General features: G+C 71.1%; 110 protein-coding genes and 1 tRNA gene (1 of these 111 only partly in view). 58 read left to right on the forward strand and 53 right to left on the reverse strand.

Annotated features, from left to right (window positions below; genetic code table 11):
- Positions 1–229: 229 nt before the first annotated feature.
- Genes FS532_RS01645 through FS532_RS01655 form a run of 3 tightly spaced genes read right to left on the reverse strand, consistent with a single transcriptional unit; the run spans position 230 to position 1,928 of the window.
- On the reverse strand, positions 230–1,204 hold the full coding sequence (locus tag FS532_RS01645) for an SURF1 family cytochrome oxidase biogenesis protein (protein ID WP_144749739.1): 975 nt from the start codon (positions 1,202–1,204) through the stop codon (positions 230–232).
- Entirely contained in the window at positions 1,201–1,509 is a 309-nt protein-coding gene (locus FS532_RS01650) for a hypothetical protein (protein WP_440130693.1), read from the reverse strand. The genes FS532_RS01645 and FS532_RS01650 overlap by 4 nt, the downstream gene beginning before the upstream one ends.
- On the reverse strand, positions 1,509–1,928 hold the full coding sequence (locus FS532_RS01655) for a DUF3099 domain-containing protein (RefSeq protein ID WP_144749741.1): 420 nt from the start codon (positions 1,926–1,928) through the stop codon (positions 1,509–1,511). The genes FS532_RS01650 and FS532_RS01655 overlap by 1 nt, the downstream gene beginning before the upstream one ends.
- 167 nt (positions 1,929–2,095) lie before the next feature.
- On the opposite strand from FS532_RS01655, the gene fabG reads away from it, so the two are divergent.
- On the forward strand, positions 2,096–2,809 hold the full coding sequence (gene fabG / locus FS532_RS01660; protein ID WP_144749743.1) for a 3-oxoacyl-ACP reductase FabG: 714 nt from the start codon (positions 2,096–2,098) through the stop codon (positions 2,807–2,809).
- A gap of 107 nt (positions 2,810–2,916) precedes the next feature.
- On the opposite strand, the gene serB is transcribed toward fabG, so the two are convergent.
- Both serB and FS532_RS01670 read right to left on the reverse strand, forming a co-directional pair.
- Complete coding sequence (gene serB / locus FS532_RS01665; protein WP_144749745.1) at positions 2,917–3,555, reverse strand: phosphoserine phosphatase SerB; 639 nt, start codon at positions 3,553–3,555, stop codon at positions 2,917–2,919.
- A 131-nt stretch (positions 3,556–3,686) separates the two neighbouring features.
- Positions 3,687–4,928 (reverse strand): glucose-1-phosphate adenylyltransferase, encoded by a 1,242-nt coding sequence (locus FS532_RS01670; RefSeq protein WP_144749747.1) that lies wholly within the window; start codon positions 4,926–4,928, stop codon positions 3,687–3,689.
- A gap of 47 nt (positions 4,929–4,975) precedes the next feature.
- Here FS532_RS01670 and glgA point away from each other — a divergent pair, with 47 nt between their 5' ends.
- The 3 genes from glgA (at position 4,976) to FS532_RS01685 (ending at position 7,341) form a co-directional block, all read left to right on the forward strand.
- On the forward strand, positions 4,976–6,175 hold the full coding sequence (gene glgA, locus FS532_RS01675; protein ID WP_144749749.1) for a glycogen synthase: 1,200 nt from the start codon (positions 4,976–4,978) through the stop codon (positions 6,173–6,175).
- Between the two features lie 9 nt (positions 6,176–6,184).
- Positions 6,185–6,967 (forward strand): ABC transporter ATP-binding protein, encoded by a 783-nt coding sequence (locus tag FS532_RS01680; RefSeq protein WP_144749751.1) that lies wholly within the window; start codon positions 6,185–6,187, stop codon positions 6,965–6,967.
- Positions 6,968–7,092: 125 nt separating this feature from the next.
- Positions 7,093–7,341: a type B 50S ribosomal protein L31 gene (locus FS532_RS01685; RefSeq protein WP_070419036.1), complete on the forward strand. Its 249-nt coding sequence runs from the start codon at positions 7,093–7,095 to the stop codon at positions 7,339–7,341.
- Positions 7,342–7,619: 278 nt separating this feature from the next.
- Here FS532_RS01685 and FS532_RS01690 read toward each other — a convergent pair whose 3' ends face one another.
- Positions 7,620–8,360, reverse strand: a complete 741-nt coding sequence (locus FS532_RS01690) for a 3'-5' exonuclease (RefSeq protein WP_440130697.1) — start codon at positions 8,358–8,360, stop codon at positions 7,620–7,622.
- A 125-nt stretch (positions 8,361–8,485) separates the two neighbouring features.
- Entirely contained in the window at positions 8,486–10,195 is a 1,710-nt protein-coding gene (gene treS, locus FS532_RS01695) for a maltose alpha-D-glucosyltransferase (RefSeq protein WP_079238905.1), read from the reverse strand.
- Positions 10,196–10,409: 214 nt separating this feature from the next.
- Here treS and FS532_RS01700 point away from each other — a divergent pair, with 214 nt between their 5' ends.
- Both FS532_RS01700 and FS532_RS01705 read left to right on the forward strand, forming a co-directional pair.
- The gene (locus tag FS532_RS01700; protein ID WP_144749755.1) at positions 10,410–11,354 is read left to right on the forward strand and encodes an alpha/beta fold hydrolase; all 945 of its coding nucleotides are present in this window, start codon (positions 10,410–10,412) and stop codon (positions 11,352–11,354) included.
- Positions 11,355–11,359: 5 nt separating this feature from the next.
- On the forward strand, positions 11,360–12,433 hold the full coding sequence (locus tag FS532_RS01705) for a glycosyltransferase family 4 protein (protein WP_144750781.1): 1,074 nt from the start codon (positions 11,360–11,362) through the stop codon (positions 12,431–12,433).
- Positions 12,434–12,760: 327 nt separating this feature from the next.
- On the opposite strand, the gene FS532_RS01710 is transcribed toward FS532_RS01705, so the two are convergent.
- The 3 genes from FS532_RS01710 to FS532_RS01720 all read right to left on the reverse strand — a co-directional run bounded on the left by FS532_RS01710 (position 12,761) and on the right by FS532_RS01720 (position 15,107).
- Positions 12,761–13,507, reverse strand: a complete 747-nt coding sequence (locus FS532_RS01710) for a hypothetical protein (protein ID WP_144749756.1) — start codon at positions 13,505–13,507, stop codon at positions 12,761–12,763.
- 95 nt (positions 13,508–13,602) lie between these two features.
- Positions 13,603–14,241: a histidine phosphatase family protein gene (locus FS532_RS01715; RefSeq protein ID WP_144749758.1), complete on the reverse strand. Its 639-nt coding sequence runs from the start codon at positions 14,239–14,241 to the stop codon at positions 13,603–13,605.
- Complete coding sequence (locus FS532_RS01720; RefSeq protein ID WP_144749760.1) at positions 14,238–15,107, reverse strand: Sir2 family NAD-dependent protein deacetylase; 870 nt, start codon at positions 15,105–15,107, stop codon at positions 14,238–14,240. The genes FS532_RS01715 and FS532_RS01720 overlap by 4 nt, the downstream gene beginning before the upstream one ends.
- A gap of 72 nt (positions 15,108–15,179) precedes the next feature.
- Between FS532_RS01720 and FS532_RS01725 the strand changes: the two genes are divergently transcribed.
- Positions 15,180–16,004, forward strand: coding sequence for a TrmH family RNA methyltransferase (locus FS532_RS01725; RefSeq protein WP_144749762.1), 825 nt, complete (start codon positions 15,180–15,182; stop codon positions 16,002–16,004).
- Here the strand turns inward: FS532_RS01725 and FS532_RS01730 are convergent.
- The 3 genes from FS532_RS01730 to FS532_RS01740 are packed head-to-tail and all read right to left on the reverse strand — an operon-like array spanning position 15,993 to position 19,347.
- Positions 15,993–17,552 carry an AtzH-like domain-containing protein gene (locus FS532_RS01730; RefSeq protein ID WP_144749764.1) on the reverse strand — a complete coding sequence of 520 codons (1,560 nt, stop codon included), beginning with the start codon at positions 17,550–17,552 and terminating at the stop codon, positions 15,993–15,995. The genes FS532_RS01725 and FS532_RS01730 overlap by 12 nt on opposite strands.
- A complete protein-coding gene (locus FS532_RS01735) occupies positions 17,549–18,631 on the reverse strand; it encodes an acetamidase/formamidase family protein (protein ID WP_144749766.1) in 1,083 nt (360 codons plus the stop codon). Before FS532_RS01735 ends, FS532_RS01730 begins: the two co-directional genes overlap by 4 nt.
- A complete protein-coding gene (locus FS532_RS01740; protein WP_144749768.1) occupies positions 18,628–19,347 on the reverse strand; it encodes a FadR/GntR family transcriptional regulator in 720 nt (239 codons plus the stop codon). The genes FS532_RS01735 and FS532_RS01740 overlap by 4 nt, the downstream gene beginning before the upstream one ends.
- Positions 19,348–19,493: 146 nt before the next feature.
- On the opposite strand from FS532_RS01740, the gene FS532_RS01745 reads away from it, so the two are divergent.
- From FS532_RS01745 to FS532_RS01765, 5 genes are read left to right on the forward strand one after another with little or no spacing between them, the layout of a single operon-like run.
- Entirely contained in the window at positions 19,494–20,789 is a 1,296-nt protein-coding gene (locus tag FS532_RS01745; protein ID WP_144749770.1) for an amidohydrolase family protein, read from the forward strand.
- On the forward strand, positions 20,782–21,402 hold the full coding sequence (locus FS532_RS01750) for a DUF1097 domain-containing protein (protein ID WP_144749772.1): 621 nt from the start codon (positions 20,782–20,784) through the stop codon (positions 21,400–21,402). The genes FS532_RS01745 and FS532_RS01750 overlap by 8 nt, the downstream gene beginning before the upstream one ends.
- 48 nt (positions 21,403–21,450) lie before the next feature.
- Positions 21,451–22,683 carry a D-alanyl-D-alanine carboxypeptidase family protein gene (locus FS532_RS01755; protein WP_144749774.1) on the forward strand — a complete coding sequence of 411 codons (1,233 nt, stop codon included), beginning with the start codon at positions 21,451–21,453 and terminating at the stop codon, positions 22,681–22,683.
- Positions 22,680–23,243, forward strand: a complete 564-nt coding sequence (locus FS532_RS01760) for a GNAT family N-acetyltransferase (RefSeq protein ID WP_313957226.1) — start codon at positions 22,680–22,682, stop codon at positions 23,241–23,243. Before FS532_RS01755 ends, FS532_RS01760 begins: the two co-directional genes overlap by 4 nt.
- Entirely contained in the window at positions 23,240–24,610 is a 1,371-nt protein-coding gene (locus FS532_RS01765) for a serine hydrolase domain-containing protein (RefSeq protein ID WP_144749776.1), read from the forward strand. Before FS532_RS01760 ends, FS532_RS01765 begins: the two co-directional genes overlap by 4 nt.
- A 111-nt stretch (positions 24,611–24,721) precedes the next feature.
- On the opposite strand, the gene FS532_RS01770 is transcribed toward FS532_RS01765, so the two are convergent.
- Positions 24,722–25,516 carry an SGNH/GDSL hydrolase family protein gene (locus tag FS532_RS01770; RefSeq protein ID WP_079238902.1) on the reverse strand — a complete coding sequence of 265 codons (795 nt, stop codon included), beginning with the start codon at positions 25,514–25,516 and terminating at the stop codon, positions 24,722–24,724.
- A gap of 23 nt (positions 25,517–25,539) precedes the next feature.
- Here FS532_RS01770 and FS532_RS01775 point away from each other — a divergent pair, with 23 nt between their 5' ends.
- The 6 genes from FS532_RS01775 (at position 25,540) to FS532_RS01800 (ending at position 33,996) form a co-directional block, all read left to right on the forward strand.
- Positions 25,540–26,694: an acyl-CoA dehydrogenase family protein gene (locus FS532_RS01775; RefSeq protein WP_144749778.1), complete on the forward strand. Its 1,155-nt coding sequence runs from the start codon at positions 25,540–25,542 to the stop codon at positions 26,692–26,694.
- 241 nt (positions 26,695–26,935) lie between these two features.
- The gene (locus tag FS532_RS01780) at positions 26,936–29,254 is read left to right on the forward strand and encodes an FUSC family protein (RefSeq protein WP_144749780.1); all 2,319 of its coding nucleotides are present in this window, start codon (positions 26,936–26,938) and stop codon (positions 29,252–29,254) included.
- Positions 29,251–30,501, forward strand: coding sequence for a DNA polymerase IV (gene dinB / locus FS532_RS01785; RefSeq protein WP_144749782.1), 1,251 nt, complete (start codon positions 29,251–29,253; stop codon positions 30,499–30,501). The genes FS532_RS01780 and dinB overlap by 4 nt, the downstream gene beginning before the upstream one ends.
- 161 nt (positions 30,502–30,662) lie before the next feature.
- Positions 30,663–32,429, forward strand: a complete 1,767-nt coding sequence (locus tag FS532_RS01790) for a DEAD/DEAH box helicase (protein WP_144750785.1) — start codon at positions 30,663–30,665, stop codon at positions 32,427–32,429.
- Positions 32,426–32,635 carry a hypothetical protein gene (locus FS532_RS01795; protein WP_144749784.1) on the forward strand — a complete coding sequence of 70 codons (210 nt, stop codon included), beginning with the start codon at positions 32,426–32,428 and terminating at the stop codon, positions 32,633–32,635. The genes FS532_RS01790 and FS532_RS01795 overlap by 4 nt, the downstream gene beginning before the upstream one ends.
- A 32-nt stretch (positions 32,636–32,667) precedes the next feature.
- The gene (locus FS532_RS01800; protein WP_144749786.1) at positions 32,668–33,996 is read left to right on the forward strand and encodes an NAD(P)/FAD-dependent oxidoreductase; all 1,329 of its coding nucleotides are present in this window, start codon (positions 32,668–32,670) and stop codon (positions 33,994–33,996) included.
- A gap of 652 nt (positions 33,997–34,648) precedes the next feature.
- Here the strand turns inward: FS532_RS01800 and FS532_RS01805 are convergent.
- A tRNA-Leu gene (locus FS532_RS01805) sits at positions 34,649–34,734 on the reverse strand.
- A 161-nt stretch (positions 34,735–34,895) separates the two neighbouring features.
- Between FS532_RS01805 and FS532_RS01810 the strand changes: the two genes are divergently transcribed.
- From FS532_RS01810 to mshC, 3 genes are all read left to right on the forward strand, one after another.
- Positions 34,896–36,212: a M20/M25/M40 family metallo-hydrolase gene (locus FS532_RS01810; RefSeq protein ID WP_144749788.1), complete on the forward strand. Its 1,317-nt coding sequence runs from the start codon at positions 34,896–34,898 to the stop codon at positions 36,210–36,212.
- Positions 36,213–36,273: 61 nt separating this feature from the next.
- The gene (locus tag FS532_RS01815) at positions 36,274–37,104 is read left to right on the forward strand and encodes an undecaprenyl-diphosphate phosphatase (protein WP_144749790.1); all 831 of its coding nucleotides are present in this window, start codon (positions 36,274–36,276) and stop codon (positions 37,102–37,104) included.
- Positions 37,101–38,345: a cysteine--1-D-myo-inosityl 2-amino-2-deoxy-alpha-D-glucopyranoside ligase gene (gene mshC, locus FS532_RS01820; RefSeq protein ID WP_144749792.1), complete on the forward strand. Its 1,245-nt coding sequence runs from the start codon at positions 37,101–37,103 to the stop codon at positions 38,343–38,345. Before FS532_RS01815 ends, mshC begins: the two co-directional genes overlap by 4 nt.
- 190 nt (positions 38,346–38,535) lie before the next feature.
- Here the strand turns inward: mshC and FS532_RS01825 are convergent, their stop codons facing one another.
- Entirely contained in the window at positions 38,536–39,465 is a 930-nt protein-coding gene (locus FS532_RS01825) for a proteasome assembly chaperone family protein (protein ID WP_079236073.1), read from the reverse strand.
- Between the two features lie 160 nt (positions 39,466–39,625).
- Between FS532_RS01825 and FS532_RS01830 the strand changes: the two genes are divergently transcribed.
- The 9 genes from FS532_RS01830 (at position 39,626) to FS532_RS01870 (ending at position 50,070) form a co-directional block, all read left to right on the forward strand.
- Positions 39,626–40,336 carry an HAD family hydrolase gene (locus FS532_RS01830; RefSeq protein WP_260852508.1) on the forward strand — a complete coding sequence of 237 codons (711 nt, stop codon included), beginning with the start codon at positions 39,626–39,628 and terminating at the stop codon, positions 40,334–40,336.
- The gene (locus tag FS532_RS01835) at positions 40,333–41,412 is read left to right on the forward strand and encodes a tRNA (adenine-N1)-methyltransferase (RefSeq protein ID WP_260852509.1); all 1,080 of its coding nucleotides are present in this window, start codon (positions 40,333–40,335) and stop codon (positions 41,410–41,412) included. The genes FS532_RS01830 and FS532_RS01835 overlap by 4 nt, the downstream gene beginning before the upstream one ends.
- Positions 41,413–41,455: 43 nt before the next feature.
- Complete coding sequence (locus tag FS532_RS01840; RefSeq protein WP_144749794.1) at positions 41,456–42,385, forward strand: FKBP-type peptidyl-prolyl cis-trans isomerase; 930 nt, start codon at positions 41,456–41,458, stop codon at positions 42,383–42,385.
- 71 nt (positions 42,386–42,456) lie between these two features.
- Positions 42,457–43,479 (forward strand): helix-turn-helix transcriptional regulator, encoded by a 1,023-nt coding sequence (locus FS532_RS01845; protein ID WP_144749796.1) that lies wholly within the window; start codon positions 42,457–42,459, stop codon positions 43,477–43,479.
- Positions 43,472–44,443: a helix-turn-helix transcriptional regulator gene (locus FS532_RS01850; protein ID WP_144749798.1), complete on the forward strand. Its 972-nt coding sequence runs from the start codon at positions 43,472–43,474 to the stop codon at positions 44,441–44,443. Before FS532_RS01845 ends, FS532_RS01850 begins: the two co-directional genes overlap by 8 nt.
- Before the next feature lie 344 nt (positions 44,444–44,787).
- Complete coding sequence (tatC, locus tag FS532_RS01855) at positions 44,788–45,540, forward strand: twin-arginine translocase subunit TatC (protein WP_144750791.1); 753 nt, start codon at positions 44,788–44,790, stop codon at positions 45,538–45,540.
- The gene (locus FS532_RS01860) at positions 45,537–47,999 is read left to right on the forward strand and encodes a DEAD/DEAH box helicase (protein WP_144749800.1); all 2,463 of its coding nucleotides are present in this window, start codon (positions 45,537–45,539) and stop codon (positions 47,997–47,999) included. Before tatC ends, FS532_RS01860 begins: the two co-directional genes overlap by 4 nt.
- 11 nt (positions 48,000–48,010) lie before the next feature.
- On the forward strand, positions 48,011–49,615 hold the full coding sequence (gene lnt / locus FS532_RS01865; RefSeq protein WP_260852511.1) for an apolipoprotein N-acyltransferase: 1,605 nt from the start codon (positions 48,011–48,013) through the stop codon (positions 49,613–49,615).
- 104 nt (positions 49,616–49,719) lie between these two features.
- Positions 49,720–50,070: an RNA polymerase-binding protein RbpA gene (locus FS532_RS01870; protein ID WP_079236067.1), complete on the forward strand. Its 351-nt coding sequence runs from the start codon at positions 49,720–49,722 to the stop codon at positions 50,068–50,070.
- Positions 50,071–50,155: 85 nt separating this feature from the next.
- Here FS532_RS01870 and FS532_RS01875 read toward each other — a convergent pair whose 3' ends face one another.
- Together FS532_RS01875 and FS532_RS01880 are read right to left on the reverse strand one after the other, a co-directional pair.
- The gene (locus tag FS532_RS01875) at positions 50,156–51,394 is read right to left on the reverse strand and encodes an SPFH domain-containing protein (protein ID WP_144749802.1); all 1,239 of its coding nucleotides are present in this window, start codon (positions 51,392–51,394) and stop codon (positions 50,156–50,158) included.
- A complete protein-coding gene (locus FS532_RS01880) occupies positions 51,391–51,864 on the reverse strand; it encodes an NfeD family protein (RefSeq protein ID WP_260852513.1) in 474 nt (157 codons plus the stop codon). Before FS532_RS01880 ends, FS532_RS01875 begins: the two co-directional genes overlap by 4 nt.
- Positions 51,865–52,019: 155 nt before the next feature.
- Between FS532_RS01880 and FS532_RS01885 the strand changes: the two genes are divergently transcribed.
- The 6 genes from FS532_RS01885 to FS532_RS18565 all read left to right on the forward strand — a co-directional run bounded on the left by FS532_RS01885 (position 52,020) and on the right by FS532_RS18565 (position 57,083).
- Positions 52,020–52,784, forward strand: a complete 765-nt coding sequence (locus FS532_RS01885) for an SDR family oxidoreductase (protein ID WP_144749804.1) — start codon at positions 52,020–52,022, stop codon at positions 52,782–52,784.
- A 23-nt stretch (positions 52,785–52,807) separates the two neighbouring features.
- On the forward strand, positions 52,808–53,263 hold the full coding sequence (locus FS532_RS01890) for an NUDIX hydrolase (RefSeq protein ID WP_144749806.1): 456 nt from the start codon (positions 52,808–52,810) through the stop codon (positions 53,261–53,263).
- A 52-nt stretch (positions 53,264–53,315) separates the two neighbouring features.
- A complete protein-coding gene (locus FS532_RS01895) occupies positions 53,316–53,975 on the forward strand; it encodes a thermonuclease family protein (RefSeq protein ID WP_144749808.1) in 660 nt (219 codons plus the stop codon).
- 43 nt (positions 53,976–54,018) lie between these two features.
- Positions 54,019–56,385 (forward strand): ATP-binding cassette domain-containing protein, encoded by a 2,367-nt coding sequence (locus FS532_RS01900; RefSeq protein WP_144749810.1) that lies wholly within the window; start codon positions 54,019–54,021, stop codon positions 56,383–56,385.
- 129 nt (positions 56,386–56,514) lie between these two features.
- Positions 56,515–56,784 carry a hypothetical protein gene (locus FS532_RS01905; RefSeq protein WP_144749812.1) on the forward strand — a complete coding sequence of 90 codons (270 nt, stop codon included), beginning with the start codon at positions 56,515–56,517 and terminating at the stop codon, positions 56,782–56,784.
- A gap of 122 nt (positions 56,785–56,906) precedes the next feature.
- Positions 56,907–57,083 carry a hypothetical protein gene (locus tag FS532_RS18565; protein ID WP_186321866.1) on the forward strand — a complete coding sequence of 59 codons (177 nt, stop codon included), beginning with the start codon at positions 56,907–56,909 and terminating at the stop codon, positions 57,081–57,083.
- 28 nt (positions 57,084–57,111) lie between these two features.
- Here FS532_RS18565 and FS532_RS01910 read toward each other — a convergent pair whose 3' ends face one another.
- Both FS532_RS01910 and alr read right to left on the reverse strand, forming a co-directional pair.
- Positions 57,112–58,095, reverse strand: a complete 984-nt coding sequence (locus tag FS532_RS01910) for a D-alanine--D-alanine ligase family protein (RefSeq protein ID WP_222121919.1) — start codon at positions 58,093–58,095, stop codon at positions 57,112–57,114.
- Positions 58,088–59,218 carry an alanine racemase gene (gene alr, locus FS532_RS01915; RefSeq protein WP_144749814.1) on the reverse strand — a complete coding sequence of 377 codons (1,131 nt, stop codon included), beginning with the start codon at positions 59,216–59,218 and terminating at the stop codon, positions 58,088–58,090. The genes FS532_RS01910 and alr overlap by 8 nt, the downstream gene beginning before the upstream one ends.
- A 387-nt stretch (positions 59,219–59,605) precedes the next feature.
- Between alr and FS532_RS01920 the strand changes: the two genes are divergently transcribed.
- Entirely contained in the window at positions 59,606–60,376 is a 771-nt protein-coding gene (locus FS532_RS01920) for a hypothetical protein (RefSeq protein WP_144749817.1), read from the forward strand.
- Between the two features lie 106 nt (positions 60,377–60,482).
- On the opposite strand, the gene FS532_RS01925 is transcribed toward FS532_RS01920, so the two are convergent.
- Positions 60,483–61,472: a GNAT family N-acetyltransferase gene (locus tag FS532_RS01925; RefSeq protein ID WP_144749819.1), complete on the reverse strand. Its 990-nt coding sequence runs from the start codon at positions 61,470–61,472 to the stop codon at positions 60,483–60,485.
- 276 nt (positions 61,473–61,748) lie between these two features.
- Between FS532_RS01925 and FS532_RS01930 the strand changes: the two genes are divergently transcribed.
- Together FS532_RS01930 and FS532_RS01935 are read left to right on the forward strand one after the other, a co-directional pair.
- Entirely contained in the window at positions 61,749–62,342 is a 594-nt protein-coding gene (locus FS532_RS01930) for a dihydrofolate reductase family protein (protein WP_144749821.1), read from the forward strand.
- A 10-nt stretch (positions 62,343–62,352) separates the two neighbouring features.
- Complete coding sequence (locus tag FS532_RS01935; protein WP_144749823.1) at positions 62,353–63,069, forward strand: hypothetical protein; 717 nt, start codon at positions 62,353–62,355, stop codon at positions 63,067–63,069.
- Between the two features lie 13 nt (positions 63,070–63,082).
- Here the strand turns inward: FS532_RS01935 and FS532_RS01940 are convergent, their stop codons facing one another.
- Complete coding sequence (locus FS532_RS01940) at positions 63,083–64,114, reverse strand: alcohol dehydrogenase catalytic domain-containing protein (RefSeq protein WP_144749824.1); 1,032 nt, start codon at positions 64,112–64,114, stop codon at positions 63,083–63,085.
- A 79-nt stretch (positions 64,115–64,193) separates the two neighbouring features.
- Here FS532_RS01940 and FS532_RS01945 point away from each other — a divergent pair, with 79 nt between their 5' ends.
- Positions 64,194–64,634, forward strand: a complete 441-nt coding sequence (locus tag FS532_RS01945) for a GNAT family N-acetyltransferase (protein WP_144749826.1) — start codon at positions 64,194–64,196, stop codon at positions 64,632–64,634.
- A gap of 197 nt (positions 64,635–64,831) precedes the next feature.
- Here the strand turns inward: FS532_RS01945 and FS532_RS01950 are convergent, their stop codons facing one another.
- Positions 64,832–65,512 (reverse strand): SDR family NAD(P)-dependent oxidoreductase, encoded by a 681-nt coding sequence (locus tag FS532_RS01950; RefSeq protein ID WP_144749828.1) that lies wholly within the window; start codon positions 65,510–65,512, stop codon positions 64,832–64,834.
- 102 nt (positions 65,513–65,614) lie between these two features.
- On the opposite strand from FS532_RS01950, the gene FS532_RS01955 reads away from it, so the two are divergent.
- The 3 genes from FS532_RS01955 (at position 65,615) to FS532_RS01965 (ending at position 68,343) form a co-directional block, all read left to right on the forward strand.
- Positions 65,615–66,448, forward strand: coding sequence for a helix-turn-helix transcriptional regulator (locus FS532_RS01955; RefSeq protein ID WP_144749830.1), 834 nt, complete (start codon positions 65,615–65,617; stop codon positions 66,446–66,448).
- Positions 66,449–66,541: 93 nt separating this feature from the next.
- A complete protein-coding gene (locus FS532_RS01960) occupies positions 66,542–67,111 on the forward strand; it encodes a helix-turn-helix domain-containing protein (RefSeq protein WP_186321867.1) in 570 nt (189 codons plus the stop codon).
- 44 nt (positions 67,112–67,155) lie between these two features.
- Positions 67,156–68,343, forward strand: coding sequence for an MFS transporter (locus tag FS532_RS01965; RefSeq protein ID WP_186321868.1), 1,188 nt, complete (start codon positions 67,156–67,158; stop codon positions 68,341–68,343).
- On the opposite strand, the gene helR is transcribed toward FS532_RS01965, so the two are convergent.
- The 3 genes from helR to FS532_RS01980 form a co-directional block, all read right to left on the reverse strand.
- Positions 68,303–70,459: an RNA polymerase recycling motor ATPase HelR gene (gene helR / locus FS532_RS01970; RefSeq protein WP_144749836.1), complete on the reverse strand. Its 2,157-nt coding sequence runs from the start codon at positions 70,457–70,459 to the stop codon at positions 68,303–68,305. The two genes, FS532_RS01965 and helR, sit on opposite strands and share 41 nt — an antisense overlap.
- A 168-nt stretch (positions 70,460–70,627) precedes the next feature.
- The gene (locus FS532_RS01975; protein WP_144749838.1) at positions 70,628–71,239 is read right to left on the reverse strand and encodes a hypothetical protein; all 612 of its coding nucleotides are present in this window, start codon (positions 71,237–71,239) and stop codon (positions 70,628–70,630) included.
- 235 nt (positions 71,240–71,474) lie between these two features.
- Complete coding sequence (locus FS532_RS01980; RefSeq protein ID WP_144749840.1) at positions 71,475–72,695, reverse strand: beta-ketoacyl-[acyl-carrier-protein] synthase family protein; 1,221 nt, start codon at positions 72,693–72,695, stop codon at positions 71,475–71,477.
- A 56-nt stretch (positions 72,696–72,751) separates the two neighbouring features.
- On the opposite strand from FS532_RS01980, the gene FS532_RS01985 reads away from it, so the two are divergent.
- Entirely contained in the window at positions 72,752–73,360 is a 609-nt protein-coding gene (locus tag FS532_RS01985; protein ID WP_144749842.1) for a TetR/AcrR family transcriptional regulator C-terminal domain-containing protein, read from the forward strand.
- Between the two features lie 116 nt (positions 73,361–73,476).
- Here the strand turns inward: FS532_RS01985 and dhaM are convergent, their stop codons facing one another.
- Genes dhaM through dhaK form a run of 3 tightly spaced genes read right to left on the reverse strand, consistent with a single transcriptional unit; the run spans position 73,477 to position 75,856 of the window.
- Complete coding sequence (gene dhaM / locus FS532_RS01990; protein WP_144749844.1) at positions 73,477–74,199, reverse strand: dihydroxyacetone kinase phosphoryl donor subunit DhaM; 723 nt, start codon at positions 74,197–74,199, stop codon at positions 73,477–73,479.
- On the reverse strand, positions 74,196–74,822 hold the full coding sequence (gene dhaL / locus FS532_RS01995; RefSeq protein WP_079236049.1) for a dihydroxyacetone kinase subunit DhaL: 627 nt from the start codon (positions 74,820–74,822) through the stop codon (positions 74,196–74,198). The genes dhaM and dhaL overlap by 4 nt, the downstream gene beginning before the upstream one ends.
- Positions 74,823–74,854: 32 nt before the next feature.
- Entirely contained in the window at positions 74,855–75,856 is a 1,002-nt protein-coding gene (gene dhaK, locus FS532_RS02000) for a dihydroxyacetone kinase subunit DhaK (protein WP_144749846.1), read from the reverse strand.
- Positions 75,857–76,139: 283 nt separating this feature from the next.
- Between dhaK and FS532_RS02005 the strand changes: the two genes are divergently transcribed.
- A complete protein-coding gene (locus FS532_RS02005) occupies positions 76,140–76,862 on the forward strand; it encodes an MIP/aquaporin family protein (protein ID WP_144749848.1) in 723 nt (240 codons plus the stop codon).
- Between the two features lie 44 nt (positions 76,863–76,906).
- Positions 76,907–78,418: a glycerol kinase GlpK gene (glpK, locus tag FS532_RS02010; RefSeq protein ID WP_144749850.1), complete on the forward strand. Its 1,512-nt coding sequence runs from the start codon at positions 76,907–76,909 to the stop codon at positions 78,416–78,418.
- Between the two features lie 126 nt (positions 78,419–78,544).
- Here glpK and trpD read toward each other — a convergent pair whose 3' ends face one another.
- A complete protein-coding gene (gene trpD / locus FS532_RS02015; RefSeq protein WP_144749852.1) occupies positions 78,545–79,600 on the reverse strand; it encodes an anthranilate phosphoribosyltransferase in 1,056 nt (351 codons plus the stop codon).
- A 70-nt stretch (positions 79,601–79,670) separates the two neighbouring features.
- Between trpD and ctaE the strand changes: the two genes are divergently transcribed.
- The 5 genes from ctaE (at position 79,671) to FS532_RS02040 (ending at position 85,051) form a co-directional block, all read left to right on the forward strand.
- The gene (gene ctaE / locus FS532_RS02020) at positions 79,671–80,309 is read left to right on the forward strand and encodes an aa3-type cytochrome oxidase subunit III (RefSeq protein ID WP_144749854.1); all 639 of its coding nucleotides are present in this window, start codon (positions 79,671–79,673) and stop codon (positions 80,307–80,309) included.
- Between the two features lie 21 nt (positions 80,310–80,330).
- Positions 80,331–81,140 carry a cytochrome bc1 complex diheme cytochrome c subunit gene (gene qcrC / locus FS532_RS02025; RefSeq protein ID WP_079236043.1) on the forward strand — a complete coding sequence of 270 codons (810 nt, stop codon included), beginning with the start codon at positions 80,331–80,333 and terminating at the stop codon, positions 81,138–81,140.
- 33 nt (positions 81,141–81,173) lie between these two features.
- The gene (gene qcrA / locus FS532_RS02030; RefSeq protein ID WP_144749856.1) at positions 81,174–82,241 is read left to right on the forward strand and encodes a cytochrome bc1 complex Rieske iron-sulfur subunit; all 1,068 of its coding nucleotides are present in this window, start codon (positions 81,174–81,176) and stop codon (positions 82,239–82,241) included.
- Positions 82,241–83,926, forward strand: coding sequence for a cytochrome bc1 complex cytochrome b subunit (gene qcrB, locus FS532_RS02035; RefSeq protein WP_144749858.1), 1,686 nt, complete (start codon positions 82,241–82,243; stop codon positions 83,924–83,926). Before qcrA ends, qcrB begins: the two co-directional genes overlap by 1 nt.
- 165 nt (positions 83,927–84,091) lie before the next feature.
- Positions 84,092–85,051, forward strand: a complete 960-nt coding sequence (locus FS532_RS02040; RefSeq protein ID WP_144749860.1) for a phosphodiesterase — start codon at positions 84,092–84,094, stop codon at positions 85,049–85,051.
- A 443-nt stretch (positions 85,052–85,494) separates the two neighbouring features.
- Here the strand turns inward: FS532_RS02040 and FS532_RS02045 are convergent, their stop codons facing one another.
- From FS532_RS02045 to FS532_RS02060, 4 genes are all read right to left on the reverse strand, one after another.
- Complete coding sequence (locus FS532_RS02045) at positions 85,495–87,060, reverse strand: stealth conserved region 3 domain-containing protein (protein WP_144749862.1); 1,566 nt, start codon at positions 87,058–87,060, stop codon at positions 85,495–85,497.
- Positions 87,061–87,153: 93 nt separating this feature from the next.
- Entirely contained in the window at positions 87,154–87,594 is a 441-nt protein-coding gene (locus tag FS532_RS02050) for a DUF6804 family protein (protein ID WP_186321869.1), read from the reverse strand.
- Entirely contained in the window at positions 87,594–88,178 is a 585-nt protein-coding gene (locus tag FS532_RS02055; protein WP_144749864.1) for a GDSL-type esterase/lipase family protein, read from the reverse strand. The genes FS532_RS02050 and FS532_RS02055 overlap by 1 nt, the downstream gene beginning before the upstream one ends.
- The gene (locus FS532_RS02060; RefSeq protein WP_144749866.1) at positions 88,175–89,707 is read right to left on the reverse strand and encodes an SDR family oxidoreductase; all 1,533 of its coding nucleotides are present in this window, start codon (positions 89,705–89,707) and stop codon (positions 88,175–88,177) included. Before FS532_RS02060 ends, FS532_RS02055 begins: the two co-directional genes overlap by 4 nt.
- 42 nt (positions 89,708–89,749) lie before the next feature.
- Here FS532_RS02060 and deoC point away from each other — a divergent pair, with 42 nt between their 5' ends.
- The 3 genes from deoC (at position 89,750) to FS532_RS02075 (ending at position 92,235) form a co-directional block, all read left to right on the forward strand.
- The gene (gene deoC, locus FS532_RS02065; RefSeq protein WP_186321870.1) at positions 89,750–90,496 is read left to right on the forward strand and encodes a deoxyribose-phosphate aldolase; all 747 of its coding nucleotides are present in this window, start codon (positions 89,750–89,752) and stop codon (positions 90,494–90,496) included.
- Positions 90,497–90,618: 122 nt separating this feature from the next.
- Complete coding sequence (locus FS532_RS02070) at positions 90,619–91,572, forward strand: ROK family protein (RefSeq protein WP_144749868.1); 954 nt, start codon at positions 90,619–90,621, stop codon at positions 91,570–91,572.
- Between the two features lie 84 nt (positions 91,573–91,656).
- A complete protein-coding gene (locus tag FS532_RS02075) occupies positions 91,657–92,235 on the forward strand; it encodes a type IV toxin-antitoxin system AbiEi family antitoxin (RefSeq protein ID WP_144749870.1) in 579 nt (192 codons plus the stop codon).
- Positions 92,236–92,238: 3 nt separating this feature from the next.
- On the opposite strand, the gene FS532_RS02080 is transcribed toward FS532_RS02075, so the two are convergent.
- From FS532_RS02080 to ybaK, 17 genes are all read right to left on the reverse strand, one after another.
- Entirely contained in the window at positions 92,239–94,590 is a 2,352-nt protein-coding gene (locus tag FS532_RS02080) for a RelA/SpoT family protein (protein WP_260852518.1), read from the reverse strand.
- 57 nt (positions 94,591–94,647) lie between these two features.
- Positions 94,648–95,037 (reverse strand): rhodanese-like domain-containing protein, encoded by a 390-nt coding sequence (locus FS532_RS02085; protein WP_144749872.1) that lies wholly within the window; start codon positions 95,035–95,037, stop codon positions 94,648–94,650.
- Positions 95,037–96,038, reverse strand: coding sequence for a protein translocase subunit SecF (gene secF / locus FS532_RS02090; RefSeq protein ID WP_144749874.1), 1,002 nt, complete (start codon positions 96,036–96,038; stop codon positions 95,037–95,039). Before secF ends, FS532_RS02085 begins: the two co-directional genes overlap by 1 nt.
- A complete protein-coding gene (gene secD, locus FS532_RS02095; protein WP_144749876.1) occupies positions 96,038–97,789 on the reverse strand; it encodes a protein translocase subunit SecD in 1,752 nt (583 codons plus the stop codon). Before secD ends, secF begins: the two co-directional genes overlap by 1 nt.
- Before the next feature lie 86 nt (positions 97,790–97,875).
- Positions 97,876–98,274 carry a preprotein translocase subunit YajC gene (locus FS532_RS02100; protein ID WP_144749878.1) on the reverse strand — a complete coding sequence of 133 codons (399 nt, stop codon included), beginning with the start codon at positions 98,272–98,274 and terminating at the stop codon, positions 97,876–97,878.
- A gap of 101 nt (positions 98,275–98,375) precedes the next feature.
- Complete coding sequence (gene ruvB, locus FS532_RS02105) at positions 98,376–99,413, reverse strand: Holliday junction branch migration DNA helicase RuvB (RefSeq protein ID WP_144749880.1); 1,038 nt, start codon at positions 99,411–99,413, stop codon at positions 98,376–98,378.
- Complete coding sequence (gene ruvA, locus FS532_RS02110) at positions 99,410–100,030, reverse strand: Holliday junction branch migration protein RuvA (protein WP_144749882.1); 621 nt, start codon at positions 100,028–100,030, stop codon at positions 99,410–99,412. Before ruvA ends, ruvB begins: the two co-directional genes overlap by 4 nt.
- Entirely contained in the window at positions 100,027–100,671 is a 645-nt protein-coding gene (gene ruvC / locus FS532_RS02115) for a crossover junction endodeoxyribonuclease RuvC (RefSeq protein WP_260852555.1), read from the reverse strand. The genes ruvA and ruvC overlap by 4 nt, the downstream gene beginning before the upstream one ends.
- A gap of 7 nt (positions 100,672–100,678) precedes the next feature.
- Positions 100,679–101,443, reverse strand: coding sequence for a YebC/PmpR family DNA-binding transcriptional regulator (locus FS532_RS02120; protein ID WP_097179122.1), 765 nt, complete (start codon positions 101,441–101,443; stop codon positions 100,679–100,681).
- Positions 101,444–101,559: 116 nt separating this feature from the next.
- Positions 101,560–102,156 carry a pyridoxal 5'-phosphate synthase glutaminase subunit PdxT gene (gene pdxT / locus FS532_RS02125; RefSeq protein WP_440130698.1) on the reverse strand — a complete coding sequence of 199 codons (597 nt, stop codon included), beginning with the start codon at positions 102,154–102,156 and terminating at the stop codon, positions 101,560–101,562.
- On the reverse strand, positions 102,150–103,070 hold the full coding sequence (gene pdxS / locus FS532_RS02130) for a pyridoxal 5'-phosphate synthase lyase subunit PdxS (RefSeq protein WP_144749888.1): 921 nt from the start codon (positions 103,068–103,070) through the stop codon (positions 102,150–102,152). The genes pdxT and pdxS overlap by 7 nt, the downstream gene beginning before the upstream one ends.
- Before the next feature lie 12 nt (positions 103,071–103,082).
- Positions 103,083–103,652: an HIT family protein gene (locus FS532_RS02135; RefSeq protein WP_144749891.1), complete on the reverse strand. Its 570-nt coding sequence runs from the start codon at positions 103,650–103,652 to the stop codon at positions 103,083–103,085.
- On the reverse strand, positions 103,652–105,640 hold the full coding sequence (thrS, locus tag FS532_RS02140; protein WP_144750802.1) for a threonine--tRNA ligase: 1,989 nt from the start codon (positions 105,638–105,640) through the stop codon (positions 103,652–103,654). The genes FS532_RS02135 and thrS overlap by 1 nt, the downstream gene beginning before the upstream one ends.
- A 118-nt stretch (positions 105,641–105,758) precedes the next feature.
- Positions 105,759–106,301 carry an adenine phosphoribosyltransferase gene (locus tag FS532_RS02145; RefSeq protein WP_079236022.1) on the reverse strand — a complete coding sequence of 181 codons (543 nt, stop codon included), beginning with the start codon at positions 106,299–106,301 and terminating at the stop codon, positions 105,759–105,761.
- A 97-nt stretch (positions 106,302–106,398) separates the two neighbouring features.
- Positions 106,399–106,635, reverse strand: coding sequence for a hypothetical protein (locus FS532_RS02150; protein ID WP_144749893.1), 237 nt, complete (start codon positions 106,633–106,635; stop codon positions 106,399–106,401).
- Positions 106,636–107,208: 573 nt separating this feature from the next.
- Positions 107,209–109,821 carry an ATP-dependent Clp protease ATP-binding subunit gene (locus tag FS532_RS02155; protein ID WP_144749895.1) on the reverse strand — a complete coding sequence of 871 codons (2,613 nt, stop codon included), beginning with the start codon at positions 109,819–109,821 and terminating at the stop codon, positions 107,209–107,211.
- A 95-nt stretch (positions 109,822–109,916) separates the two neighbouring features.
- Positions 109,917–110,402, reverse strand: a complete 486-nt coding sequence (gene ybaK / locus FS532_RS02160) for a Cys-tRNA(Pro) deacylase (protein WP_144749897.1) — start codon at positions 110,400–110,402, stop codon at positions 109,917–109,919.
- Between the two features lie 67 nt (positions 110,403–110,469).
- Here ybaK and FS532_RS02165 point away from each other — a divergent pair, with 67 nt between their 5' ends.
- Positions 110,470–110,754 carry a DUF6412 domain-containing protein gene (locus tag FS532_RS02165; RefSeq protein ID WP_260852520.1) on the forward strand — a complete coding sequence of 95 codons (285 nt, stop codon included), beginning with the start codon at positions 110,470–110,472 and terminating at the stop codon, positions 110,752–110,754.
- 59 nt (positions 110,755–110,813) lie between these two features.
- Positions 110,814–111,551 (forward strand): YidC/Oxa1 family membrane protein insertase, encoded by a 738-nt coding sequence (locus FS532_RS02170; RefSeq protein WP_144749899.1) that lies wholly within the window; start codon positions 110,814–110,816, stop codon positions 111,549–111,551.
- Here the strand turns inward: FS532_RS02170 and FS532_RS02175 are convergent.
- The gene (locus FS532_RS02175; protein ID WP_144749901.1) at positions 111,548–111,751 is read right to left on the reverse strand and encodes a hypothetical protein; all 204 of its coding nucleotides are present in this window, start codon (positions 111,749–111,751) and stop codon (positions 111,548–111,550) included. The genes FS532_RS02170 and FS532_RS02175 overlap by 4 nt on opposite strands.
- Positions 111,752–111,813: 62 nt before the next feature.
- Here FS532_RS02175 and FS532_RS02180 point away from each other — a divergent pair, with 62 nt between their 5' ends.
- Positions 111,814–112,677, forward strand: a complete 864-nt coding sequence (locus tag FS532_RS02180) for a hypothetical protein (RefSeq protein ID WP_144749903.1) — start codon at positions 111,814–111,816, stop codon at positions 112,675–112,677.
- Between the two features lie 233 nt (positions 112,678–112,910).
- On the forward strand, positions 112,911–114,287 hold the full coding sequence (locus tag FS532_RS02185; protein WP_186321871.1) for an MFS transporter: 1,377 nt from the start codon (positions 112,911–112,913) through the stop codon (positions 114,285–114,287).
- A 392-nt stretch (positions 114,288–114,679) separates the two neighbouring features.
- Here FS532_RS02185 and FS532_RS02190 read toward each other — a convergent pair whose 3' ends face one another.
- On the reverse strand, positions 114,680–114,959 hold the 3' end of the coding sequence (locus FS532_RS02190) for a carboxypeptidase-like regulatory domain-containing protein (protein ID WP_144749907.1). 1,751 nt of this gene lie beyond the right edge of the window; 280 of the gene's 2,031 nt are visible here — the last part of the coding sequence; its start codon lies off the right edge, out of view; its stop codon occupies positions 114,680–114,682.

The following is a 114,959-nucleotide window of genomic DNA, read 5'->3' on the forward strand; positions in this document are numbered from 1 at the left end:
GGGGGGGGGGGCCGGCGCGGCGCCCCGGCGGCCCCCCCCCCGCCCCCCCCCCCCCCCCTCCTGGGTGCGTTTCGTCCCATCGGGGCCGACATGGAAAGCGAAATCGCGCGTAGGGGGCAGGAATTTCCGGCCTCCTACGCGCGGAACGACCTCCTACGAGCGGAACTGCCTCCTACGCGCGGAACGACTTCCTACGCGCGGAACGACTTCCTACGCGCGGGACGGCTCGTCAGCTCCGGCGGGCGGCGAGCAGCTCGTCCTCGATCTCCGCGTCCGTCTTGGGTCGGGCGTCCTTGCGGCGCTGCCGCTCCTGGGCGCGCTCGCGCTCCTCGGGGTCGTCCTGGTTGAGGTTCCGGTACTCCTGCACCATCAGGTACGCCAGGAACCCGAACCCGCCGGCCGCGAACATGAACCACTGGATGAAGTAGCTCAGGTGCAGCCCGGTGTCGGCGGTCGGGCGCTCCCAGCCGAGGGGTCGTGCCTCGGTCGGGGCCGGCGACTCGGACGCGAGCTGGCCGTAGGCGCCGGTGTAGATCGGCGTGTCGACCTTCTTCGCGACGTCGGAGAGCGTCACGGACTGCACCTGGTCGGTGTGCGCCGGGTCGGTCCGGCCGGGGATGCGCGGTTCGCTCTCCTGCAGGCGGACGATCGCGGTGACGTCGCCGGACGGGGGAGCGGGGACGTGGTCGGGGGCGTCCTGTGCGTTGCCGGTGGGGACCCAGCCACGGTCGACGACGAACGCCCGGCCGTCGGCGGTGACGAGCGGGGTGAGGACCTCGAACCCGGGCTGCCCGTTGTGGACGCGGTTCCGGACGAGCAGCTGGTCGTCGGTGTCGTACCGCCCGGTGACGCTGACCCGGAGCCAGGTCTGCGAGTCGTCCCAGCTGGCGGCCTTCGGGAGTGCCTGGTCGAGCGGCACCGGGGTGTGCTCGTAGTTCTGTGCGACCTGCTCGTTCTGGCGGACGGCCTCGTTCCGGCGGTCCCACTGCCACATGCCGAACAGGGCGCAGACGATAGCGAAGGCGACCGCGATCGCGAAGTAGCCGAGCCACCGGCGGCTCTGCACGAAGCGCCAGCCGACGAACGGCTTGTCGGGGTCGCGTTCAGCGGTCGCGGTGTCCGTGTCGGTCGCAGCCACGGCGCGCGCGATCTTCTGCGCGTGGCGTCGGCCGTAGCGCGAGCTCGGGTCGAACCGGTCGCTCACCGACGCTCCCCGGCTGCGCGCGCACCGACGTCGTTCTTCGGGGCGTCGGCCGGGTCGCGCTCGTCGTCGAGGCGGTCCACGTCCTCGTGCATGCCGGTCACGCGGACCGGGAAGGACCGGGAGCGCAGGTAGTCGGCGAGGAAGTCACGGTGCTCGTCGCACGCGGCCCAGATCTTCACCCGGTCGGTCGCGTGGATGCGGGGGTTGCGCCAGTTCACGCGCCACGCGGCGGTGTCGCTGCAACCGGCACGCGAGCACACCGGTGTCGAGCCGGGCTCGGTGAAGAGGTCGAACGTGGCACCCATCAGCGACGGCCCCACACCTTCGAGCGGTCGCCGTGGCGCTGCCATTCCTCTTGCGCGTGGTGGGCCTGTTCGCGCAGCCGGTCCTGCTCGGCGCGGTAGGCCGCGGCCCGGTCGTCCTCCTGCTGCTCGCGGAGCCGCGGGTCGACGGCGTCGTAGAGCTCGATGGCACCGGCCGGGCGCACGATGTCGCTCTCGGCACGACTGCCCGCGTTCGCGATGATCACGGCCACCCAGGGGATGACACCGGCGAGGACGATCGGGATGACCGCGAGCCAGGTGTGCCAGACCGACCAGACGAGCACGGCACCGATGAAGAACACGACGCGGAGGGCCATCTGCCAGACGTAGCGGGACAGGCGGTGCGCACGATCCTGCTCCGGAGAGTCCGGGAGCGTGGTGATGCTGTGCGTCGTCTTCATACGGTGTTCTTTCCTCTGCCCAGGGTCAAGCCTAAGCCCGCATGGCCGGACATGGGTGCAGCGCGCGGGTGCCGGATGTCGGGTTTCTGCTCGGGTACGCTCGTCCGGGCGTGTCCGAGCCGTGACCGGACCGGCGCGCCGTGCACCCCACACCGAACGGAGCGACCATGAGCACCCCCCGTACCGTCCTCATCACCGGCGGCAACCGCGGCATCGGCCGAGCACTGGCGGAGCGCTTCGTCGCCGCCGGCCACCGCGTCGCGGTCACCTCCCGCAGCGGTCAGGGCGGCCCCGAGGGTGCGCTCACCGTGCAGGCCGACATCACGGACACCGCCTCCGTCGACGCCGCCTACACGCAGGTCGAGGCCGAGCTCGGCCCGGTCGAGGTCCTCGTCGCGAACGCCGGGATCACCAACGACCAGCTGCTGCTCCGGATGTCCGAGGAGGACTTCACGAGCGTCATCGACACGAACCTCACGGGGACGTTCCGGGTCGTCAAGCGCGCCACGAAGGGCATGATGAAGGCGAAGTTCGGCCGCATCGTGCTCATGTCGAGCGTCGTCGGCGCCTACGGCCAGGTCGGCCAGGTCAACTACGCGTCGTCGAAGGCCGCACTCGTCGGCATGGCGCGGTCGATCACGCGCGAGTTGGGCTCCCGTGGCATCACGGCGAACGTCGTCGCGCCCGGCTTCATCCAGACCGACATGACGGCAGCGCTGCCCGAGGAACTGCAGGCCGAGTTCAAGAAGCAGATCCCGGCGGCGCGCTACGGCACGGTCGACGACGTCGCGGACGCCACGCTGTTCCTCGCGAGCGACGGTGCCGGGTACGTCTCCGGCGCGGTCATCCCGGTCGACGGCGGCCTCGGGATGGGCCACTAGGGCGCGCCCCCGGCTCGTCGTTTCGCGCTCAGCGACAGTTCACGGGCGCTGACGCCCGCGAACTGTCGCTGAGCGCGAAACGTCGGACGGTCGACCCACCGGCAGGGTCAGCCGCGCAGGCCGAGCGTCGCGAGCACCGCGGACAGGTCGCGGTCGACGACCGCGACGTCGGCCTGCTCACGCACGCGCGGCTTCGCGTCGAACGCCACGGACAGGGCAGCGACGCGCATCATCTCGAGGTCGTTCGCGCCGTCGCCGACCGCGACGGTGCGGACGAGCTTCACGCCGTCCGCGTCGGCCCACTCCCGGAGCGCGACGGCCTTGGCGTGCGCGTCCACGACGTCACCGAGCACCCGTCCGGTGAGGACGCCGTCGGTCACCTCGAGTCGGTTGGCCCGGCAGTGGTCGAGGCCGAGGCGCTCGGCGAAGGGGTCGAGGACCTCGTGGAAGCCTCCGGAGACGACACCGACGGTGCCGCCGGCGGCGTGCACGCCGCGGACCAGCTGGTCGGCGCCCCGCGTCACGCGGACCGCGTCCTGTGCGCGTCGGAAGACGTCGGCCTGGAGGCCCGTCAGGGTTGCGACACGCTCCCGGAGGCTCTCGGCGAAGTCGATCTCGCCGCGCATGGCGCGCTCCGTGATCGCCGCGACCTGTGGTCGGGTCCCGGCGGTGTCCGCCAGGAGTTCGATGACCTCGTCCTCGAGGAGCGTGGAATCGGCATCGAGGACGACGAGGAAGCGTGGCACGCACCAACGGTACCGACTGTCGGAGGCGCGGCCGACGTGCGTTACGTCAGCCGCGCCTCCAGGCCGGTTCTGTCGGGACGCGCCTACGCGTCTCCGCGCCTACGCGTCTCCGCGTCTCCGCGTCTCCGCGTCTACGCGTCGACGCGGACGCCCTTGCCGACCACCGTGATGCCGGATTCGGTGACCGTGAAGCCGCGTGCCTCGTCGGCCTCACGGTCGACGCCCACCTGAGCGCCCGGAGCGATGACGACGTCCTTGTCGAGGATTGCGCGGTTCACGACGGAGCCCGCGCCGATGGACGCTCGCTCGAAGACGATCGAGTCGAGGACCTTCGCGCCGGAGTCGATCCCGCACCACGGGCCGATCATGCTGCGTTCGACCTGCGCCCCCGAGACCAGGCACCCGAGCGACACGAGGGAGTCCACCGTGGACCCGGTGTTGCCGTTGGCGTCGCGCACGAACTTCGCCGGGGGCAGGTTCGTCTGCTGGTTGAAGATCGGCCAGTCCTGGTTGTACAGATTGAACACCGGGACGGGTGCGATGAGGTCCATGTGGGCATCGAAGAACGAATCGATCGTCCCCACGTCGCGCCAGTAGTACCGGTCGCGCTCGTTCGAGCCGGGGACTTCGTTGCGCTTGAGGTCGTAGACGCCGGCGTCGCCGCGGTTCACGAAGTCCGGGACGATGTCGCCGCCCATGTCGTGGTTCGACGTCTCGATCTGGCCATCTCGCAGGACCGCGTCGACGAGTGCGTCGGCGTCGAAGACGTAGTTGCCCATCGACGCGAGGATCTCGCCAGGGGAGTCGGCCAGGCCCACGGCGTCCTTCGGCTTCTCGAGGAACGCGTCGATCTTCGTCGGGTCGTCGTCAGCCACCTGGATGACGCCGAACTGGTCGGCGAGCCCGATCGGCTGCCGGATCGCGGCGACGGTCGCGCTGCGGCCGGAGGCGATGTGCGCCTCGACCATCTGGTGGAAGTCCATCCGGTACACGTGGTCGGCGCCGACCACGACGACGATGTCGGGGCGTTCGTCACGCAGCAGGTTGAGCGACTGCAGGATCGCGTCGGCCGAACCGGCGAACCAGCGCTTGCCGAGTCGCTGCTGTGCGGGGACCGACGCGACGTAGGAGCCGAGCAGCCCCTCCATGCGCCAGGTCTCCGCGACGTGACGGTCGAGACTGTGCGACTTGTACTGGGTCAGGACGACGATCTTCTGCAGCCCGGAGTTCACCAGGTTCGAGAGTGCGAAGTCGATGAGACGGAAGTTCCCGCCGAACGGGACAGCGGGCTTCGCCCGGTCGGCCGTGAGCGGCATGAGCCGCTTGCCCTCGCCGCCGGCGAGCACGATGCCGAAGACCTTCTTTGGTGCCATGCCGCTCACAGTAGGCGTCAGCACTGGGAACCGGTTACGTTGAACGCGTGCGAGTCGATCTGCTGACCAGGGAGTATCCGCCGGAGGTCTACGGCGGTGCGGGTGTCCACGTGGCCGAACTGACCGCGGCGCTCCGCTCCGGGACCGACACCGAGGTGCGCGTCCGCGCCTTCGGGGCGTTCCGTGACGAGCCCGACGTGTGGGCCTACCGCACGCCCGACTCGCTCGGGCAGGCGAACGGCGCACTGCAGGCGCTCGCCACCGACGTGGCCATCGCGGCGGACGTCGAGGGCGCCGACGTCGTGCACTCGCACACCTGGTACGCGAACGCGGCAGGCCGGATCGCGCAGTTGACCTACGGCATCCCGCACGTCGTCACGGCGCACAGCCTCGAGCCGCTGCGGCCGTGGAAGGCCGAGCAGCTCGGCGGTGGCTACCGGCTGTCGAGCTGGATGGAGCGGGAGGCGTTCGAGAACGCGGACGGTGTCATCGCGGTGTCGAAGGCGATGCGTGCGGACATCCTGCGCTCGTACCCGTCGATCGACCCGGCGAAGGTGCACGTCGTCTACAACGGCATCGACATCGACGAGTGGAAGCCGCAGGTGGACGAGGACGCGGTGCGCGCGCTCGGGATCGACCCGTCCCGCCCCAGCGTCGTGTTCGTCGGACGCATCACCCGGCAGAAGGGCCTGCCGTACCTGCTCCGCGCGGTGGCCTCGCTGCCGTCGGACGTCCAGATCGTGCTCTGCGCCGGGGCGCCGGACACCCCGGAGATCATGGCCGAGGTCACCTCCCTCGTGGAAGGCCTGCGTGCGGAGCGGGAGGGCGTGGTCTGGATCGACCGGATGCTTGCCCACCAGGAGATCGTCAACGTGCTGTCGTCGGGCACCGTGTTCGTGTGCCCGTCGATCTACGAGCCGCTCGGGATCGTCAACCTCGAGGCCATGGCGTGCGGGATCCCCGTCGTCGGCACCGGCACCGGGGGCATCCCCGAGGTCGTCGCGGACGGGCTGACCGGGCGCATCGTGCCGATCGACCAGGCGCAGGACGGCACCGGCACCCCGACCGACCCCGATCGCTACGTGGCGGACCTCGCCGCGACGCTGAACGAGGTGCTCGCGGACGAGGGGCTGGCGAAGCTCATGGGCCGCGCCGGACGTCTCCGCGTCGAGACCGAGTTCACCTGGGACGCGATCGCGGAGCGGACACGGCAGGTCTACGACGAGGTGCTCGGCCGAAACCTCTAGGCTGGACGCATGCCCTCGGTCGTGCGCTTGTCAGACGTCTCCGTGGTCCGCAACGGGGCCACCATCCTCGACGGGATCTCGTGGGAGGTGCAGGACGACGAACGCTGGGTCGTGCTCGGTGCCAACGGTGCCGGCAAGACCACGTTGCTGCAGGTCGCGGGCGCGCAGAGCTTCCCGACCTCGGGCGACGTCGAGGTGCTCGGCACGGAGCTCGGCGGCGCCGACCTCTTCGAGCTGCGTCCCCGCATCGGCTTCGCGTCGACCGCCCTCGCCCGCCGCATCCCGGTGACCGAGAAGGTCATCGACGTGGTGCTCACCGCGGCGTACTCGGTCACGGGTCGCTGGAACGAGGAGTACGAGGAGCTCGACGTCCGTCGTGCGCAGCGCGTGCTCGAGGAGTGGGGCCTCGGGGCCTTCACCGACCGGACGTTCGGCGAGCTGAGCGACGGCGAGCAGAAGCGCGTCCAGATCGCCCGTGCCGTGATGACGGACCCGGAGATCCTGTTCCTGGACGAGCCCGCGGCGTCGCTCGACCTCGGCGCCCGCGAGAGCCTGGTCCGCACCCTCGGCGGCTACGCCCAGAGCGAGGACTCGCCCGCGATCGTCATCGTCACCCACCACGTCGAGGAGATCCCGGCCGGGTTCACCCACGCGCTGGTGCTCTCCGACGGCCACGTGCAGGCCGCCGGTCCCATCGACGAGGTGCTCACCGCGGCGACCCTGACCGAGGCGTTCGGCATCGAGCTCACGGTGTCGAAGGACGCCGGTCGGTACACGGCACGCGCGGCCTGATCCTGCTCCACATCCGGCTCGCCGTCTGGTAACGTAGACGGCTGGCGCAAGCCGACGACTTCCGGCGTGGTGCTTGTTCGAGCATTCGCGCAGTCCCACCCATCACCGCTATCCGAGGAATCTCCATGAAGACCGACATCCACCCCGAGTACCGCGCCATCGTCTTCCGTGACCTGGCCTCCGGTGAGACGTTCCTGACGCGTTCGACCGCGAACAGCGACAAGACCATCGAGCTCGACGGTGCGACCTACCCGGTCATCGACGTCGAGATCTCCTCCGCTTCGCACCCGTTCTACACGGGCAAGCAGCGCATCCTCGACTCGGCCGGTCGCGTCGAGAAGTTCAACCAGCGCTTCAAGAGCTTCGGCAAGTAAGCACGCTCTGCACGCTGACGGGCGGCTCTCCTTCGGGAGGGCCGCCCGTTTGCGTGCGCCTGGGCGGGTCCGAGCCGTGGGGTGCGCCTGCTGCGGGTCAGCGTTGATTGCGCCCCGGTGCGGACATCGCGCCCGGGTGTGCGGGGGCGCGATGTCCGGAAACGGGCGCAACCGGGGCACGACGCAGCCGGGGTCCGGTGCGACCGGGACCCGGTGCGACCGGTAACGTGCGCGACCGGTGTCCGGTGCGACGGGCGGAGCGGCCGGCGCCGGGCAGGCTACGAACCGTTGCGGTGGGGCCAGCGACCGTCGGCGGTGAAGGACGGGTCGCGCTTCTTCCGCATGTAGTCCTGGAACGAGGTCGCCTGCTCGGCGCACCAGCCGACCTGCTTGCGGTGGAGCTCCTCGGCGGAGACACCGAGCTCCTCCGGGTACTTCGCGGCGATGGCCTGCGCGACACGCCCGGCAGCGATGGCGTCTGCTCCGGCGTCGTGCGCGTCGTCGAGGGTGACGCCGTAGAGCTCCGACGCGGCCTCGAGCGTGCGCTTGCCCTTCCGGTAGGTGTCCAACGCCTTGTCGATCACGAGCGGGTCCACCACGTTGCCCACGACGGGGGAGGCGATGCCGTGGCGCTTGGCCTCTCTGTCGAGGACGGTGAGGTCGTACGGGGCGTTGTAGATCACGAGCGGGATGCCGCGGGCGAAGACGGCCTCGACCGCGGCGATGATCTCGGCGACGACCTCGCCCGCGGGGCGCCCCTCGGCCCGGGCCCGCTCCGTGGTGATGCCGTGCACGGCTGCGGCACCCTCGGGGATCTCGACGCCGGGGTCGGCGATCCAGGCGCCCTCGACGATCGAGCGGCCGGTCATGTCGATCAGGCCGACGTGCGCGGTGACGATGCGGGCGGTCTCGACGTCCACACCGGTGGTCTCGAGGTCGAAGACGCCGAGCGCGTGCCACCACGGTCGGCCGGCGAGGTCCTGCGCCGGGGCGGGCGTGTCGAGCTGTGCTGTGGAGATCGTCACGGCCACAGGCTAACCGGACGCACCGACACGACCACCGCGACCCGCCTGGCGGGGCCGAGCCGTGCCTCCAGGCCGGTGCCCGCTGACACGCGCGGACGCGAGCCGACCGCGCGGACCGCCTACGCGACCGGTGCGCCGACGTGCAGCCAGTAGAACGACTGCGTGCCCATCGTCAACGTCACCGAACCGGACTCGTCGAACGAGGGGAACGTCCCGCCGCCGAACAGGTCGTACAGCGGCCGCCCGGCGAACTCCGGCGCCGAGACCGTCACCGACGTCGGGTTCGTCGCGAACGAGAACACGCAGAGGACGTCCTCCGCCGAGGGGCCGAACTGTGCGCCGGAGCCCTCCCAGGAGCGGACGAACGCGAGGACCGAGTCGTTCGAGGTCTCCTGCACGTCGAGCGTCCCGAGGCCGAACACCGGGTGCGCCTTCCGCACGTGGATGACGTTGCGGACCCAGTGCAGCAGGGAGCGGGACTGGGCGAGCTGGGCCTCGACGTTGACCTGCGCGTAGTTGTACACGAGCGACTGCACGACGGGCAGGTACAGCTTCCCCGGGTCGGCGGTGGAGAAGCCCGCGTTCCGGTCGGGCGTCCACTGCATCGGCGTGCGCGAGGAGTCCCGGTCGGGCAGCCAGATGTTGTCGCCCATGCCGATCTCGTCCCCGTAGTAGAGGAACGGCGACCCGGGCAGCGAGAAGAGCAGCGCGTGGATGAGTTCGAGCTCTGCGCGCGAGTTGTCGAGCAGGGGAGCGAGCCGTCGGCGGATGCCGATGTTCGAGCGCATCCGGGGGTCGTAGCCGTACCAGCCGTACATCGCCTGCCGGTACTCCTCGCTCACCATCTCGAGCGTGAGCTCGTCGTGGTTGCGGAGGAACACGCCCCAGGCCGCACTGGAGGGCACGTCGAGGGTCTCTGACAGGATCGCTTTGAGCTCGGCGGCGTGCTGTGCGCGGAGCGAGTAGAAGATGCGCGGCATCACCGGGAAGTCGAACGCCATGTGGCACTCGGGCTCCTCGTCGGTGCCGAAGAACGCCGCCGTCTCACGGGGCCACTGGTTCGCCTCGGCGAGCAGGACACGCCCGGGGTACTCGTCGTCGACCATCGCCCGGAGCTTCTTGATGAACTCGTGGGTCTCCGGTTCGCCCTCGCCGTTGCCCTCCTCGGACTCGAACAGGTACGGGATCGCGTCGAGCCGGAGCCCGTCCACGCCGAGGTCGAGCCAGTGCCGCACGACGTCGTACACGGCCTCCACCACGGCCGGGTTCTCGAAGTTCAGGTCGGGCTGGTGCGAGAAGAACCGGTGGAAGAAGAACTGTCGGCGGACCGGGTCGAAGGTCCAGTTCGACTCCTCGGTGTCGACGAAGATGATGCGGATGTTCTCGTAGTCGGTGTCCGTGTCGCGCCACACGTAGAAGTCGCCGTAGGGGCCGTCCGGGTCCTCGCGCGACTGCTGGAACCACTCGTGCTGGTCGCTGGTGTGGTTGATCACCATGTCGATGACGATGCGCATGTTCCGCTCGTGTGACTTCGTCACGAGTTCCCGGAAGTCGTCGAGGGTGCCGAACTCCGGCAGGATCGCCTTGTAGTCGGCGATGTCGTAGCCGCCGTCGCGCATCGGCGACTTGAAGAACGGCGGGAGCCACAGGGCGTCGACACCGAGCCACTGCAGGTAGTCGAGCTTGCCGATGACCCCCTGGATGTCACCGATCCCGTCGCCGTTCGAGTCGACGAACGAGCGGATCATGCACTCGTAGAAGACCGAGCGCTTGTACCACTGCGGGTCCAGGGTCAGGCCGGGGAGCTGGATCGGGGCGGTGAACGTCACCATGGACACGCTAGGCCGCCGCCGGTCCGGTTGTCCGCAGAAAGCGCGGACAGCGTCGGCCCGGCGGGCGGCGAGAGGCGTCGGCCCGGCGGGCGGAGTCGGCCCGGCCTGGAGGCGCGGCTCGCCTCCCACAGGCACGTCCCGCCTGCGAGTTGTCCAGGTTTCGTCGTGGGGTGACGCGGGCGCACCGGCGTGCGTTCGTAGACTGGCCGGGATGCAACCACCCGTGCTCTCCCCGTACCAGTCGCTGATGGCCGCCACCCCGGTCGTGCACCGCTCCGTGCAGGTCGACGGCCGCACCACGCACTACTGGGAGTACGGCCCTGCCGACGCGGAGCAGACCGTGCTCGCCGTGCACGGTTTCCGGGGGGACCACCACGGGCTCGAGACCATCGCCGCGCACCTGGTCGGCGTCCGGGTGATCGTGCCGGACCTGCCCGGGTTCGGGATCTCCGACCCGCTCCCGGAGTCCGACATCGACGCGTACGTCGCCTGGCTGACCGGGTTCCACCGGGCCCTCGGGCTGCGCTGCGATGTGGTCGTGCTGGGACACTCGTTCGGCTCGATCGTCGTGTCGGCCACGGTGGCCGCTGGTCTCGAGACCCGCCTGCTCGTCCTGGTGAACCCGATCGCGGCGCCCGCGCTGCAAGGACCGCGGGCGGTCGGCACGGGTATCGCGATCGGCTACTACCGCGCGGGTGCGGTGCTTCCCAAGGCCCTCGGCCTCGGGCTGCTCCGGAACCCGGCGATCGTCCGGGTGATGAGCATCGCGATGCTGAAGTCGCACGATCGCGACCTCCGCCGGTGGGTGCACGACCAGCACGACCGCTACTTCTCGGCGTTCGCGAACCGCACGAGCGTGCTCGAGGCGTTCCGGACCTCGGTCACGCACGACGTGTCGGAGTACGCGGACCGCATCGACGTCCCCGTGCTCATGATCGCGGCGGAGCGCGACGACATCACGGCGGTGCCGGAGCAGCAGGCGCTGGCCGGACGCCTCCGCGATGCCGAACTGGTCGTGATCCCGCAGGTGGGGCACCTCGTGCACTACGAGACGCCGGACGTCGCCGCCGCCGCGGTCCTGCGCCGGATGGCGGACACACCGGCCGGGCGAGCGAAGAAGGCGAAGCCCGGCAAGGCCTCCGGAGCTGCCTCGTGACGCGCCTGCGCATCGGCCTCGACTGCCGGTACGTCCGCATCGGACGGCACGACGGCATCAGCCGCTTCACCGCCGGCGTGGTCGCCAACCTGCCGGACCGGCACGACTACACGCTGCTGGTGAACGACGAACGGCAGCTCGAGTCCCTGCCCGGGGGACTCCCGTGGGAACTCCTCCCCGCACCGACCGACGCCGGGGAGCCCCTCGTCGCGCGGAAGGTCAACCGGCTCGGCCTCGACGCGGTGTTCTCGCCGATGCAGACCATGGGCTCCCGCGGCCGTGACTACGCCCTCGTGCTCACGCTGCACGACCTGATCTACTACCGGAACCGCACACCCCCGCGGGAGTTCTCGTGGCCGATCCGCCTCGGCTGGCGAGCGTTCCACCTGAGCTGGGCGCCGCAGCGGTTCCTGCTGAACGGTGCGGACGGAGTCGTCACCGTGTCGGAGACGACCGCCGGGCTGATCGAGGCCCACCGCCTGACGAAGCGTCCCGTCACCGTGGCGTACAACGCCGCCGACCCCGCTGCACCACGGCCGGCGGGCGGCGCTCGCGAGAAGACCCTCGTCTACATGGGGTCCTTCATGCCGTACAAGAACGTCGAGACCCTGGCCGCCGCGCTCCCGCTGCTCGGCGCCGACTGGGTCCTGCACTGCATGTCCCGGGTCTCCGACGCCGACCGTGCGCGGTTGGGCGGACTCGCGCCCGCCGGTGCGATCGTGTTCCACGACGGCGCCTCCGACGACGAGTACCTGTCCGTGCTGCGATCGGCGACCGCGCTGGCGACGGCCTCGTACGACGAAGGCTTCGGCATCCCGCTGGTCGAGGCGATGGGCGTCGGCACGCCGGTCGTCGTCAGCGACGTCCCGATCTTCCGCGAGATCGGCGGGGACGCCGCGGAGTACTTCGACCCGTCGTCACCGTCAGCAGTCGCCGCTGCCGTGCGACGGCTCGAGGACCGGTGGGACACCGCTTCGCAGGCCTCCATCGCACGGGCCGCTCGGTTCCGGTGGGACGAGTCCGCCGAGCAGGTCGTGCGGGCGGTCGAGCGGGCGGTCGCGGACCGTGCGGGGCGCTGACATCCCCTGACGTCGTCTGGGGGCTGACGACGCCGGTGCGCTGACGACGCTGGCAGCAACGTCTCTCTCGCGAAAGCGACTCCCTGTCCGCCGCGCGCTCGGGTCGGGCACGCCAGAGCGACAGACTGCCGCGGGAGTACGGCGCCAGACTGTCGCTTCGAGTTCAGCATCGTGATGAGTGCTTCGTGCCGCGAAAGCGACTCCGTACCGTCACGGGCTCGAGACTGGTCCGTCAGAGCGACAGACTGCCGCGGGAGTACGGCGCCAGACTGTCGCTTTCGCGGAAGGGTCGGGCCGAAGACCGCGGCCGACACGGCCCGGCCACCGTCAGGGCAGCGCTGACTCCACCGTCGCACCGGGGAACACCGCGCGCGTCTCCTGCGTGGCCTTCGCCACGATGGCGCCGAGCGCGTTCCCGGTGCCCGTCGTCACCACCGTGATCGTCTGCTCCGCGGGCTCGTCCGACGGTCCGGCGTCCCCCCAGGCGCAGCGGACGGTCTGGACCCCGCCGATCGCCGCCAGCTGCCGTGCCAACTCCAGGCGCTTGTCGGTGACCGCAGCGTCCGCGGAGACCCCGACCTGCACCTCGCCGAGGTCGGCGATCGCGAACACGCGCACTCCGTTGCCGCTGACGTCGTCGGCCGCGGCGGCGAGGGCATCGACGGCCGCGGTCTGCTCGGCCTCGGGCAGGGTGGGCGACACCGTGACGGTGCTCTCGACGTCGTAGCTCGCGAACGAGGTCTTCTTCGGCTCCTCGTCGGTGACGCGCTGGACCCCACTGACGTCGCGCGCTGCACTGTCGAAGCGGTCGAGAGCGGCGTCCGGCCGGGGGAAGACCCCGCCGACGCCGTTCTGGACGCTGCCGATGATCGTGATCAGCACCACGGCGAGCACCCCGGCAGCGATGACCACACCGACGCCGACGAGGGCACTGCGGCGCACACGCTGCCGAGGGGTCCGGACCGCCATCGACGCGGTGCCGTGGCCGAACGCGCGGTCGAGGTCGTCGTCATCGTCGGTGGCGTCGGACTGCGGCCATCCCGGACGCACACCGCCTGGTCCGTCGGACGTCATGTCGGCCCCCTCACGCGCTCGGGTCTGCGAGTGCATCGGAGCCTAGTACGCCGGGTCCGACAGCGGTGTCGACCCTGCGGACCGGGCCGAGACGGCTACCCCCGGCGCTCGAGCGGGTTCTGGTACTCGAACGTGTACCGGCCGGGCCCGTCGGACACCCCGTCGATGGGATCGTCGAACCGGACGAGCTCGGCGTGGAACCGCTCGGGGTCCCACCGGAACGAGTGCACGGAGCCGTTGCGGATCGGCGTGCCGTGCCGGTCGACGGTGCCCGGGGCGGCGGCGTTCACGACGCTGCGGATGACGGCGCCGTGGGTCGCGACGACCACGCTGCCGGCGTCGTACCGCACGGCGATCTCGCCGAGGGTCTCGGTGACCCGGGCGAGCAGGGCGCTCCGCGACTCGCGGCCGGGGACGTCGTCGTGCGGGTAGCGGGCCAGGACCTCGTCGTTGGTCAGGCCCTCGGCCTCGCCGTACGAGCGCTCCGCCAGGCCCGGGTGGGCGACGGGTGCCGCGAGGCCGAGGTGCTCGGCGATGATCGACCCGGTCTCGAACGCACGTGACAGCGGTGACGCGACGACGGCGTCGAACGAGCGTCGGTCGAGCAGCGCCGCGGTCGAGGCCGCCTGCCGCCGTCCGGTGTCGTTGAGCGGGATGTCCGTGGAGCCCTGGATGCGCCGTTCGGCGTTCCAGTCGGTCTCGCCGTGCCGGACCAGGTAGAGGAGCGTCGTCACCGCTCGATCATCGCAGACGGGTCGAGACGCGCCGCCAGGGCCTCGAGCGTCTCGGTCGTGCCGGCGTCGAGCTTCACGGCGGCACGGCGGTCGCTGCGGGTCTCGCCGCGGTTGATGATGACCACTGGGTGCTTGCGGCGCGCGGCGTGGTCGACGAGCCGGACGCCGGAGTTCACGGTGAGCGAGGAGCCGACGACGACGAGCGCCTCGGCCTCGGCGACGATGGACACCGCCTCGCGGAACTTCTCGGCCGGCACGAACTCGCCGAAGAACACCACGTCCGGCTTGAGGACGCCGCCGCACACCGAGCAGTCGGGCACCCGGAAGCGTTCGACGTCGGTGATCTCGACGTCGCCGTCCGGTTGCAGCTGGACCGAGCCTGGCTCGTCGATCCACGGGTTGAGCGAGTCGAGCACGGCGGCGAGGTCGGCTCGGGAGAACACCTGCCCGCACGTCAGGCAGACGGCGCGGTCCATCGACCCGTGGATCTCGACGACCCGGCGCGACCCGGAGCGCAGGTGCAGCCCGTCGACGTTCTGCGTGATGACCCCGGTGACGATGCCGTCGCGTTCGAGGGCGGCGAGCGCGCGGTGACCGGCGTTCGGGCGGGCGGCGGCGAACGTCCGCCAGCCGAGGTGCGAACCGGCCCAGTAGCGCTGGCGCTTCGCGGGGTCGGCGCGGAACTCCTGGAAGGTCATCGGCTTCCGGACCACCCGCCCCTCGCCGCGGTAGTCGGGGATGCCGGAGTCGGTGCTGAGCCCCGCGCCGGACAGCACGGCGATGCGCTTGCCGGCGAGCAGCTCGACGGCGCGGTCGAGCTCGACCGCGCCGGAGGAAGCGGGGCTGGTCGGTTCGCTCGTGGCCATCGTGTTCACGGTACCCTCAACAGCCGACCGTCCCGGTCACTTCCCCACACGCACCACACCGAAACGAGCCCCGTGCACGCCGTCCGCATCGACTCCCTCGACGACCCCCGCCTCGACGACTTCGCCCGGTTGACGGACGTCGCACTGCGCCGGGTCTCCGAGGTCGAGGGCGGCCTGTACATCGCCGAGTCCAACACCGTCATCGAGCGGGCTGTCCGAGCCGGCCACGTGCCCCGCAGCATCCTCGTGCAGGAGAAGTGGCTCGACAGCGTGCTGCCGCTCGTCGCCGACCACGACGGCCCGGTGTTCGTCGGCCCGGACGCCCTGCTCGAGGAGCTCACCGGCTTCCGCATGCACCGCGGTGCCCTTGCCGCGATGCAGCGTCCCGTGCTGCCGGAGGTCGCCGACGTCGTGCGGGACGCGAAGCTCGTCGTCGTCCTCGAGGACATCGTCGACCACACCAACGTCGGCGCCGTCTTCCGGAGCGTCGCCGGGCTCGGTGCCGACGCCGTGCTCGTCAGCCCCCGCTGCGCCGACCCCCTGTACCGCCGGAGCGTCCGGGTCAGCATGGGCACCGTCCTGCAGGTCCCGTGGACGCGCATCGGCGAGTGGCCGGCTGCCGGCGAGGAGCTCCGCGCGCAGGGCTTCCACCTCGCCGCGATGGCGCTCACGGACCGCTCCGTCGACCTGGACGCGTTCGTCGCGGACGTCCCCGAGAAGGTCGCGCTGGTGATGGGCACCGAGGGTCAGGGGTTGACCGACGCGGCCGTCGCGTCCGCCGACACGACGGTCCGCATCCCGATGTCGCACGGCGTCGACTCGCTCAACGTCGCCGCGGCGAGCGCCGTGGGTCTGTGGGCGGTCGCGCACGCGCAACGGTCGCGGTCAGTCGACTGAGACGGACTGGAGGCGCGGCTCGGCGCCGTCCCGCAGCACCCGTTCCGCGGTGCGCACCAGGGCACGGTCGGTCCCCGGCGCGCCGACGAGGCTGATCCCGACGGGCGCGCCGCCGACGCTGAGTCCGGGCGCGCTCACCGCGGGGAGGCCGCCGACGCTCGCGAGGGCCGTCATCGCCGTGGTGGCGGTCCGGGTCCGTTCGAGTTCGACGGTGTCGGCGGTCAGTGCGGGTGCGGGTCCGGGCGTGGTCGGGAACACCAGGACGCTGCCGTCGAGTGCCTGCCGGATCGTCTGCCGCAGGTCGTCGAGCCGGGCGACGGCCGCGGCGACCTCGGCGGGCGGGTTGGCTGCGGCCGCCGCGAACCGGTCGCCGACGACGGCGCTCAGGGCTGCCGGGTGTGCGGCGATCCACGGCCCGTGCGCGGCGGTGGCCTCGGCGGCCTGCACGAGGCGCATCGTCTCGCGGAGGTCCTCGAGCGGCGGGATGCCGAGCTCGGCGAGCGTGACCACGGGGAGGTCCTCGCCGACGAACGCGCGGAATGCCTCCTGCGTCGTGGCGTCGGCCGCGGCGACGAGGTCGGCCGCGACCGTCACGGCAGGGGCGGTGTCGGGGTCCGGCAGCGCGACCGGGACGGAGGCGTGGAGCGCCCGGCCGAGCAGGTCGGCGTCGCGCGTGAGCCACCCCACGGTGTCGAAGGACGGCGCGAGCGGGAGCAGCCCGTCGCGGGGGATGAGGTCGTGGGTCGTCCGGAGGCCCCAGAGCCCCTGGTACGAGGCGGGGACCCGCACCGATCCTGCGGTGTCCGTGCCGAGTCCGATGTCGGCCGTCCCGAGACGGACAGCCGATGCGGATCCGCTGGACGAGCCTCCAGGCAGTGCAGTGGCGACCGCCCCGTTCGGTGGGGTGCCGTGGTGCTCGTTGCGTCCCGTGAGGTTGTAGGCGAACTCGTCGGTCCGCGCGATCCCGCGGATCGACGCCCCCGCGGCGAGGAGCGACGCGACCGCGGCGGCGGACGCTGCCTGTGGGGCGGACTCCCGCAGGTACGTCGGGTTGCCGGCGCCGACGGCGTGTCCGGCGACGGCGTAGAGGTCCTTCACCGCGACGGTCGTGCAGTCGAGCGGGCCGCTGCCGGTGGTCGGGACGAGCGGGTCGCCGACGACCCGCCAGATCGTCGTGTCGAACGCCTTGGTGCGACCGGTGACGTGCGCGGCGGCGATGCGCCAGGTGCCGTCGGTGCGTCGCCAGAGCTGGGTCTGCAGGCCGTTCCCGCCGGCGGTGAAGGCCGACACGGAGACGACGAGGGCGAGGTCCTCGGCGAGCGGCCGGACCTCGACGCGCGTCAGCGTCCGGGTGGCGACCCCGCCCCGGGCACCCCGGAAGGCGCTGATCGCGTCGTGGCCGACGAGCAGCCCGCGGTCGTCGCCGCGCATCGTGTCGGGGGCGTCGACGAACGCGTCGTCGAGGGCGTCGAGGTCGTTCGCCATGAGTGCGGTCTCGTAGGCGTCGAGCGCCTCCAGGAGCCCGTCGGGCGTGGTCCGGTCGGTCATCGGGCCCCTCCGAAGTCGCTCTTGCGGATGCGGGCGTGTGCCCCGGTGACGAGGTCGACGACCTGGGAGATGTTGAAGTCGGTCGCCGCGCTGAGGTAGGCGTACGCCAGGTGCGGCTGCATGCCGTAGCGGGCACCGAGGATCGCGATGGCGTGTCGGACGCACGCACGGACGGCTTCGTCGAGGTCGGGGTCGAGCCCGGTCGGGACGAGGTACTCGTGCGTCTCGACGAGCGGCCACACGAGGTCGCCGAACCGCGACGCTGCCTCTGCGCCCGGGGTGAGGTCGAACCGCACGGTGGCGCGGAGCGAGGCCTCCATCGCGGTGAGTGCCACCTCGCCGTCGCCCTGGGCGAAGTGCGGGTCACCGACGAACGCGAGTGCGCCCGGGACGAGCACGGGCAGGTGCAGCTGCGCGCCCGCCTGCAGCAGGTTCACGTCGATGTTCCCGCCGTGCCGCCCCGGTGGCACGGAGTGCGGTCGGTCGCCGGGGGAGCCGACGCCCATGATGCCGAGGAAGGGGGCGAGCGGGAAGCGGGCGAAGTGCTCGCGGTCGTCGGTGAGGGGGATGCGCCCCCACTCGCCGTCGGCATCCGTCACGACGTCGGCGAAGACGCTCACGGTGGTGCCGTCGACGGGGTACTCGCCGTGCAGCGCGCCGCGGCCGTGCCGGTTCGACACGACGCCGTAGGGGACGCGGGGGAGCGTCTCGACCACGGTCATCGTGAGGACGTCGCCGGGCTCGGCGCCCTCGACGGCGATCGGGGCGGAGACGACGTGCGGTCCGTCGTGGTCCGCGTCGCGCCGTGCGGTCCGGGCGGTCGCCACCGCGTCGTCGAGGACGTGCTCCCGCGGGACCCCGTGCCGACCGAAGAAGGCCACCGGGTCGCTGCCCTGGTCCGGCAGGACGCCTTCGTGGCTGACGGTGTCGATGGTCACCTCGGTGCCGGACGGGACCGTGAGTGCTGGCTGGTCGGTGCTGCTCGGGAGTCGTCCCCAGAGCGTCCGCTCCGGCTCGACCGGGAGGTAGTGCGCGGCGCGGATCGGTCCGACCCCCGGTTGCAGGACGGGTTGTGTCACTGGTGGTGCTCCCTCTCGCGGTGCTTGCGCTCGCTGTGCTTGTTCTCGTGGTGCTTGTTCTCCACGAGGTGGGCGACGTCCGCCAGGTGGTCGGTCATCGCCCGGTGGGCAGCGGTCTCGTCGTGGCGACGGATCGCGTCGTGGATGCGCTGGTGCCACTCGAACGACGAGCGGCGGCCCTCGCTGGTGCTGTGGGACTTCGCGCGCACGTCCTGCACCCATCCGCTGCTCAATTCGCAGAGCGACACGAACAGTGGGTTGCCGGAGGCCCGGGCGACCTGCACGTGGAAGGCGACGTCCTGGGCGAGGGACTCGGCTGGGTTCAGGCCGGCGTGCGTCGAGGCCAGGATCGCCTCGAGCCGCACGAGGTCGGACTCGTCGGCGCGGACCGCGGCGAGCGCGGCGATCTGCGGTTCGACGAGCGCGCGGAACTCGGTCACGTGCTCGGTCTCGGACGCGTCGTGCGACATCCGGTCGAGCATCTCGGCGGCCTCGACCGAGCGGGGCAGCACGACGGTGCCGCGACCGGGCGTCCGGGACACGAGCCGACGGCGTTCGAGCTCCTGCAGGGCCTCGCGGATGGTGGTCCGGGACACGGCGAGGTCCGCGGCCAGGGTGCGCTCCGGGGGCAGCTTGTCGCCCGGCGCGAGGTCGTCGAGCACCAGGCGTCCGAGGTGCGCCGCGGTCGTCGCGCTCAGGGTCGGTCCACGTTGCATGACCGGGAGCCTACGGTCCATTGGTCCGGTTGGTTCATTGGTACGACCAACTTTTACACGCCCGTCACACGGGGCGTCGGAGTCGGAAACACGACGGGCGAATGGTGGTCCACGTCCCACCCGAACCGATCAGAAGAGGGGCCCTCGTGGACCTGGTCCTCCGCAACGCCCGACTCGTGGACACGCCGACACTCGTCGACGTCGTCGTCGAGCGGGGAACGATCACGGCCGTGACACCCGTCGCCGACAGGGCGCCGACCGACCCCGGCGTGCGTGTCGTCGACTGCGCCGGACGCGTCGTCGTCCCCGGGCTCGTCGAGTCGCACCTGCACGTCGACAAGGCACTGCTCGACCGGGAGCGACCGAACCCGGACGGCACCCTCGCCGGAGCCATCTCGGTCACCGGCGAACTCAAGCGCGGCTTCACCCACACCGGGGTCCGCGACCGAGCCCGCGCCCTGCTCGACCAGGCGATCGGGAACGGCACCACACTGGTCCGCGCCCACCCCGACGTCGACCCGATCGTCGGACTGATCGGGGTCGAGGTCCTGCTCGGGCTCCGCGACGAGTACCGGGACGCACTCGACCTGCAGATCGTGGCCTTCCCGCAGGAGGGCATCCGCAAGGCGCCCGGCACGCTCGAGCTGTTGCGCGAGGCACTCCGGATCGGCGCCGACGTCATCGGCGGCTGCACGTACAACGAGCTGTCGCTCGCCGACTGCCACGCCCACGTCGAGACCGTCCTCGACCTCGCCGAGGAGTTCGGCGTCCCCGCGGACTTGCACGCCGACTTCGCCGACGACACGAGCGACCCGCGGTTCGCGCTCGCCGGGTACGTCGCCGACGCCGTGGTCACCCGCGGGCTGCAGGGTCGGGTCGCCCTCGGCCACGTGACCTCGACGGCCAGCCTGCCGTCGGTCGAACGCGCCGACCTGTTCGCCCGGCTCGCGGCGGCCGACGTCGCGGTGGTCCCGCTGCCGGCGACGGACCTGCACCTCGGTGGTCGCCGGGACGACGCCGACGTCCGCCGCGGCGTCGTCCCCGTCCGCGAGCTCTGGGACGCCGGGGTGACCGCGGCGTACTCGTCGAACAACGTCCGGAACGCCTTCACCCCGTTCGGGAACGCGGACATGCTCGACGTCGGACTGCTGCTCGCCCAGGTCGGACACCTGTCCGGGCCGGAGGACCTCGCGCGGATCGTCGCGATGGCCACCACCGGCGCCGCGCGGCTCGTCGGGATCGCGCACCGGTACGGCATCCGCCCGGGTGCCGACGCCGACCTCGTCGTGCTGTCCACCACCGACCCGTCGGGCGTCCTGCTCGACCGGCCCGACCGGAACCTCGTCGTCAAGCGTGGCCGCGTCGTCGCCGAGACCACCCGCACCACCACCATCTACACGACCACCAGCACCATCCGGACCGAGGAGCTCAGCCATGCGTGAACGGATCCCCCACGAGATCGTCGCCTCCGTGCTCGCCGGAGCCACGGCGTTCATCGGCGGCACCGCCCTGAACCTGCCCACCTGGGCGATCTTCATCAGCTGGGCCGCGATGTTCCTGCTCGGTGCGAAGCCGACACTGCGGAACGCCGCCCGGCTCTGGGCCACGATGCCGGTCGGCTCGGCGTTCGCCCTCGTCATCGTCCTGATCGACCAGCACATCGGCACCGTGCTCGGCGACGGGCAGCTCGCGAAGAACGTCGTGCTCGGCGTCGTCATCCTGGTGTTCAACACCGCCCTGATGTGCACCGGCCGGCTGCGGGCCTTCGCGCTCGTCCCGGGGATGTTCCTCGGGTTCGCGTCGTTCTTCGCGGCGTACTTCGGCGGCTTCGGCTTCGCGCCGGGGAACCTCTGGGCGGCGTGGGTGTCGGTCGTCGTGATGAACGCCGCCGGGCCGGTGTTCGCCTACCTGTCCCGGAAGTGGACCTTCGCGCGCCGGACCGGAGCCGACGGCACCGGAACCGACGGCACTGGAACCGTCGCCGCGCCGGACGCGACCGTCGCCGGCGGGGCCGCACCGCGCCTCCCGTCCGATCCTGCGCTGACGCGCGCCTAGCGCGTCCTCGCAGCATCGCGCGACCCGCCCCCGGTACGCTCGGTTCCCGTGTCACGAGTCGTCCGCCGCCCCCGTTCCGCCGTCCGGAGGCCGGTGACGATCTCCGTCGTCGCCGTTCTCGTGCTGGTGGTCGGCTACCTCGCCGCAGCCGCGGTCGTGCCGTTCGCCCCGGCGAGCGCCGCGACGACGACCTACTCGGCACCGACGTCCTCCGTGCCGGGCCTGACGTTCCCCGGGTACGGCGCGACGGCGGTCGAGGCCACCGACTTCCCGGAGAGCCTCCGCACGAGCGGCGACACCAAGCCACGGTCGATCGCGAGCATCTCGAAGGTCGTCACCGCGCTCGTCGTCCTCGACCACAAGCCGCTGCGGCAGGGGCAGGCCGGGCCGACGATCACGTTCACGCCGTCGATGCAGGCCCTCTACGCGAAGTACCTCGCGGTGAACGGCGAGGTCGCGCCGATGCCGAACGGGCTCAAGCTCTCCGAGTACCAGACGCTCCAGGTGATGCTCATGAAGTCCGCGAACAACTACGCCGGGTCGTTGGCGCTCTGGGCCTTCGGGTCGATGGACGCCTACCGTGCGGCAGCGGACAAGTGGCTCGACGAGCACGACCTGGACCACACCACGATCGAGGAACCGACCGGCCTCGACGCGCACAACACGTCGACCGCCACCGACCTCGTCGCACTCGGGCAGCTCGCACTCGCGAACCCCGTCGTGAAGGAGGTCGTGGGGACCAAGAAGGTCACGGTGCCCGGTGCCGGCGAGATCGAGAACTCGAACAAGCTCCTCGGGCTCGACGGCGTCGAGGGCATCAAGACGGGGACCCTCGACGAGGCCGGGGCCTGCCTGCTGTTCGCCGCGACCTACGAGCGGGGCGGGAAGACCGTGACGGTCATCGGCGCGATGCTCGGTGGCGTCGACCACGACTCGCTCGACGTCGACGTCCAGCGGCTGCTCCGGTCGGTCGCGGACAACTTCCAGGTCGTCACGCTCGCGCACGCCGGGCAGACCTTCGGCACGTTCTCGACCCCGTGGCAGGACGAGGCCGATGCGGTGTCGAGGTCGGCGTCCGAGGTCCTCGTCTGGGGGAAGACCACCGTGTCCGCGAAGACCCACCTCGACGAGATCACCCTCGGCACGAAGGGGGAGCGCGTCGGGAAGGTCCGCTTCACGATCTCGGACCACGACCCGGTCACGGTGCCGCTCGTACTCGAACGGCCCATCGAGGACCCCGGCATCTGGTGGCGCTGGACGAACCCGTTCCAGGGGGCGTGACGGTCGTGCCGATCCTGCGCCCCTGGCGGCCCGCCGACGCGTCGGTGCTGCTCGCAGCGTCGGCCGACCCGGAGCTCGCGCGGCAGCTCGGGGGCCGGACGTTCGACGACGAGTCAGCGGCGGCGGCGTTCATCGCGACCACGTACCGGTTCGACGGGCACGCCCGGAACTGGGCGATCGTGGACGACGGCGACGGCGACGGCGACGGCGTCGTCGTCGGGAACGTCGGCGTGACGGCCATCGAGCACACCCACGGCACCGCCTGGACCTCGTACTGGCTCACTCCGGAGACCCGCGGCCGCGGACTGGCGACCCGCGCCCTCGTCACCGCGGCCGACGACGCCTTCGCCCTCGGTCTGCACCGCCTCGAACTCGGACACCGCACGAACAACCCGGCGTCCTGCGCGGTCGCCACCCGGGCGGGGTTCCGCGCCGAGGGCGTCGAACGCGACAAGCTCCGCTACGGCGACGACCGCTTCGACGTCGAGACCCACGCCCGCCTCGCCACGGACCCGGCACCGAACGTCACCGGGCTGCGGTCCGTAGTGTCGGACGCGTGACGACGACGTTCCCCCGGTCCACCCCGTCCGCCCTCGGCATCGACGCCCGCGGCATCGCCCGGTTCCTCGACGCCCTCGAGTCGACGCCAGACGTCGAACCGCACAGCATCGTGCTGCTGCGGCACGGCCAGGTCGCCGCCGAGGGGTGGTGGGCGCCGTACGCGAGCGACCGCGTGCACCTGCTGTACTCCCTCAGCAAGAGCTTCACGGCGGCGGCCGTCGGGATCGCCGTCCGCGAGGGGCTCGTCGACCTCGACGCCACCGCGCTGTCGTACTTCCCGGAGCTCGACGCGGACGTCACCGACGAGCGCAGCCGCCGCATCCGCGTCCGGCACCTGCTGGCGATGGCGAGCGGCCACCGCGAGGAGACCCTCGACCGTGCCCGCGCCGCCGATCCGGGGAACCTCGTCCGCGGGTTCCTCCGCACCCCGCCCGACGAGGAGCCCGGCACCGTCTTCGCGTACAACCAGCCGTGCACGTACACCCTCGGCGCGATCGTCCGGCGGGTCAGCGGCGGGTCGCTCGTCGACTACCTCCGCCCGCGGCTCCTCGACCCGCTCGGCATCGACGACCTCGCCTGGCGACGCGACGACACCGGTGCCGAGCTCGGCTTCAGCGGCTGCTACGCGCCCACCTCGGCGATCGCGGCCCTCGGCCAGCTCTACCTGCAGCGCGGTGTGTGGGACGGCGAGCGGATCCTCGACGAGGACTGGGTCGCCGCTGCCACCAGCACCCAGGTGGCGAACCCCGACGAGGGCAACCCGGACTGGAGCCAGGGCTACGGCTTCCAGTTCTGGATGGCCCGCCACGGCTTCCGCGGCGACGGCGCGTACGGCCAGTTCTGCGTCGTCCTGCCCGAGCAGGACGTCGTCCTCGCACTCACCGGGCAGAGCCTCGACATGCAGGCCGTCCTCGACGCGGCCTGGCGGCACCTCCTGCCCGCCGTCGAGGCTGCGGACGCCGACGCGGCCGGGGACACCGGCCTGGAGGCACGACTCGCCTCCCTGGGGCTCCCCGCGGTCGCGGGTGGTCGGCTCCCCGACCTCGCTGCCGCCGGCCCGTTCCGCGGTGACGGGATCGACGCGCTCGTGTTCAGCCGCGACGGCGGTCAGTGGCGCGCGGCCCTCGACGTCGACGGCGGGACGCTCTCGGTGCCGGTCGGCGAGGGGGAGTGGGCGGTCGACGGTCCCCTCGCGGCGAGCGGTGCGGTCGCGCCGGACGGCACCGTGGTCGTCGACGTGCGGTTCGTGGAGACGCCGCACCTCGCGCACCTGCGGGTCGACCTCGTGTCCGGGACCGCGACGGCGTCCTGGGCGACGCAGCCGCTGCACGACGGGCCGTTGACGCTGAGACGACCCGCCGTCTGACGGGCTGGCCCGGAGTTGCGCCCCGTCACGGACATCGCGCCCCGTCACACCGGGGCGCGATGTCCGTGACGGGGCGCGAAGGTCTCGACCGCTCGGCGACCCGCGGTCCGACTACGGGGTGTCGGACTTGTGCTCGACGACGTCCTGCAGCTCGGGCCGCTTCGGCGTCACGCCGTCGCCGGAGGACGTGTGCTTGATGCGCCGCACCACCCACGGCACGAGGTACTCCCGCGCCCAGCCGAGGTCCTCGGCGCGTGCCTCCCGCCACGGGCGCGCCTCGAGCGGCTCCGGGTTGAACGGCTCGAGCCCGTGCTCGACCCCGAGGGCGTCGAGCACGGCGGCCGCGACGGTGGCGTGGCCCATCGGGGAGTGGTGCAGCCGGTCCGGCGCCCACATCCGCGGGTCGCGGAGGACCCGGAGCGCCCACATGTTCGCCACGAGGGCCCCGTGCTTCAGGGCGATGGCGTGCAGGTTCTCGTTGTAGATCGCCGTCTTGCCGCGGACCATGCCGAGCACCGGGGTCATCCCGACGTCGGGGCCGGTGAAGAGCACCACGGTCGCGCCGTCGCTCCGCAGCCGCGACACCATCGCGTCCACCCGCTCGGCGAGTTCGTCGGGGTCGGAGCCCGGCCGGATGATGTCGTTGCCGCCGGCCGACACCGTGACGAGGTCCGGTCGGAGCGCGAGGGCCGGTTCGACCTGCTCGTCGATGATCTGCTGGAGCAGACGCCCGCGGATGGCCAGGTTGGCGTAGGCGAAGTCGTCCGTCTGGTTCGCCAGGACCTCTGCGACGCGGTCCGCCCACCCGCGATTCCCGCCGGGGACGGTGGGGTCGGGGTCACCGATCCCCTCGGTGAACGAGTCACCGATCGCGACGTACCTGGACCACGGATGACGATCTGACACTCCTCGGACCATAGTCTCGTGGCATGACGAAGGCCAACCCCGCGGTGGTGCTCGACGAGGAGCTGCTGGAGCGCATCGCCGCTCGTGCACCCGGCTACGATGCCGCGAACGCGTTCTGCACCGAGGACCTCGACGAACTCCGGGCGGCCGGCTACCTGCGGCTCGGCGTGCCCGTCGAACGCGGCGGCGCCGGACTCGGCCTCGCCGCGACGTCCGCGGTGCAGCGGCGGCTCGCGGAGGCCGCGCCGGCGACGGCGCTGGGCCTCGGGATGCACCAGGTCTGGGTGCAGGCGGCGCGCGCGGTGTCCGCGCGAGGTGAGTCGTTCCTCCAGGCCGTCACCGACCACGCGGCGGACGACCACCTGCTCGCGTTCGGCGTGAGCGAGCCGGGCAACGACGCCGTGCTGTTCGACTCGCTGACGACGGCGGAGCCGGACGGCGACGGCGGCTACCGGTTCACGGGCACGAAGGTGTTCACCTCCCTCGCGCCGGCGTGGGACGTGCTGAGCGTGTTCGGCAAGGACGAGTCCGGGCCGGAACCGCGGCTCGTGCACGGCTTCGTGCTGCGGTCCGACGGGGACGTCGAGCACCTCGACGACTGGGACACGCTCGGGATGCGGGCCACCCAGAGCCGCTCGACCAAGCTCCACGGCGTGCACGTGCCGGCCGACCGGATCGTGCGGACCCTGCCCGTCGGGCCGAACCAGGACCCGCTCGTGTTCGGCATCTTCGCGTCGTTCGAGCTGCTCATCGCCTCGGTGTACGTCGGGATCGCCTCGCGGGCGGTTTCGCTGGCCGTCTCGGCAGTGCGGTCGCGCGCTGCACTCGACGGGACGCCGCGGTCCGAGGACCCGGACGTGCGACGGGCGATCGCGGACATGCGCGGGACGGCCGACGCGATCGAGCTGCAGGTGTCCTCGCTCGCGCGGTCGGTCGACGAGCTCGACGACCTCGGGGCGCGGTGGTTCCCGCTGCTCGTCGGGACGAAGGCCCGGGCGGTCGACGCGGCGCAGCACGTGGTGGACGAGGCGATGCGGGTGGTCGGCGGTGGGGCCTACCGCGCCGGGGGCGAGCTCGCCCGCCTGGCCCGGGACGTCCGGGCGGGGCAGTACCACCCGTCGTCGCGGGACTCGGCGGCGCGGACGATCGCGGCGTCGGTGCTGGGGCCGCTCGCCTGACGCGGCGGACGCCCTCGGTGGCCGGGGTGCTCCTCGCGCCGGTCGGAACGACATCGTCGACGTCGTACGACATCGGTCCTGTCGCAGCCCCGCGTCCGCAACGGTTGCGCGCGCGGGGTTGCGACGACGCGGACGTCGCACGACATCGGCATTGTCGTTCGGAGTCGGCCCCGCCACCCCCTCCAACTAGTTCGCCTGCGGTACGATTGCCCTCCCGAGTGAACCAGGAGACGGCCGGAGCGTGCCGAGGACCGAGACCACGAACCGGACCGCCCCGCGGCGACGGACCCGCACCCAGCGACTGACCGACCGAGCCCTCGCGCTCGACCCCGGCTTGGTCAAGACCGACGGTGCCCTCCGCACCCTCGTCGCCGTCCCGGCCGGCATGGCCGTCGGGTACGCGATCGCGACGGAGTTCGGGCTGCCGGCGATCCTCGGCGTGATGATCGGCGCGATGCCGGCCTTCATCACCTGCCTGGTGATCGTCGACCCGAGCACCGGCAGGACCGCCGCGCGCACCGGGGCGGTCCTCGTGCCGTTCGTCGTCGCGCTCGCGGGGAGCATCGCCCTGCAGCCGTTCCGGCTCCTCGAACTCGTCCTCATCGTCGTGCTGCTCTTCCTGCAGTTCGCGGCGGCGTCGTGGGGAGCCTGGGCGGCGGACGCGGCGATCGTCGGGTTCGCCGGGTACTTGTGCGGGCTCCTGCTGCCGCTGCCCGAGACGAGTGTCATCCCGCTCGGGCTCGTCGTCGCCGGGTCCCTCGCCGTGACGATCGTCGTCCGGTTGCTGTTCCGGCCGGACCCGCACCGCGCGCTGCTCCGGACCCGTCGCGGGTTCGTCGCCCGGGGTTCGGACGTGCTCGAGGCTTCCGCAGCCGTCCTCGCAGCCGGAACCGTCGGCGCCGCCGCCGACGACCCGCGCGCCCGCCGCCGTGCCCTCCGACGCCTGGGCCGAGCCCGCGACCGGTACCACGAGATCGCCCTGACGGTCGACGGCATGCTCGCCGCGAGCGGTGTCGACGCCGACACCGCCGCCGAGGAGCTGCACCGCCTGGTGTTCGACACGCACTTCGCGATCGACGAACTCGGACGCGGGGCCGGGGCGCTCGTCGAGCACGGCGCACCGTCGGACGTGCGGCACGCCGCGCTCCGGGCGTTCACGGTCGTCCTCCGCCACGGCGGCAGCCACGGCCAGGACGCGGCGCACACGCTGCTCGCCCGCTACGGGATCACGGCCTCGGCGGCCGACGAGGGGTCGCGGACCACCGCGATCGTCCGCCGCATGGCCGCGGAGTTCGCCGACCTCCGGTCCGCCGGACTGCGGTGGCGCGAGCTCCGCGACGAGCTGCCCCGCCGCGGAGCCGGCGTCCCGTTCGCCACGCCCGTGATCCTGGCCGGTGGTCGACCCGCCGGAGCCGTACCGGTCCTCGCGGACGCCGTCGCCGAGGGGCCGTGGCGACGCTGGCACCTCACGGCGTCGCTCCGGACCGCCGTGCACGCCGCCATCGCCGTCGCGATCGTCGAACCCCTCGCGCTCCTGCTCGACGGCAGTCGGTTCTACTGGGGCGTCATCGGCGTGATGATCGTCCTCGCCGGCACGAACACCACGCACGAGCGGATCCGGAAGGGCCTCCACCGCGGGGTCGGGACCGTGGTCGGGGGAGCGGTCGGCATCGTCCTCGTCCACCTGCTCGGCACGACGCACCCGTGGGTGACGATCGTGCTCGTCTGCGTCCTGCTCGCCGTCGGCACGTACGGCTTCGGCGGCGTCTACTCGGTCTGGGCCGCGTGCCTCGTCGTCGTCCTCTGCCAGGTGTACGCGTTCTCCGGCACCTTCACCGACTCCCTCATCCCGATGCGTCTCGCCGAGAACCTGCTCGGCGCCGCGGTCGCGGTCCTCGTCAGCGCCGTCGTCTTCCCGATCGCCACCCGTGCCGTCATCCGGCGCGCGGTGCGGCGGCAGCTGGTCGCGGTCCGCACATTTGTGCTCGCGCTGGTGGGGGTCGAGGCCGACACCGAGGCGGACGCGGACGACACGTCGGAGGCGGGCCGTGCCTCCCGTCCGACCGACGAAACGGTGACGGACCTGCGTGCCCGGTCGCGTGCGGTCGACGCCGCCACCTACCAACTCGACGCGGTCCTGCGGCCGATGGTCCGGTTCCCGACGGGTGGGCCGGCGCGCGCCGATGCCAGGACGCGCGCCTCCCTGCAGGCGGCCGCGACGTTCGCGCGCGAGGCGGCCGGGAGGCTCGGTGCGGCCCCGCAGGACCCGCCAGCCGCCCTGCGTGGTGCGGCCGAGAGCCTCGCCTCCTCGATCGCGCAGCTCGCGGACGCCATCGTGGCGGGCCCGCGGTCCGCCACGTCGGCGGCGGTCTGGGTGCGGGTCGGCGACCAGCTCGACGAGGCCGTGGCGGCCGCCTCCGGACGCGGCGACGAGCGGGCGATCGAGACTGCCGCGCACGCGCTGGGGCGCATCGACGAGGCGCTCGCGCTGCTCGCCGACCGCCACCACGCGACCGTCGTCGGGGCGATGTCGGTGGGTCCTGGCATCATCGCCGTGTGAGTAAGCAGGACGGACGCAACCGACTGGTGTCCGACGCGCCCGTCGACGACCTGACGGCGAGCGTGCTGCACGTCGACATGGACGCCTTCTTCGCCTCCGTCGAGCTGCTCGACCGGCCGGACCTCCGCGGGTTGCCGGTGATCGTCGGCCACGACTCCGACCGCTCCGTCGTGACGGCGGCGACGTACGAAGCGCGCAAGTACGGCGTGAATTCCGCGATGCCGATGGCCGTGGCCAAGCGTCGGTGCCCCGCCGCGATCATCGTCGAGCCGCACTTCGAGAAGTACCGCGACAAGTCCGCCGCGGTGATGGCCGTGTTCGACCGCTTCACGCCCAGGGTGGAGAGGCTCGGCATCGACGAAGCCTTCCTCGACGTCGCGGGCGCCATCCGGCTGTACGGCACCCCGTGGGAGATCGGCCGCGCGATCCGCGGGGCGGTGTACGCCGAGACGGGCCTGCACTGCTCCGTCGGTGCCGCGTCGACCAAGTTCGTGGCGAAGCTCGCGTCCAGTCGTGCCAAGCCGGACGGCCTCCTCGTGGTCCCGGCTGCCGACACCGTCGCGTTCCTGCACCCGCAGCCGGTGTCCGCGCTGTGGGGCGTCGGCGGCAAGACGCAGGAGACCCTCGAGCGTCGCGGCATCCGGACCGTGGGCGACCTCGCGACGACACCGCTCGGCTCGCTCGTCTCCGCGCTGGGACCGGCCGGTGGGCAGCGGCTGCACGATCTCTCCTGGGGCCGTGACCCCCGTGTGGTCGAGGACGGTGTCGGCGAGAAGTCGATCGGGCACGAGATGACGTTCGGGCGGGACCTCACCGAGCGTGACGACGTCGCGCGCGAACTCCTGCGCCTCGCCGACAAGGTTGCCGTGCGGCTCCGGCGCGCGGACGTCCAGGCCCGGACCATCGCGCTCAAGGTCCGCTACACCGACTTCACCACGCTGACCCGGTCCCGCACCCTCGCCGAACCCACCGACGTCGCCAAGCGCCTGCACCGCGAAGCCGTCGAGCTGTACGACGTCCTGCACCGACCGGGCAACCAGATCCGGCTCATCGGGGTCCGCGGCGAGAACCTCGTGCCGGCCGCGGCGAGCAACGCGCTGTGGGACGACGACGCGCCGTGGCGCGACACCGAGACGACGGTCGACGCGGTCGCCGCACGCTTCGGTGCGGGCGTGCTCCGACCGGCCTCCCTGGTCCGCGGCACGCCCGAGGGGCACGTTCCGCACGCTCGGCAGGACCGAGGGTGACGGTAGAATCGTGCGAAGTGAGCGCAGCCGAGTACACCGATCAGCCAGCTGCCGGGGACCAGTCCGCGGCGCTGTGGGACGACGCACCCGCTGCACCTGAGCACCCCGTCGTCGCGCACGACGAAGCCGTCGCCGCTGCCGAGGCAGCCGGTAACTCGGCCGTGCAGAACCTGTCGCCGGCCTTCCCGGACCGCGCTGCCTGGGGCACCGCGTCCAAGCTGCGCGCCTGGCAGGTCGAGGCGCTGACGAAGTACTTCGAGACCGAGCCGCGCGACTTCCTCACGGCGGCGACCCCCGGCGCCGGCAAGACGACCTTCGCGCTCCGCCTGGCGACCGAGCTGCTGGCCCGCGGCACCGTCGACCGGATCGTCGTCGTAGCCCCGACCGAGCACCTCAAGCGGCAGTGGGCCGACTCCGCCGACCGGGTGGGCATCCGGATCGACCCGATGTTCAAGAACGGCGACGGCATGTTCGGCCGGCACTACCAGGGCGTGGCGATCACGTACGCCCAGGTCGGCATGAACCCCGAGGTCCACCAGAAGATCACCGCGGGTGGCAAGACGCTCGTCATCCTCGACGAGGTCCACCACGGCGGCGACGCCCTGACGTGGGGCGACGGCATCAGGGAGGCCTTCTCGAAGGCCACCCGACGTCTCTCCCTGTCCGGCACCCCGTTCCGGTCGGACACCGCCCCGATCCCGTTCGTGCAGTACGCCCCCGACGAGCAGGGCATCCGCACCTCGATCTCCGACTACAACTACGGCTACGGCCGCGCACTCAAGGACGGCGTCGTCCGGCCCGTGCTCTTCATGGCCTACGCGGGGCAGATGCGCTGGAAGACCCGGATGGGCGACGAGATGTCGGCGTCCCTCGGGGAGCAGGTCACGAAGGACATCACCGCGCAGGCCTGGCGAACGGCGCTCTCGCCAGAGGGCGAGTGGATGCCGGCGGTCCTGTCCGCGGCCGACAAGCGACTGACCGAGGTCCGTCGCGGCGTGCCCGACGCCGGCGGCCTCGTCATCGCCACGGACACCACCACCGCCCGCGCGTACGCGCGCATCCTGCAGCAGATCACGGGGGAGCGGCCCGCGGTCGTCCTCTCCGACGAAGCCGCCGGGTCGAGCCGGATCAGCGCCTTCGCCGAGGACACCTCGCGCTGGATGGTCGCCGTCCGGATGGTGTCGGAAGGCGTCGACGTCCCGCGGCTCTGCGTCGGGGTCTACGCCACGAGCGCCAGCACGCCGCTGTTCTTCGCCCAGGTGATCGGCCGCTTCGTGCGTGCGCGGCGCCGCGGTGAGACGGCGTCGGTGTTCCTGCCGAGCGTCCCCGGGCTGATGGCCCTCGCGGCCTCGCTCGAGCTCGAGCGCGACCACGCGCTGGACCGCCCGAAGGACGCCGACGACGGGATGTACAACCCCGAGGACGCCATGGTCGCCGAGGCCAACAAGGAGGACCGGGCGTCCGAGAGCCTCCTCGAGGTCCAGCCGTTCGAGGCGCTCGACTCGCAGGCCTCCTTCGACCGCGTCCTCTACGACGGCGGCGAGTTCGGCACCGGTGGCGAGGTCGGATCGCTCGAGGAACTCGACTTCATCGGCATCCCGGGCCTGCTCGAACCCGACCAGGTGCGCGACCTGCTGCGCGCGCGGCAGGCGACCCAGGCGAAGCGAGCCAAGGGCCGCACGCCGAAGGACGGGATGCCGAAGGCCCCGGTCGCCGAGGACCGCCCGATGTACCAGACGATCAAGGAGCAGCGGTCGGAACTGCACCGGCTCGTGTCGATCTGGTCGCGGCACTCGAACGAGCCGCACGGCGCCATCCACGCCGAGCTCCGCCGCATCAGCGGGGGGCCGGCGGTGGCGCAGGCGAGCATCGAGCAGATCCAGAAGCGCATCGACGTGCTGCGCTCCCGCATCGGCGGGCGCAGGTGATCGAACCCGTGGACGACCGCACCTGGTACGTCAAGCGGGACGCGAAGTCATCACCCGAGGCGATCATCGACCGCTTCGGCGGCGGCTACCGGCTGCGTCGGTTCTCCCTCACGGAGTCCCGTCGCACGCCTCACGGCGTCTACACGGGCGTCGAGCTCGCCGAGACCGCCTGGTGGCGTCTGCGCGACCGCCCGCGCGGCTCATGACATCACAAGCCGTATTCGGGTAGACCGGGGGAATGGCAGACTCCATCCCTCACGTCCTCGTCCTCGGCGGCGGTTCCGCCGGCTACACCACCGTCAAGCAGCTCCAGAAGCACGCGGCCACGGTGCCGATGCGGATCACGCTGGTGGACCAGAACACGTACTACACCTACCTGCCGTTCCTGCCGGAGGTCGCCGGCGGCCACATCGCCCCGAAGGACGTCACGGTCGAGCTGCGTCGCGCGCTCCGGAAGACCCGCGTCATCCAGGGCAAGGTCACCGGCATCTCGTCGGCCGACAAGACCGTCTCGATCGCCACGGCCGGTGGTGACGACCGCACGCTCGGCTACGACCAGCTCGTCGTCGCCCTCGGCTCGGTCACGCGCACGTTCCCGACCCCCGGGCTCGACGAGTACGGCGTCGGCTTCAAGAGCGTCGAGGAGGCCGCCTACGTGCGTGCGAAGCTCCTCGACAACATCGCGAAGGCCGCAGCCACCCGTGACGAGGACGAGCGCCGCCGCCTGCTCACGAGCATCTTCGTCGGCGGTGGCTACACCGGCGTCGAGGCGATCGGCGAGCTCTTCGACGTCTCGCAGGCCGCCATCAAGACCTACCCGTCGCTCGCGGGGGAGCACCCGCGCTGGGTGCTCATCGACGCGCTCGACCGTGTCGCGCCCGAGGTCGGCCCCGAACTGTCGAAGTGGACCCTCGAGGCCCTGCGCGCCCGCGGCATCGACGTCCGCCTGAAGACCACGATGCCCAGCTGTGAGGGCGGCGTCGTGAAGCTCTCCGACGGCGACGAATTCGCCACCGGGCTGCTCGTGTGGACGGCCGGCGTGAAGCCGAACCCGCTCCTCGACGCGTCCGACCTGCCGCGCGGTCCGAAGGGGCACCTCGCCGCGAACGCGAAGCTCCAGGTCGAGAACGAGGAGACCCACGAGGTCGTCGCGGGTGTCTGGGGCCTCGGCGACGTCGCGCAGGTCCCCGACCTGACCGCCGACAAGCAGCCGGCGTACTACCCGCCGAACGCGCAGAACGCCGTCCGTCAGGCCGTGGTGGCTGCGGACAACGTGGTCGCGACGATCACGGGCAAGCCCCTCGAGGAGTACCGCCACCCCTCGATCGGCACCGTTGCGTCGTACGGTGTCGCCAAGGGTGCCGCGAACATCAAGGGCATCAAGATGACGAACCTGCTCGCGTGGCTCGCGCACCGCGCTTACCACGTGTACGCGATGCCGACGCTGAACCGGAAGGCCCGCATCGTCATCGGCTGGGTCACCGGTGCCGTGTCGGGTCGCGACGCGACCTCGCTCATCAAGGAGACGGACCCGCGCAGCAACTTCGTCGAGGCGTCGAAGAGCTAGACGCGACCGTCTGACGGCCTGGAGGCGCGGTGCCAGCTGGCACCGCGCCTCCAGGCCGTTGGTGGGTGCGTTGGGACGCACGCTGCCCGGCCGACTCGGTACGACATCCCCGAAGTCGTACGACAGCGCCGTTGTCGTCACGCCGCGTCTGCAACTGTTGCGCCCGCGCCCTTGCGACGACTCCGACGTCGTACGACACCGGAGTTGTCGCACCGGCCGCCTCCCGGCTCGACCCGACGGCCGTTCGCGCGGGTGTTCCGACACCGCACGCGTCGATCGACAGGAGCGAAGTCGATGCATGCACGCGCATCCCCTGCACGCGCATGTTCCGACACCGCACGCGTCGATCGACGAGCGCGGTGTCGCAACCACCCCACCGCGGCGCCCCGACCTACCGGAGTCGAGCGTCGATGGGGACCGAAGCGGCGGCGCGACGGTGACCCGACCTACCGGAGGTGACCCACGGGAGGCCGTGAGCAAAGCGAACCGGCGGGGCCCGACCTGCCGGAAGTGACCCAGGGGAGGCCGTGAGCGAAGCGAACTGGCCGCCACGAGGCGGTGGCGCCCCGAGCGGAGCGACGGCGCCACTCGCCGGGAAGGTACGAACGCGAAATGCCCCCGGACCGAAAGGTCAGGGGGCATTCATTTCGCGTGTCCGAGGGGGGACTTGAACCCCCACGCCCTAATACGGGCACTAGCACCTCAAGCTAGCGCGTCTACCAATTCCGCCACCCGGACAGGGTGTCTGGTGTCTGTTTCCCGGGTTTTCCCCGGCGTTCCTGCCGAGAGAAGACACTAGCACGGCTCTGAACGCACGATGAACACGGCCGCGCATCCCGGGCGCGTCCCGCGGAGTCACGGGCTCCGGCGGGGTCGGTGGTGACCGGTAGCGTGGGGGCATGACGAACCCGGACGCGACGGTGACCGACCTCGAGACGACCGCTGCGATCGCACGCGACCTCATCCGCATCGACACGACGAACTGGGGCGAAGGGAAGTCCCGCGGCGAGACCGAGGCGGCGCACTACGTCGAGGCGAAGTTGCAGGCGCTCGGGCTCGAGCCGCAGCTGTTCGAGCCGGAGCCGGACCGGGTGAGCGTCGTCGCGAGGGTGCCGGGGCGCAACCGTGACAAGCCCGCGCTCGTCGTGCACGGACACCTCGACGTGGTGCCGGCGGACCCGGCGAACTGGTCGGTCGACCCGTTCGGTGGCGAGGTCAAGGACGGCATGCTCTGGGGCCGTGGTGCGGTCGACATGAAGAACATGGACGCGATGATGCTGACGTCCCTGGCCGACGTCATCGAGCAGCAGGGTGCTCCGGAGCGGGACCTCGTGATCGCGTACTTCGCCGACGAGGAAGCCGGTGGCGTGCTCGGGTCGCACCACGTCGTGGAGAACCACCCCGAGGTCTTCGCGGGTGCGAGCGCGGCGATCAGTGAGGTCGGTGGGTACTCGATCACGCTCGGCGACCGTCGGGCGTACCTGTTGCAGACCGGCGAGAAGGCCCTGATGTGGATCAAGCTCGTCGCGAAGGGCACGGCGGCGCACGGTTCGCACGTGATCCGCGACAACGCGGTGACGAAGCTCGCAGCGGCGGTCGCCCGCATCGGCAGCGAGGAGTGGCCGGTCCGCCTGTCGGCGACGACGGACGCGATGGTGGCCGAGGTCGCCCGGTTCCTCGGGGTGGACCCCACGGTGACCGGTCCGGACGAGGTCGCACTGGCGACGGGCTCGGCCTCGCGGTTCATCCACGCGGCGCTGCACACGACCTCGAACCCGACGGTGCTGAACGCCGGGTACAAGCACAACGTCATCCCGGACCAGGCCGAGGCGCTCGTCGACATCCGGTGCCTGCCGGGCGACGAGGAGTCCGTGCTCGCCCGCGTGCGGGAGCTCGCCGGCGACGACGTCGAGGTCGTGATGTCCTTCCGTGACATCGGGCTGGAGCAGGACTTCGGCGGCCCGCTGGTCGACGCCGTGCGAGACGTCCTCGGGCGCCACGACCCGGGTGCGCCGGTGCTGCCGTACCTGCTGTCGGGCGGCACGGACAACAAGGCGCTGTCGACGCTCGGGATCGCGGGCTACGGCTTCGTGCCGCTGCAGCTGCCGGCCGGCGTGGACTTCCCGGCGATGTTCCACGGGGTTGACGAGCGCGTGCCCCTGGACTCGCTCGCGTTCGGGCGTCGTGTCCTCGGGGACCTGCTCGCCACGTACTGATATTGTTGATGGTCGCCATCGTGGCGGTGTTCTGACCGACCTCCTGTGAAAGGCCCGCACGATGCACATCCTCGAGGCGATCTTCCTCGGCTTCGTCCAGGGGCTCACCGAGTTCCTGCCCGTCTCGTCGAGCGCCCACCTCCGGATCGTGGGGCTGTTCCTGCCCGACGCGAAGGACCCCGGGGCCGCCTTCACCGCGGTCACCCAGCTCGGCACCGAGACGGCCGTCCTGATCTACTTCTGGAAGGACATCACGCGGATCATCGGGCGCTGGTTCCGTTCGGTGTTCCGACGCGACGTCCCGAAGGGCGACCCCGACGTCCGCCTGGGCTGGCTCGTGATCCTCGGGACGATCCCGATCGGCATCGCGGGGCTCGTGCTGAGGGACTCGATCGAGACCACGTTCCGGTCGCTCTGGATCGTGGCGATCGTCCTCATCGTGTTCGGCATCGTGCTCGGGGTCCTCGACGTCGTCGGCAAGAAGGTCCGGCGGATCGAGCACATGACGTTCGGAGGCGGCATCCTGATCGGCCTCGCGCAGATGCTGGCCCTCGTGCCCGGTGTCTCGCGGTCGGGTGCGACGGTCTCGATGGGCCTCGCGCTCGGCTACACCCGTCCGGCGGCGGCGCGCTTCGCGTTCCTGCTCGCCGTGCCCGCGGTCTTCCTGTCCGGCCTGTACGAGGCCGCGACGAGCCTCGGGGACACCGGAGCACCGTTCGGCATCGCGGACACGCTGATCGCGACGGTGGTGGCGTTCGTCGTCGGCTTCGTGGTGATCGCGGCCTTCATGAACTACATCAGCAAGCGCAGCTTCATGCCGTTCGTCGTCTACCGCATCGCACTCGGTATCGTTCTCCTCGTGTTGTTGTCGCTCGGAGTGATCCAGCCGTGAGGGCCTGGCAGGTCCCGTCCGTCCCCGAAGTCCCCGGTTCCGCGCCCCGACCCGTCGTGCACGACACGGCGACCGGCAAGCCCGTCGACCCGACCGGCGGCGAGGAACGCGCCGCGCTCTACGTGTGCGGCATCACCCCGTACGACGCCACCCACCTCGGGCACGCGGCGACCTACTTGGCGTTCGACACGCTCGGCCGGGTCTGGCGCGACGCGGGGCTCGAGGTCGAGTACGCGCAGAACACCACGGACGTCGACGACCCGCTGCTCGAGCGTGCGGCCCGCGACGGCGTCGACTGGCGCGAACTCGCCGCGTCGCAGATCGACCTGTTCCGCCGGGACATGGAAGCGCTGCGCATCCTGCCGCCGGACGACTACGTGGCCGTCACCGACGAGGTCGAGCGGGTCGCCGAGGCGGTCGCCTTCCTGCAGGAGACCGGGTACGCCTACGACGTCCCCACCGCGGACTCGGAGGGCGAGGACGTCTACTTCGACGTCAACCGTCCGACCGAGGCCTGGTCCCTCGGTGACGAGAGCGGCCTCGACCGCGAGACGATGCTCCGCCTGGCCGGAGAGCGTGGCGGCGACCCGGACCGCCCCGGCAAGCGCGACCCGCTGGACCCACTGCTCTGGCGGGCTGCCCGCGCAGGGGAGCCGAGCTGGGACACCGTCCTCGGTGCCGGACGCCCGGGCTGGCACATCGAGTGCAGCGTCATCGCCGGCGACCGCCTCGGGTTGCCGATCAGCGTGCAGGGCGGCGGCAGCGACCTCGTCTTCCCGCACCACGAGATGAGCGCCGGGCACGCCGCCGCGCTCGCGCACCAGCCGCTCGCGCACGCCTACGTGCACACCGGGATGATCGCCTACCAGGGCGAGAAGATCTCGAAGTCGCTCGGCAACCTCGTCACGGTGCGGGGGCTGCTCGACGGCGGCGCCGACCCGCGGGCGATCCGGCTCGCGTTGCTGTCGCACAAGTACTCCGACGACTGGGAGTGGTTCGACTCCGAGCTCGCCAGTGCCGTGACCCGACTGGCGACCTGGGACGCCTGGGCGTCCGGTGCCGACGCCGGGCACGCGGACGACGCCGCCGAGGTGGTCGCGCGGGTTCGTGCCCGCGTCGCGGACGACCTCGACACGCCCGGTGCGGTCGCGGCCGTCGACACGGCGATCGCCGGCGGCACCGCGGTGACGCCGGAGCTCGTCGACCTGGTCGACGCACTGCTCGGCATCCGCCTGGGCTGACGCGCGGGGCGCAGGGCCGCGGGGCCCCTCGGGCGCGAGGTCGCGAGGTCGCACGACGTGCCGCGCGGACGGCACGCGGACGGCAGTCTCCGCGACCTCGCGTGGCGCCCCGCGCCCGACGCGACCCCCTGACGGACTGGAGGCGCGGTGCCAGCTGGCACCGCGCCTCCAGTCCGTCTGTGGGACGGGTCTACTGCGGCGGCTGCGGCGGACGGAACCCCTCGCCGCCGGCCGTGCCGCCGTCCTTGCCGTCCTTGCGCTCCCGACGGCGCAGGTACTGCTCGAACTCCTGCGCGATGGCGTCACCGGAGGCCTCGGGCGAGTCGACCGTGTCACGGGCCTGCTCGAGCTGGCCGATGTAGGACGCCATGTCCTCGTCGTCGGCCGCGAGGGCGTCGATGCCCTCCTCCCACTCGGTCGCGTCGTCGAGCAGCGAACCGCGCGGCACGGTGACGTCGGTGAGCTCCTCGATCTTGTCGAGCAGCGACAGGGTGGCCTTGGGCGACGGCGAGTTGTGCACGTAGTGCGGCACCGAGGCCCAGAGCGACAGGGTGGTCAGGCCGGCCTTGTCCATGGCGTCGGCGAGCACCCCGAGGATGCCCGTCGGTCCCTCGTAGGACGAGCGGTCGACGTCGAACGCGGCGCGCACGCCGGCGTTCTCGCTCGACACGAACACCGAGATCGGCCGGGTGTGCGGAACATCGGCGAGCATCGCACCGACGAAGACCACGGCGTCGATGGAGTAGACGTCGGCGAGGTCGATGATCTCGGCGCAGAACCCTCGCCAGGTGCGCGAGGGCTCCGGGCCGACGAGGACGAAGACGTCGCGCTCGGTGGGGGAGCCGGTCGCGCCGATCACGGGACGCCCCTCGGCACCGGGGCCGTGCAGGACGATGCGGGGCCACTGGACGCCGCGCCCGCCGTTCTCGTCGGTGCCGACGTTCGGACGGTTGAACTGGTAGTCGACGTACCGCTCGCCGTCGAGCTCGCGCAGCTCGTCGAGTTCGAGCGACTCGACGATGCGCCTGGCGAGACCGCTCGCCGCTTCTCCGGCGTCGTTCCAGCCCTCGAACGCGACGACGAGCAGTCGTCCGTCGCTGAAGGGGGAGTGCTGTGGCACGGACGGGACCTCCTGGTGGTGGAGCGGGGCGGGAGCGGCGCAGGCCGCACTCGGCCGGACACGATTCAGGCAACAAGGATAGGGCCGCTGGCGTTCCCCGCGCCCGCCCGTCCGCGCTGAGCGGAAAGCGCGTCGGACCGCCCCGGTAGACTCGTCGCCCGTGACCGCCCAGCATCCCGACCGAGTCCTGCCCGCAGCCGTGCTGTGGGACATGGACGGCACGATCATCGACACCGAGCCGATCTGGCAGCAGTCCCAGGTGGAGCTCACCGACCGCTACGGCGTCGTCTGGACCCACGAGGACGGTCTGGCCCTGGTGGGCAGCGGCCTCGAGCGCTCGGGGGAGATCCTCCGCGACAAGGGCGTCGACATGGAGGTCGAGGAGATCATCCAGTGGATGACCGAGTACGTCATGGTGCGACTGCGCGACGCCGAACTGCCCTGGCGTCCGGGCGCGCGTGAGCTCATCGAGGGACTGCACGCCCGTGGCATCCCCACCGCCCTCGTGACGATGTCCCGTCGCAAGATGGCCCTCGTCGCGGCCGAGGCCCTGGGGGACCGTGGCTTCCGGGTCGTCGTCGCCGGTGACGACGTCGAGCGTCCGAAGCCCTTCCCCGACGCGTACCTGTCCGCCGCCGCGCAGCTCGGGGTGGACGCCACGGCCTGCGTCGCGATCGAGGACTCCGCGACCGGTGTCGCCTCGGCCGTCGCGTCCGGTGCCGTCACGGTGGCCGTCGAGCACATCGTCCCGCTGTCCGACATCACCGGTGGTGACGTGCACCTCACCACCCTCGCCGGCGTGGACGTCGACCGCCTGGTCGAGCTGACCGGTCCGGCACTCGCCGCCCGCACCCAGGAGGTCGCGCGATGACCGACGCCGTCCCGAACCCCGCCGACCCGACCGGCCTCACCGACGCCCTGCCGCACACTGCCGGCGGTGCACCGCACACCCCGCCGCGCGGGCCGTTCCGTGCCGGTGACCGCGTCCAGCTGACCGGTCCGAAGGGCAAGCTGACGACGCTCTCGCTCGAGGTCGCCGGCGAGTACCACACCCACCGCGGCGTGCTCCGGCACGACGACGTGATCGGCCAGCCGGACGGCTCGGTCATCCGGGCGAGCACCGGCGACGAGTACCTCGCGCTGCGACCGCTCCTCAACGACTACGTCATGTCGATGCCCCGCGGCGCGGCGATCGTCTACCCGAAGGACGCGGCCCAGATCGTCGCCTTCGCCGACGTGTTCCCCGGCGCCCGCGTGGTCGAGGCCGGTGTCGGCTCCGGTGCGCTCTCCCTGTTCCTGCTGCGCGCGATCGGCCCGACCGGGCAGCTGCAGTCCTTCGAGCGTCGCGAGGAGTTCGCCGCGATCGCCCGGGGCAACGTCGGCACCTTCCTCGGTGCTGTCCCGGACAACTGGTCGGTGACCGTCGGGGACCTCGTCGAGGAACTGCCCGGTGCCACGGAGCCGCAGAGCATCGACCGCGTCGTGCTCGACATGCTCGCGCCGTGGGAGTGCGTCGACGCCGCCGCCGACGCCCTCGTGCCCGGCGGACTCATCGTCTGTTACGTCGCGACGGTCACGCAGCTGTCCCGCACGGCCGAGGCGCTCCGCGACACCGGCCGCTTCACCGACCCGCAGTCGAGCGAGACCCTCGTCCGCACCTGGCACGTCGAGGGCCTCGCCGTCCGACCGGACCACCGCATGGTCGGGCACACCGGGTTCCTCGTCACCGCGCGCCGTCTGGCCGACGGTGTCGTGCTGCCGAACCTGAAGCGTCGCGCAGGCAAGGTCGAGTTCTCCGACGAGGACATCGAGGCCTGGACCCCCGGCGCCGTGGGCGAGCGGTCGGCCAGCGACAAGAAGCTCCGCAAGGTCGCACGCCAGGCCGCCGCCCAGGCCCGCAAGGTCGCAGCGGCCGAGGCGGACGGCGCTGCTGAGAGCGACCGGTAGGCTACGCGACGTGCCCGTCCTGCATCGAACGGAAAGAGGGTCCGTGCGCACCATCCCCGCACTCCTGGTCACCATCGGCCTCGCCGCAGCGCTCACCGGCTGCGCGTCCAGCGGGGCCGGCACGACGCCGTCGAGCTGTGCCGCTCCCGGTGCCGCGTCCGAGGCGGTGACCGCCACCGGTTCGTTCGGCAAGGAGCCGAAGGTCTCCGTCCCGAGCGGCCTCACCACGAAGGGCACGCAGGTCTCCGTGCTGCGGACCGGCGACGGGCGCGAGGTCGAGGACGGCACCCCCGTCGTCATCGAGTACACCCTGGTCGACGGCGCCACGGGTGAGGTCGCACAGACCAGCGGCTACTCCGGGCAGACCGCCCCGATCACCGCCGGCGCCGACAACTACGGTGCCCTCGGTGCCGCGCTCGAGTGCGCGCACGTCGGCGACCGCCTGGCCGTCGCCCTGCCGAAGAGCGCCCTGAGCTCCGGTTCCACCGGCGACACCGGCACGAGCTCCAAGAAGACCGAGGACGCCGTCATCGCCGTCATCGACGTCAAGAAGGCCTTCGACGCCCGCGCCACCGGGACGCCGCAGCTCGCGGGCGACAAGATGCCCGCCGTGGTGCTCGCCCCGTCCGGCGCCCCCGGCATCACGATCCCGTCGTGGAAGGCGCCGTCCTCCGACGAGACCCACCTGCTCCGCAAGGGCTCCGGTGCCGAGCTGACCGCGAAGGACACCGCGCTCATCAAGTACACCGCCGTCACGTGGGGAACGGACGGCGCGGACGCCACCGTCGCCGGCTCCAGCTGGACCGACGGCTCGGGCGCGCAGACCGTGCCGCTCGCCAAGGGCCAGGTCGCTGAGGGCGTCCGGAACGCCATCGTCGGACATCGCGTCGGTGACCAGGTGCTCGCGATCGTCCACCAGCAGGGCACCGCGTACGCGTACGTGATCGACGTCCTCGGGAAGATCTCGAGCTGACCCCTCTCGACCGTCCACTGACCGCGGCGCGGGTGCACTTCGGTGCACCCGCGCTGCCGTAGGATCGGCTCGTGCCAGCGACCCGTGTGCCCCGTGTGCCTGCCGAGGAACGGCTGTTCAGCCTGGTGCTCGCGCTGCTCTCGACGGAGTCCGGGCTGACGAAGTCCGAGATCCTCGCGAACGTGCAGGGCTACCGCCAGCGGTTCACGACCGGCGGCGACAACGCCTCGCTGGAGCGCCAGTTCGAACGAGACAAGGACGACGTCCGCGAGCTCGGCATCCCGCTCGAGACGATCGAGACCCCGGGTGCGGCGGGGAACAACCAGACGCTGCGGTACCGGATCCCGAAGGGCGAGTACGACCTGCCCGTCGACGTCCGCTTCACGCCGGACGAGTCCGCGCTGCTGTCGCTCGCGGCGATGGCCTGGCGCGAGGGTGCGCTCTCCGCCGACTCCCGACGGGGGCTCCTCAAGGTGCGTTCCGCCGGGTCGGAGGACGACGAGGGTGCCGGTGCGCTCGGCGTCGACGCCTACGCCCCGCGCCTCCGGGCGCGCGACGTCGCGTTCGAGCCGCTCCGCGCGGCACTCGACCGTGCGGCGGCCGTCCGGTTCGACTACATCACGCCCGGCCAGCACGAGGCCCGACGTCGTCAGGTTGCACCCCTCGCGCTGGTCCAGCACGGCGGGCGGTGGATGCTCGCGGCGCACGAGTTCGCCAGCGACTCTGACAAGAACTACCTGCTGTCGCGGATCGTCGGACCGGTCACCCCGTACGAGGTCGGGCAGCACCCGGCACCCGCCGGCGCCGGGGAGCGCACGCTCACCGAGCTCGAGCGCATCTGGGCGTCCCGCACCGCGCGGATCCGGGTCGCGCCGGGGTCCGACGCCGAACGACGCCTCGCGCGCCGCCGGGACACCGAGACCGACGACGCCGGGGTGCTCGTGCTGCACCACGTCGACCCGCAGATCCTCGCCGAGGAACTCGCCGCCTTCGGACCGGAGGTCCAGGTCCTCGAGCCTGCCGACCTGCGCGACCGCGTGACCTCGCGTCTCCGCGCCCTCGTCGCCGACCACGAAGGGACGGACCGTGGCTGAGCAGCAACCGCTCCAGGCGCAGGACAAGCTGGCGTTCCTGCTGGCCCTCGTGCCGTACCTCATCGACCGGGAACGCGTCTCCGTGGCCGAGGCGGCCCGGCACTTCGGCGTGCCCGAGACCCGGATCCGCCGCGCCGTCGAGCTCATCGCGGTGTCCGGTGTCCCCGGCGAGACGATGCAGTACCAGCACGGCGACCTGTTCGACATCGCCTGGGACGACTTCGACCAGAACGACATGATCGTCCTGACGAACCTCGTCGCGATCGACGACTCCCCGCGGCTCTCCGCCCGCGAGGCCTCGGCCCTCATCGCCGGCCTGCAGTACCTGTCGGCGCTGCCCGAGGCCGCCGACCGCGACGCGATCCGCGCCCTGATGGCGAAGCTGTCCCGCGGTGCCGGGGGAGCGGCGGCGAACGTCGCCGTCGGGCAGGACCTGCACGACGTCGCCCTCGCCACGATCCGGCGCGCCATGGCCGACGGCCGGGGGCTCGCGTTCGAGTACGCCGGTCCGCGCACCCAGGGCGGTCCCCGCCGGGTCGACCCGCTGCGCGTCGAGTCCATCGACACCGACTGGTACCTCCGCGCGTGGGACCTCGACCGGCAGGCGCTCCGGACCTTCCGACTCGACCGGATGTCCGCCGTCCGGGTCGACGACCGCGCGGTGGAGAAGTCCACCGACGACGTCGTGATCCCCGACACGCTGTTCCAGCAGGCCGCCGAGGACGTCATCGTCACCGTCGAGCTCGACTCGTCGTCGTTGCCGCTCGTCGCGGACTTCCTCGCCGACACCGCCGACGCGCCCGACGGCGACGGACGGGTGCGCATCCGGCTCGCGGCGTCGAACGGGTTCGACGGCGTGGTGCGCCTGGTCGCCGGCCTGCCCGGTCGTGCGGTCGTGCTCGACCCGCCGGCGGCGCGCGCCGCCGTCCGCGACTTCGCAGCCGCAGCCCTCGCCGCGTACTGACGCCGCGTCGCCCCCGGCGCGTCCCGGCCACCGCCGGCCTGGAGGCACGGTGCCAGCCCGCCCCGCGCCTCCCGTCCGCCCTGGTGCCGTTCCGCGCGTAGGGTGCCATTTCGAGCTTAGGGTGCCGTTTCGCGCGTAGGAGGCCCTTCTTTTCAGCCTCCTACGCGCGATCCCGCTTCCCAGGTCGCCCGCGATGGGAAGAACCGCTGGGCCTGCCTGTGCGAACGCACGCCCCCGCGGCGGACTGTCGGCCCCGGTCCCGTAGGATCGTGCACATGGCTTCGACGACCGCGCGCGGGCGAGCGAGGCGGACCGGGCGTCCGGCGAAGGACACCGACGGCCGCATGTCGCTCGGGCAGCACCTCATCGAGCTGCGCAACCGCCTGTTCAAGGCCGTGATCGCGGTGGCGGTGTGCGCCGTGGGCGGGTGGTTCCTCACCCCGTTCGTGCTCGATTCGCTGCGGTCCCCGGTCGCACAGCTCGCCAAGGTCGGCGGGCACACGGCCGAGCTGAACTTCCCGATGATCACGGGTGCGTTCGACCTGAAGCTGCAGATCGCGATCACGATCGGCATCATCATCTCCAGCCCGGTCTGGCTGTACCAGATCTGGGCGTTCATCGTCCCGGCACTGGTCCGGCGCGAGAAGCAGTACGTGTTCGGCTTCCTCGGCACCGCGATCCCGCTGTTCTTCGCGGGCTGCTGGTTCGGGTGGTACATCCTGCCGCACGTGGTCGGGATCCTCGGCAGCTTCGTGTCGAGCCAGGACACCTCGATCGTCGACGCGAAGGCCTACTACGACTTCGTCATCAAGCTCATCGTGGCCGTCGGCATCGCGTTCGTGCTGCCGGTGTTCCTCGTGCTGCTGAACTTCGTCGGCGTGCTGTCGGCGAGCTCGATCATCAAGTCGTGGCGGATCGCGATCCTCTGCATCCTGGTCTTCTGCGCGATCGTCACGCCGAGCGCCGACGTCATCTCGATGTTCCTGCTCGCCGTCCCGATGATCGTGCTCTACGTCGCGGCCTGCTTCGTGACGTGGCTGCACGACCGCCGGGTCGCGAAGCGCCAGGCGAAGCTCGACGAAGAGTACGGACTGTGAGTCCCAGCAAGCAGCAGGACGCCGCCGGACCGAGCGCCGCCGAGCGGTTCGCGGCGGCGAAGGTGCGGAACCGCTCGCGCAACCTCGAACTCTTCCGTGCGGACCTGCGGTTCGACCTCGACCCGTTCCAGTTCGCCGCGTGCGACGCGCTCGACCAGGGGCGCAGCGTCCTCGTCGCCGCGCCGACCGGTGCCGGCAAGACCATCGTCGCCGAGTTCGCGATCTGGCTGGCGATGCGCCAGCCCACGGCGAAGGTGTTCTACACGACGCCGATGAAGGCGCTGAGCAACCAGAAGTACGCCGAGCTGGTGGACGTCTACGGCGAGTCCGAGGTGGGGCTGCTCACCGGTGACACGAACGTGAACCCGCGCGCCCGGGTGGTCGTGATGACGACCGAGGTGCTCCGCAACATGATCTACGCGGACTCCGACCTGCTCGACGACCTCGCCTGGGTCGTCCTCGACGAGGTCCACTACCTGGCCGACCGCTTCCGTGGCGCGGTGTGGGAAGAGGTGATCCTGCACCTCCCGACCGAGGTCCGGCTGGTCTCCCTCAGCGCCACCGTGTCGAACGCCGAGGAGTTCGGCGACTGGCTGCAGACCGTCCGCGGTGACACGGACGTCATCGTGTCCGAGGACCGTCCGGTCCCGCTCGAGCAGCACGTGCTCGTCGGGTCGAAGATGGTCGACCTGTTCGACTCCAGCGGCGCCGCGGCGACCAACCGGGTGAACCCCGAGCTCCTGCGCCTCGTCGGCGGAGCGGCCCGCAGCGAGCGGCACGGCGGCGGACACCGGGGCGGCCGGGGTCGTGGTGGGTACCACGACCGTCGTGGTCCGCGCACCGAGAAGCTGCACCGCGAGCGGATCGCGCACATGCTCGACGAGCGGATGCTCCTGCCCGCGATCTTCTTCGTGTTCAGCCGCAACGGCTGCGACCAGGGCGTCCGGAACGTCCTGCGCTCGGGGCTGTCCCTGACGACGGCACCGGAGCGCAACGAGATCCGTGAGACCGCGGAGTACCACTGCCGGACCCTCCTCGACGAGGACCTCGCCGTCCTCGGCTACTGGGAGTGGCTCGAGGGACTCGAACGCGGCGTCGCGGCACACCACGCCGGGCTCCTGCCGGCGTTCAAGGAGGTCGTCGAGGACCTGTTCCAGCGCAAGCTGCTCAAGGTCGTGTTCGCGACGGAGACCCTGGCGCTCGGCGTGAACATGCCGGCGCGCACGGTCGTGCTCGAGAAGCTCGAGAAGTTCAACGGCGAGGCCCGGGTGCCGATCACGCCGGGGGAGTACACCCAGCTCACCGGTCGTGCCGGTCGTCGCGGGATCGACGTCGAGGGGCACTCGGTCATCCAGTGGTCCGACGGCCTCGACCCGCAGGCCGTGGCGTCGCTCGCGAGCCGACGGACCTACCCGCTCAACTCCTCGTTCAAGCCGACGTACAACATGGCCGTGAACCTCATCGACCAGTTCGGCCGGCAGCGCACCCGCGAGGTCCTCGAGACCTCGTTCGCGCAGTTCCAGGCAGACCGCTCGGTGGTCGACCTCGCCCGCAAGGTTCGGTCGCAGCAGGAGTCGCTCGACGGCTACCAGCAGGCGATGCAGTGCCACCTCGGCGATTTCACCGAGTACGCGGCCCTGCGCCGTGAGCTCTCCGACCTCGAGCGCACGAACGTGCCCGGCGGCCGTGAGGCCTCGCACGGTGCCCGGGCCGAGCGGCAGGCGGCGATCACCGACGTCCGACGCCGGATGCAGCGCCACCCCTGCCACGCCTGCCCCGACCGCGAGGCCCACGCCCGCTGGTCCGAGCGCTGGTACAAGCTGAAGCGCGCCAACGACAAGCTCGTCCAGCAGATCCGCTCCCGCACGGGTGCGGTCGCCACGACCTTCGACCGTGTCACCGACGTGCTCCTGCAGCTCGGGTACCTCGTGCCCACCGGCGACGGCGAGGCGACGGTCGCCGCTGGCGGTCGTCGGTTGCAGCGCATCTACGGCGAGCGGGACCTCCTCGTCGCCGAGTGCCTCGAGGCCGGGGTCTGGAAGGACCTGACGCCCGCACAGCTCGCCGCGATGGCAGCCACGATCGTGTACCAGCCCCGACGCGAGGACGCGCCCGGCACCGAACACGCCCTGCCCCGGGGAGCGTTCCGTCCGGCGCTCGACGAGACCCTGACGATCTGGTCCCGCCTCGACGACATCGAGCGCGACGCCCGGCTCGCGGGCTCCCAGCCGCCCACCCCGGCGGCCGCGGTCGGCATGTTCCGGTGGGCGTCCGGCTCCGCGCTCGACGACGTCCTGCGGACGCTCGACCTTCCCGCGGGCGACTTCGTGCGCTGGTCGAAGCAGGTCATCGACCTCCTCGACCAGATCCGCAACGCGGGCGACGAGGACCTCGCCCAGACCGCCCGGCGGGCGACGGACGCGGTGCGCCGTGGCATCGTCGCCTACGCAGCGGTCTGACGGGAGGCACGGTGCAGCTCCTCGACACCACTGCGCGTCCGGCGCGCGGTCACGTCCAGACCCCGCAGGTCCGGCCCGCGCGTGGACCGTTCGACGCACTCCCGCTCGCGCAGGCGTTCCCGCTCGCGGTGATCGGCGGGGTGCTGTTCGCGCTGTCGTTCCCGTCGCCGGGTTGGTGGTTCCTCGCGTACCCGGCTCTCGCGTGCATGCTGCTCGCCGCGATGGGGCAGCGCGCGTGGCGCGCCGCCTGGCTCGGCTACGTCGCCGGCGCGGCCTTCTACGTCCCGGCCATCTCGTGGGCGGGCCGCTACCTCGGGCCGGTCCCGTGGTTCGCGCTCGCGTTGTTCGAGGCCGTGTTCTTCGCACTCGGCAGCGTGGCGATCGCCCTGGCGTACCGCTGGGTCGCCCGCGTGGTGCCGTCGACCGCCGGACGCGTGTGGGGCCTCCCGGCCGTCGTCGCCGCACTCTGGACCGGACGCGAGTGGTTCTCGGGGAGCTGGCCCTACGGCGGCTTCGCCTGGGGGCGCGTCGGGCTGTCGCAGTCCGAGAGTCCGTTCGCTCACCTGGCCGCGTACGTCGGCGTCCTCGGTGTGACGTTCGTCGTCGTCTACTGCGTCGCCGTGGTGCTCTCACTCGCGCTCGTCGTGCCGCGCGGTCCCGGCGTGGCCGTGCGCGTGCCGATGCGGATCGCGACGGCCGGGCTCCTCGTCGCCGCGGTCCTCGCCGTGCCCGCGTGGCCGACCGCCACGAGCGGGTCGATCCGCATCGAGTCCGTCCAGGGGAACGGTCCCGCCGGGTACTTCGACCGCGCGGCCCCGGGCGAGGTCCTCGAGTCGCAGGTCACCGCGACCGACGTCGACGCGAAGGGCGTCGACCTCGTCGTCTGGCCGGAGGCCTCCGCCGAGTTCGACCCCCGGCAGCAGCCCGTCATCGCCTCGGCACTCGACTCGGTCGTCGACTCCGTCGGGGCACCGATCGTTGCCGGCGCCATCACGCAGACGCCCTCGGGCGTGCTGCACAACACGTCCTTCGTGTGGACGGCCGACGGGTGGCAGTCGTCCTACGACAAGAAGCGTCCGGTGCCGTTCGGCGAGTACGTGCCCGACCGCTGGTTCTTCTCGAAGCTCGCTCCGTCGCTCATCGGGCTGCTGCAGCGCGACTACACGCCGGGCACGAAGCCGAACGTGCTGTCGGTCGCCGGGGTCAAGGCGGGCATCGCGATCTGCTTCGACATCGTCGACGACGGACTCACCCGCGACATGGCGCGCGGGGGAGCGCAGGTGATCCTCGCGCAGACGAACAACGCGGACTTCTCGGGCACCGACGAGAACCTGCAGCAGCTCGAGATCGCCCGGATGCGGGCCATCGAGACCGGACGCTCGCTCGTCAACATCTCGACCGTCGGGGCGTCGCAGGTCATCGACCCGAGCGGCCGCACGATCGACCGGGTCCCGGAGTACACGGCGACGTCGATGATCACCGACGTGCCCCTCGGGACCTCGACGACCCCGGCGACGGTGGCCTCCGGATCGATCGCGCTCCTGCTCTCGCTCGGCGGGCTGCTCACCCTGCTCGCCTGCGCCCCCTGGGGCTCGCGGATCCGCCGTCGATCCTGAGCGCCGCGCCCTCCCACTGGGAACGGACTGTGAATGCGCCGGTCCGGGAGTGATCCCACGTGGGACAGTGTTGGGGAGGGCAGACGAGCGAGAGGAGCACACACATGGCTGATCGGAGTCTCCGCGGCATGCGGCTCGGGAGTCAGAGCCTCCAGAGCGAGGAGGGCGTCGAGCTCTCCGACCGCAAGCGCGCGGTCTACCAGACCGATTCGGGTGAGACGTTCGACATCGTCTTCTCCGCGGACGCAGACGTGCCCCAGACCTGGTCGGAGCCACGCTCCGGTCGCGAAGGTCGTCTGCTCGGTGACGACGGCATCCCCGTCGAGGTCGCCGAGGAGGACGTGAAGGCCCCCAGGACCCACTGGGACATGCTGCTCGAGCGCCGCTCGCGGGAAGAGCTCGAGGAACTCCTGCAGGAGCGCCTGCAGTTCCTCCGCGCACGACGTGGCGCCTGACACCACCTGACACACGACGACGCCCGCCCCGGTCATCCGGGGCGGGCGTCGTCGTGTGCGGCGTCGCGTGCGGGGGAGGCCTGCGTCAGCGGCGGCCCGACCCGTCGCTCGTGCGGTGGCCGGACGCGTCGTCGGCCTGCGGTGCGGCGGCCTCAGCCTGTGCCGCGGCGTCGGTCTGCGCGGCGGCGTCGTCGAGCTGTTGCGCGGCTTCGTCGTCCGCGGCGGCGAGGTGCGCGTCGACGCTGCGGTTCGACTCCGCCAGACGCTGGTCGAGCTCGGACTCCGGCACGATGTCCGCGGAGGTGGCATCGGCACGGGGTGCAGCAGCGGCAGCAGCGTCGGCCGAGGCGGTGTTCGCCAGGCTCTCGTTCGCGAGCTTCGAGATGCGCGACAGGAAGTCGCCACCGCCGGCACCCGCGACGGGACCGCTCCCGGTGCGACCGCCGGAGAAGCCCTTCGCGATGCCGGACAGGGCCTCGGTGAACTCGCTCGGGATCATCCAGAGCTTGTTCGCGGTGCCCTCGGCGATCTTCGGCAGCATCTGCAGGTACTGGTACGAGAGCAGCTTGTCGTCCGGGTCGCCCGTGTGGATCGCGTCGAACACGGTCGCGATGGCGGAGGCTTCACCCTCGGCGCGGAGGACCTGGGCCTTCGCATCACCCTCGGCGGCGAGGATGGCGGCCTGCCGCTGGCCCTCGGCCTCGAGGATCTGGGACTGCTTGGTGCCCTCGGCCTGCAGGATCGCCGCACGACGGCTCCGCTCGGCACGCAGCTGCTGCTCCATGGCATCCTGGATGGACACGGGCGGCTCGATCGCCTTGAGCTCGACGCGGCCGACGCGGATGCCCCACTTACCGGTGGCCTCGTCGAGCACGACGCGCAGCTGGCCGTTGATGTTGTCGCGGCTGGTCAGGGCCTCTTCGAGGTTCAGGCCACCGACCACGTTGCGGAGCGTGGTCGTCGTGAGTTGCTCGACGGCACCGAGGTAGTTCGCGATCTCGTAGGTCGCGGCACGGGCGTCGGTGACCTGGAAGTAGACGACGGTGTCGATGGACACGACGAGGTTGTCCTCGGTGATCACCGGCTGCGGCGGGAACGAGACGACCTGCTCGCGCATGTCCAGCAGCGGGCGGAGACGGTCGATGAACGGCACCAGAAGGTTCAACCCAGGGTTGAGGGTCTTGTGGTACTTCCCGAGTCGTTCGACGATCCCGGCGGTCGCCTGCGGCACGATCCGGATCGCGCGGGACAGGACGACGATCACGAAGATGACGACGACCAGGATGAGGACGAGCAGTGCGATCGTCCCGGCTGAGATGGTCACGAGGTGGCCCTTTCTCCGAGGCGGACGACAGCGGTCGACCCCTCGATCGACTCGACGACCACAGGGGTCCCGAGCGGCGGTGTTCGGTCGGTGGAGTCGGCGGCGATGCGGGCGCTCCAGGTCTCGCCGTTCGCCAGGCGGACCTGGCCGGGGGCGGACGAGGTGAAGGCGACGGCGACGGTGCCGCGCAGCCCGATGAGCCCCTCGACGTTGGTGCGGTGCGGGTCGGCGTTCCGGCCGAGCGCGGTCAGCAGGCGCGGGCGTACGAGCGACAGCAGCACCAGTGCGACGACGGCCGCGATGATGGCCGAGAGCCACCACGGGGCGCCGAGGAGCGCGGCGATCAACCCCCCGGCGGCACCGGCCGCGAGCATGATGAAGATGAAGTCGAGGGTGAACACCTCGACCACGCCCAGCAGGAGCACCAGGCCGATCCAGACGACCGTCTGGATCCAATCGATTCCGTTCACGCGATCTCCCTCCCTCGGTCGCGCGCGGCGGCTCGCAGCGTCGCGACGGCCGGTCCAACTCCGTTCAACATATCAGCACGGGGCTGAGGACGCCCAGGCGGTTGGTAGGCTCGACGGCGGCCGACCCGCCGGAACGCAACCTGGAGAACACGACTGTGAGCAACCCCCTCGCCCCCGGATCCCTCGCCGACACGCGCGCCCTCGTCACGGGGTCGTCCCGCGGCATCGGTGCCGACACCGTCGCGTACCTGGCCGAGGCCGGCGCCAAGGTCGTCGTGAACTACCGCAACAAGGCCAAGCGCGCCGAGCAGATCGCCGAGAAGATCGTCGCCGGCGGTGGCTCGGCCCTGGCGGTCGGCGCCGACCTGACCGACCACGACTCCGTCCAGGCGATGGTCGACACCGTCGTGCAGGAGTGGGGCGGCATCGACCTCCTCGTCCTGAACGCCTCCGGCGGCATGGAGTCCGGCTTCGGCGAGGACTACGCGCTGCGTCTCAACCGCGACGCCCAGGTCGACATGCTGCAGACCGCCGTCCCGCACATGCCCGCCGGTTCCCGCGTGGTGTTCGTCACGAGCCACCAGGCGCACTTCGTCGAGACCGCGGAGACGATGGACGAGTACGTCCCGGTCGCGAAGAGCAAGCGCGCCGGCGAACTCGCCCTCCGCGAGCTCATCCCGCAGCTCGAGGCCGCCGACATCGAGTTCGTCGTCGTCTCCGGGGACATGATCGAGGGCACGATCACCGCCACGCTCCTGAACCGCCTGAACCCCGGCGCCATCGAGGGTCGTCGGCAGGAGGTCGGCAAGCTCTACAGCGTGTCCGAGTTCGCGGCCGAGATCGCCGCGGCCGCCGTCGAGCCGATCCCGGCGGACCACACCAAGCTCGTCGGCGACGTCAGCGGCTTCACCGCATCGTAGCGGGCACCGGTAGCCTCGGCCGCGTGACTGCTGCGCCCGGACTCCGACGGACCTCCCGCATCCTCCTGCTCGACCCCGAAGGGCGGGTGTTCCTCATGGACACCAAGGCCCCGTCGTCGGACGGTTTCCACCGCTGGATCACGCCCGGCGGCGGCGTCGACCCGGGGGAGGATCACCGTCAGGCGGCGATCCGGGAGCTCCGCGAGGAGACGGGCATCGTCATCGAGGACCCCGGCGCACCGGTGTGGTCGTGGGACTTCGCGGTGGACTGGGACGAGGCCGACCACGACCGCGGGCACTCCGAGTTCTACGTCGTCCGGACGCCGGGCTTCGTGCTCTCCGACGCCGAGTGGACGGACGACGAGCAGGTCGACATCCTGGCCTCGCGCTGGTGGACCGCCGACGAGCTCGACGCGACCGACGAGGCGTTCGAGCCCGCCGAACTCCCGGAGCTGGTCCGCCGCCACGGTTCGCACTGAGGCCGGACACCCGCCACCGGACACCGCCCGACGTCGGTCGTAGGTTGTGCCCATGGCCAGGGGCGTCCGGATCGCCGTCACGACCGTCGTCGTCGCGGCGGTCGCCGCGACCGCTGCCGCGGTCTGGATCGCGCAGGCCGAACCGTCGGACCCGCCCACGGCACGCGCATCGGCCGGCCACGCACCGACGCCGGCCGGTCCGCCGTCGCTGGTCGCGCCTCCCGAGGGTCCCGGTGGTCAGCCTGGAGGCGCGTCGCCGTCACCGACGCAGCCACCTGCCCGCCCCGCGGCGGCCTTCGCGATGACCGTCCGGTACGTCTACGACGGGGACACGCTGCAGTTGCAGCTCGACACCGCGAACGCGGTGGTCACCACGACGAACCCGATCCGGGTGCGCCTGATCGGGGTGGACACCCCGGAGGCGCAGCCGACGGCGCAGTGCTGGTCGGCCGAGGCAACGGATGCCTTGCGGCGACTCGCACCGGTCGGGTCGCGGATCTGGGTCGCGCCGGACCGGGACTCGTGGGACGACTACGGACGACGCCTGTTCAGCGCGTGGACGGACGACGGGCGGTTCATCGAGGGGGAGCTGGTGGCCTCCGGGGCAGCGAAGGCGATCCGGGTCTGGCCGAACGTCACGAACCACCCGTACCTGTCCGGGCTCGAGCAGCGTGCCGCGAGCGAGCGGAAGGGCCGGTGGGGCGGGTGCTGATCGTCCTCGCACGACGTCGGTGCCCACCGGTACCCTGATCGACATGCATACCACTGCCGAGCACGCCGCGGACAGCCGCGACCGCATCCGGGTCCGGGGTGCGCGGGAGAACACCCTGCGGGACGTCGACGTCGACCTCCCGAAGCGCCGGCTGACGGTCTTCACGGGGGTGTCCGGCTCGGGGAAGAGCTCGCTCGTGTTCGCGACGATCGCCGCCGAGTCGCAGCGGATGATCAACGAGACGTACAGCGCGTTCCTGCAGGGGTTCATGCCGTCGTTGGCGCGGCCCGACGTCGACGTGCTCGACGGCCTCACCACGGCGATCGTCGTCGACCAGGAGCGCATCGGTGCGGATCCCCGCTCCACCGTCGGCACCGTGACCGACGCGAATGCGATGCTCCGCGTGCTCTTCAGCCGCCTCGGCACGCCGCACGTGGGTGGCCCGAACGCGTTCTCGTTCAACCTCGCGACCGTGACTGCTGGTGGGGCGATCACCGTGCAGAAGGGCAAGGACGCCAAGGCCGAGAAGGTCTCGTTCTCCCGGTTGGGCGGCATGTGCGCGGACTGCGAGGGGCGCGGCTCCGTCACCGACATCGACCTCACTCAGCTGTTCGACGACAGCAAGGCACTCGCCGACGGGGCGATCACCATCCCCGGGTACGGCACGGACGGCTGGAACGTGCGGATGTTCGCCGAGTCCGGGTACTTCGACAAGGACACCCCGATCCGCGACTTCACCGAGCAGGAGCGCCAGGACTTCCTGTACCGCGAGCCGACGAAGCAGAAGATCGCCGGGATCAACATGACGTACGAGGGGCTGGTGCCGCGGGTCCGACGGTCGTTCCTGCAGAAGGACCGCGAAGCGATGCAGCCGCACATCCGTGCCTTCGTCGACCGCGCGGTCACCTTCACGACCTGCCCGGCCTGTGCCGGCACCCGGCTGAACGATGTCGCTCGCTCGTCGAAGATCGCGGGCAAGAGCATCGCCGACGTCTGCACCATGCAGATCACCGACCTGGCGACCTGGCTGCACGCACTCGACGAACCGAGCGTGGGCCCGCTGCTCGACGGGCTCCGCGACGCCGTGGACTCCTTCGTCGAGATCGGGCTCGGGTACCTGTCGCTCGACCGCCCCACCGGCACGCTCTCCGGCGGCGAGGGACAGCGCGTGAAGATGGTGAAGCACCTCGGATCGTCCCTGAGCGACGTCACGTACGTCTTCGACGAGCCGAGCACCGGCCTCCACCCGCACGACATCGAGCGGATGAACGGGCTGCTGCTGCGCCTCCGTGACAAGGGGAACACCGTGCTCGTGGTGGAGCACAAGCCCGAGGTCATCGCGATCGCGGACCACGTGGTCGACCTCGGTCCCGGGGCCGGCACGAACGGCGGGTCCCTCTGCTACGAGGGGCCGGTCGAGGGCCTCCGGGGAAGTGACACCGTCACCGGCAAGCACCTCGACGACCGTGTCACGGTGAAGTCCGCCGTGCGGGAGCGCACCGGGGTCATCGAGATCCGCGGCGCGTCGGCGCACAACCTCCAGGGCATCGACGTCGACGTCCCGACCGGGGTGCTCACCGTCGTCACGGGTGTCGCCGGGTCGGGCAAGAGCACGCTCATCCACGGTTCGCTCTCCCCGCTCGAGGGCGTCGTCGCGATCGACCAGGGCGCGATCCGGGGCTCGCGCCGTAGCAACCCGGCGACCTACACCGGGCTCCTCGAACCGATCCGCAAGGCGTTCGCGAAGGCCAACGGCGTGAAGCCCGCCCTGTTCAGCGCCAACTCCGAGGGTGCCTGCCCGGCGTGCAACGGCGCCGGCGTGATCTACACCGACCTCGGCATGATGGCCGGGATCGCCACCCCCTGCACCGAGTGCGACGGCAAGCGCTTCGACCAGTCGGTGCTCGAGTACCACCTGGGCGGGAAGGACATCAGCGAGGTCCTCGCGATGCCCGTCGCCGACGCCGAGCAGTTCTTCGCAGCGGGGGAGTCGAGGATCCCGGCGGCGCACGCGATCCTCTCGCGCCTGGTCGACGTCGGGCTCGGGTACCTGACGATCGGGCAGCCCCTGACGACGCTCTCCGGCGGTGAACGGCAGCGACTCAAGCTCGCGACGCGCCTCGGCGAGCCCGGCGGTGTGATCGTCCTCGACGAGCCGACGACCGGCTTGCACCTGGCGGACGTCGCGCAGCTGCTCGGGCTGCTCGACCGGATGGTCGAGGCCGGACGCTCGGTCGTCGTGATCGAGCACCACCAGGCCGTGATGGCCCACGCCGACTGGCTCATCGACCTCGGACCGGGTGCCGGACACGACGGTGGGCGCATCGTCTTCGAGGGGACGCCGGCCGAGCTGGTCGCGGCACGGTCCACGCTGACGGGAGAGCACCTGGCGGCCTACGTGGGAGCCTGAACCGTCGCGGGGACCGGGATCGGGGTACGGATCACCTGAGCCGAACTCACGGCATCGGACTACCGTCTGCTTCGGCGTCGAGTCACCCGGTACCCGCCGGGCGGGCGCCCTCATCGAGGAGGCACCACCATGACCACACCCGTTGCACGCAGTTCCAACAGCGGACTCGCGATCGCCGGACTCGTCCTCGGCATCGTCGGGCTCGTGCTGGCGTTCTTCATCCCCATCATCGGCCTGATCCTGGGCATCGTCGGCCTGGTGCTCGCTCTCGTGGCGCGCAACCGTGGCGCCGGCAGCCGTGGCGTCCTGCTCGGCGGCATCATCATCAGCGCCATCGCGATCGTGGCAGCGATCGCCAACTGGATCATCGGCGCGATGATCGTCGCCAACACCATGTGAGTCGCCGACGTCATGTGAGTTGGCGAACGTCAGCGAGGCTGGCCGGCAGTGATGCCGGCGCGTCTCGCCGCGTCGTGGGCCCGTCCACGCACACCCAGGCTGACCCGCGTACCGTCCCGCGCATGAGCTACAGCCAGCCAGACCCAGCCGAAGAGACCACCCAGAGCGAGGCGCCGGAGCAGCCCGACACGGACCGCGAGGTCCTGGAGGAACGTGACGACGAACAGGCCGCGCTCGAGATCGACGCGGACGACGTGCCCGTCGACGGCGAGGACCCGAAGGCCGACTCCGAGTCCTGAGCGCTCGCTCGCCGGACGCTCGGCGGGGTCAGTCGTCGTCTCGGAACGTGGCCTCCACGAGTGCCCGGACGAGATCGACGTAGGGCAGTCCGACCGCCGCGAACATCCTCGGCACCTGCGACTGCTCGGTGAATCCCGGTGACGTGTTCACCTCGTTGAGGACGACGCCGTCGTCGGTGACGAAGAAGTCGAACCGCGCGACCCCGGCGCACCCGATCGTGTCGTACAACGTCCGCGCCGCCTGCTCGATCGCGGCGTGCTGACCTTCGGAGATCCGAGCCGGCACCGTGAACTGCGCCGAGCCGTCGTACTTCTCGGCACGGCCGAACACCGCACCGTCGGCGACGCCAATCTCCAGGGTCGCTCCGGACCGGAGTGCCCCGGACCGATCGCGGAGGACGGCGATGTCGACCTCGCGCCCGGTGACGAACGACTCGGCGAGGACGTCGTCGCTGGCCTCCCGTGCCAGTTCGACCGCGGCCGCGTACTCGTCGGCCTGCCGGACGACGGAGACGCCGTTGCTCGAGCCGCCCGTCGTCGGCTTCACCACGAACGGCGGGTCGAGCGGGAGCGCGTCGATGGCATCGGCTCGTCGCAGCAGCACGGCGGGTGCCGTGCGGATCCCGACCGCCTCGGCGACGGTCTTCGTGACCCACTTGTCGATCCCGAGCGCGCCGGCCCGGACGGGAGAGCCGACGACCGGGACACCGATCATGCCGAGCAGGCCGGCGGCGGCACCGTCCTCACCGTGCACACCGTGGAGTGCCGGGAACGCCGCGTCACAGGTGGTGAGCAGGGCGACCGCCGCGCTCGGCGTCAGCGCGGCGCCGTCGGTGTGCCGCCAGCGTCCCGCCCGGTCGATGGTGAGCGGGACCGCGTCGAGGCCGAGGGTTCGGACCGCGCGGGTGACGGCGGCGGCGGACGCGAGCGACACCTCGTGCTCGTCGTTCGCCCCGCCGCCGATGACGGCGACACGCGTCGGAGGGTGCAGGGGAGCGGTGGGTTCAGGCAACGACGGCCTCCGGGGTCGTGGTGGTGCGGTGGACCCGGGCGACTCGGCTGCCGATCCGGGTGACGATCTCGTGCTCGATGGTGTCCGACCAGCCAGCCCAGTCCCGGACCGTCGGTCCGCCGTCGTGCCCGCGGCCGAAGAGCGTCACGGTCTCACCGAGGGCCAGCCGGTCGTCTCCGGTGTCGACGACGACCATGTCCATCGAGAACCGTCCGACCAGTGGCCGTCGGCGTCCGCGCACCAGGACCTCCGCGCGCTCCGAGGCAGCACGGGGGAGTCCGTCGCCGAAGCCGAGGGGGAGCAGCGCCAGGTTCGTCCGGCGGTCCGCCACGTGGTCGAGTCCGTACCCGATGCCCGTTCCGGCGTCGACCGACCGGGTGCCGACGACGGGCGCGGTGAGCGAGAGCGTCGGCTCCAGGTCCGTCGACGTCCCGGACGGGTCGATGCCGAAGAGGCCCGCCCCGATGCGGTGCACGTCGTACCCGTCGCCGACACCGGTGACCGTGGCCGCGGTGGCGGCGAGGTGCGTGACGAACCCCGAGAGCCCGCGTCGTCGGGCGGTGCGGACGGCGTTCGCGAACAGGAGCTGCTCGCGGACGTTCTGCGGATCACCGGGTCGGTCCGCGCAGGACATGTGCCCCATGACCCCGACGACGCGGATGATGCCCGCGGCCTCCAGCTCGCGTGCCGCCGTGCAGAGTGCCTGCCAGGTCGTCGGCGCCGCACCGTCTCGGGCCATGCCGACATCGGCGTGCAGGTGCACACGCGCACGGCGACCGGTCCGCGCGGCGGCACGGCTCACCGCGCTGAGCAGCTCCGGCCCGGACACGGCCACGTCGACCCCGGAGTGCAGTGCGGCGTCGAAGTCGGCGTCCACGGGGTTCAGCCAGCACAGGACCGGGACATCGCTGACGTGCGCACGGATCGCGAGCGCCTCGTCGATGGTGGTCACGCCGATCGAGGTCGCGCCGGCCGCGACGACCGACTCGGCGATCGCGCCGTGTCCGAACCCGTCGGCCTTCAGGACCGCCATCACCCGGCCGCCCGTGCGCGCGGTGAAGACGGCCGTGTTGGCGCGGACCGCGTCGTCGTGGACGACGAGCTGCGGGGCTGATGACGACATGGGGCCTCCTCGGGCGCTGCGACTGGGATGCAGAGTACGAGCCTGCCGTCGTCGACCGGCGGCCGCATCGGCCGCACGGACGACGCGGCTCGCCGCGCGACCGATGTCGGTCAAGTCCCGCGGATGAGGGCTGTCGGCCTGCAGGCGCGCATCACGTGAGCCGGCCGTCCTGTGCGACCCGTGCCTCCCAGACGGACGGTGCGCCGCTGCGGTCATCTACCAGCATCTTCTGACCTCCGGCATTCCCTCGGTGAACCGGGTGTCGCTGCCGATGGCGCCCAGTGCGTACGCGATCGCGCAAGTTGACCCCACTGACAACATCGCAATATGCAAACATTGGACATTCCAACATACATATTGCATACTGAATGTACACTCTTCGACCCGATGAAACAGAAGGAGCTCCCCTTGTCACAGGACCGCCTATGGTTCCTCTTGACCGCCACCGTGCGGCCCAACCTCACGAAGAAGCTGGCGGTCGTCGATCCGAGCGTCAGGCTGCGCCAGTACCAGGAGGCGCTCCGGTCATGGGTCGAGGTGGCCCGGGAGCAGGACGCGCACATTGCCATCGTGGAGACCAGTGGGTTCGAGCGAGCAGCGTTCCTCGCCGCTGTCGACGCCAGTGATCAAGGAAGGATCACGTTCGTCAACTACGAGCCTTCGGCTGCTGTCATCGGCAGGGGGATCGGGTACATCGAATGGCAGGCCATCCGCTTCGCGCTCGAGACCGTCGGCTTCCATGCTGACGATACGGTCTACAAGGTGACCGGCCGTCTCACGGTCACGAACCCGAAGGCAGTCTTCGGACGGCTTGAACCGAACGGGGTTCGCCTACGGACACGTATCGACGGCTCGCATTCGGACACGCGCGTGCTCGGTGCATCTGTGGCCGTCTGGCGAGATGTGCTCTTGCCGGCAGCTGCTGATGTCGACTACGACAGGAGGATCGAGATCGAGCACACCGTGGCGGCACGCGTGCGTCATGCCCGGACCCTCGGTCGTGTGTCGGTGTCGAGATTCCCTCGCCGGCCGCGTTTCGCGGGGCAGTCCGGAACGAACGGGGCCATCTACTCGCCGTGGAAGGTCGCTCTGCAGGGAGCTGTGGTCCGACCGTGGGAGCCGGTCATCGCGATCGCGGCGCGCTCGATCTCGCGGTGACGCGTCCGCCGTCGGCGCATCAGGCTGTCGGACTGGAGGCGCGGATCACGTGAGCAGACCGGCGCGGGTGATCCGCGCCTCCAGGCCAGGGCCTCGATCGCGCCCGTCAGGAACGTCGCTGCGTGCGCTGCCAGAGCGAGACGGCGGCGGTCCGCGCAGCGCGCGGCAGGGGAGACGAGGTGATCGTCGCGTAGGAGCGCTCGGTCGCACCGAGCGCCGTCTTGAACCGCGCGATGCCGTCGTCGACGCGGCCGACGAGGTCCGCGGCGGTGTGCCCGCGGTCGAGCGACCAACGGAGGACGTCGTGGTACAGCGACGTGCTCGGGTTCGCTGAGCGGTGTTCGCGCAGTGTGCCGCCGGCCCAGACGGAGACCACGGGCTGGCTGCCCAGTGCCACGATCACGCCGGAGGTCTCGCCGGCGACGACCGCTGCGCCGATGTAGACGTCGTCTCGGTCGGTTGCCCACTGCTCGATCCGGGCGCCGATCTCCTCCGGGTAGGGTGACGGCACGCCGCGGACCTCGTACGACTCGCTGAGGATGCGGGGGAGGAACGTCGTGGTCTCGCCGGGGGCCGCGGGTCGGACCTCCACGGCGTTGCGCTCCGCGTCGCGCAGCGACCGCCGGGCATTGCGGTTCATGCCGGCGACGAGTTGCTCGGGCGAGACCCCGGCCAGGTCGACGACGTAGGTCCGGTCGACCGAACACTCGGCACCCGAGCGCTGCAGTTCGGCGTCGGATGGTGTCATCACGGGACTGAGGTCGAACCGGGCGATCGGCACGCCGTGGCGGAGCTGCCAGGAGCGGAACGCGCGCAGGGTGTCGAACAGGTGTTCCTCGGAGACGAGCGGGCCGACGAACGGGAACGGCGGATCGACCGGTCGTGGGATGGCTCCCGGGTGGAGCAGGAGCGGGAAGACACCGATCGGGGTGCCGCCGTGCGAGACCACCAGGGGGATGAACCGCCAGCCGAAGATCTCCGACTGCAGCTGCAACCACGACCAGTCGTGGAAGCCGGTCGCGCCGGGGCTCGTCGCGACGAGGGCGTTCCATTCTCGAGGATCGCTCGTCGTGGTGAAGCGGATCGGTGCGCCCACGGTGGTCTCCTGTCCGGAGCGCGTCGTTGCACGGTGCTCCGGTGCGCTGCGCCGTGAGCCTAACCAGGGCCCGCCGCGTCGCTCTGCTGCCGGCGTGAAGATTGCGGCTTCCCGTTCGGAGCTGCGGTTTCCGTGGTTCCGGACTGTCGGGTGTGTGCCGATAATGCATATTATGTCAACTCGGGCCGCCTGGGCCCGTACTCTGGTGGTCTGCGCCGCTCCCCTCTAGCATCGCCGTCGTGAGCACTGCGCGGTGCTCGGAACCGGCGGTGCCCGATGCGGAAACTCGTCCTGAAGATGTCGATGTCGCTCGACGGCTACGTCGCCGGACCTCGCGCTGAGTCCGACTGGATGTTCCGCGCCGCCAATCCGGACTCGGCGGCCTGGGTGCTCGACACGGTGTCGAGCGCCGGCGTGCACGCCTTCGGTCGGCGCTCGTTCGAGTCGATCGCGGGATTCTGGGCGAACGCCACGACACCTGTCGCCGGGGCGATGAACACCATCCCGAAGGTCGTGTTCACACGTCAGGCTTCCTTCGACCCGTCGACGGTCGACGTGGGCGGGGCGAACTCCCCCGCCGCGGCGACGTGGACCGGCGCCCGGGTGGCGAACGGCGACCTGGCGAGCGAGATCGAGCGCCTGCGTGCCGACGACGGCGCGGACGTGCTCGCACAGGGCGGGACGGACTTCTGCCGGAGCCTGGTGACCGCCGGGCTCGTCGACGAGTACCGCCTGGTGGTCCTGCCCGTGGTGCTCGGTAGCGGCGACGGCATCTTCTCGGGACTGCAGGACGAACTGGACCTGACGCTGGTCAGCTCGACGGTGTTCGAGGGCGGCGCGAAGGCGGACGTGTACCGACCCGGGCGCTAGCGTTCCCGGCATGGGATCCTACGACGAGCAGATCGGCCGGAACCTCCGACGGGTGCGCCAGGAACTCCTCCACCTGGACCAAGCGACGGTGGCGTTCCGGATGCGCCTGCGCGGCTGGCCGTGGGACGAGGACGTCGTCGCCGCGGTCGAGGACGGCACACGCCCGATCCTGCGCGACGAGGCGTCCGACCTCATGAGCGCGCTGGGCTACTCGTCAGCGTTCATCACGATGCGCACTGATGCCGAGTCGGTGGCCGAGGTCGCCGATCAGCGCGTCGTCCGTGCGGCAGTGGCCGTGTACGAATCGGCGGACCGCTGGTTCAAGGACGCGGCCAGGTTCGACCTCGCGGGTCTCCCGGTGTCGACGACCATCGAGCGCGTCCTGGTCGAGGGTCGAGAAGCCTTCACGAATCCGGACGCAGTCCTGGGAACGCCCGTTCCCTCGCCCGACGGGGCTCCCGTGGAGATGACCCTGGCCGAGTGGGAGGACCTTCCGGAGCGGCCGACGCACCCGCTCGACACGATCGGCGTCGACGTCCCGTGGAACGACGACCAGCTCCTCCTGCAGTACGGGCACGACCTCCGCGAGGCGTCCGACTCGCTCCGGGTGGCCGTGGTCGAGTGGCTGCGCGCCGAAGCCGACCGAGCGCCGCACTGGCCGGGCGACACACCACGGTCGCTGGAGCAGATCGTCGAGGACGTCCGAGCGTTCCGAAGCGCCGGCTGAGCGCAGCCGACGATCAGAACACCGCGACCGTCATGCCGGCGGAGGTCGCCGGCCGGTCCATAGCCAGGATCGCCTCGGGCAGCTCGTCGAACCCGATCGTGCGCCCGATCGACTCGGCCGGGCGGAGTCGTCCGGCCACGACGTCGTCGAGCATCGCCGCGTACTCCCCCACCGAGATCCCGTGACTGCCGAGCAGTTCCAGCTCGTCCCCGATCACACGGCCCATCGGGATGGCCGGGGCTGCCTCGTCGTCGAGCAGCAGCCCGACCTGGACGTGTCGCCCGCGCGGCCGGAGCGACGCCACCGCAGCGACCGAGGTCGCACGGCTCCCGAACGCGTCCACGGACACGTGGGCTCCGCCACCGGTGATGCCCCGGACGGTGTCTCGGACGACCTCGTCCATCGGCACCGCGACTGCGCCGAGGGCTTCGGCGCGCGCGAGTGCGGCCGGTGAGACGTCCACCGCGACGACGTTCGCCCCGGCGGCGACCGCGACGAGGACGGTGGACAGCCCGACTCCCCCGCAGCCGAACACGACGCCCCACTCCCCTGCGGCCACTCGCCCCCGGGCGTGCAGCGCGTGGTACGCGGTCCCGAAGCGGCAACCGAGTCCGGCGGCCTCGGCGAACCCGACGGCGTCGGGTAGCGCCACCAGGTTCACGTCGGCGTGCGGGACCACCACGGCCTCGGCGTACGAACCCGGCAGCGTGAAGCCGGGCTGCTCCTGCCGGGTGCAGACCTGGGTCGCACCGTCCAGGCACTGCTCGCACTCGCCGCACGCGAAGACGAACGGGGCGGTGACCCGGTCCCCCACGGTGAACCCCGTGACGCCGGAACCGACGGACGCCACGACGCCGGCGAACTCGTGCCCGGGGACGTGCGGGAGCACCACGGAGTCGTCGTGACCCTTCCAGGCGTGCCAGTCGCTCCGGCACACCCCCGTCGCGGCGACCCGGACGACCACGCCGTCCTCTGGTGCGATCGGGTCCGGGACCTCGACGATCGTGGGGACGGAACCGAACTCGTCGTACTGGACTGCGCGCATCCGACCATCGTCGCAGGCCGGGCCACGGGAGGCGGATCGGCCGTTGCGCGCGTCGCCCGTCCGCCGGTTCACTGGCTGGATGAACGGACTGCGATTCTCCGCCGACCCCGACGACCTCGACGTCGCCCGTGTCCACCGATGGCTGAGCGAGGAGTCCTACTGGGCCCGCGGGCGGGACCTCGCCACGCAGCAGGCGATCATCGCCGGTTCCCGGAACTTCGGCGTCTACGACGAGGCCACCGGCCAGCAGCTCGGCTACGCGCGGGTGATCACCGACGGCGTCACGTTCGGCTGGCTTGCCGACGTCTTCGTCGATCCGGACTCGCGCGGCCGCGGTGTAGGTGTCGCCCTGGTGGAGGGTGTGACCGAGGCGATCGAGCCGCTCGGGCTCAAGCGGTTCGCGCTCTTCACCGCCGACGCCCACGGACTGTACGAACGGTTCGGCTTCCGCCCGCTCCCCGATGCCGACGGCTGGATGATGCGCCCCGGACCGGGGTTCGGCGCCGACGTCCACGACTGAACCAGGCGCCCTGCGACCCGGCCACGGGCCGGGCCGAGCCCGCACGCCGGACGCGACCCGTGCCTCCAGGCCGCCCCGCCCGATCGTCGAGCGAGCAGAAGCCGTCGGGTCCGGACCACAGACCCGACGATTCCTGCTCACTCGACGAACGAGACGGACGACACGGCGGCGGCGCGGCGGCGGCGCGGCGCCCCGCGTCAGTACGCGATCGCGCCCGTCCGGTCGTGGAACTCGCCCGTGGGACCGTCCGCGCCGATCGTCGCCAGCGCTACCGTGGCGTCCGTGCCCTCGGTCACGGTCTGGTGCCCGCCGAACCCGTTGAACTCCGTCGCCGTGTACCCGGGGTCGCTCGCGTTCACCCGGAACCCCGGCAGGAGCTTCGCGTACTGCACGGTCACCGCGATGAGCGCGGCCTTCGACGCCGGGTACGGCACCGCCGGCACCGGGTACTCGTCCCGCCCCGGGGTCGTCAGCCACCGGGGGAAGCCCACTCCGGAGGCGACGTTCACGATCACCGGGTTCGCCGACTCCCGCAGCAGCGGCAGCGCGGCCTGCGTCACCCGCACCACCCCGGTCACGTTCGTGTCGAGCACCGCCGCGATCGCATCGGCGTCGAGGTCGTCGACCCCGAACGACGTCCCGAGGATGCCCGCGTTGTTGACGAGCACGTCGAGCTCGGGCAACTCGGCGACCGCGTGGTCGACCGAGGACTGGTCGGTGACGTCCAGCTGGACGACGTGTGCGCCGAGCGCACGCGCCTCGTCGCCGCGCGACGGGTCGCGCATCCCGGCGTACACGGTGTGGCCCGCCTCGACGAGGCGGCGGACGGTCTCGAGCCCGAGACTGCGGTTGGCTCCGGTGATGAGTGTCGTTGTCATGCCCCCACTCTCCGCCCCCGTGGCCGGGTCCCCCAGGCACCGCTCGACAGTGGGACCACCAGTACCAGGGAAGCCGGGAGGCGCGGGGCGAGGATGGTGGGCATGAGCGAGTTCGCGAGTGTGCTGCGTTCCTGGCGCGACCGGGTGCGTCCGGAAGAGGTCGGCCTGCCGGCCGGGCCCGGACGACGGACGCCCGGCCTCCGCCGCGAGGAGCTCGCTGCGCTCGCCGGGGTCAGCGTCGACTACGTGGTCCGCCTCGAGCAGAGGCGCGCCACGAACCCCTCCGCGCAGCTCCTCAGCGCGCTCGCGACCGCGCTCCGGCTCACCGAGGAGGAGCGCGACCACCTCTGCCGTGTCGCCTCCGTCGTGCCGCCGTCACGACTGGTCGTGCCCCGGCACGTCACGCCGGGCGTGCAGCGGATCGTCGACCGCCTCGGTGACGTCCCGCTCGCGGTGTTCACGGCCACGCACGACATCGTTCTGTGGAACGACCTCTGGGCGGCGATGACCGGCGATCCGAGCCGGTACACGGGCATCGAGCGGAACCTGGTCTGGCGGCACTTCATGCACGGCCACGACGGTGTCGAGTGGGACGACACCCACCAGGAGGAGTTCTCGAGCGACCTCGCCGCCGACCTCCGTGCCGCGCTCGGCCGCTACCCCGCCGACCGTGACCTGGCCGAGCTCGTCGCACGGCTCCGGCGGGACTCCCCCGAGTTCGAACGGCGCTGGAACACCGGCCGCGTCGCGGAGCACCGTGCCAGCCGCAAGACGGTCCGGACGCCGGTCGGACCGATCGAGATCGACTGCGACGTCCTCAGTGTGACCGGCGGAGACCTCCGCATCGTCGTGTACACGGCGGTCCCGGGCACGGAGGACGCCGCGAAGCTCGACCTGTTGCGCGTCACCGGACTGCAGGAACTCACGCCGCGCTGACCATCCCCGTCAACGGGAGACCTGAAAGACATTTGCAGATCCTGGGGCTGGGACGTACGATCTGAAAAACCGTTTCAGATCGAGGGAGCCGCCGTGCAGGAGAACCGTCCGAACCTGGCCGACCCCGGCGTCCTCGACGCCCTGTCCCATCCGGTGCGCCTCGACGTCCTCGGCTACCTGGCCTCCGCCGGCCCTGCGACGGCATCGCAGTGCGCCCGCGCGGTCGGGGACACCCCCTCGAACTGCAGCTACCACCTCCGGGTGCTCGCGTCCCACGGGCTCGTCGAACCCGACCCGTCCGGCGACGGCCGGTCCCGGCCGTGGCGCACGACCATCACCGGCTTCACCACCGACGGCGTCGATCCGGCGGACCTCGCCGGCCTGGACCGGATGCTGTCCGCGTCCGTCGAACTCGACCACCACCTGCTGCGCGAGTACCTCCGCGGCCGCGACGCGGTGCCGCAGGTGTGGCGCGACGTCGGCGTCCACGCCAGCTACGGACTCGCGCTCACGCCGTCCGAGCTCGCCGAGGTCGTCGAACGCCTGGACGCGGTCGTCCGTCCGTACATCCAGGCGACCCGTCAGCGCACCCCGACCGACGCCGAGCACGTCCACCTCTCGCTCAGCGCGTTCCCGCGGCTCGGGTTCGGCGCGGACCGATGACCGACGCGCCGACTGCCCTCCGCAACCGCCCCGCAGGGTCGGCGATGGCGGTGCCAGCCTTCCGACGGCTCTGGCTCGCCGGGCTCGTCTCGGACACCGGCGACTGGCTGATGTTCATCGCGCTCCCGCTCGTCGTCCTCCAGCTCACCGGATCGGCCGTCGGGACGTCGGTCGCGTTCCTCCTCGAGCTCGCCCCGCCGGTGCTGCTCGCCCAGGTCGTCGCGCGGGTCACCGACCGACTGTCGCACCGGCTCGTGATGGTCGTCGCGATGATCGGGCAGGCCACGACGCTCCTGCCGCTCCTCCTCGTGCACGACCGCTCCGAACTGCCGATCGTGTACGGCGTGATCGTCGCCCAGGCCTCGTTCGGCGCCTTCTTCCTGCCGGCCAAGAACGCGCTGCTCCCGACGCTCGTGGGACTGGAGCGTGCGAACTCGGCCAATGCACTCGTCGGGCTGAACAACGACCTCGGTCGGATCATCGGCGGCCCGCTCGGCGGCGTGCTCCTCGCCGTCGGGTCGATCGCGACCGTGGCGCTGATCGACGTCGCCTCGTACGTCGTCGCCGCCGCGCTGGTCCTCAGCCTGCCCCGAGAACACCGTTCCGACGTGGTGCCGTCTGCCGACAGGAGCGCGGACGGGGCGAGGACCGGGGGTGTCCTCCGCGCCCTCGCGGACCGACCGACGCGTGACCTCGTCCTGGTGAACACCGTCGCGTCGATCGCGCAGGGGCTCTTCCTCGTGCTGTTCGTCTTCTTCGTGACCGACGTGATCCGCGGCGACGAGGCCGACGTCGGGCTGCTGCGCGGCGTGCAGGCGATCGGCGCGATCGGCGCAGGCCTCGCGCTCGGCGTCCTCGGCGCGAGGATCGACGCGCTGCGGCTCGCGCTCATCGGGTCGAGTGCGTTCACGGTCATCACCGTGCTCTGCTGGAACGCGTCGTTCGTGTCGCACGCCGTCCCGCTCTACGCCGTGCTCTTCGCCGCCATCGGCGCGCCGGCCGTGTTCATGGGTGCCGGCATGACGACCCTCCTGCAGCACGCCACGGACGGCTCGCACCGGGGCAGCGCGTTCGCCGCGCTCGGCCTCGGGCAGGCGATCGGCCAGGCGATCGGGATCACCGCGGCGGGTCTGCTGCAGGGACCGATCGGCACGCTCCCCCTGCTCGAGCTCCAGGCGGGGGCCTACGCCCTCACCGCCGTGCTGGCCTTCGTCCTGCTCCGTCGTCGCTGAGGACGACCAACCGCTGCGTCGCCCGCGTCATCGCCACGTAGCGGTCGACCGGGCGCCACCGCTCCGGATCGACCAGGACGACGAGGTCGAACTCCAGACCCTTCGTCGCCTCCGGTGCGAGCGAGCGGATCCGCTCCGACCCGACGTACCCCGGGTCGCCGATCACGCACGCGATGCCGTCGGCGCTCGTCGCGGCCCACTCCTCCACGATCGCGTCCCGTTCGTCGACGGACCCGTGGTGCACGGGCACGCCGGAGTCGCGGATCGACGTCGGGACGTTCGCGTCCGGGACCGCGGCGCGGATGACCGGTTCCGCGACTGCCATCACCTCGGACGGCGTGCGGTAGTTGATCCGGAGCTGCGACGTCCGGGTCCCGCGCAACCCGACGCGCCCGAGCCGGTCCTCCCACGACTCGGTGAACGGCTCGCGGGCCTGGGTCCGGTCGCCCACGATCGTGAAGCTCCGGCTCGGGCAGCGTCGCAGCAGCATCAGCCACTCCGCGTCCGTGAGCTCCTGCGCCTCGTCCACGACCACGTGCGCGAACGGACCGGCGAACGCGTCGACGTCCACGGTCGGCCGCACCGTGTCGTCGTCGAGACTGTTCCGCGCATCGGCGCCCCGCAGCATGCTCATCAGCTTGAGGTCGGAGTCGTCCGCCGCGATGAGGTCCTCGATCACCCGGTCCATCCGTTCGCGCTCGGCTGCCCTGGCGGTCGCGGCGCGACGTTCACGCGCGGCGGCAGCCGGGTCGCCGATGCGCCGTCGGGCGGCGTCGAGCAGGGGCAGGTCCGACCGGGTCCACGCGCGAGCGTCGGCGCGGTGCACGAGCGCGCGATCCGCCGTCGAGAGGTCCGGCGCGCACCGTGCGAGGTGGTCCGGCGCCGTGAGCAGGTCCGCCACGACGCCGTCCGGATCGAGGAGGGGCCACGCCCGTCGGAACGCGTCACCCAGAGCGTCGCTCTCGTCCACGGAGGCGCGGATCGCCCTGGGCGGAGCGGCTCCCGACAGACGGTTGGTCACGATCTCGACCAGCGCCTCCCAGACGTCGGAGCGCGCGGCGTTGTGCGGTTCGCCCGGGTCCACCGCGTCGAACGCGTCGGCCCAGTCGTCCGGTGTCACCGGCACGTCCGCCCAGTCCGTCTCCACCACGACCGTGCGTTCCGGCGGACGCTCGTACCCGGCGACCGCTCGTTCGACCGCCCGGGTGAGTGCGGGACCCGCCTTGACCCTGGCGACGTCCGGATCCGCCTCGTCGGGGAGGTCGGCGCCCTCGGGCACGAGGTCGGTCAGGGTCGCCAGACGAACGCCGTCCTCGCCGAGCGACGGCAGCACGTCCCCGACGTAGTCGAGGTGGCCGTGCGTCGGACCGACGAAGAGCACTCCCCCGTGCCGTGGCGCCACGCGCGGGTCGGCGTACAGCAGGTACGCCGCGCGGTGCAGGGCGACCACGGTCTTCCCCGTCCCGGGACCGCCGTCCACCACGAGGGCACCGGCGGAATCCGCACGGATCACCGCGTCCTGGTCGGCCTGGATCGTCCCGAGGACGTCGCGCATCCGCGGGCTCCGGCTCGTGCCGAGGCTCGCGACGAAGGCGGACTGGTCGTCCAGGGCGGCGGTCTGCGCGAGCCCCTCGTCGGTGAACGCCTCGTCCCAGTAGTCCACGACCCGGCCGCGCTGCCAGCGGTAGCGGCGGCGACTCACGAGTCCCCGAGGGTCCCCGTGCGACGCCGCGAAGAACGGTTCCGCGGTCGCCGAGCGCCAGTCGACCAGCAGCCGGACGAGGTCCTGGTCGGTCAGACCCGACCGCCCGACGTACACCGGCTCCGGACGGCCGGCGAACACCATCCGACCGATGCACAGATCGAGCCCGTACCGCCGGAGTGCCGTGAGCTCACGGGTGACCCGGCGCACCTCGGCATCACGCTCCACGGCGTACTCCCCGCCGCCCGCACGAGTCCGGCGGAGTTCGTCGAGTCGTCGGGTGAGCGCCGTGGTCGAGGCGTCGAGGGTGTCGGCGATCGCGGCGAAGTGCCGCTCGTCGTCGGCGATCAGGGCCGGGTCGGCCTTGTCGGCGAGGCGTTCGGGGAGGTCGAAGACGGGGTACGGCGTTGACACGAGGGTCGATTGTGGGGCACGACGGGGGTCTTGCGGCAAGCCCCCCGTCCGGCGGTATTCTGGTCACGGCGGGAGGGGAACCGCCGACTCCGGGCCGTCGTCAGCGCGGAACCGGAGGATGCCCGGAGGTGATCTCCGGGGTCACGGTACCGGTGGCGGGCTGTGCGACTACCCCCGCCGCGGCGCGTCCCTCGTGCCGTCCGGCCGCACGAGATCACCGGAGTCAGTCACTCCGGATGGCTCCGGCACCGGATCGAACACCGCGACCGGCAACGGGCCGACGGTGTCGCAGCCGAGGCCAGGGAGGCCGGAGACGGAAGCAACCCGGATCGATCCGGCGTGGTCGCGTTCGAGCCGGTACTCCCGCCCGAAGCCGCTCATGTCGCCGAGCGACTCGCCGGGGTCCATGCTCCAGTTCCCGGCGACGCAACCACGCACGGCCGCGAAGTCCTCACCCTGGTCCCGGTAGCCCACCTCGACCTCGGTGGGAGCGAAGGGCAGCGGGCCGGGCACGAGGGTGGTGCTCCCGTGGTTCCGCAACGTCTGCACCGCGTCGGCGGATTCGCGGTCGACGTAGCTCGAAGTCGCGCTCGCCGCGAGTTCTGGGATGCTGAAATCGTTGCGATTCCGTGCGACGGCTTCCGCCGCGAGTTCAGTACGGACCGCTCCGACCCAGGGATCACGCTCGAGGGATCCGGTCGGCGCGGCACCCACCCATCGAACGTCCGGGTAGTCGGGCGCTTCCTGCTCGGTCGTGCACCCGGAGATCCCGAGGGTCATCAGACCGGCAACGGTGGCGGCGCCGGCGCTCCTGTGCCATGAGCGACGCATCACCGACGTCCGAGATGCCCGTGACGACGTTGTTCGTTCCTGCACTGCTCGGTCCCCCATCCGACAACGAGTTCCACCCTAGTGGGGTCGGGCTCCTCCGGCCGGGCGGCCATCGTCCGGTGCGTCTCCACCGTCGGACGGGCGAGGGACCCAGCCGGCCGCTCTCGGTTCCTGCGACCCCCGGTCACGCCGCTGTGAACACCAACGACGCGTTCTGCCCACCGAACCCGAACGAGTTGTTGAGCGCAGCCCGGATCGGAGCCGTCCGCGCCGAACCGGACACCACGTCCAGGTCGACCGCCGGGTCCAGGTGCTCCAGGTTCAGCGTCGCCGGCACGACCCCGGTCTCGATCGATCGCACGGCGAGGATCGACTCGACCGCCCCCGCCGCACCGAACATGTGCCCGATCGAGCTCTTCGGTGCGGTGACGAGCGCGCCGGTGCCGACCGCACGGGCGATGGCAGCGGCCTCGCCGACGTCCCCGACCGGCGTGCCGGTCGCGTGCGCGTTGACGTGGTCGATGTCCGCACCGGTGAGCCCGGCCATCCGGATCGCCGCCGTCATCGCCCGTTCCTGTTCGCCGCCGTCGGCGAGCGGCGCCGTGATGTGGAAGGCGTCGGAGGTGATCCCCCACCCGGCGAGCGTGCCGTGCGATCGCTGCGACCGGGCGGCAGCGTGCGCGCCACTCTCGAGGACGACGAACCCCGCGCCCTCCCCCAGGACGAACCCGCGGCGGGACGCGTCGAACGGCCGGGAGAGGGTCGTCGGGTCGTCGTCGCCCGGCTTCGCGAGCGCCTGGGACTGTGCGAAGGACGCCATCGCGACCGGGGTGAACGCGGCCTCGGTCCCGCCGGCGATCACGACGTCGGCTTCACCAGTGACGATGAGCCGTGCTGCGATCGCGATCGCCTCGGCGCCGGACGCGCAGGCCGACACGGTCGTGTAGGCACCGGCTCGCGCGCCGTACTCGATGCTGATCTGCGCAGCGGCCCCGTTGGCCATGAGCATCGGGACGGTCCGCGGCGACACTCGACGAGCGCCGGACGCACCGAGGACGTCGTGGGCGTCGAGCAGGGTCTCCACTCCCCCGATGCCGGTGCCGACGACCACCGCGAGCCGGTCGCCCTCGACGGCGGGTGCGCCGGCGTCCGCCCAGGCCTCCCCGGCGGCCACGAGGGCGAGCTGCTGACTGCGGTCGAGACGGTTGGCGCGGACCCGGCCGAGCGCGGCATCGGCGTCGAGTGCGGCGTCGGCGCCGACGAGGATCGGCACCTGCTCCCACAGCGCGCCGGGGCGGTCGAGGACGTGCACGCCGGAACGCCCCGCGACGAGCGCGTCCCAGAGGGCGTCGACGCCGTGGCCGAACGGGGAGACCGCGCCGTAGCCGGTGATGGAGATGTCCACGGAAGACTCCTTCTTGTACGTTGAACAAGTTGAGTTGTACCACGTACAATTCCGACATGGCAACCACCACCGACGGTCCCGGGACCCCGCGCGGCGCGGCGACCCGTGCCCGCATCCTCGCCGCGACGGCCGGCCTGCTCAGTGCGAGCCGGACTGCGTCGGCGGACGGCGACGGCACGCTCCGGTCCGTCACCGTCAGCGAGATCGCCCGCGCGGCGGGGGTCTACCCGAACCAGATCACGCACCACTTCGGCTCGAAGGACCGTCTCGTCCTCGACGCGGCCTTCGCGCTGTTCCTCCGCGACACGACCCGGTTGCAGGCTGCCGGGCGCCGGGCGACGAGCGCGACGGCGTTCCGGCAGGTCCTCGCCCGGACGGCCCTCGCGATGCCGTCGACGCCGCTCGTGGTCCGGGCGCTCGCCTCCGCGGGCGACGACGCGGCGCAGCGGGAGCGGGTGCGCCTGCTCCTCGCCGTGCTCTTCCGACAGTCGGAGCGCTACCTCGAGCGCGTCGTCACCGAGCACGGCTGGACGAGCCCGAGCGGTGTCGGCCGGGATGCCCGGACGTTCTGGAGCGCGGTGTTCGGCGCCACCCTGCTCGCCGATGCCGGGGTCACCGGCGGGCCGTCCGACCTCGACCTCGCCGGCACCGTCTCCATCACCTGATTCGGCGCCCGAGACTCGGCGTGAGCGACGACTCTCGCGCTCCGGACCGCGAGATCGGTCGCCTCAGCCGAGTCTCGGCCGGATCGCGCCGACGAGCGGCCGCGCGCCGCGCCGGCTCACTCGCCGAAGCCGGAACGCACGAGCGCGACGAGCGCCTCGACGGCGTCCTGCCCGTCGGGTCCCGACCCCTCGATCGTGACCGTCGCGCCCTTCGGCAGCGCCAACGCCATGATCGCGAGCAGGCTCTTCGCGTCCACGCCGTTCACCCGCACCGACGCCTCGTACTTCGCCGCGGTCTTCACGAACTCCGCCGCGGGGCGGGCGTGCAGCCCGCTCTCGTTGACGAGTTCGACGCTCTCGGACGCGGCCACGTCCTCGACGGGGCCGGCGCCGTCAGCCGGCACCGCGCCTCCAGGCTGGTCGTCGGACGGACTGGAGGAACGACTCGCGTCCGCCTCGGAGGCTGCGGCAGACGCGGCAGCGGCCAGGACCGCGTCGACGTCGCCGCCGGTCTGCGCGGCGACGGCCGCGGCGACCGCGCCCTCCACCAGGGGTGCCTGCGAGACGTGCACCCGCGCGCGGGCGTCGTCGTCGAGGAAGTCGAGGGCCGTGTCGGTCGTCAGGTAGGCGGAGCCGAGGTCGCACAGGACGACGACGGCGTCGGCGTCGGCGAGCTCCTCGAAGCCGGCGGTGATCGCCTCGAACGAGGTACCGATCCCGCCGTCGTCGGTGCCACCGGCGGCGACGAGCGGCACGTCGGCGGCCATCTGGCGCGCGAGCTCCACGGTGCCGGTCGCGATCGCCGCGCTGTGCGAGACGATCAGGATGCCGACGGTCACGCGGCGTCCACGGCGGCGCGGAGGATGTACACGGTCGACTGCGCACCAGGGTCGCGATGGCCGACGGCCCGCTCCCCGAGGTAGCTCGCACGGCCCTTGCGAGCGACGAGCGGGTCGGTCGACTCTGCGCCCGTCACGGCGGCGTCGGCGGCGGCGGCGAGTACCTGCTCGGGGCTGTCCCCGGCGGCGGCCGCGGCACCGGCGGCGTCGACGGCGGGCGACCACGCGTCGACCATGGTCTTGTCCCCGACGGACGCCTTGCCCCGGGACACGACACCGTCGCGGGCAGCGGTCAGCACGGCGACGAGCGTGTCGGCGTCGAGCTCGGTGGCGTCGCCGGCGGCCTGCGCGGCCTTGAGGTACGCCGTGCCGAAGAGCGGCCCGGCGGCGCCGCCCACGGTCGAGATGAGCTTCGTCGCGACCACCTTGAGCACGGCGCCGGGCGTGTCGAACGAACCGGTGTCGACGGCCTCGAGCACGGCACGGAACCCGCGGTCGAGGTTCTCACCGTGGTCCCCGTCGCCGATCTCCCGGTCGAGCGTGACGAGCTCGGCCCGGTGCTCGTCGATCGTCGCGGCGGTGCGGCGGACCCAGTCGATGGCCCATGCGGTGTCGAGCGCCAATTCGTGTTCCTTCCTGGATGGTGGGCGGTGGTTCAGCGTCCCCAGCGCAGTGCCGGGGTCTCCACCGGTGCGTCCCAGAGGGCGGTGAGTTCGTCGTCGAGCACCGTGACGGTGAGCGAGAACCCCTGCATCTCGAGGGATGTCACGTAGTCGCCGACCAGGCTACGCGTGACCTCGTACCCGCGGTCGGCGAGCACCTCGGCGGCGCGTCGGTAGGCGATGTAGAGCTCCGAGAGCGGCGTGCCGCCCATGCCGTTCACGAGGAGCAGCAGCGTCGAGCCGGCCGGGGGTTCGAGGTCGGTGAGGATCGGTTCGAGCACCCGGTCGACGAGCTGGTCGGCCGGCGCCATCGGGATGCGCTCCCGGCCCGGCTCGCCGTGGATGCCGATGCCGAGCTCGACCTCGTCGTCGGCGAGCGTGAAGGACGGCTCACCGGCGTGCGGGACGGTGCCGGAGCTGAGCGCGAGGCCCATCGACCGCGTGACGTCGTTGACGTGGCGGGCGACGGCGGCGACGGCGTCCAGGTCGTCCCCGCGCTCGGCAGCGGCGCCGGCGCACTTCTCGACGACGACGGTACCCGCGACGCCGCGGCGGCCGGCCGTGTAGAGCGAGTCCTGCACGGCCACGTCGTCGTCGACCACGACGGACTCGACGCGCACGTCGTCCATCCCGGCGAGCTCGGCGGCGGTCTCGAAGTTGAGCACGTCGCCGGTGTAGTTCTTCACGATGTGGAGCACACCCGCTCCCCCGTCGACGGCCTTCGTCGCGGCGACGATCGGGTCGGGCGTGGGGCTGGTGAACACCGGGCCGGGCACCGCGGCGTCGAGCATGCCGTACCCGACGAAGCCGGCGTGCAGGGGCTCGTGCCCGCTGCCACCGCCGCTGACGATGCCGACCTTGCCCTGGACGGGGGCGTCCGCGCGGTGGAGGTGGATCGGGTCCTCGACCAGGACCACGTGCCCGGCGTGTGCGAGGGCGAACCCACGGACCGTCTCGTCGACCACGTCGTGCGGGTCGTTGATGAGCTTCTTCATGCGGAGCCTCCACTGTCGTCACTGACCGCGCCCAATCTACATCGGCCGGTCGTTCGGCCGTCGTGCACGTTCGTGCAGAGGGGTCCCGGGTCGGGACGCGGCTGCGTGCCCGCTGGGCGGTCGTACGCACACTGCGGATGCACGTTCGTGCACAATCGCGCACTTCCCTCACGAACGCATCGCCATCGGTTGAACGGCGTCACTATGCTCGGCCCCAATCACTCAACGGGGAGTGCCGGCGCAGCACCACCGGACCCCCACCCTCACGCACTGGAGGTCACCGATGGACGGCATCGGCGTCAATTTCCTCTCTGAGCTCGTCGGCACGGCGATGCTCATCATCCTGGGTGGCGGCGTCGTCGCCGCTGTCTCGCTGACGAAGTCCAAGGGCTTCGGAGCCGGCTTCCTCATGGTCACGATCGGTTGGGGCTTCGCGGTCTTCGCCGGCGTCACCGTGTCGTACAAGTCCGGCGGCCAGCTCAACCCGGCGGTGAGCCTCGCGCAGGCCATCCTCGGCAACATCACCATCGGCGAGATGTTCCTCTACTGGCTCGCCCAGCTGATCGGTGCGGTCATCGGTGCCGTCATCGTCTGGCTCGCCTACAAGCAGCACTTCGACGAGGAGCCCGACGCAGCAGCCAAGCTCGGCGTCTTCTCCACCGGCCCGGCGATCCGTTCGTACGGCTGGAACCTCGTGACCGAGATCATCGGCACCTTCGTCCTCGTCTTCACGGTCATCGCCTTCACCAACGGCGGTACCCCGAAGGAGCTCGGCGCGGTTCCCGTGGCCTTCCTCGTGATCGCGATCGGTGTCTCCCTCGGTGGCCCGACCGGGTACGCCATCAACCCGGCACGTGACCTCGGCCCGCGCATCGCGCACGCCTTCCTGCCGATCAAGGGCAAGGGCTCGAGCGACTGGGCGTACGCCTGGGTGCCCGTGGTCGGACCGCTCATCGGCGGTGCCCTCGCAGCCGGCCTGTCCTACGCGCTGCTGCCCCTCGCCTGATCCAACCCACCACACTCACCCGAGCAAGACCGTAAGGAGCACCAATGGCCGACTACATCGTCGCCATCGACCAGGGCACGACCTCGACCCGAGCGATCGTCTTCGACCACTCCGGCTCGATCGTGTCCGTGGGCCAGAAGGAACACGAGCAGATCTTCCCGCGTGCCGGATGGGTCGAGCACGACCCCGCCGAGATCTGGGACAACACCCGTGAGGTCATCGGCCAGGCCCTGTCCCGCGCCGACATCACCCGCCACGACGTCGCGGCGGTCGGCATCACCAACCAGCGCGAGACCGCGGTCGTCTGGGACAAGAACACCGGCAAGCCGGTCTACAACGCGATCGTCTGGCAGGACACCCGCACGCAGTCCATCGTCGACAAGCTCGCCGACGGCGACACCGACCGCTACAAGTCCGTCGTGGGCCTCCCGCTCGCGACGTACTTCGCCGGCACGAAGATCGTCTGGATCCTCGAGAACGTCGAGGGCGCACGTGAGAAGGCCGAGGCGGGCGACCTGCTCTTCGGCACCACCGACACCTGGGTCCTCTGGAACCTGACCGGTGGTGTGGACGGCGGTGTCCACAAGACCGACGTCACGAACGCGTCCCGCACGCTGTTCATGGACCTCGAGACGCTCCAGTGGCGCGACGACATCCTCGGCGACTTCGGCGTCCCGAAGTCGATGCTCCCGGAGATCGTCAGCTCCTCCGAGGTCTACGGGCACGTCGAGTCGTCGAACCTGCTGCGCGAGGTCCCGATCGCGGGCATCCTCGGCGACCAGCAGGCCGCGACGTTCGGCCAGGCCGCGTTCGACCAGGGCGAGTCGAAGAACACCTACGGCACCGGCAACTTCCTCATCTTCAACACGGGCACGGAGATCGTCCGCTCGGAGAACGGGCTGCTCACGACCGTCGGCTACAAGCTCGGCGACCAGGAGACGCACTACGCCCTCGAGGGTTCGATCGCCGTCACGGGCTCGCTCATCCAGTGGCTCCGCGACAACCTCGGCCTGATCGGCAGTGCCCCGGAGGTCGAGGCCCTCGCCAAGACTGTCGAGGACAACGGCGGCGTGTACTTCGTCCCCGCGTTCTCGGGACTCTTCGCCCCGTACTGGCGTCCCGACGCCCGCGGCGCGATCGTCGGTCTCACCCGCTACGTCAACAAGGGCCACATCGCGCGTGCGGCCCTGGAGGCGACGGCGCTGCAGACCCGCGAGGTCCTCGACGCCGTCAACGCGGACTCGGGCGTGGACCTCACCGAGCTCAAGGTGGACGGCGGCATGACCGCCAACAACGAGCTCATGCAGTTCCAGGCCGACATCCTCAACGTGCCCGTGGTGCGCCCGGTGGTCGCCGAGACCACCGCGCTCGGCGCCGCCTACGCGGCGGGCCTGGCGGTCGGGTTCTGGGCGAACCTCGACGAGCTCCGTGCCAACTGGCAGGAGGACAAGCGCTGGGAGCCGCAGCTCGACGCAGCCGAGCGTGACCGCACGCTCCGCCTCTGGAAGAAGGCCGTCACGAAGACCTTCGACTGGGTCGACGAGGACGTCCAGTAGTCCTGTGCTGAGGTGACCGCCTGGAGGCGCGGTGCCGGTCCGACGGACCGGCACCGCGCCTCCAGTCAGTTGCGTCTACTGCAGTTGCGTCTGCATCGGGTGTGGCCGCGTCGGTTGCTTCTGCGCTCAGGCGGTGGGGGTCGCGCCCACCCAGTCGGCCAGCTTGCGGGCCCCGGCACCCGAGTCGATCGCGTCGGCCGCCACGACCAGCTGCTCGCGGAACCGCTGCAGGATCGGGCGGTCGACCTCGGCCGGGTCCTCCGCCAGGCGGAAGGACACCAGGCCGGCGGCGGCGTTCAGCAGGACGATGTCGCGGACCGGGCCGGACTCCCCTGCGAGGACACGGTGCACCACCGCGGCGTTGTGCTCGGGGTCGCCGCCGAGCAGGTCCTCGATGCGCGCACGGGCGATCCCGAGGTCGCGCGGGTCGAGGTCGTGCTCGGTCACGCGGCCGCCCGTGACCTCCCAGATGTGGCTGTGTCCGGTGGTCGTCAGCTCGTCCAGGCCGTCGTCGCCGCGGAACACCAGCGCGGTCGCGCCGCGCGTCTGGAACACGCCCGTGATGATCGGCACGAGTTCGAGCTGCGCCACGCCGACCGCGTTCGCCTCGCACCGTGCAGGGTTGACGAGCGGGCCGAGGAAGTTGAAGACCGTCGGCACACCGATCTCGCGGCGGACCGGGCCGGCGTGCGCGAAGCCGGGGTGGAAGGCACTCGCGAACGCGAAGGTCAGTCCGACACGCCGGAACGTGTCCGCGACACGCGCGGCGTCCATCGTGAGGTCGAGGCCGAGTGCGGCGAGCACGTCGCTCGAGCCGGACTTCGACGAGCTCGCCCTGTTGCCGTGCTTCACGACCGGCACGCCCGCCGCGGCGATGACGATGGCCGCCATCGTCGAGACGTTGACCGTGCCGACGACGTCGCCGCCCGTCCCCACGATGTCGAGCGCCATCGGGTCCACGTCGAGCGGAACCGCTGCGTCGAGGATCGCATCGCGGAACCCCACGACCTCGTCGACGGTCTCGCCCTTGGCGCGGAGTGCGACGGCGAACGCGGCGATCTGTGCGGGCGTCGCGCGGCCCGCGACGATCTCCTGCATGGCCCATGTGGACTGGCTGATCGTCAGGTCCTCGCGCGCCATGAGCGCGCTGATCACGGTGGGCCAGGTAAGGGCGTCGAGCATGAGTCGATCGTAGTGAATTCGAGAGACCCGCCAGTTCGCTGCGAAAACACTGTCCGTGGTTTCGGACATAATGGAACCTGTGACTAGCACCCCTCTCTCCAGATCCGCCAGCGGTCCGGTCCTGAACAGGCCGAACGCCGTTGCCGTGGGGACGATCGTGTGGCTGGGCAGCGAGGTCATGTTCTTCGCCGGCCTGTTCGCGATCTACTTCACGTTGCGCAGCACCTCGCCCGAACTGTGGGCGACCGAGACCGCCAAGCTCGAGGTGCCCTTCGCCTCGGTGAACACGATCATCCTGGTGCTGTCCAGCTTCGCCTGCCAGTTCGCGGTGTTCGCCGCTGAGCGCTTCCAGGTGCACCGCACGAGCTGGAACCCCAAGGACTGGGGCATGACGGAGTGGTTCTTCGTCACGTACTGCATGGGCGCGATCTTCGTCTGCGGCCAGATCTTCGAGTACGCCAACCTCTGGCACGAGGGCGTGACGCTCTCCTCCAGCGCGTACGGCTCGGCGTTCTACATGACCACCGGCTTCCACGGCCTCCACGTCACCGGTGGCCTCATCGCCTTCCTGCTGACGCTCGGCCGCGGGTTCGCCGCCAAGAACTTCGGTCACAAGGAAGCGACCACCGCGATCGTCGTGTCGTACTACTGGCACTTCGTCGACGTCGTCTGGATCGGCCTCTTCGCCGTCATCTACCTTCTCAAGTAGGAACTGGATAGCCCCCACCGCATGTTCAACAGAACCAAGTCCAAGAAGGGCCGCCGTTCACCGATGGCGACCGTGTCGCTCATCGTCGTCGGTCTCATGACCACCGGCGGTGCGTACGCGCTGTTCAGCTCCACGGCGAACGCCGACGACAGCACGAGCACCGTGGCGGCGACGAGCCAGTCGAAGGTGAACGAGGGCCAGAAGCTCTTCGCCTCGAACTGCGCCACCTGCCACGGCCTGTCGGCCCAGGGCACCTCCGAGGGTCCGTCCCTCATCGGTGTCGGTGCCGCGTCCGTCGACTTCCAGGTCGGGACCGGCCGCATGCCGATGGCCGCCCAGGGTCCGCAGGCCGAAGAGAAGCCCGCGCAGTTCACGGACGACCAGATCGACGCCCTCGCCGAGTACGTCGCGTCGCTCGGCCCCGGCCCGTCGGTCCCGTCCACCAGCCTCACCGACGGCTCGGACGGCAACGCGGCCGAGGGTGCGGAGCTCTTCCGCATCAACTGCGCCATGTGCCACAACGTGGCCGGCGCCGGCGGTGCGCTGACCGAGGGCAAGTACGCCCCGAACCTGCAGTCCGTGTCCGGCAAGCACATCTACGAGGCCATGGTCACTGGTCCGCAGAACATGCCGGTGTTCAACGACCTGAACCTCACGCCCCAGCAGAAGGCCGACATCATCACGTACCTCAAGTACGTGCAGGACAACAAGTCGCCCGGTGGGTTCGCCCTCGGCTCCCTCGGCCCGGTGGCAGAGGGTCTGTTCATCTGGATCTTCGGACTCGGCGCGGTCGTCGCGATGACCGTGTGGCTGACCGCGAAGTCCAACTGATCGTCCGTGTCGAACGACACTGAAGGGAACACCATGGCAGAGCACGACGACGAGGCACTGAACTCGTCCTCGGCTGTCGAGAAGCACGGCACGACCACGACGTCGGCCGGCACCGCGGTCCTGCCCGCGGAGCCGTTCGAGAACCCGGGCGAGCCGCCGCACCGCGCGCGCCGCACCGACGTCGACCCGAAGAAGCAGCGCCTGGCCGAGCGTCAGGTCGCCACGTTCTTCTACCTGTCGATCGTCGGCAGCGTCCTCGCGATCGCGGCGTACGTCGCCTTCCCGATCAGCTCCGACGACTTCGGCACGGTCCGCACCGCGAACCTCTTCCTCGGCCTCGCGATCGCCCTCGCGCTCCTGGCGCTCGGTCTCGGCGCCGTGTACTGGTCGAAGTCGCTCGTCGTCGACCGTGAGATCACGGAGCTCCGCCACCCCACCCGTGGCACGGACGCGACCCGTGAGAAGGCCGTGGAGGCCTTCCAGCTCGCCGACAAGGAGTCCGGCTTCAGCCGTCGCAAGCTGATCCGCAACTCGATGATCGGTGCACTGGCAGCGTTCCCGCTCCCCGGCATCGTCCTGGTGCGTGACCTCGCCCCGGCCGCTGACCCGAACGAGCTGCTCCGCCACACGTTCTGGAAGTCGGGCATGCGCCTGACGAAGGACCCGACCGGTCTCCCGATCAAGGCGTCCGACGTGACGATCGGCTCGGTCTTCCACGTCATCCCCGACGGGATGCTCGACTCGGAGCACATGCTGGAGGAGAAGGCCAAGGCCGCCGTCCTCCTCATGCGCCTCGACCCGAAGGACCTCAACCCCGCCAAGGGTCGCGAGAACTGGGGCTACGACGGCATCGTCGCGTACTCCAAGATCTGCACCCACGTCGGGTGCCCGGTCGCGCTCTACGAGCAGCAGACGCACCACCTGCTGTGCCCGTGCCACCAGTCGACCTTCGATGTCTCGAACAACTGCGACGTCATCTTCGGACCGGCCGCGCGCCCCCTCCCCCAACTTCCGATCGCGATCGACGACGACGGCTACCTGGTTGCGCAGAGCGACTTCCACGAGCCTGTCGGACCGTCCTTCTGGGAGCGTGAACGCTGATGAGCACCACCACCACGAACGCACCCGCGTCGGCCACCAAGCCGGCGCCGGAGCGCGGATCCCGCATCATCGGCGGGGTCGCCAACTACATCGACGAGCGAACCAGCATCTCGGGCCTCGTGAAGGAGGTCGGGCGCAAGATCTTCCCCGACCACTGGAGCTTCATGCTCGGCGAGGTGGCGCTGTACAGCTTCGTCGTCGTCCTGCTCTCGGGCACCTTCCTGACGTTCTTCTTCCAGGCGTCGATGGCCGAGGTCGTCTACAACGGCTCGTACGTCCCGCTCAAGGGCGTCGAGATGTCGACGGCGCTGCAGTCCACGCTGAACATCTCGTTCGACATCCGCGGCGGACTCTTCGTCCGGCAGATCCACCACTGGGCGGCCCTGCTGTTCGTGGCCTCGATCATGCTGCACATGGCCCGCGTGTTCTTCACCGGCGCGTTCCGCAAGCCGCGTGAGCTCAACTGGGTGTTCGGCTTCCTCCTCTGGGTCCTGGCCATGGCCGAGGGCTTCACGGGCTACTCGCTCCCCGACGACCTGCTCTCCGGAAACGGTCTGCGGATCATCGTCGGCATGATCGAGGGTGTGCCGGTCATCGGTGTCTGGATCGCCTACCTGCTGTTCGGCGGCGAGTTCCCGGGCACCGACATCGTCGGCCGTCTGTACACGCTGCACATCCTGCTGCTGCCGGCGATCCTCGTCGCGGTGCTCGGCGTCCACCTCGTGCTGGTCGTCATCAACAAGCACACGCAGTTCGCGGGCCCCGGCAAGACGAACGAGAACGTCGTCGGCGTCCCGATCCTCCCCGCGTTCGCCGCGAAGGCCGGTGGGTTCTTCTTCATCGTCGCGGGCATCCTCGCCCTCATCGCGTCGCTGTTCACGATCAACCCGATCTGGAACTACGGCCCGTACGACCCGTCCCCCGTGTCCGCCGGTACCCAGCCCGACTGGTACATCGGCTTCGCGGACGGCGCGCTCCGACTGGTGCCCCCGCACTGGGAGGTCGTGTGGTTCGGCTACACGGTGTCGTTCAACATCCTCGCGCCGATCGCGGTGCTGGTGCTGCTCATCCTGGCGATCCTGCTCTACCCCTTCATCGAGGGCTGGGTCACCGGTGACAAGCGCGAGCACCACATCCTCGACCGTCCGCGCAACGCCCCGACCCGCACGGCGTTCGGCGCCGCCGGCATCACGCTCTACGCGAGCCTCTGGGCCGCCGCGTCGTCGGACATCATCGCGACCCACTTCCTGGTGTCGATCGAACACGTGATCCACGTGATCCAGGCGACAACGGTCCTCGGCCCGTTCATCGCCTTCTGGATCACGAAGCGCGTGTGCATCGCCCTGCAGAAGAAGGACCGCGAGATCGTGCTCCACGGGTACGAGTCCGGCCGTATCGTGCGACTCCCCCACGGCGAGTACATCGAGGTGCACGAGCAGCTCGACGAGTACGAGCGCTGGAAGCTCCTGCAGTTCAACGAGTACAAGCCGCTGATGATCCGCCCGAACGCCAAGGGCAAGATCTCCGGTGTGCAGAAGCTCCGCGCCGGTGTCTCCCGCTTCTTCTTCGAGGACCGCATCACGCCGGTCACGAAGGCCGAGCTCGAGGCTGCGCACGCCGCGCACCACGGTCCCGAACTGGAAGGTGAGCACCAGGCCCCGGCCCTCGGTGCGAACAACCACTAGTCGCCGACTCCGAAGCAACCCCCGTCACGATGTGGCGGGGGTTTCTTCGTCGGTCGGGAACACGCCGTGCCCGGTTCACGTTCGGTTCACCGACACGTGCTGGACTCGTCCAGGACGGTGTGGCACTGTGTTGCACCACGCACCCGCCAACGGAATGAGACCCCGATGGACAGCCGGACGGCCGAACACCCCAGGCCGAACCACTTCCTCCTCCACCTCAGCGACACCCACCTCGTGGCGGGTGACGGCAACCTTTACGGGGACGTCGATTCGGCAGCGCGGCTCGGTGAGATCATCGCCGACATCGAGGCATCGGGCACCAAGCCCGAGGCGATCGTCGTCACCGGCGACGTGGCCGACAAGGGCGAACCGGGCGCCTACGCGCGCATCCGCGACATCGTGCAGCCCGCGGCCGACCGCATCGGCGCACAGGTGATCTGGGCGATGGGCAACCACGACGAGCGTGGCGCGTTCCGACAGGAGCTCTTCGGCCTCCAGCCCACCGACCGACCCGTGGACTTCGTCTACGACGTGAACGGTCTCCGGGTGATCACCCTCGACACGAGCGTCCCCGGTGCGCACCACGGCGAGGTCTCCCCCGAACAGCTCGACTGGCTCGCCGAGGTCCTGTCCGAGGCCGCCCCGCACGGCACGATCCTGGCCATGCACCACCCGCCGGTGCCGAGCGTGCAGGACCTCGCCGTCCTCGTGGAGCTCCGCGACCAGGATGCCCTCGCCGAGGTCGTCGAGGGCAGCGACGTCATCGCGATCATCGCCGGTCACCTGCACTACTCGACGAGCGCCGTGTTCGCGGGCATCCCCGTGTCGGTGGCGAGTGCCACGTGCTACACGCAGGACCTCACCGAGTTCCAGGGCGGGACTCGTGGCCGCGACGGCGCTCAGGCGTTCAACCTGGTGCACGTCTACGGCCACAACGTCGTGCACTCGGTGGTGCCGATCGGGCACTACTCGACCGTGGGCCAGCCGGTCTCCGCAGTCGAGACCGAGGCTCGCCTGGCTGCCGCCGGTGTCTCCATCGCCCCCGCGGTCGAGCCGGCTCCGGTCACCTCGAGCATCCCGGTCTTCACGCTCGACTCCGTGCCGGTCTCCCCCGTCCACCGCTAGCGGTCAGGGGTCGCCGGCCGGTCGTTGCACGGGCATCAGTTGCTCGTGCATGGTGCGACATCGCGGACGTCGTACGACAGGCGTCTTGTCGCTCGTTGCACCCGCAACAGTTGCTCGTGCATGGTGCGACATCGCGGACGTCGTGCGACAGGCGTCTTGTCGCTCGTTGCACGCGCAATGGTTGCTCGTGCATGGTGCGACATCGCGGTCGTCGTGCGACAGGCGCCTTGTCGTTCGTTGCGCGCGCAATGGTTGCGGGTGCATGGTGCGACTTCGCGGTCGTCGTACGACAGGCGTCTTGCCGCTCGTTGCACGCGCACACCCGCAGGCGCACGCGCACGCGCACGCACGCGGGCACAAGCACACACCGGCGCCACACCGCACCAACGCATCAACAACCGGGCCGGCGGCGCGAGGCGGCCCGGCCCCGCGCCTCCAGGCCGTCAGACGGTCTCGCTGTCCGCGTCCCGCTCCCACGGCGCCGGGAACGGGAAGTACTTCTCGAGGAAGTCCGTCACACGCCGCGTGCGTTCCTCGTCGCTGACCTCGGGGAAGCTGCCGTCGTTGAGGCAGAAGAAGTCGACGTTCCGCTTCTTGAGCAGCTCCTCCAGCGCTCGGAGCCCGGAGAGCATCGTCGTGTCGATGTACCGCACCGGAGCGTTCTCCTGCACGATCGCCCGGCCCGTCAGCAACGAGTAGTAGTGGTAGAGCGAGTTCGTCACAGAGATGTTCTCGGCAGCGCGGAAGCGGGACGCGGCGGTCGCGCGGAACTCGTCCGCGAACTCGTGCTCCATCTCGGTCATGATCGAGGCGCGCAAGGGCGTCGGCGCGTGCTCGAGGTGGCGGGTGGTCACGGCACCGAACCGCTGCTGCAGGAGCCGGCGGTTGACCCGGGCCGCGTTCTCGAAACCGCTGCGTGCGGGGTTGTTCGATCCCAGGCCGATGCGGGTGGTCGCGAGGATGAACTTCGTCACGGAGCCGGGGCTGAAGAACACCGAGGGGTCCACCGTGCGCCCGAAGAACATGTCGTCGTTCGAGTAGATGAAGTGTTCGCTGATGCCCGGGATGTGGTGCAGTTGCGACTCGACGGCCTGTGAGTTGTGCGTCGGCAGCACGGACGGGTCGGCGAAGAACTCCTCCGACCGGACGATCCGCACCTTCGGGTGCTCGGCGAGCCAGGCGGGGGCGGGTGAGTCGGTCGCGATGTAGATCTGCCGGATCCACGGGGCGAAGGTGTGCACCGAGCGCAGCGCGTACTTCAGCTCGTCGATCTGCCGGAAGCGGGCTGGGGCGTCGTCGCCCTCGCCCAGGACGGCACCGGACTGCGCCGCCTGTCGGGCGCGCTGGTACTCGACCGCGTTGCCGTCCACCCACGAGAAGACGATGTCGATCGGGAAGCGGATGTCCGAGACGTGGTCGTCGAACATGTGCTCGACGGTGCGCCAGGTGCGGCCGTAGCGCTCGATGTCCACCAGGACGAACTCGTCGACCGGCAGGCTGCGGCGCATCAGGGCGTTCTCGACGGGTGCGAGCACCTCGGTGTCGGTGACCCGCCAGAACTCGAGCTGCACGCTCGTCTCGGCGCCGTACCGCAGGCGTCCGAGGGGCTCGACGCGCGGCCGGAACACCCGCAGCACGGGTTCGTCGACCGAGGCGAGACCGTCGTCGATGACGAGCACGGCGGGCTTCCCCGGCGGCTTCGCGTACAGCGGCTCGTTCGCGGCGGCGGCCATCACGGCGCTCTCCGCGCGCTGACGGTCGCGTTCGTCCAGCGCGATGACGGGGCGCTGGTCGTTGCCCCGGATGAGCAGGTGGTCGACGTCACCGGCGGTGAGGGCGTCGTCGAGGAACAGGAGGTCCTCGATCATCGACTGCTGCGGCGTGAGGTGCCCGTTGACGAGCGTCAGACGGCCCTTGCGCACGACGACGTCGGGTCGGTCGAGACCGCCGGAGGACGGTCGAGGGTTCAGCAGAGGACTCTCGGTCACCGGCTCGGTCTCGCTGCTCATCCATGCCCTTCGGGTCGATCGGTCGGGCACTGCGCCCGACCTCTCGATCCTACCGTCCGCGCGGACGCTCGGTCCGCCCGTCGGTCGGCTCCGCTACGGCCTGGAGGCGCGGGTCGGCTCCGCCTCGCGCGGCACCTTGACGACGATGCCGACGACGACGAACAGTGCGGCGGCGACGATCTGCAGCGCTGCCCACACCTCGCCCGGGATCGGCACGACGGCGATCGGGTTCCAGCAGACGGCGACGGCCGCCATGACGGCTGCGGCCCACCAGGTCCGGCCGCGAACGGCGAACACCAGGACGATCAGGGCGAGCACGGCGACTCCCCACCGGGCGAACACGAACACGGACGAGTCGATGACGGCGACGCACGCGAGCAGCAGCATCGCCGCGATGAGCGAGGGGGCGAGCGCGGGCCGGGTGAACGGCGGTGTCTCCTTCTTCCCGGAGACCTTCGGCGTGCTCGTCGCGGTCGAGGCGGGCACGCCCTGCAGCGACGAACCCGCGGCGGGCCGCCCCTTCCGGGCTGCCATCAGGCGGTGGCCGCGTCGAGGTCGATCGCCTGGATCGAGCGGGACATCGGCGGCAGGCCGCGCACCCGCTCGAGGGCCGGCACCAGTTCGGCGACGTAGGCGCGGTAGCCCTCGTCGGTGAGGTGCAGGCCGTCCTCGGTGAAGCGCTCGTCGAGGTGGTCGCCGTCCGCCAGCGCGGGCCAGGCGTCGAGGTACTGCGCGTGGCACGTGGCGACGAACTGCCGGAGGTGCCGGTTCGCCTCCTCGATCTTCGCCGTGTAGTCGGCCTGCCGCGGGAGGATCGACACGAGCAGCAGCCGGACGCCCGGGAGCTCGCGGCGGAGCGTCACGAGGACGGACTCCACGCCCCGCACCACGTGTTCGACGCTCGCGCGGTGGTTGCCGAAGTCGTTCGTGCCGATGAGCAGGACGATCACCTCGGGCTGCTCCGCGATCACCGCGTCGAGTCGCGCGAGGACGCCGTCGGTGGTGTCCCCGCCGATCCCCTGGTTGATCGTCCGCTCGTCGGGGAGCCAAGCGTCCCAAGACCCCTGCTCGGTGATGCTGTCGCCCAGGAACAGGACGCCGGTGTGTTCCGCGCTCATGCTGCCTCCTCGTGTGCCGGTTCCGGCTTCCCATTCTGCTGGGTCCAGTTCCGCCCCGTCGACTCGGTGTGCTCGGACTCGCGTTCCGCGGCGGCCGAGATGCGCTCCACCATGCCGGGGAAGATCACCCCGTGGAAGGGCAGGATCGAGTACCAGTACAGGCGCCCGGCGAGTCCCTGCGGGAAGTAGATCGCCCGCTGGTGGTAGTCGCTGCCGCCGTCGTCGGCCGGGGTGACGGTCATCTCGAGCCAGGCCCGGCCGGGCGACTTGAACTCGGCGCGGAGACGGAGGTACCGGCCCCGCTCGAGACGCTCGACGCGCCACCAGTCGAGCGCGTCGCCCTGCTCCAGCCGCTGCGGGTCCCGTCGGCCCCGGTTGAGGCCGACGCCCCCGGCGAGCTTGTCCATCCACCCACGGGCGACCCACGCGAGCGGGAAGGAGTACCAGCCGTTCTCGCCGCCGATGGACTCGACGACGCGCCAAACGTCCTCGGCGCTGGCGGACGAGTGCCGCTTGCGGTCGTCGACGTAGACGGTGTGGCCGGCCCAGTCGGGGTCGCTCGGCAGGGGGTCGGCCGAGGTGGCGGCGAGCGTGGCGTTGCGCCAGCTGGTCTGCACCTCGCCCGTCCGCATCTTCGTCAGGGCCAGACGCACAGCTCGGCGGTAGGACGTCAGCCCGCCCTCGGGCCGAGGCACCACGTCGTCGATGTCGTGCTCGCGCTGGACGCACTCGAACTGCAGCGACTCGATGATCGGTTTGGCGAGCTTGCGCGGGATCGGCGTGACCAGGTTGAACCAGTGCGCGGCGAGCCCCGGCGTCAGGACGGGGAGCACGGAGATCGCTCGTTGGGGCAGCTTCGCCTCGACCGCGTACCCGTTGAGCATCTGGCCGTAGCGGAGGACGTCCGGTCCGCCGATGTCGAACGTCCGGTTCACGTCGGCCGGGATCGTGAGCGCCTCGACCAGGTAGTACAGGACGTCGCGGACCGCGATCGGCTGGATGTGGTTGCGGACCCAGCGCGGCGCGGGCATCCACGGCAGGACGTCGGTCACGTGCCGGATCATCTCGAACGAGGTGCTCCCGGAACCGATGACGACACCCGCCTGGTACGCGATGGTCGGGACGCCGGAGTGCAGCAGGACGTCGCCGACCTCCTTGCGGCTGCGGAGGTGCTTCGACAGCTCCCCGTCCGGGTGCAGCCCGCCGAGGTACACGAACCGTCGGACGCCCGCCTGCGTCGCCTCGTGCGCCATGGTCTCGGCGGCCTGGCGTTCGGCCCGCTCGAAGTCGCCGTCGGCACCCATCGCGTGGGCCAGGTAGTAGACCGCCTCGACGCCGTCGACCGCGGAACGGACGGCTTCGGCGTCCTGCAGGTCGCCCTCGGCGACCTCGACGTCGTCGCGCCAGGGAACGTCCTGCAGCTTGCGGGGGTTGCGGACGAACACCCGGACGGTGTGGCCTGCTTCGAGGAGACGGGGGACGAGTCGGCCACCGATGTAGCCGGTGGCGCCGGTGACGAGGACGTGCATGCGGGGCACGGTACGCGGCTCGGCTCCGGGTAGGCTTGCCGGGTGGACAATGCAGCGTTCTCCGTCGACCAACCGCACGTCACCGCCGATGCAGTGCGTGCACTCATCGACCACGCGATCCTCAAGCCCGAGCTGACCCGATCGGACGTCGACGCGCAGCTCGACGAAGCCGCCGCGTACCGCGTGTTCAGCGTGTGCGTCCGCCCGAGCGACGTCGCCCACGCGGTCGCCCGTCTCGCCGGCACCGGTGTCGGCGTCGGGACCGTCATCGGCTTCCCGCACGGCACCACGTCGACCGAGGCCAAGGTCGCCGAGTCGCTGCAGGCCCTGGCCGACGGGGCGTTCGAGCTCGACATGGTCCAGAACATCGGCGCCGCGAAGTCCGGCGACTGGGAGCGCGTCGAGGCCGACGTCCGCGCCGTGGTCGACGCTGCCGGCAGCACCGTCGTCAAGGTCATCCTCGAGACCGTGTTCCTCACCGACGACGAGGTCGTCGCCGCGTCCCGTGCCGCGCAGTCCGCCGGCGCAGCCTTCGTGAAGACCTCCACCGGGTTCGCCGGCGGCGGTGCGACCGCGGAGCACATCGCCCTCATGCGGGCGACCGTCGGCACCGACACCGGCGTGAAGGCCTCCGGCGGCGTCCGTGGCCTCGACACCCTCCTCGAGATGGTCGGCGCCGGCGCGAACCGCATCGGCACGAGCGCCTCCGCCCGCATCCTCGACGAGGTCGCGCACCGCGCGGAGACGGGCGCGGCGTCCGCGCTCGGCGACGACACCACGTCCTACTGACCCACGGGGCCCGTGCCCCGGACCACCCGAACCGACCCACCACGACGGGGCCGGCGCCCACCGGACGCGACGCCGCGTCCGCGACCGGCACCGTGCCTCCAGACCGCCGCATCGGAGCGAGCATGTCCACCACCGCACCGCAGTCCGCCCCCCTCGCCCTCGCCGTCGACCTCGGCGGCACGAAGGTCGAAGCCGCCCTCGTGACCGACGCAGGCGTCGTCCTGTCCGCCACCCGGTTCCGCAGCCCCACGGGGCCCGGGCGCACCTCGGACGAACTGCAGGCGGCGGTCGACGAGGTCGTGACCGCGGCCCTCGCAGCACTTCCGGACGACGCGACCCTGGTCGGCGTGGGGATCGGCTCGGCCGGCCCCGTCGACGAGGAGCACGGGCTCGTGTCGCCGTTGAACATGCCGGTGTGGCGCGGCTACCCGCTCCGCGACCGGGTGGCGGCCCACGTGCCGGCGGGCGTGCCCGTGACCCTCCGGATGGACGGCCTGGCGATCACCCTCGCCGAGCACTGGGTCGGTGCGGCGCAGGGGTCCGACCACGTCATGGGCATGATCGTCTCGACGGGCGTCGGCGGCGGCCTGATCCTGCACGGCCGGACCGTCAGCGGGCCGACCGGCAACGCCGGACACATCGGCCACGTGGAGTGCGGCGGGTTCGACGACCCGTGCGCCTGCGGAGGCACCGGCTGCCTCGAAGCGATCGCCAGCGGGCCCAAGACGGTCGCCTGGGCGCAGCGTCAGGGCTTCGCCGGGTCCACCGGTGAGGAACTGTCGGCGGCCTACGCCGCCGGGGACGCCATCGCGGTCGCCGCGGTGCAGCGGAGTGGTCGTGCGCTCGGGCAGGCGATCGCCGCCGCCACGAGCCTGGTCGACCTCGAGGTCGTGGCGATCGGCGGCGGCTTCTCGCACGTCACGCCCGACCTGTTCGAGTACGCGCGCCAGGCGGTGGCGGAGCGCGTCGAGTTCGGCTTCGTCACGAAGGTGCGGATCGTGCCGACCGGACTCTCGCAGGACGGTCCGCTCATCGGTGCCGCCGCGCTCGTGCACCGCGCCGACGTCCTGCGCTGACGTGCTGCGCTGACGTGCTGGGCTGAATGCGGCGCTCTCCACAGGTGGTCGTCGGGGCCGTCAGGGCTCGGGCAGGATGTCCGGGTGCCCCGCTCCCGCCTCGTGACCAGCGACGACTGGCCGGAGGTCGAACTGCGGGCCGCGGTGCTCGCCGGCGAGCTCGTCCCGGTCGGGGCGTGCTGGGCCTCCCCCGTCGAGCCGCAGACCCCGTCGCTCCGAGCCGCCGCCGCGGCGTGGACGCTCCGGGACGCCCGTCTGATCGCCGGAACACGGACCGCGGCGTGGATCTGGGGTGCGACCTCGCGGCCACCGACCCCGCTCGAGGCCGCCATCTCGCCGCAGGCTCGGGTGCACGTCGACGCTGGGGTACTCCTGCGGGAAGTCGTCATCGACCCGGCGGACCTCGTCCGGCTGGACACCTTCCGCGTGACGACACCGACGCGGACCGCCATCGACCTGCTGCGGACGCCGAACACCGGTGAACGGACGTTCGGGACGGCCGAGGCGGAGGCGGTGCGGGGCCTGATCGCGATCGGCGCGGTCACCGTCGCCGAGGTCGAGGATCGCCTGTGCGGCCTCGGGACGATCCCGATGGTCCGGCAGGCGTCACGACGGCTCCGCGCGCTGCTGGAGTCCGGCGCGACAGCGGTCGACGGGCGCTGAGCGTCAGCCCGCGCTGACGCGGTAGACGTCGTAGACGGCGTCGATCCGGCGGACCGCGTTGAGGACCCGGTCGAGGTGGGTGGTGTCGCCCATCTCGAACACGAACCGGCTGAGCGCCAGGCGGTCGGACGAGGTCGAGACCGTCGCCGACAGGATGTTCACGTGGTACTCCGTCAGGACCCGCGTGACGTCGCTCAGGAGTCCCGACCGATCCAGCGCCTCGATCTGGATCTGGACGAGGAAGACCGACTTCGACGACGGTGCCCACTCGACCTCGATCATGCGGTCCGGCTCGTTCATCAGCGACTTCACGTTCGTGCACGACGCCTGGTGCACCGAGACGCCCTGACCACGGGTGATGAAGCCGACGATCTGGTCCCCCGGAACCGGAGTGCAGCACTTCGCGAGCTTCACGAGGATGTCCGGCGCACCGCGCACCAGGACGCCGCTGTCGCTGTTGCGGAGCTGACGGCTGGTGACCTGACGCGGGAAGGTGAGCTCGGGTTCGTCGGACTCGGTCTCGGCCTGGACGTTCCCGAGGACCTTCTCGATCACGGACTGCGTCGAGACGTGGCCCTCGCCGACGGCCGCGTACAGGGCAGACACGTCGTCGTACCGCATCGACGAGGCGACCTCGGAGATGGAGTCCTGGCTCATGATGCGCTGCAGCGGCAGGTTCTGCTTCCGCATCGCTCGCGCGATCGCGTCGCGGCCCTGCTCGATCGCCTCTTCGCGGCGTTCCTTGGTGAACCACTGCTTGATCTTGTTCCGCGCCCGCGGGCTCCGGACGAACGTCAGCCAGTCCTGGCTCGGGCCGGAGTCGGGGTTCTTCGAGGTGAAGATCTCGACGACGTCGCCGCTGGAGAGCGAGCTCTCGAGGGGCACCAGGCGACCGTTCACCTTCGCGCCCATCGTGCGGTGCCCGATCTCGGTGTGCACGGCGTAGGCGAAGTCGACCGGGGTCGCGCCGGAGGGCAGGCCGATGACCTTGCCCTGCGGGGTGAAGACGTACGTCTCCTTCGCGCCGATCTCGTAGCGCAGCGAGTCGAGGAACTCCCCCGGGTCGCTCGTCTCCGCCTGCCAGTCGGTGATGTGCGCGAGCCAGGCCATGTCCTGGTCGTCCGCCGACGACGTGTCGACGTCACGGCCGGCCGCGCGCTGCTTGTACTTCCAGTGCGCGGCGACACCGAACTCGGCACGTTGGTGCATCTCGTGGGTGCGGATCTGGATCTCGACCGCACGCCCCTGCGGACCGAGGACCGTCGTGTGGAGCGACTGGTACAGGTTGAACTTCGGCGTCGCGATGTAGTCCTTGAAGCGCCCGGGCAGTGGCGTCCACCGTGCGTGCACCGAGCCCAGCATCGCGTAGCAGTCGCGCACGGTCGGCACGAGCACACGGATCCCGACCAGGTCGTAGATCTCGTCGAACTCACGCCCGCGCACGATCATCTTCTGGTAGATCGAGTAGTACTGCTTCGGACGGCCCATCACGTCGCCGCGGACCTTGGCGGCCTTGAGGTCCTTCTTCAGCGTGCCGATCACGTTCTGCACGAACTGCTCGCGCTTCGGCTGACGCTCCTTGACGAGGCTGTCGATCTCGACGTAGAGCTTCGGGTGCAGCACCGCGAACGAGAGGTCCTCGAGCTCGAGCTTGATCATCTGGATGCCCAGACGGTGCGCGAGCGGCGCGTAGATCTCGAGGGTCTCCTTCGCCTTGCGCGTGGCGGAGGTGGACTCGACGAAGCCCCACGTCCGGGCGTTGTGCAGGCGGTCGGCGAGCTTGATCACCAGGACACGGATGTCCTTCGACATCGCGATGACCATCTTGCGGACGGTCTCGGCCTGGGCGCTGTCGCCGTACTTGACCTTGTCGAGCTTCGTGACGCCGTCGACGAGCATCGCGATCTCGTCACCGAAGTCGTGCCGCAGCTGGTCGAGCTGGTAGTCCGTGTCCTCCACGGTGTCGTGCAGGAGCGCCGCCGCGATCGTGATCGGGCCGATGCCGAGGTCGGCGAGGATCTGCGCGACCGCGACCGGGTGCGTGATGTACGGCTCGCCGGACTTGCGCTTCTGACCGTCGTGCGCACGCTCGGCGACCGAGTACGCCCGCTCGATGAGGGTGACGTCGGCCTTCGGGTGGTGCGAGCGCACCGTCCGGATGAGCGTGTCGACGGCGCCTGCCGGCTGGGCCCGCGAGAACAGTCGCGGGAGCAGGGACCGGAGCGAACCGAGGTTGCCGGTGGTGTTCGGGCCGAGGGGGCTCGCCGGGCGCGACGCCGAACCAGGACGGCTGGCGGCGTCAGCCGGAGTGGGAGCCGGGGCGTCCTGGGGCGTGGATGCACGCGTGTCCGTCATGATGCGCCTCCCGTGGACATGGTCCGAAGTCGATCCGACAAGACTACGCGTGCCCGGTCAGTGCTCGTGACGCGGTTCGCCCTGGGCGTCAGCGCCGGCCTCGGTGGCGGCGCCGGCGTCCGACTGGCCGTCGCGCACCACGGGGGCGCCCGACTGCTCCCACGCGACCATGCCGCCGACCAGGTTCACCGCCGGGACACCGGACTGCTCGAGCGCCGCGACGACCCGGGCGGAACGACCACCCGAGTGGCAGACGATGATCGCCGGCTCGTCGCCGCCGTCGATCTCCTTCCACCGCGCCACCAGCTCGGACATCGGCACGAGCGTCGCCTCGGCAGCGTGGACCTCGTCCCACTCCCCCTGCTCACGCACGTCGAAGAGGCGTGCACCCGCGTCGAGACGGCGACGTGCCTCGGCGACGTCGATGTCCTGGATCTCGGCGGGCATCAGACGCCCGCCGCCGCGTCGACCTCACGCTGACGCTTCGCAGCGGCAGCCTGCTTCTTCGCGTCTGCCTGCTTCACCTTGGGCTCGTTCTCACGCAGGTGCGCGTACATCGGCGATGCGATGAAGATCGTCGAGTACGTGCCCACGATGATGCCGATGAAGAGGGCGAGCGAGATGTCGCGGAGCGTCCCGGCGCCGAGGATGTACGACCCGATGAAGAGGATCGCCGCGACGGGCAGCAGCGCGACGACCGACGTGTTGATCGACCGGACGAGCGTCTGGTTCACCGCGAGGTTCACCGACTGCACGAACGTCCGGTGTGATTCCTGGCTGGTGTTCTCGCGCACCTTGTCGAACACCACGACGGTGTCGTACAGCGAGTACCCGAGGATCGTCAGGAAGCCGATGACCGCAGCGGGCGTGACCTCGAGTCCGACGATGCCGTAGACACCGGCCGTGATCAGGAGGTCGTGCAGCAGCGCCACCATGGCGGAGACGGACATCTTCCAGGTCCGGAAGTACAGCGCCATGAACACCGCGGCCAGCGCGAGGAAGATGACGAGGCCCCGGATGGCCTGCGCGAGGACGTCGGCACCCCAGGTCGCGCCGATGAAGGTCGCCGCGACTTGGCTGTCCGGGACGTCGTACGCCTTGGCGAGCGCGTCCTGGACCTCGGTGGTCTCGCGGTCCGTCAGCTGACCGGTCTGCACGCGGATGCCGTGCGTGCCGAGCTGCGAGACGCGCGGGACACCCTCGGGGACGATCTCCTCGACGGTCTTCGTGGCGATGCTCTGGTCGAGGTTCTGCACGTCGGAGAGCGAGAACTCCGACCCACCGGTGAACTCGATGCCGAGCTGGTAGCCGCCGCGGAGCCACGGCACCGCGAGGGAGATCACGATGGCGATGATCGCGACCAGGTACCACGTCTTGCGGCGACCGACGATGTCGTACGAGCGCTTGCCCGTGTAGAGGTCGCTACCGAACTGGCTGAAGCTGGCCATCAGTCGTCCTTCCCGTCCGGCGTCGTGCCGTTCTCGCCGGAGGCCTGCTGGGCCTTCCGCTCCGCGATGGTCTGTCGGCGCTGCGCCTCTCCGGCGCTGCGCTGACGCTTGCCGTCCACGACCGGCGCGCGGAACTGTGCCCGCCCGCGGTAGACGGCGCCCAGGGCCGACGGATCGAGCCCGCTGAACCGGTGGCCCTCGCCGAAGAACCGGCTGCGGGCGATGAGCTGCATCATCGGGTGCGTGAACAGCACCACGACGACGACGTCGATCAGGGTGGTGAGCAGCAACGTGAACGCGAAGCCCTTCACGTCGCTCACCGCGAGGATGTAGAGCACGATCGCCGCGAGGAAGTTGATCGAGTCGGACGCGAGGATCGTGCGGAGTGCACGCTTCCACCCGGACTCGACGGCGCTCTCGAGCGCACGACCGTCGCGGAGTTCGTCCCTGATGCGTTCGAAGTACACGATGAACGAGTCCGCCGTGATGCCGATCGCCACGATCAACCCCGCGACACCGGCCAACGACAGGCGGTAGTCGACGCGCCACGACATGATCGCGATCACGAGGTACGTCAGGGCGAACGCGACACCGAGCGAGAGCACGGTGACGAACGCCAGCGCCCGGTACTGGATGACCGAGTAGATGATCACCAGGATGAGGCCGATCAGGCCGGCGACGAGACCGCCGACGAGCTGTGCCGTACCCAGCGTCGCCGAGATGTTCTCGTTCGACTGCACCTGGAAGTTGATCGGCAGCGCGCCGTACTTCAGCTGGTCGGCGAGGGTCTTCGCGGAGTCGGCCGTGAACGAGCCGGTGATCTGCGCCTTGCCGTTGGTGATCGCCGAGTTCGTCGTCGGCGCGGTGATGACCGAGCCGTCGAGGACGATCGCGAACTGGTTCTGCGGCTGCGTGAGCGAGACGAGACGGTTCGTCACCGTCCGGAAGTCCTTCGAGCCGGTGCCGTCGAACGTCAGGTTGACGGCCCACTGCCCGGTGGACGTGCCCTGCGAGTCCGTCGCCAGGCCCGAGGTCGCGTTGCTGATGTTCGAGCCGGAGACCTCGACCGGACCGAGGATGTACTTCGCAGCACCGTCCTGGTCGCAGGTGACGAGGGGCTCGTCGTCGGGCGCCGTGGTGACGTCGTCCGGGGCCGAGCAGTTGTAGTTCGTGTACAGGTCCTGCAGCTTGGGCGTCACCCAGTTGAGGTCACTGGCGTTCGTCGGCTTCGCACTGGGCGTCGCGGCGAGGGACGCCGGCGGCGAGTACGGGGTCGGGGACGCGGACGCGGAACCCTTGTCGCCGACCGAGGTGTTCGTCGCGGCCTCGGTGTACAGCACCGGGCGGAACGTCAGCTTCGCCGCCGCCTCGATGCGGTCGATCGTCGCCTTGTCCGGCTTGCCCGGGATGGAGACGACGATGTTGTTCGTCCCCTGGGTGTTGATCTGCGACTCCGAGACACCGGTCGCGTTGATGCGCTGACGGATGATCTCGACGGCCTGGTCGAGCTGCTGCCGCGTCACCGAGCCGCCCTCGGTGTTCTGCGCCGCGAGGGTCAGCTGCGTGCCGCCCTGCAGGTCGAGTGCCAGTTCAGGGACCCAGCTGGCCCCTTCGAACCACTTGCCGCTGTCGTCCTTCGTGGTCCCGGCGAGGACCGATGCCGCGGTGTTCAACCCGGCGAGGACCGCCATCAGGATCACCAACCAGGTGAGCGAGCGGATCGCCTTCTTGACGGGTGTCGATCGTGCCACCGGTCGTCTCGTCTTTCTGTCAGGACCGACGGCGGAGACCGACGGCAGGTGTCGCCGCCGGATCGGTGGACCCGGCGGCCGAGGAGTCAGTCTTCGGTCTTGCGCTTCGCAGCGTCGGCGTCGGTCTCGGTGGACTCGATGCGCTCCCCGTAGACCGGCTCACCGTTGAGCTCGGCGACGGGCTTGGGCTCGTCCTCCGGCGTGGTGGCGGTCTGGATGTCCGACGCGGTGTCGTCGACGACGCGCGACAGGGTCTGACGGTGGACGGTGACGACGGTCCCCGGGGCGATCTCGACGTCGGCGGTGACCTTCTCGTCGTCGACCGACAGGAGCGTGCCGTACAGGCCGAAGGACAGCATGACCTTCGCGCCCGGCACCATCTTGGTGGCGAGCTCGGACTGCTGCTTCTTGCGCTTGCGGCTGTTGTAGAACATGAAGGCCGCGAACGCCACGACGATGACGATGAGGATGACTTCTTGACCCATGATTGCGATGCCTTCTCTGGTATTTCGGTTTCGGGCCGTAGCAGTCTAGGGCACGCGACTGTGTGTGGCATGTCGCCCGGAGTGCTGCGGCGGCGGTCGTCTCAGTCGGTGTCGTCGTCGAACAGCCCGGGTTGCGCGAGGCTCCCCTGCCCCGGAGTCATCCCGAAGTGGCGCCAGGCCTGCGGCGTGGCGATGCGGCCCCGGGGGCTCCGGGTGACGAGCCCGACCCGGACCAGGAACGGTTCGACGACCGATTCGATGGTCTCGGATTCCTCGCCCACCGAGACCGCCAGGGTGTTCAGGCCGACCGGACCCCCGTCGAAGCGGGTGAGCATCGTCTCGACGACCGCTCGGTCCAACCGGTCGAGGCCGAGCTCGTCGACGTCGTAGAGGTCGAGTGCGCCCTGCACCGCCGCCATCCCGTCGGTCGTGCGGTGCACGAGCGCGTAGTCGCGGACGCGTCGGAGCAGGCGGTTCGCGATGCGCGGTGTGCCACGGGATCGGCCGGCGATCTCCCGCAGTGCCGTCCGGTCGATGTCGAGTTCGAGGAGGTGCGCCGCACGGATCAGCACCTGTTCGAGTTCGTCCTTCTCGTAGAACTCGAGGTGCGCGGTGAAGCCGAAGCGGTCACGGAGTGGGTTCGGCAGGAGACCGGCCCTGGTGGTGGCGCCGACGAGCGTGAACGGCGCGAGGTCGAGTGGGATGCTCGTGGCACCGGCACCCTTGCCGACCATCACGTCGATCCGGAAGTCCTCCATCGCCAGGTAGAGCATCTCCTCTGCCGAGCGCGCCATGCGGTGGATCTCGTCGATGAAGAGGACCTCGCCCGGCACCAGCGACGAGAGCACCGCGGCGAGGTCACCCGCGTGCTGGATCGCCGGCCCGCTGGACATCCGCAGCGGTCGACCCGACTCGTGCGCGACGATCATCGCCAGCGTGGTCTTGCCGAGGCCGGGAGGCCCGGCCATCAGGATGTGGTCGGGCGTCCGGTCCTGCAGCGCCGCTGCCTTCAGCAGCAGGTCGAGCTGGCCGCGGACCTTACGCTGGCCGACGAACTCGTCGAGGGACTTCGGGCGGAGCGCGCCCTCGAACGCGAGTTCTTCCTGCGACTCGGCGTCGGCGGCGGTGATGCCGCTCACCGGCCGGCTCCGGCGGGCCGGAGGGCACCGAGCGCGGCACGGAGCAGGGACTGCGTGCCCATGGTGGCGGCACCCGGCTCGTTGGCGATGGTGTCGTCGACGGCGCGCTGGGCCGCGTCCTCACGCCATCCCAGGCCGACGAGGGCGGCGACCACGTCGACGGCGGCCGGGTGGGCCGTGGTGCCGCGGGACGTCGTGGCGACGGGGGCCTGCTCGAACGCGGCGAGCTTGCCGGACAGCGCGACGATGATGAGCTTGGCGGTCTTCGGGCCGATGCCGGACACCTTGCGGAACGCGCCGTCGTCGTCGTTCGCGACGGCGTTCGCGACCTGTGCCGGCTCCATGTGGGCGAGGACGCCCATCGCGGACTTCGGTCCGACCCCGGACACGCTCCGGAGCAGGTCGAACACCTGCAGGGCGTCGGTGGACTCGAAGCCGAACAGCAGGTGCTCGTCTTCCCGCACGATCATGGCCGTGCGGAGGAACACCTCGGAACCGTGTCGCATCGTGAGGGCGTGGGCGGGCGTCACGGTGACCGCGTACCCGACTCCCCCGACCTCGAGCACGACGGCCGATCCGGCGACGTCGATGCAGGTGCCCCGGAGACTCGCGATCATGCGCCGAGCCTACGGCCGGCCACCGACGGAGCGGAGGAGCCACGCTGCGGACGTGCGGCCGCCGCAGCGGCCCGCGCGAGCGGCGAGTCGACGGTGCCGCCCTGCGCGTCCCGCCACGCGCGCTGCGCCGGGGTGAGGTTCGTGGGTCGCGAGCCGACGGCGTCGGGTGATCCGAGCCTCCAGGCATGGCACACGGCCAGCGCGAGCGCGTCGGCTGCGTCGGCGGGCTTCGGGGCCTCGTCGAGGCCGAGCACGCGCGCGATCATCGTCTGGACCTGTCGTTTGTCGGCGTTGCCGTACCCGGTCACCGCTGCCTTGACCTCGGACGGGGTGTGCAGGCCCACGGGGAGCCCCCGGGCCGCCGCCGCGTGCAGCGCGAGCCCCGCGGCCTGGGCCGTGCCCATCACCGTCCGGACGTTCGCCTGGGCGAAGACCCGCTCCACGGCGACCGCGTCCGGGCGGTGCTCGTCGATCTCGGCCGCGATGCCGTCGGCGATGCGGAGCAGCCGCTGCTCGAGCGCCATGTCCGCCGGCGTCCGCACGACCGTCACGTGGACGAGCCGTGCGCGGCGGTTCGGTGCGACCTCGACGATGCCGACGCCGCACCGCGTGAGCCCGGGGTCCACCCCGAGCACGCGCAGCATCGGGTTAGTCCTCGTCCTCGTCGAGCTCGGCCTGGACGTCGGCGGGGATGTCGAAGTTCGAGTAGACGTTCTGCACGTCGTCGCTGTCCTCGAGCGCGTCGATCAGGCGGAACACCTTGCGCGCGGTCTCGGCGTCCACCGGGACCTTGAGCCCCGGCACGAACTCGGCGTCGGCGGAGTCGTAGTCGATGCCGGCGTCCTGCAGGGCCGTGCGGGCCGCGACGAGGTCGGTCGCCTCGGTGATGACCTCGAAGCCACCGCCCTGGTCGATGACGTCCTCGACACCCGCGTCCAGCACGGCCGTCATCACGGTGTCCTCGTCGAGACCGTCGGTCTTCGTCACGGAGATGACGCCCTTGCGCGCGAAGTTGTACGCGACGCTGCCCGGGTCGGCCATGGTGCCGCCGTTGCGGGACATCGCGGTGCGGACCTCGGCCGCAGCGCGGTTCTTGTTGTCGGTCAGACACTCGATGAGCATCGCGACGCCGTTCGGGCCGTAGCCCTCGTACATGATCGTCGTGTACTCGATCGACTCACCGGTCAGGCCGGCACCGCGCTTGATGGCGCGGTCGATGTTGTCGTTGGGGACCGAGGTCTTCTTGGCCTTCTGCACGGCGTCGACCAGGGTCGGGTTGCCGGAGAGGTCGGCACCGCCCATCTTCGCGGCGACCTCGATGTTCTTGATGAGCTTCGCGAACGACTTCGCACGGCGCTGGTCGATGACCGCCTTCTTGTGCTTGGTCGTTGCCCACTTGGAATGCCCGGACACGGTGCTCCTTGCGTCTAGCGGAAAATCTGGATCAGTTTACCGGCCTGGAGGGACGGCTCGCCTCCGCCGCGCTGGACCTGGGGACAAGTGGTCCGGTGGCGCGTGCGCGACGCGGCTCAGGCCGCGCGGACGAGCTCGAGGAAGCGACGGTGGAAGCGGTCTTCGCCCGCGACCTCCGGGTGGAAGGCGCTCGCGATGACGTTCCCCTGCTGCACCGCGACGACCTGGCCGTCCGGCAGGGCTCCGAGGACCTCGACCCCGGGACCGTGCTGCTCGACCACCGGCGCACGGATGAACACCGCGTGCACCGGAGCTTCTCCGAGCGCCGGCATCGGGATGTCGGTCTCGAAGGAGTCGTTCTGGCTGCCGAACGCGTTCCGCCGGACCGTGGTGTCGAGCACGTCGAGCGTCTGCTGGCCCGGGATGCCGGCCGCGATGCGGGAGGACAGCATGATCATGCCCGCACAGGTTCCGTACGTCGGGAGCCCGCCCTGGATCGCGGCGGACAAGGGCACGGCCACGCCGAACGCCCGGGACAGCTTGTCCATGACGCTCGACTCGCCGCCGGGGATGACGACGCCGTGCAGCGTGCCGATCTCCTCCGGGCGACGCAGCGGCACCACCTCGGCGCCGAGCTCCGTCAACGAGGCGATGTGCTCACGGAAGTCGCCCTGCAGCGCGAGGACCCCGATGCGGGGCCGCGCGCTCACCAGCCGCGCTCGGCCAGGCGGTGCGGGGCGGGGACGTCGGCGACGTTGATGCCGACCATCGCCTCGCCCAGACCGCGGGACACCTCGGCGATGACCTTGGGGTCGTCGTGGAAGGTCACGGCCTTGACGATCGCCGCGGCACGCGCTGCCGGGTCGCCGGACTTGAAGATGCCGGAGCCGACGAAGACGCCGTCCGCGCCGAGCTGCATCATCATCGCGGCGTCGGCCGGGGTGGCGACACCACCGGCGGTGAAGAGCACGACCGGGAGCTTGCCGGTCTGTGCGACCTCCTTGACGACGTCGAACGGCGCCTGCAGGTCCTTCGCGGCGACGTAGAGCTCGTCCTCCTTGAGGTACCGGAGGGCAGCGATCTCCTTGTTGATCGTGCGGATGTGCTTCGTGGCCTCGGACACGTCACCCGTGCCGGCCTCGCCCTTGGAGCGGATCATGGCTGCGCCCTCGGTGATGCGACGGAGCGCCTCGCCCAGGTTCGTGGCACCGCAGACGAAGGGGGTGGTGAAGTTCCACTTGTCGATGTGGTTGACGTAGTCGGCGGGCGAGAGGACCTCGGACTCGTCGATGTAGTCGACACCGAGCTCCTGCAGGACCTGCGCCTCGACGAAGTGGCCGATGCGGGCCTTCGCCATGACGGGGATCGACACCGCGGCGATGATCTCCTCGATCATCGACGGGTCGGACATGCGGGCGACGCCGCCCTGTGCGCGGATGTCGGCGGGGACGCGCTCGAGGGCCATGACGGCGGTGGCGCCGGCTTCCTCGGCGATGCGGGCCTGCTCGGCGTCGACGACGTCCATGATGACGCCGCCCTTGAGCATCTCCGCGAGGCCGCGCTTGACGCGGTCGGAGCCGGTGATCGAGGTGCCGGGGGTGCTCGGGGTGCTGCTGCTGTCGCTCATGATGCCGACAGTCTAGTGGTCTGCCGGCCACCCCTCGGCGACGAGACGCCGGGTCTCGCCGAGCAGCTGCGACATCGACTTCGTCCGCGCGATGATCGGGAAGAAGTTCGCGTCGGACTGCCACCGGGGCACGATGTGCTGGTGCAGGTGCCCCGCCACACCCGCACCGGCGACCTCGCCCTGGTTCATGCCGATGTTGAACCCGTCGCAGTGCGACACGGCGCGCAGGACCCGCATCGCCGTCTGGGTGAGCTCGCCGATCTCGCGGAGTTCGTCCGGCGTGGCCTCGTCGTAGAGCGGGACGTGCCGGTACGGGCAGACCAGCAGGTGCCCGTTGTTGTACGGGAACAGGTTGAGCAGGACGTAGGCGTGCTCGCCGCGGGCGACGATCAGGGCGTCCTCGTCGGACTTGTGCGGCGCCTCGCAGAACGGGCAGTCGTCGTCGTGCCCGCGGCCACGTCCCGCGCGACCGGCGTCGATGTACGCCATCCGGTGCGGGTTCCAGAGCCGCTGGAAGGCGTCCGGGACCGCCGCGCCGGAGGCGGCGTCCCGGATCACCAGCGGGTCCTGCTCGTCGGACATCAGACCTGCGCGCGCTCGCGGATCGCCGTCAGGATGCGCTCGACCGCCTCGTCCACGGGCACACCGTTGTCCTGGCGGCCGTCACGGAACCGGAACGAGACCGCTCCGGCGTCGCGGTCGTCGCCGCCCGCGATGAGCTGGAACGGCACCTTCTGCTTCGTGTGCGTGCGGATCTTCTTCTGCATGCGGTCGTCGGAGTGGTCGACCTCGGCGCGGACGCCGTGCGACCGGAGCTTCGCGACGACCTCGTCGAGGTAGTCGCCGTACTCCGCCGCGACGGGGATGGCCACGACCTGCACGGGGGCGAGCCAGGCCGGGAAGGCGCCGGCGTAGTGCTCGGTGAGGACGCCGAAGAACCGCTCGATCGAGCCGAAGAGGGCGCGGTGGATCATCACGGGGCGCTGGCGCGTGCCGTCGGCCGCCGCGTACTCCAGGCCGAAGCGCTCCGGCAGGTTGAAGTCGAGCTGCACGGTCGACATCTGCCAGGTGCGGCCGATGGCGTCACGGGCCTGCACCGAGATCTTCGGACCGTAGAACGCCGCGCCGGCGGGGTCCGGCACGAGCTCGAGTCCGGACTCCTCGGCGACCTCGCGCAGGGTGTTCGTCGCGACCTCCCAGACCTCGTCGTCGCCGACGTACTTCTCCGGGTCCTTCGTGGAGAGCTCGAGGTAGAAGTCATCGAGGCCGTAGTCGCGCAGGAGCGAGAGCACGAACTCGAGGGTCGTGGTGAGCTCCTCCTTCATCTTCTCCTGCGTGGTGAAGATGTGGGCGTCGTCCTGGGTCATGCCGCGGACGCGGGTGAGGCCGTGGATCACGCCGGACTTCTCGTTGCGGTAGACCGTGCCGAACTCGAACATGCGCAGCGGCAGGTCCCGGTACGAGCGCGCCTGCGACCGGTACGCCAGGATGTGCATCGGGCAGTTCATCGGCTTGAGGTAATAGTCGGCGCCCTGGCGGGTGACGTTGCCGTCGTCGTCGCGTGCCTCGTCCATGTGCATGGCCGGGAACATGCCGTCCTTGTACCAGCCGAGGTGGCCTGACTGCTCGAACAGGTCGCCCTTGGTGATGTGGGGCGTGTAGACGAACGAGTAGCCCTCCTGCTCGTGCCGACGGCGGGAGTAGTCCTCCATCTCGCGGCGGATGATGCCGCCCTTCGGGTGGAAGATCGCCAGACCCGAGCCGATCTCGTCCGGGAACGAGAACAGGTCGAGTTCGGCGCCGAGGCGACGGTGGTCGCGCTTGGCGGCCTCTTCGAGCCGCTCGAGGTGCGCCTTCAGCTGCTCCTTGTCGGGCCACGCCGTGCCGTAGATGCGCTGCAGCTGCGGGTTCTTCTCGGAGCCGCGCCAGTACGCGGCGGCGACGCGCATGAGCTTCGACGCGTTGCCGATCCAACGGGTGTGCGGGACGTGCGGTCCGCGGCAGAGGTCCTCCCACACGACCTCGCCCGTCTTCGGGTCGACGTTCTCGTAGATCGTCAGCTCGCCGGCACCGACCTCGACGCTCTCGCCGGAGTCACCGGCGTCGGCAGCACCCTTGAGGCCGATGAGCTCCTGCTTGTAGGGCTCCCCCGCCATGCGCTCGCGGGCTTCCTCGTCCGTCACGACCACGCGACGGAAGCGCTGGGCCTGCCGGATGATCCGGTCCATGTTCTTCTCGATCGCCTTGAGGTCCTCCGGGGTGAAGGGCTCGGCGACGTCGAAGTCGTAGTAGTAGCCGTCGGTGACGGGCGGACCGATGCCGAGCTTGGCGTCGGGGTTGATCTGCTGGACGGCCTGCGCGAGCACGTGCGCGGCCGAGTGACGGAGGATGTCGAGCCCGTCCTGCTCGTCGAGCGTGACCGGCTCGACGACGTCACCGGCGTCGACCGACGCGGCGAGGTCCTTGAGCACGCCGGCGACCCGGATCGCCACGACGCCGCGGACGCCCTCGAAGAGCTCGGTGCCCGTCGTGGTCGTCGTCGCGGTGCGGGGCTCGGGTGCCTGGGGCACGGCTGCGGGCTCGGCGTTCTCCGGCGATGCACCTTCCGGCGCTGCGGCGACTGACTCGGTCACGATGATGGGACTCCTCGATCGAAATGGTGCGTCAAGACTAGTGCGCGGGTGGGCCTCAGGCGGGCACGGAGCCGAGCGTCTGCACGGGCAGGCGTGACTCGAGCCGCTCGCGCCCGGCGAGCCCGTCGAGCTCGAGCAGCGCGGCGAACCCGATCGCCTCGTACCCGGCGCGTTCGAGCAGCGTCACGGTGGCGGCCGCGGTGCCACCCGTCGCGAGGACGTCGTCGATCACGAGCACCCGGGTACCGGCGGGCAGCTGGCCGGGCCGGAGCTCGAGCTCGGCCTCGCCGTACTCCAGTGCGTACTGCTCGCTGAGGACCTCGCCGGGGAGCTTGCCGGCCTTGCGGACGGTCAGGACGCCGACCTGGTGCTGCGCAGCGATGCCACCGGCGAGGGCGAAGCCACGGGCCTCGATGCCGGCGACCGCGGCGAACCCGTCACCGACGGCGAACGGCGCGGCGAGTGCTTCGCAGACCCGGCCGAAGGCGACCGCGTCGGAGAACACCGGCGTGACGTCGCGGAACAGGATCCCCGGCGACGGGAAGTCCGGGACGATGGCGGTGAGGCGTTCGACGAGTGCAGCAGCGGTTTCGGTCACCCGACAACGGTACGGGAGACGAGGCGTGCCCCCGCACGGTGCGAGGTCGGCGGGACCTCGCACCGTGCAGGTGGCGACGGAGCCAGCGCGAGCGCGCTCAGTGCCAGAGGTGCATCGCGGCACTCTGGAGGAGCCAGCGGGCTTCGCGGTCGAGTCGCTCGCGTTCGAGTCGCTGCCGCGTCTCGAAGTCGACCGACGGTCGCACACGATGGGTACGGCGGCTCCAGATGATGAGGGTCATCCCGATGCGGAGCGCGATGCGGTCGGAGAGCGAGACCCGACGGCGCACCGCGCGGGTATCGGGAGGGCGGATGGTGGTGGTCTTCGTGGACACGGTGTCCCCTTCAGGGCATGACGGAATCGCCCGCACGCGGGCAGGACGGAACTGCCCGACACACGGGCATGAGGTGAATGCGTGAGAATGCATTCCGCACCCCGCGCGAGAATGCGCACGAAGGTGCTCGTGAATGACTTCCGGTACGAGGAGCGTGCCACCCACCACCGACATTCGCGGCTGCATTCCGCTGCACGGAGACCACCACCACGAACGGCGATGATCGAGCATGCGAGATGCGTGACCGACGAAGGCGTCAGGCGCTCTCCGGCGAGATCAACTCAGCGCGGGGGCGCCTGGACAGAGGTGTCGACAGGTGCGGGACGCTCCGTGTCAGCGGACCCGGATCGGGGTGCCGCCGGACGTACGGATTCCACGGAACGGTGTCGTTGCGGTGATCATCATGGTCGGGCCCCCTCTCGGTCTCGTGCTGACGCGGTGATTGCTGCCCGTGAACACTATCCACACCAGTATTCCCCGCGCAACCCTTTTCTCGAACTTCTTCCAGAATTGCATTCCCGAACACGCGAGAACGCCCCGGCGCGCATGACACCGGGGCGTTCTCGAAGGGGATCAGACGGACGCGGGGTCTGTTGCCACCGTCGACAGCGCGCCGTCGACCACGTCGATCCGCACGGTGTCGCCGTCCGTCACGGCCTCGCCGACGACGAGGTTCGCGATGCGGTCGTCGACCTCGCGCTGGATCAGGCGACGGAGCGGACGGGCGCCGTACTCCGGCTCGTACCCGTGCTCGGCGAGCCAGTCCACCGCGGCGTCCGAGACCGACAGGGTCATGCCCTGCGCGAGCAACCGGAGCGCCGTGTCCTGGAGCAGCAGCGACACGATCGCGTGCAGCTGCGAGCGGTCGAGCTTGCGGAACAGCACGATCTCGTCGATGCGGTTGATGAACTCCGGCCGCATCGCCTCGCGCAGCTTGCCCATCACCCGGGCGCGCAGGTCGTCCTCGCCGAAACCGTACGAGTCGGCGCCGTCGCCGGCTCCGACCGGCGCGAACCCGAGCGCGCCGGACCGCGACGCGAGGAACTCCGAGCCGATGTTCGACGTCATGATGACGACCGTGTTCCGGAAGTCGACCGTGCGCCCCTGGCCGTCGGTCAACCGGCCGTCGTCGAGCACCTGCAGGAGCAGGTTGAAGACGTCCGGGTGGGCCTTCTCGACCTCGTCGAGCAGGATCACCGAGTACGGGTTGCGACGGACACGCTCGGTGAGCTGCCCGGCCTCGTCGTAGCCGACGTACCCGGGAGGGGCACCGACCAGCCGCGACACGGTGTGGCGTTCGCCGAACTCGCTCATGTCGAAGCGGAGCATCGCCGACTCGTCGCCGAACAGGGATCCGGCGAGGGCCTTCGCGAGTTCGGTCTTGCCGACGCCCGTCGGGCCGAGGAACAGGAAGCTGCCGACCGGACGACGCGGGTCGCCCATGCCGGTCCGGCTGCGCCGCACCGCGGTGGCGATCGCGCGCACGGCGTCGTCCTGGCCGACGACGCGCTCGTGGAGTTCCTCCTCGAGCACGGCGAGCCGGGAACGGTCGCCCTGCGTCAGGCGCGTGGCCGGGATGCCGGTGGCGCGCGACACGACGGCAGCGATGTCGGCTTCCGTGATCGACGTGCCCACGATCTCCGGACTGGAGGCACGACCGGCGTCCGCCTGTCCGGCGGCGGTGATCCGTGCCTCCAGGTCGTCGATCTCGTCGCGCAGGCGCGACGCTTCCTCGTAGTGCTCCTCTGCCACAGCGGCGTCCTTGGACGCGGTCAGCGTGGCGACCTGCGCGCGCAGCGCCTCGACGTCGACGTCGCCCGACAGGGCGAGCCGACGACGTGCGCCGGCCTGGTCGACGAGGTCGATGGCCTTGTCCGGCAGGTGCCGGTCGGTGACGTAGCGGTGCGACAGTTCGACCGAGGCACGCAGGGCCTCCGGCGTGTAGGTCACGCCGTGGTGCTCCTCGTAGCGCGGGGCGAGGCCGGTCAGGATCGCGACCGCGTCCTCGATGCTGGGCTCCCCGACCGTGACCGGCTGGAAGCGACGTTCGAGTGCGGCGTCCTTCTCGATCCGTCGGTACTCGTTGAGGGTGGTGGCTCCGACCAGGTGCAGGTCGCCGCGGGCCAGCCGGGGCTTGAGGATGTTGCCGGCGTCCATCGAACCGCCCTCGCCACCCCCACCGGCGCCGACCACGGTGTGCAGCTCGTCGACGAACACGATGAGCTCGTCGGCGTGCGCCGCGATCTCGTCCATCGCGGTCGTGAGCCGCTCCTCGAAGTCGCCGCGGTAGCGGGTGCCGGAGAGCATGCCGGGGAGGTCGAGCGCCACGACCCGCTTGCCCTGCAGCAGGACGGGCACGTCGCCGTCCGCGATGCGCTGGGCGAGGCCCTCGACGATCGCGGTCTTGCCCACGCCGGGTTCGCCGATGAGGACGGGGTTGTTCTTGGTGCGGCGGAGCAGGATCTCGACGGTCTGCTCGATCTCGTCGGCGCGGCCGATCACCGGGTCGATGCGCCCGTCGCGGGCGCGCTCGGTGAGGTCGGTGCCGAACTGGTCGAGCGTCGGGGTGTCGGAGACCGGCTCGTCGGGGCTGGTCGTCGACTCGGTCCCGGGCATCGGGCGCCCCGCGCGTGCGGCAGCCGAGGCCTGCGCCGCATACTCCTGCATCACCTGCGGGGTGACACCGGCGCTCGCGAGCAGCTGCCCGGTGACGGTGTCCTGGTCCACGACGAGCGCGAAGAAGACGTGCTCGGGGTCGGTGTAGGTGCTGCCGAACCCGCGGGCAGCCTGGGTGGCCTCGAGCAGGATGCGCTGCGCGGTGCCCGTGAGCGCCGGTCGATCCGCACCGTCCCCCCGCTCCTGCGCCATCGGGAGGCGCTGCTCGATCTCGTCGGCGAGCTGTTCGGGGTCGACGCCGGCCTGCCGGACGATCGCCGTGAACGGGTCGGTCCGGACGAGCACGTGCAGGACGTGCAGGGCGTCCACCTCGTGCTGGCCCTGCTCCACGGCGTACTCGGCGGTGCGCTGGAGCAGTTCGTGGGTGCGACGGCTGAGCAGTCGCGTGATGTCGACCGGGCGTCCCAGCGGTACGGATCGCTGGGCGCCGGGGTTCTGGGAGGCGAGCAGACGCGCGAGGAACTCGTCGAACGAGTCGCTGCCGCTGGTCGGACCGAACTGTGCTGGCAAAGGGACCTCCTGGGAACTTGAGTGCCTTCGACTCAATGCAACGCAGGAGGTGCCGGGTCATTCCCGGCGTGCAACAAAACTTGAGGTGACTGGACTCAGGCCCGCGCGATCGCCGCGGCCGTGGCCTCGGTGACGCGCACGAGGTCGGCCGGTGCCACCTCGATGTCGAAGCCACGACGGCCACCGGACACGAAGATGCTCGGGTAGGACAGCGCCGACTCGTCCACCACGGTCCGCAGCTTCGTCTTCTGTCCGACCGGGCTGATGCCGCCCACCACGTAGCCGGTCCGCTTCTCGGCGAGGGCCGGGTCCGCCAGGGTCGCCTTCTTCCCGCCGACGGCCGCCGCGATCGCCTTGAGGTCGAGACGGTTCGCCACCGGGACGATCGCCACCGCCAGGGCACCGTCCACCGACACCACCAGCGTCTTGAACACCTGCTCCTCGCGGAGCCCGAGGGCGGCCGCTGCCTCCTCACCGAAGTTCGTGGCGGTCTCGTGGTGCTCGTACACGTGCGGCGTGTACGGGACCCCCGCCCGCTCGAGGGCGGCGGTCGCTGGGGTGCTCGGCGAACCTGCGGTCATGGGCACGATCCTGCCGTGACCAGCCACTTCCCCCCGAGCGGCGCGCGGGCGTTACCCTGAACGGACCATGACCGTCGTCGAGTTCCTCCTGCGCTGCGTCGCCGCGCTCGTGCTCGGCGACCCCGCGGTGACCGCGCTGCCACTGGTGGCGGTCGCGGCGCTCGGGCTGACCGCCGTGGCCGTCGCCGTGCTGGTGGCCCACGTCCTGGCGGTCGTGCTCGGTCTCGACACGGGCGGACAGGCAACGCCGTCGCGGGCGCCGGCGGACCTCGTCACGCGCATCGCGTGGAGCCACCCCGATGCCGACGGGCACGCCCGACCCCGGGCACCGGGAGTCGTCGCCCCGGCCTGACCACCGACCGGTGGACGGGCCGCACACGCGACCCCTCCCACCGAACCGATCGGAACGTCATGGACCTCTCGACCCTGCCCCTCGTCGGGCCGCTGCTGCACGGCGGCGCCGACCTGCTCGCCGCGACCACCGCGGTGCTCTCCCCCGTCGCCGGCGGACTCGCCGCCGCGATCGCCGTCGTCCTGCTGACCGTCGCGGTCCGGGCGGTGCTCGTGCCGCTCGCCGTCCTGCAGGTCCGGGCCGAACGGGACCGCCGACGGCTCGCGCCGCAGCTCGCAGGCCTGCGGAAGCGGTACGCGAAGGACCGCGAGCAGTTGCAACGCGCGATGCAGGAGCTCTACACGAACGAGCGGGTGTCGCCGCTCGCCGGCTGCCTGCCGGTGCTCGCCCAGGCCCCGGTGCTGTCGCTCGTCTACGCCCTGTTCACGCACGCCTCGATCGGCGGGGTGACGAACACGCTGCTCTCGGCGACCCTGGCCGGCGTCCCGCTCGGCCACTCGCTCGTCGTCGTCGTGTCGTCCCCGCTCTGGGCGCACGCGTGGGTGATCGTGCTCCTGCTCGCCGTCCTCGCGATCGTGGTCGAACTGACCCGCCGCGCGAACCTGCGCTGGAACCCGGCCGCCGTGCCGGACGCAGCGGTGCCCGGCGCAGCGGCCACGGCGGCGATCGGGCGGTACGCCCCGTTCGTCACCGTGGTGTTCGCCGCGATCGCACCCCTCGCCGCGGCCCTCTACGTCCTCACGAGTGCGGCGTGGACGTACGGGGAGCGTGCCGTGCTGCGCCGCGTGCTCGCTTAGCCGCCCTGGCCCTCCTGCTGCGGGCCCTGGTCGACGGGGTCGTACTCGGTGCCGCGTCCCTGCTCCTCGTCGGCGGTGGGGACGTGGCGTTCGGTCCCGCTCCCGCCGGGACTCGTCGCGACGTAGTCGGCCTCGCCGGACTGCGCGTCGTGGCTCAGCGGTTCGAGGGTCTCGGGATCGGGTTCGTGCGTGTCGGTCATCGCACCCGTCTACGCCCCCGAACTGGGCGAGCACGCACGCAGCGCCGGTGGGACGATGAGGCATGGCCGACGACGACGTGGCAGCGGAACGAGCACGGCTCGAGGCGCTCGCGTGGGGTGCCGGTGTGCCGGAGGCCGACGCCCTGCGGGCGCGTGGAGCGCTGCAGCAGCTGGCCCACGGGCATCGACGTCCTGCGGTAGCGCACCACCGGCCTGGAGGCACGACACCCGTCACCCCGCTGCCACCGGTCCCGACGTGGTCGGCCCCCACTGCCGCGGTCGACCCCGGCGGGTCCGTCCGGCCACCTGCGACGGCGCCGCCTGCTGCGGCAGACGGTTCCGGAACCGACCACCTGCCGGACGTGCCGGAGCACGACGGAGGTGATCCGCGCCTCCAGGCCGACACCGCCCCTTGGCGGACGCGGGTCGGACGGTTCCTGTGGACCACCCGGCCCCGCGTGTGGATCGCGCTCGGCGCAGCCGCGGCGATCGGCGTGGCGTTCGCGGCCGGGACCGCGGTCGGGACGTCGCGCGAGCAGACACCCGCTGCACCGAGCGTCACGCCCAGCGCCGGGACGATCACCCTCGAGGACCTGCTCGACGCCCCGCAGACCTACGCCGACCAGCTGCCCGGCCCGGTCGAGGCGCCGGTGAGCCTGCGCACCACCCGGCTGATCTTCACGAACCGGGCGTTGGACGGCGGCTCGTTCGACACGCCGTGGAGCGTGTGGGCCGGCGTCGGGACGGACCGTTCGACCATCTGCCTCGTCGCGACGGCGAACCGACTCGAGTCGACGTCCGCCTGCTACCCCCGGACCGAGGCGCTGCACGGCTCCGTGTCGCTGTCCGCACAGTCGATGAGCGGGACGCTGACGCTGACGCTGCGCGGCGGCGGTGTGCAGGGCACGGTGACGAACGAGAACTGATCTTCCCCGGATCGGGAATGGCTGCGTGGCGCCTGCGTTGGAGCGCTCCTAGGAGATTCTCGGCGAAGGCTCTCGCGCTGCTTCCGTGCAGCGTGCAACACTGGATGGACGCACTCGCCGTGGAGTCGTACCCGAACACATCCACATCCACACCACCAGCGAGTGCGCATCTGCTGTCGTCGATCCATCGACACCGACGCGTGCTCCGCCGTGCCCCGGAGGAGGTCAGCAGCGTGTCCACCAACACCACCACGAACCCGGCCGTGACGAACACGCGGCCGATCACCGTCACGAGCGGGTCGATCGTCGGCATCGCCGTGCTCGGTCTCGCCACGTTCTTCGCGATCACCACCGAGCTCATGCCCGTCGGGCTGCTCGGGACCATGAGCGCCGACCTCGGGGTCTCCGAGTCGACCATGGGCATCGTCGTCACGGTGTACGCCGCGGCCGTCGCGCTCCTGGCGCTCCCCCTGACGTCGCTCACCGCCCGGCTCCCCCGCAAGACCGTGCTCGTCGCGACGCTCATCGGCTACACCGTGTCGAACGTGATGATCGCGCTCGCGCCCTCGTTCGCCGTCGTTTGCGCCGGGCGGGTCGTCGGCGGCATCGCCCACGCGCTCTTCTTCTCGGTGGCCTCCGCGTACGCCACCCGGATCGTCCCGCCGCGACTCGCCGGCCGTGCGATCGCGTTCGTCTACTCCGGCAGCTCGCTCGGGTTCGTCCTCGGCGTGCCGATCGCCACCTGGGTCGCGCAGTCCATCGGATGGCGTCCCGCCGTCGGGGCCGTCGCCGTCGCGGCCGCCGCCCTCGCCGTCGTCGCGCTGCTCTTCCTGCCGAGCGTGAGCGGTGCCGCGTCGCCGCACATCGGGTCCCCGAAGGCCTGGGCCCGCACCGGTCTGCTCTCCGTCGTGATCGCCGATCTGCTGCTCTTCGCCGGGCACTACATCGTCTACACGTACATCGGCCCGTACGCGATCGATGCCGGACTCGACGCCGGCATGGTGAGCGGCGCGCTGCTCGTGCTCGGCGGCACCGGGGTCGTCGGCCTCTGGCTCGCCGGCATGTTCGTCGACCGGGCACCCCGGCAGACCCTGATCGTCTCCGTCGCCGTGATGGCGGCCGCGTTCGCCGTCCTGCCGTTCGTGCACGGGTCGCTGCTCGGCACCATGGTCGTCGCGGGCGTCTGGATGGCGGCCAACGGCACCACGGGCACGCTCTTCATGGCGGCGGCGATCCGGACCGGAGGCGTCTCCCCCGACATCGCCGGTGCGCTCGTCAACGGCGCGTCGAACATCGGGATCGCGGGCGGCGCGGCGATCGGCGGCCAGGCCCTGAGCGTCGTCGGGCTGCAGTTCATGCCGTTCGCGGGCGCTGCGGTGCTGGTCGGTTCACTCGGTGTCGTGATCGCGGCCCGTCGTGGCTTCCCGGTGCACTCGAACGTGCAGGAGCACCTGTCGACCTCGTCGATCGAGGCCATCACCTCGTCGCTCGCGGTCGTCACCACCTCGGTGCCCGTCGTGAGCCGGGCGATCCAGACCCTGACGGGGTCGGTCTCGGTCGTACCGGGCGCCGTGTCGACGGGGTCCGTGCCGACGCGTCGGCGCCGCTGAGCCCGGCCGGGCGGGCGGTCCGGCTGGCCGATCGCGCCGGCCGAGGTCGCACGACATGCCGCGCGCGTGCCATCGAGGTCGCACGAAGTGCCGCGCGGGGCGGTCTCGGGCGACAGAACGTGCGACCTCGAGGCCCGGGACGCGCCGGGCCCGTCAGGTCCCGGCGGGCTGGCTGAGGTCGCACGACATGCCGCGCGCGTGTCATCGAGGTCGCACGACATGCCGCGCGCGTGTCATCGAGGTCGCACGAAGTGCCGCGCGGAGCGACGTCGGGCGACAGAACGTGCGACCTCGGCACCGCCCGCCGCCCGCCGCCTCCCCCACCCTCCGCCCCGCACACGCCGGAGGGGCGGGATCGGCAGCGCCGGTCCCGCCCCTTCCGTGTGTCCGGGTCAGTCCTGCCGGTGCGAGGTCCGACGACGGTTCCGCACGGCACGGAACGTCAGCAGCCCGGCGCCGAGGAGCACGAGCACGCCTGCCGCGATGATCCCGGGCGTGACGTCCGCACCGGTGTACGCGAGCGCACCGCCCGTGCTCGAGCCGCCGTCCGACGACACCGGCGTGGTGCCCGACCCACCGGCGGGAGCCGAGGGCGAGGGCGTCGGCGTCGGGGTGACCACCGCGGCCGGGACCGTGATCGCCAGCGGCGTGGCCGAACCGTTCTCGGGCGTG

It is taken from the genome of Curtobacterium pusillum (assembly GCF_007673235.1).
In the GTDB taxonomy this organism is placed as follows: Bacteria; Actinomycetota; Actinomycetes; order Actinomycetales; family Microbacteriaceae; genus Curtobacterium; species Curtobacterium pusillum_C.

Coding starts and splice junctions, on each gene's coding strand:
- FS532_RS01650 (WP_440130693.1), bottom strand. CDS start 1,509: ATGGGTGCCACGTTCGACCTCTTCACCGAGCCCGGCTCGACACCGGTG.
- FS532_RS01655 (WP_144749741.1), bottom strand. CDS start 1,928: ATGAAGACGACGCACAGCATCACCACGCTCCCGGACTCTCCGGAGCAG.
- fabG (WP_144749743.1), top strand. CDS start 2,096: ATGAGCACCCCCCGTACCGTCCTCATCACCGGCGGCAACCGCGGCATC.
- FS532_RS01670 (WP_144749747.1), bottom strand. CDS start 4,928: ATGGCACCAAAGAAGGTCTTCGGCATCGTGCTCGCCGGCGGCGAGGGC.
- FS532_RS01680 (WP_144749751.1), top strand. CDS start 6,185: ATGCCCTCGGTCGTGCGCTTGTCAGACGTCTCCGTGGTCCGCAACGGG.
- FS532_RS01685 (WP_070419036.1), top strand. CDS start 7,093: ATGAAGACCGACATCCACCCCGAGTACCGCGCCATCGTCTTCCGTGAC.
- FS532_RS01700 (WP_144749755.1), top strand. CDS start 10,410: ATGCAACCACCCGTGCTCTCCCCGTACCAGTCGCTGATGGCCGCCACC.
- FS532_RS01710 (WP_144749756.1), bottom strand. CDS start 13,507: ATGACGTCCGACGGACCAGGCGGTGTGCGTCCGGGATGGCCGCAGTCC.
- FS532_RS01720 (WP_144749760.1), bottom strand. CDS start 15,107: ATGGCCACGAGCGAACCGACCAGCCCCGCTTCCTCCGGCGCGGTCGAG.
- FS532_RS01730 (WP_144749764.1), bottom strand. CDS start 17,552: ATGACCGACCGGACCACGCCCGACGGGCTCCTGGAGGCGCTCGACGCC.
- FS532_RS01740 (WP_144749768.1), bottom strand. CDS start 19,347: ATGCAACGTGGACCGACCCTGAGCGCGACGACCGCGGCGCACCTCGGA.
- FS532_RS01750 (WP_144749772.1), top strand. CDS start 20,782: ATGCGTGAACGGATCCCCCACGAGATCGTCGCCTCCGTGCTCGCCGGA.
- FS532_RS01775 (WP_144749778.1), top strand. CDS start 25,540: ATGACGAAGGCCAACCCCGCGGTGGTGCTCGACGAGGAGCTGCTGGAG.
- FS532_RS01800 (WP_144749786.1), top strand. CDS start 32,668: ATGGCAGACTCCATCCCTCACGTCCTCGTCCTCGGCGGCGGTTCCGCC.
- FS532_RS01810 (WP_144749788.1), top strand. CDS start 34,896: ATGACGAACCCGGACGCGACGGTGACCGACCTCGAGACGACCGCTGCG.
- FS532_RS01815 (WP_144749790.1), top strand. CDS start 36,274: ATGCACATCCTCGAGGCGATCTTCCTCGGCTTCGTCCAGGGGCTCACC.
- FS532_RS01835 (WP_260852509.1), top strand. CDS start 40,333: ATGACCGACGCCGTCCCGAACCCCGCCGACCCGACCGGCCTCACCGAC.
- tatC (WP_144750791.1), top strand. CDS start 44,788: ATGTCGCTCGGGCAGCACCTCATCGAGCTGCGCAACCGCCTGTTCAAG.
- FS532_RS01870 (WP_079236067.1), top strand. CDS start 49,720: ATGGCTGATCGGAGTCTCCGCGGCATGCGGCTCGGGAGTCAGAGCCTC.
- FS532_RS01895 (WP_144749808.1), top strand. CDS start 53,316: ATGGCCAGGGGCGTCCGGATCGCCGTCACGACCGTCGTCGTCGCGGCG.
- FS532_RS01900 (WP_144749810.1), top strand. CDS start 54,019: ATGCATACCACTGCCGAGCACGCCGCGGACAGCCGCGACCGCATCCGG.
- FS532_RS01905 (WP_144749812.1), top strand. CDS start 56,515: ATGACCACACCCGTTGCACGCAGTTCCAACAGCGGACTCGCGATCGCC.
- FS532_RS18565 (WP_186321866.1), top strand. CDS start 56,907: ATGAGCTACAGCCAGCCAGACCCAGCCGAAGAGACCACCCAGAGCGAG.
- alr (WP_144749814.1), bottom strand. CDS start 59,218: ATGTCGTCATCAGCCCCGCAGCTCGTCGTCCACGACGACGCGGTCCGC.
- FS532_RS01920 (WP_144749817.1), top strand. CDS start 59,606: ATGAAACAGAAGGAGCTCCCCTTGTCACAGGACCGCCTATGGTTCCTC.
- FS532_RS01930 (WP_144749821.1), top strand. CDS start 61,749: ATGCGGAAACTCGTCCTGAAGATGTCGATGTCGCTCGACGGCTACGTC.
- FS532_RS01935 (WP_144749823.1), top strand. CDS start 62,353: ATGGGATCCTACGACGAGCAGATCGGCCGGAACCTCCGACGGGTGCGC.
- FS532_RS01940 (WP_144749824.1), bottom strand. CDS start 64,114: ATGCGCGCAGTCCAGTACGACGAGTTCGGTTCCGTCCCCACGATCGTC.
- FS532_RS01945 (WP_144749826.1), top strand. CDS start 64,194: ATGAACGGACTGCGATTCTCCGCCGACCCCGACGACCTCGACGTCGCC.
- FS532_RS01950 (WP_144749828.1), bottom strand. CDS start 65,512: ATGACAACGACACTCATCACCGGAGCCAACCGCAGTCTCGGGCTCGAG.
- FS532_RS01955 (WP_144749830.1), top strand. CDS start 65,615: ATGAGCGAGTTCGCGAGTGTGCTGCGTTCCTGGCGCGACCGGGTGCGT.
- FS532_RS01965 (WP_186321868.1), top strand. CDS start 67,156: ATGGCGGTGCCAGCCTTCCGACGGCTCTGGCTCGCCGGGCTCGTCTCG.
- FS532_RS01975 (WP_144749838.1), bottom strand. CDS start 71,239: ATGACCCTCGGGATCTCCGGGTGCACGACCGAGCAGGAAGCGCCCGAC.
- FS532_RS01985 (WP_144749842.1), top strand. CDS start 72,752: ATGGCAACCACCACCGACGGTCCCGGGACCCCGCGCGGCGCGGCGACC.
- dhaK (WP_144749846.1), bottom strand. CDS start 75,856: ATGAAGAAGCTCATCAACGACCCGCACGACGTGGTCGACGAGACGGTC.
- FS532_RS02005 (WP_144749848.1), top strand. CDS start 76,140: ATGGACGGCATCGGCGTCAATTTCCTCTCTGAGCTCGTCGGCACGGCG.
- glpK (WP_144749850.1), top strand. CDS start 76,907: ATGGCCGACTACATCGTCGCCATCGACCAGGGCACGACCTCGACCCGA.
- trpD (WP_144749852.1), bottom strand. CDS start 79,600: ATGCTCGACGCCCTTACCTGGCCCACCGTGATCAGCGCGCTCATGGCG.
- ctaE (WP_144749854.1), top strand. CDS start 79,671: ATGGAACCTGTGACTAGCACCCCTCTCTCCAGATCCGCCAGCGGTCCG.
- qcrC (WP_079236043.1), top strand. CDS start 80,331: ATGTTCAACAGAACCAAGTCCAAGAAGGGCCGCCGTTCACCGATGGCG.
- qcrA (WP_144749856.1), top strand. CDS start 81,174: ATGGCAGAGCACGACGACGAGGCACTGAACTCGTCCTCGGCTGTCGAG.
- qcrB (WP_144749858.1), top strand. CDS start 82,241: ATGAGCACCACCACCACGAACGCACCCGCGTCGGCCACCAAGCCGGCG.
- FS532_RS02040 (WP_144749860.1), top strand. CDS start 84,092: ATGGACAGCCGGACGGCCGAACACCCCAGGCCGAACCACTTCCTCCTC.
- FS532_RS02045 (WP_144749862.1), bottom strand. CDS start 87,060: ATGAGCAGCGAGACCGAGCCGGTGACCGAGAGTCCTCTGCTGAACCCT.
- FS532_RS02050 (WP_186321869.1), bottom strand. CDS start 87,594: ATGGCAGCCCGGAAGGGGCGGCCCGCCGCGGGTTCGTCGCTGCAGGGC.
- FS532_RS02055 (WP_144749864.1), bottom strand. CDS start 88,178: ATGAGCGCGGAACACACCGGCGTCCTGTTCCTGGGCGACAGCATCACC.
- FS532_RS02060 (WP_144749866.1), bottom strand. CDS start 89,707: ATGCACGTCCTCGTCACCGGCGCCACCGGCTACATCGGTGGCCGACTC.
- FS532_RS02070 (WP_144749868.1), top strand. CDS start 90,619: ATGTCCACCACCGCACCGCAGTCCGCCCCCCTCGCCCTCGCCGTCGAC.
- FS532_RS02080 (WP_260852518.1), bottom strand. CDS start 94,590: ATGACGGACACGCGTGCATCCACGCCCCAGGACGCCCCGGCTCCCACT.
- FS532_RS02085 (WP_144749872.1), bottom strand. CDS start 95,037: ATGCCCGCCGAGATCCAGGACATCGACGTCGCCGAGGCACGTCGCCGT.
- secF (WP_144749874.1), bottom strand. CDS start 96,038: ATGGCCAGCTTCAGCCAGTTCGGTAGCGACCTCTACACGGGCAAGCGC.
- FS532_RS02100 (WP_144749878.1), bottom strand. CDS start 98,274: ATGGGTCAAGAAGTCATCCTCATCGTCATCGTCGTGGCGTTCGCGGCC.
- ruvA (WP_144749882.1), bottom strand. CDS start 100,030: ATGATCGCGAGTCTCCGGGGCACCTGCATCGACGTCGCCGGATCGGCC.
- pdxS (WP_144749888.1), bottom strand. CDS start 103,070: ATGAGCGACAGCAGCAGCACCCCGAGCACCCCCGGCACCTCGATCACC.
- FS532_RS02135 (WP_144749891.1), bottom strand. CDS start 103,652: ATGTCCGACGAGCAGGACCCGCTGGTGATCCGGGACGCCGCCTCCGGC.
- ybaK (WP_144749897.1), bottom strand. CDS start 110,402: ATGACCGCAGGTTCGCCGAGCACCCCAGCGACCGCCGCCCTCGAGCGG.
- FS532_RS02165 (WP_260852520.1), top strand. CDS start 110,470: ATGACCGTCGTCGAGTTCCTCCTGCGCTGCGTCGCCGCGCTCGTGCTC.
- FS532_RS02170 (WP_144749899.1), top strand. CDS start 110,814: ATGGACCTCTCGACCCTGCCCCTCGTCGGGCCGCTGCTGCACGGCGGC.
- FS532_RS02175 (WP_144749901.1), bottom strand. CDS start 111,751: ATGACCGACACGCACGAACCCGATCCCGAGACCCTCGAACCGCTGAGC.
- FS532_RS02180 (WP_144749903.1), top strand. CDS start 111,814: ATGGCCGACGACGACGTGGCAGCGGAACGAGCACGGCTCGAGGCGCTC.